Annotated in this window: 86 protein-coding genes, 4 tRNA genes and 1 riboswitch (2 of these 91 cut by a window edge); of the genes, 51 read left to right on the plus strand and 39 right to left on the minus strand. The window is 62.1% G+C overall.

The genetic code is table 11. The features are described 5' to 3' along the window. The 7 genes from ELEN_RS00235 to ELEN_RS00265 form a co-directional block, all read left to right on the plus strand. Positions 1-751: the 3' portion of a type IV pilus twitching motility protein PilT gene (locus tag ELEN_RS00235; protein WP_015759782.1), read on the plus strand. It extends 305 nt beyond the left edge of the window; the window shows 751 of its 1056 coding nt (coding positions 306-1056); the start codon falls outside the window, past its left edge; it ends in the stop codon at positions 749-751. Then, positions 751-1959 carry a type II secretion system F family protein gene (locus tag ELEN_RS00240; RefSeq protein ID WP_009608958.1) on the plus strand — a complete coding sequence of 403 codons (1209 nt, stop codon included), beginning with the start codon at positions 751-753 and terminating at the stop codon, positions 1957-1959. The genes ELEN_RS00235 and ELEN_RS00240 overlap by 1 nt, the downstream gene beginning before the upstream one ends. 103 nt (positions 1960-2062) lie before the next feature. Continuing rightward, positions 2063-2455 carry a prepilin-type N-terminal cleavage/methylation domain-containing protein gene (locus ELEN_RS00245; protein WP_009608922.1) on the plus strand — a complete coding sequence of 131 codons (393 nt, stop codon included), beginning with the start codon at positions 2063-2065 and terminating at the stop codon, positions 2453-2455. Between the two features lie 3 nt (positions 2456-2458). Continuing rightward, the gene (locus ELEN_RS00250; protein ID WP_009608952.1) at positions 2459-3352 is read left to right on the plus strand and encodes a prepilin peptidase; all 894 of its coding nucleotides are present in this window, start codon (positions 2459-2461) and stop codon (positions 3350-3352) included. Between the two features lie 36 nt (positions 3353-3388). Then, positions 3389-4384, plus strand: a complete 996-nt coding sequence (pilM, locus tag ELEN_RS00255; RefSeq protein WP_015759783.1) for a pilus assembly protein PilM — start codon at positions 3389-3391, stop codon at positions 4382-4384. Between the two features lie 2 nt (positions 4385-4386). Further along, positions 4387-5031: a hypothetical protein gene (locus ELEN_RS00260; protein WP_009608959.1), complete on the plus strand. Its 645-nt coding sequence runs from the start codon at positions 4387-4389 to the stop codon at positions 5029-5031. Then, complete coding sequence (locus ELEN_RS00265; RefSeq protein ID WP_009305628.1) at positions 5018-5617, plus strand: hypothetical protein; 600 nt, start codon at positions 5018-5020, stop codon at positions 5615-5617. The genes ELEN_RS00260 and ELEN_RS00265 overlap by 14 nt, the downstream gene beginning before the upstream one ends. Positions 5618-5658: 41 nt before the next feature. On the opposite strand, the gene ELEN_RS00270 is transcribed toward ELEN_RS00265, so the two are convergent. From ELEN_RS00270 to ELEN_RS00285, 4 genes are all read right to left on the minus strand, one after another. Beyond that, positions 5659-8076: a transporter substrate-binding domain-containing diguanylate cyclase gene (locus ELEN_RS00270; RefSeq protein WP_227791239.1), complete on the minus strand. Its 2418-nt coding sequence runs from the start codon at positions 8074-8076 to the stop codon at positions 5659-5661. Positions 8077-8411: 335 nt separating this feature from the next. After that, positions 8412-8487, minus strand: a tRNA-Phe gene (locus ELEN_RS00275). 174 nt (positions 8488-8661) lie between these two features. Further along, positions 8662-9192 (minus strand): HdeD family acid-resistance protein, encoded by a 531-nt coding sequence (locus tag ELEN_RS00280; RefSeq protein ID WP_009305630.1) that lies wholly within the window; start codon positions 9190-9192, stop codon positions 8662-8664. A 220-nt stretch (positions 9193-9412) separates the two neighbouring features. Continuing rightward, complete coding sequence (locus ELEN_RS00285; RefSeq protein ID WP_009305631.1) at positions 9413-9592, minus strand: twin-arginine translocase TatA/TatE family subunit; 180 nt, start codon at positions 9590-9592, stop codon at positions 9413-9415. A 163-nt stretch (positions 9593-9755) separates the two neighbouring features. On the opposite strand from ELEN_RS00285, the gene ELEN_RS00290 reads away from it, so the two are divergent. The 8 genes from ELEN_RS00290 to ELEN_RS00325 all read left to right on the plus strand — a co-directional run bounded on the left by ELEN_RS00290 (position 9756) and on the right by ELEN_RS00325 (position 19768). Then, positions 9756-10394: a TetR/AcrR family transcriptional regulator gene (locus tag ELEN_RS00290; RefSeq protein ID WP_015759785.1), complete on the plus strand. Its 639-nt coding sequence runs from the start codon at positions 9756-9758 to the stop codon at positions 10392-10394. 62 nt (positions 10395-10456) lie between these two features. Continuing rightward, positions 10457-10927, plus strand: coding sequence for a 5-(carboxyamino)imidazole ribonucleotide mutase (purE, locus tag ELEN_RS00295; protein ID WP_009305633.1), 471 nt, complete (start codon positions 10457-10459; stop codon positions 10925-10927). 776 nt (positions 10928-11703) lie between these two features. Beyond that, a complete protein-coding gene (locus tag ELEN_RS00300; RefSeq protein ID WP_015759786.1) occupies positions 11704-12276 on the plus strand; it encodes an RNA polymerase sigma factor in 573 nt (190 codons plus the stop codon). After that, positions 12206-14038, plus strand: coding sequence for a hypothetical protein (locus tag ELEN_RS00305; protein WP_143924726.1), 1833 nt, complete (start codon positions 12206-12208; stop codon positions 14036-14038). The genes ELEN_RS00300 and ELEN_RS00305 overlap by 71 nt, the downstream gene beginning before the upstream one ends. Before the next feature lie 147 nt (positions 14039-14185). Further along, positions 14186-16393, plus strand: coding sequence for a thiamine pyrophosphate-dependent enzyme (locus ELEN_RS00310; RefSeq protein WP_015759788.1), 2208 nt, complete (start codon positions 14186-14188; stop codon positions 16391-16393). Continuing rightward, positions 16386-16982: an indolepyruvate oxidoreductase subunit beta gene (locus ELEN_RS00315; protein WP_009305635.1), complete on the plus strand. Its 597-nt coding sequence runs from the start codon at positions 16386-16388 to the stop codon at positions 16980-16982. Before ELEN_RS00310 ends, ELEN_RS00315 begins: the two co-directional genes overlap by 8 nt. A 213-nt stretch (positions 16983-17195) precedes the next feature. Then, positions 17196-18170: a diguanylate cyclase domain-containing protein gene (locus ELEN_RS00320; protein ID WP_227110588.1), complete on the plus strand. Its 975-nt coding sequence runs from the start codon at positions 17196-17198 to the stop codon at positions 18168-18170. A 356-nt stretch (positions 18171-18526) separates the two neighbouring features. Then, positions 18527-19768, plus strand: coding sequence for a phenylacetate--CoA ligase family protein (locus tag ELEN_RS00325; RefSeq protein WP_009608926.1), 1242 nt, complete (start codon positions 18527-18529; stop codon positions 19766-19768). Between the two features lie 57 nt (positions 19769-19825). Here the strand turns inward: ELEN_RS00325 and ELEN_RS00330 are convergent, their stop codons facing one another. From ELEN_RS00330 to ELEN_RS00360, 7 genes are all read right to left on the minus strand, one after another. Continuing rightward, positions 19826-21229: an ATP-binding protein gene (locus ELEN_RS00330; RefSeq protein WP_015759789.1), complete on the minus strand. Its 1404-nt coding sequence runs from the start codon at positions 21227-21229 to the stop codon at positions 19826-19828. A 35-nt stretch (positions 21230-21264) separates the two neighbouring features. Beyond that, on the minus strand, positions 21265-22530 hold the full coding sequence (locus ELEN_RS00335) for a Wadjet anti-phage system protein JetD domain-containing protein (protein ID WP_306425616.1): 1266 nt from the start codon (positions 22528-22530) through the stop codon (positions 21265-21267). Beyond that, on the minus strand, positions 22496-25906 hold the full coding sequence (locus tag ELEN_RS00340; protein WP_015759791.1) for an ATP-binding protein: 3411 nt from the start codon (positions 25904-25906) through the stop codon (positions 22496-22498). Before ELEN_RS00340 ends, ELEN_RS00335 begins: the two co-directional genes overlap by 35 nt. Next, positions 25890-26573 carry a DUF4194 domain-containing protein gene (locus ELEN_RS00345; protein ID WP_015759792.1) on the minus strand — a complete coding sequence of 228 codons (684 nt, stop codon included), beginning with the start codon at positions 26571-26573 and terminating at the stop codon, positions 25890-25892. The genes ELEN_RS00340 and ELEN_RS00345 overlap by 17 nt, the downstream gene beginning before the upstream one ends. Next, a complete protein-coding gene (locus ELEN_RS00350) occupies positions 26573-28051 on the minus strand; it encodes a DUF3375 domain-containing protein (protein WP_015759793.1) in 1479 nt (492 codons plus the stop codon). The genes ELEN_RS00345 and ELEN_RS00350 overlap by 1 nt, the downstream gene beginning before the upstream one ends. Positions 28052-28209: 158 nt before the next feature. Beyond that, positions 28210-29316: an AcrVA2 family anti-CRISPR protein gene (locus ELEN_RS00355; RefSeq protein ID WP_015759794.1), complete on the minus strand. Its 1107-nt coding sequence runs from the start codon at positions 29314-29316 to the stop codon at positions 28210-28212. After that, on the minus strand, positions 29316-31442 hold the full coding sequence (locus ELEN_RS00360) for a coiled-coil domain-containing protein (protein WP_015759795.1): 2127 nt from the start codon (positions 31440-31442) through the stop codon (positions 29316-29318). Before ELEN_RS00360 ends, ELEN_RS00355 begins: the two co-directional genes overlap by 1 nt. A gap of 863 nt (positions 31443-32305) precedes the next feature. On the opposite strand from ELEN_RS00360, the gene ELEN_RS00365 reads away from it, so the two are divergent. The 4 genes from ELEN_RS00365 to ELEN_RS00380 all read left to right on the plus strand — a co-directional run bounded on the left by ELEN_RS00365 (position 32306) and on the right by ELEN_RS00380 (position 39666). Next, on the plus strand, positions 32306-33844 hold the full coding sequence (locus ELEN_RS00365; RefSeq protein ID WP_015759796.1) for a sodium:solute symporter family protein: 1539 nt from the start codon (positions 32306-32308) through the stop codon (positions 33842-33844). 802 nt (positions 33845-34646) lie between these two features. Beyond that, positions 34647-35648: a YdcF family protein gene (locus ELEN_RS00370; RefSeq protein ID WP_015759797.1), complete on the plus strand. Its 1002-nt coding sequence runs from the start codon at positions 34647-34649 to the stop codon at positions 35646-35648. A gap of 365 nt (positions 35649-36013) precedes the next feature. Next, complete coding sequence (locus ELEN_RS00375) at positions 36014-37672, plus strand: Na+/H+ antiporter NhaC family protein (protein ID WP_009305640.1); 1659 nt, start codon at positions 36014-36016, stop codon at positions 37670-37672. A gap of 455 nt (positions 37673-38127) precedes the next feature. Continuing rightward, entirely contained in the window at positions 38128-39666 is a 1539-nt protein-coding gene (locus ELEN_RS00380) for an FAD-dependent oxidoreductase (RefSeq protein WP_015759798.1), read from the plus strand. A 251-nt stretch (positions 39667-39917) separates the two neighbouring features. Here the strand turns inward: ELEN_RS00380 and ELEN_RS00385 are convergent, their stop codons facing one another. Together ELEN_RS00385 and ELEN_RS00390 are read right to left on the minus strand one after the other, a co-directional pair. Further along, positions 39918-41351: a helix-turn-helix transcriptional regulator gene (locus ELEN_RS00385; protein WP_015759799.1), complete on the minus strand. Its 1434-nt coding sequence runs from the start codon at positions 41349-41351 to the stop codon at positions 39918-39920. A gap of 317 nt (positions 41352-41668) precedes the next feature. Continuing rightward, positions 41669-42502, minus strand: coding sequence for a 5-formyltetrahydrofolate cyclo-ligase (locus ELEN_RS00390; RefSeq protein ID WP_229065564.1), 834 nt, complete (start codon positions 42500-42502; stop codon positions 41669-41671). Between the two features lie 319 nt (positions 42503-42821). Here ELEN_RS00390 and ELEN_RS00395 point away from each other — a divergent pair, with 319 nt between their 5' ends. Further along, positions 42822-43298: an RrF2 family transcriptional regulator gene (locus tag ELEN_RS00395; protein ID WP_009608991.1), complete on the plus strand. Its 477-nt coding sequence runs from the start codon at positions 42822-42824 to the stop codon at positions 43296-43298. Positions 43299-43351: 53 nt separating this feature from the next. Here ELEN_RS00395 and ELEN_RS00400 read toward each other — a convergent pair whose 3' ends face one another. From ELEN_RS00400 to ELEN_RS00410, 3 genes are all read right to left on the minus strand, one after another. Further along, the gene (locus ELEN_RS00400; protein ID WP_015759801.1) at positions 43352-44668 is read right to left on the minus strand and encodes an Nramp family divalent metal transporter; all 1317 of its coding nucleotides are present in this window, start codon (positions 44666-44668) and stop codon (positions 43352-43354) included. 4 nt (positions 44669-44672) lie between these two features. Then, a complete protein-coding gene (locus tag ELEN_RS00405; protein ID WP_015759802.1) occupies positions 44673-46052 on the minus strand; it encodes a magnesium transporter MgtE N-terminal domain-containing protein in 1380 nt (459 codons plus the stop codon). Between the two features lie 235 nt (positions 46053-46287). Beyond that, positions 46288-46364 (minus strand) — tRNA-Arg (locus ELEN_RS00410). Positions 46365-46675: 311 nt separating this feature from the next. Here ELEN_RS00410 and ELEN_RS00415 point away from each other — a divergent pair. Beyond that, positions 46676-47287: a protease inhibitor I42 family protein gene (locus tag ELEN_RS00415; protein WP_015759803.1), complete on the plus strand. Its 612-nt coding sequence runs from the start codon at positions 46676-46678 to the stop codon at positions 47285-47287. A gap of 52 nt (positions 47288-47339) precedes the next feature. Then, positions 47340-47768, plus strand: a complete 429-nt coding sequence (locus ELEN_RS00420; RefSeq protein WP_035584435.1) for a protease inhibitor I42 family protein — start codon at positions 47340-47342, stop codon at positions 47766-47768. Positions 47769-47825: 57 nt separating this feature from the next. On the opposite strand, the gene ELEN_RS00425 is transcribed toward ELEN_RS00420, so the two are convergent. The 4 genes from ELEN_RS00425 to ELEN_RS16080 form a co-directional block, all read right to left on the minus strand. Beyond that, positions 47826-48623, minus strand: coding sequence for an ABC transporter permease subunit (locus tag ELEN_RS00425; protein WP_015759805.1), 798 nt, complete (start codon positions 48621-48623; stop codon positions 47826-47828). Continuing rightward, positions 48616-49533, minus strand: a complete 918-nt coding sequence (locus ELEN_RS00430) for an ABC transporter ATP-binding protein (RefSeq protein ID WP_015759806.1) — start codon at positions 49531-49533, stop codon at positions 48616-48618. The genes ELEN_RS00425 and ELEN_RS00430 overlap by 8 nt, the downstream gene beginning before the upstream one ends. A 42-nt stretch (positions 49534-49575) precedes the next feature. After that, a complete protein-coding gene (locus ELEN_RS00435) occupies positions 49576-50211 on the minus strand; it encodes a TetR/AcrR family transcriptional regulator (protein ID WP_015759807.1) in 636 nt (211 codons plus the stop codon). A gap of 74 nt (positions 50212-50285) precedes the next feature. Further along, positions 50286-50549 carry a hypothetical protein gene (locus ELEN_RS16080; RefSeq protein WP_143924727.1) on the minus strand — a complete coding sequence of 88 codons (264 nt, stop codon included), beginning with the start codon at positions 50547-50549 and terminating at the stop codon, positions 50286-50288. A 136-nt stretch (positions 50550-50685) separates the two neighbouring features. On the opposite strand from ELEN_RS16080, the gene ELEN_RS00440 reads away from it, so the two are divergent. Continuing rightward, positions 50686-51699, plus strand: a complete 1014-nt coding sequence (locus tag ELEN_RS00440; protein ID WP_015759808.1) for a DUF559 domain-containing protein — start codon at positions 50686-50688, stop codon at positions 51697-51699. Positions 51700-52091: 392 nt separating this feature from the next. On the opposite strand, the gene ELEN_RS00445 is transcribed toward ELEN_RS00440, so the two are convergent. Together ELEN_RS00445 and ELEN_RS00450 are read right to left on the minus strand one after the other, a co-directional pair. Beyond that, positions 52092-52859 (minus strand): ATP-binding cassette domain-containing protein, encoded by a 768-nt coding sequence (locus ELEN_RS00445; protein ID WP_015759809.1) that lies wholly within the window; start codon positions 52857-52859, stop codon positions 52092-52094. A 1-nt stretch (position 52860) separates the two neighbouring features. Further along, positions 52861-54447 (minus strand): ABC transporter permease/substrate-binding protein, encoded by a 1587-nt coding sequence (locus ELEN_RS00450; RefSeq protein ID WP_015759810.1) that lies wholly within the window; start codon positions 54445-54447, stop codon positions 52861-52863. A gap of 363 nt (positions 54448-54810) precedes the next feature. Between ELEN_RS00450 and ELEN_RS00455 the strand changes: the two genes are divergently transcribed. After that, positions 54811-56157: a citrate/2-methylcitrate synthase gene (locus ELEN_RS00455; protein ID WP_009305662.1), complete on the plus strand. Its 1347-nt coding sequence runs from the start codon at positions 54811-54813 to the stop codon at positions 56155-56157. Positions 56158-56842: 685 nt separating this feature from the next. Here ELEN_RS00455 and ELEN_RS00460 read toward each other — a convergent pair. After that, positions 56843-56930 (minus strand) — tRNA-Ser (locus ELEN_RS00460). A 139-nt stretch (positions 56931-57069) separates the two neighbouring features. Further along, positions 57070-58575 (minus strand): FAD-dependent oxidoreductase, encoded by a 1506-nt coding sequence (locus tag ELEN_RS00465; RefSeq protein WP_227110570.1) that lies wholly within the window; start codon positions 58573-58575, stop codon positions 57070-57072. Between the two features lie 353 nt (positions 58576-58928). Between ELEN_RS00465 and ELEN_RS00470 the strand changes: the two genes are divergently transcribed. The 6 genes from ELEN_RS00470 to ELEN_RS00495 all read left to right on the plus strand — a co-directional run bounded on the left by ELEN_RS00470 (position 58929) and on the right by ELEN_RS00495 (position 64655). Continuing rightward, positions 58929-59843, plus strand: a complete 915-nt coding sequence (locus ELEN_RS00470) for a LysR family transcriptional regulator (RefSeq protein ID WP_009607744.1) — start codon at positions 58929-58931, stop codon at positions 59841-59843. An 8-nt stretch (positions 59844-59851) separates the two neighbouring features. Continuing rightward, complete coding sequence (locus ELEN_RS00475; protein ID WP_009305665.1) at positions 59852-60355, plus strand: nucleoside deaminase; 504 nt, start codon at positions 59852-59854, stop codon at positions 60353-60355. Beyond that, positions 60352-61353 carry a 4-(cytidine 5'-diphospho)-2-C-methyl-D-erythritol kinase gene (ispE, locus tag ELEN_RS00480; RefSeq protein WP_009305667.1) on the plus strand — a complete coding sequence of 334 codons (1002 nt, stop codon included), beginning with the start codon at positions 60352-60354 and terminating at the stop codon, positions 61351-61353. The genes ELEN_RS00475 and ispE overlap by 4 nt, the downstream gene beginning before the upstream one ends. A gap of 125 nt (positions 61354-61478) precedes the next feature. After that, a complete protein-coding gene (locus ELEN_RS00485) occupies positions 61479-62033 on the plus strand; it encodes a LemA family protein (protein WP_009305668.1) in 555 nt (184 codons plus the stop codon). Between the two features lie 165 nt (positions 62034-62198). After that, positions 62199-64181: a hybrid sensor histidine kinase/response regulator gene (locus ELEN_RS00490; protein ID WP_015759811.1), complete on the plus strand. Its 1983-nt coding sequence runs from the start codon at positions 62199-62201 to the stop codon at positions 64179-64181. Positions 64182-64289: 108 nt separating this feature from the next. After that, entirely contained in the window at positions 64290-64655 is a 366-nt protein-coding gene (locus ELEN_RS00495) for a hypothetical protein (protein ID WP_009305672.1), read from the plus strand. 31 nt (positions 64656-64686) lie between these two features. Here the strand turns inward: ELEN_RS00495 and ELEN_RS00500 are convergent. Then, a tRNA-Ser gene (locus ELEN_RS00500) sits at positions 64687-64777 on the minus strand. A gap of 64 nt (positions 64778-64841) precedes the next feature. Here ELEN_RS00500 and ELEN_RS00505 point away from each other — a divergent pair. The 4 genes from ELEN_RS00505 (at position 64842) to ELEN_RS00520 (ending at position 69951) form a co-directional block, all read left to right on the plus strand. Further along, complete coding sequence (locus ELEN_RS00505) at positions 64842-66845, plus strand: DUF2207 domain-containing protein (RefSeq protein ID WP_009305673.1); 2004 nt, start codon at positions 64842-64844, stop codon at positions 66843-66845. A 503-nt stretch (positions 66846-67348) separates the two neighbouring features. Then, positions 67349-68647, plus strand: coding sequence for an IS256 family transposase (locus tag ELEN_RS00510; RefSeq protein ID WP_227101377.1), 1299 nt, complete (start codon positions 67349-67351; stop codon positions 68645-68647). 290 nt (positions 68648-68937) lie between these two features. Beyond that, on the plus strand, positions 68938-69396 hold the full coding sequence (locus ELEN_RS00515) for a DMT family transporter (protein ID WP_009305675.1): 459 nt from the start codon (positions 68938-68940) through the stop codon (positions 69394-69396). Between the two features lie 39 nt (positions 69397-69435). Further along, on the plus strand, positions 69436-69951 hold the full coding sequence (locus ELEN_RS00520; protein ID WP_009305677.1) for a shikimate kinase: 516 nt from the start codon (positions 69436-69438) through the stop codon (positions 69949-69951). 181 nt (positions 69952-70132) lie between these two features. Here the strand turns inward: ELEN_RS00520 and ELEN_RS00525 are convergent, their stop codons facing one another. Genes ELEN_RS00525 through ELEN_RS00555 form a run of 7 tightly spaced genes read right to left on the minus strand, consistent with a single transcriptional unit; the run spans position 70133 to position 75125 of the window. Next, a complete protein-coding gene (locus tag ELEN_RS00525; RefSeq protein WP_009305678.1) occupies positions 70133-71206 on the minus strand; it encodes a type IV pilus twitching motility protein PilT in 1074 nt (357 codons plus the stop codon). Positions 71207-71216: 10 nt separating this feature from the next. Further along, entirely contained in the window at positions 71217-71681 is a 465-nt protein-coding gene (locus tag ELEN_RS00530) for a hypothetical protein (protein WP_009305679.1), read from the minus strand. Then, positions 71678-72142, minus strand: a complete 465-nt coding sequence (locus ELEN_RS00535) for a hypothetical protein (protein ID WP_009305680.1) — start codon at positions 72140-72142, stop codon at positions 71678-71680. Before ELEN_RS00535 ends, ELEN_RS00530 begins: the two co-directional genes overlap by 4 nt. After that, on the minus strand, positions 72142-72654 hold the full coding sequence (locus tag ELEN_RS00540) for a DUF4860 domain-containing protein (RefSeq protein ID WP_009305681.1): 513 nt from the start codon (positions 72652-72654) through the stop codon (positions 72142-72144). Before ELEN_RS00540 ends, ELEN_RS00535 begins: the two co-directional genes overlap by 1 nt. An 8-nt stretch (positions 72655-72662) precedes the next feature. Continuing rightward, a complete protein-coding gene (locus ELEN_RS00545) occupies positions 72663-72938 on the minus strand; it encodes a hypothetical protein (RefSeq protein ID WP_009607743.1) in 276 nt (91 codons plus the stop codon). A gap of 55 nt (positions 72939-72993) precedes the next feature. Continuing rightward, positions 72994-74046 carry a type II secretion system F family protein gene (locus ELEN_RS00550; RefSeq protein ID WP_009607742.1) on the minus strand — a complete coding sequence of 351 codons (1053 nt, stop codon included), beginning with the start codon at positions 74044-74046 and terminating at the stop codon, positions 72994-72996. 47 nt (positions 74047-74093) lie between these two features. After that, complete coding sequence (locus tag ELEN_RS00555) at positions 74094-75125, minus strand: transglutaminase domain-containing protein (protein ID WP_009607747.1); 1032 nt, start codon at positions 75123-75125, stop codon at positions 74094-74096. A gap of 438 nt (positions 75126-75563) precedes the next feature. Between ELEN_RS00555 and ELEN_RS00560 the strand changes: the two genes are divergently transcribed. Beyond that, positions 75564-81863 (plus strand): MBG domain-containing protein, encoded by a 6300-nt coding sequence (locus ELEN_RS00560; protein WP_015759812.1) that lies wholly within the window; start codon positions 75564-75566, stop codon positions 81861-81863. Positions 81864-81873: 10 nt separating this feature from the next. Then, the gene (locus tag ELEN_RS00565; protein WP_015759813.1) at positions 81874-82449 is read left to right on the plus strand and encodes a hypothetical protein; all 576 of its coding nucleotides are present in this window, start codon (positions 81874-81876) and stop codon (positions 82447-82449) included. A 107-nt stretch (positions 82450-82556) separates the two neighbouring features. Here the strand turns inward: ELEN_RS00565 and ELEN_RS00570 are convergent, their stop codons facing one another. Both ELEN_RS00570 and ELEN_RS00575 read right to left on the minus strand, forming a co-directional pair. Beyond that, entirely contained in the window at positions 82557-83162 is a 606-nt protein-coding gene (locus ELEN_RS00570) for a cytidylate kinase-like family protein (protein ID WP_009305687.1), read from the minus strand. A 141-nt stretch (positions 83163-83303) separates the two neighbouring features. Then, the gene (locus ELEN_RS00575; protein WP_015759814.1) at positions 83304-85121 is read right to left on the minus strand and encodes a flavocytochrome c; all 1818 of its coding nucleotides are present in this window, start codon (positions 85119-85121) and stop codon (positions 83304-83306) included. A gap of 205 nt (positions 85122-85326) precedes the next feature. On the opposite strand from ELEN_RS00575, the gene ELEN_RS00580 reads away from it, so the two are divergent. Next, on the plus strand, positions 85327-86808 hold the full coding sequence (locus ELEN_RS00580; RefSeq protein ID WP_009609025.1) for a helix-turn-helix transcriptional regulator: 1482 nt from the start codon (positions 85327-85329) through the stop codon (positions 86806-86808). 94 nt (positions 86809-86902) lie between these two features. On the opposite strand, the gene ELEN_RS00585 is transcribed toward ELEN_RS00580, so the two are convergent. Further along, positions 86903-88420 (minus strand): alanine/glycine:cation symporter family protein, encoded by a 1518-nt coding sequence (locus ELEN_RS00585; protein WP_015759815.1) that lies wholly within the window; start codon positions 88418-88420, stop codon positions 86903-86905. A gap of 116 nt (positions 88421-88536) precedes the next feature. Next, positions 88537-88648: riboswitch (glycine riboswitch) on the minus strand. A gap of 245 nt (positions 88649-88893) precedes the next feature. Here ELEN_RS00585 and ELEN_RS16645 point away from each other — a divergent pair. Further along, complete coding sequence (locus ELEN_RS16645; protein WP_015759816.1) at positions 88894-92094, plus strand: MSCRAMM family protein; 3201 nt, start codon at positions 88894-88896, stop codon at positions 92092-92094. Here the strand turns inward: ELEN_RS16645 and ELEN_RS00595 are convergent. After that, positions 92091-92534, minus strand: a complete 444-nt coding sequence (locus tag ELEN_RS00595; protein WP_009609027.1) for a MarR family winged helix-turn-helix transcriptional regulator — start codon at positions 92532-92534, stop codon at positions 92091-92093. The two genes, ELEN_RS16645 and ELEN_RS00595, sit on opposite strands and share 4 nt — an antisense overlap. An 879-nt stretch (positions 92535-93413) precedes the next feature. Here ELEN_RS00595 and ELEN_RS00600 point away from each other — a divergent pair. The 7 genes from ELEN_RS00600 (at position 93414) to rlmH (ending at position 101077) form a co-directional block, all read left to right on the plus strand. Continuing rightward, entirely contained in the window at positions 93414-96329 is a 2916-nt protein-coding gene (locus ELEN_RS00600) for a molybdopterin-containing oxidoreductase family protein (protein ID WP_015759817.1), read from the plus strand. A 1-nt stretch (position 96330) separates the two neighbouring features. Continuing rightward, positions 96331-96903 (plus strand): 4Fe-4S dicluster domain-containing protein, encoded by a 573-nt coding sequence (locus ELEN_RS00605; RefSeq protein WP_015759818.1) that lies wholly within the window; start codon positions 96331-96333, stop codon positions 96901-96903. A gap of 2 nt (positions 96904-96905) precedes the next feature. Further along, positions 96906-97784, plus strand: a complete 879-nt coding sequence (locus ELEN_RS00610) for a dimethyl sulfoxide reductase anchor subunit family protein (RefSeq protein WP_015759819.1) — start codon at positions 96906-96908, stop codon at positions 97782-97784. A gap of 144 nt (positions 97785-97928) precedes the next feature. Then, on the plus strand, positions 97929-98606 hold the full coding sequence (locus ELEN_RS00615; protein WP_015759820.1) for a TorD/DmsD family molecular chaperone: 678 nt from the start codon (positions 97929-97931) through the stop codon (positions 98604-98606). Positions 98607-98814: 208 nt separating this feature from the next. After that, the gene (locus tag ELEN_RS00620; protein WP_015759821.1) at positions 98815-99558 is read left to right on the plus strand and encodes a 4Fe-4S dicluster domain-containing protein; all 744 of its coding nucleotides are present in this window, start codon (positions 98815-98817) and stop codon (positions 99556-99558) included. A gap of 1 nt (position 99559) precedes the next feature. Then, on the plus strand, positions 99560-100516 hold the full coding sequence (locus tag ELEN_RS00625; protein WP_015759822.1) for a 4Fe-4S binding protein: 957 nt from the start codon (positions 99560-99562) through the stop codon (positions 100514-100516). A gap of 90 nt (positions 100517-100606) precedes the next feature. Beyond that, positions 100607-101077 carry a 23S rRNA (pseudouridine(1915)-N(3))-methyltransferase RlmH gene (gene rlmH / locus ELEN_RS00630; protein ID WP_021410870.1) on the plus strand — a complete coding sequence of 157 codons (471 nt, stop codon included), beginning with the start codon at positions 100607-100609 and terminating at the stop codon, positions 101075-101077. Positions 101078-101145: 68 nt separating this feature from the next. On the opposite strand, the gene ELEN_RS00635 is transcribed toward rlmH, so the two are convergent. Next, positions 101146-104490, minus strand: coding sequence for a metallopeptidase domain-containing protein (locus tag ELEN_RS00635; RefSeq protein ID WP_015759824.1), 3345 nt, complete (start codon positions 104488-104490; stop codon positions 101146-101148). Between the two features lie 243 nt (positions 104491-104733). Here ELEN_RS00635 and ELEN_RS00640 point away from each other — a divergent pair, with 243 nt between their 5' ends. The 3 genes from ELEN_RS00640 to ELEN_RS00650 all read left to right on the plus strand — a co-directional run bounded on the left by ELEN_RS00640 (position 104734) and on the right by ELEN_RS00650 (position 107062). Continuing rightward, positions 104734-105591 (plus strand): exodeoxyribonuclease III, encoded by an 858-nt coding sequence (locus ELEN_RS00640; protein ID WP_009305703.1) that lies wholly within the window; start codon positions 104734-104736, stop codon positions 105589-105591. 538 nt (positions 105592-106129) lie between these two features. Continuing rightward, positions 106130-106699, plus strand: coding sequence for a GTP cyclohydrolase I FolE (gene folE, locus ELEN_RS00645; RefSeq protein WP_009305704.1), 570 nt, complete (start codon positions 106130-106132; stop codon positions 106697-106699). A 93-nt stretch (positions 106700-106792) separates the two neighbouring features. Then, positions 106793-107062 (plus strand): ACT domain-containing protein, encoded by a 270-nt coding sequence (locus tag ELEN_RS00650; protein ID WP_009305705.1) that lies wholly within the window; start codon positions 106793-106795, stop codon positions 107060-107062. Positions 107063-107296: 234 nt separating this feature from the next. On the opposite strand, the gene ELEN_RS00655 is transcribed toward ELEN_RS00650, so the two are convergent. Beyond that, on the minus strand, positions 107297-108775 hold the full coding sequence (locus ELEN_RS00655; RefSeq protein ID WP_009305706.1) for a helix-turn-helix transcriptional regulator: 1479 nt from the start codon (positions 108773-108775) through the stop codon (positions 107297-107299). A 316-nt stretch (positions 108776-109091) separates the two neighbouring features. Between ELEN_RS00655 and ELEN_RS00660 the strand changes: the two genes are divergently transcribed. Next, positions 109092-110585 (plus strand): FAD-dependent oxidoreductase, encoded by a 1494-nt coding sequence (locus tag ELEN_RS00660; protein WP_009305707.1) that lies wholly within the window; start codon positions 109092-109094, stop codon positions 110583-110585. Positions 110586-110803: 218 nt separating this feature from the next. On the opposite strand, the gene ELEN_RS00665 is transcribed toward ELEN_RS00660, so the two are convergent. Continuing rightward, a complete protein-coding gene (locus ELEN_RS00665) occupies positions 110804-112528 on the minus strand; it encodes an FAD-binding protein (RefSeq protein WP_009305708.1) in 1725 nt (574 codons plus the stop codon). 292 nt (positions 112529-112820) lie between these two features. Between ELEN_RS00665 and ELEN_RS16710 the strand changes: the two genes are divergently transcribed. Both ELEN_RS16710 and ELEN_RS00675 read left to right on the plus strand, forming a co-directional pair. Continuing rightward, positions 112821-114377, plus strand: coding sequence for a LuxR family transcriptional regulator (locus ELEN_RS16710; protein WP_475566288.1), 1557 nt, complete (start codon positions 112821-112823; stop codon positions 114375-114377). A 78-nt stretch (positions 114378-114455) separates the two neighbouring features. After that, positions 114456-115343: the 5' portion of a DNA-binding protein gene (locus ELEN_RS00675; RefSeq protein ID WP_009305710.1), read on the plus strand. 444 nt of this gene lie beyond the right edge of the window; the window shows 888 of its 1332 coding nt (coding positions 1-888); its start codon is at positions 114456-114458; the stop codon falls past the right edge of the window.

Below are 115343 nucleotides of genomic sequence, written 5' to 3' on the forward strand. Positions count from 1 at the left end.
TCGCATCCCCGCGCTGGAGACGTTGGGCTTGCCGTCTGCGGTCATGGACTTCCCGCGCATCCAGCGCGGCATCGTGGTGGTGACGGGCGAAACCGGCAGCGGCAAGTCCACCACGCTGGCGGCGCTCATCGACAGCATCAACCACACGCGCGCCGAGAACATCATCACCATGGAAGACCCAATCGAGTACGTGTACACGCCCGACCAGTCCGTCATCTCGCAGCGCGAGATCGGCCAGGACACCGAAAGCTACAGCAACGCCCTGCGCGCCGTGTTGCGCGAGGACCCCGACATCATCCTCGTCGGCGAGATGCGCGACCTCGACACCATCCAAACGGCGCTGACCGCCGCCGAGACGGGCCACTTCGTGCTGGCCACGCTGCACACGAAAAGCGCTGCCGACTCCATCGACCGCATGGTGGACGTGTTCCCCGAGGGCTTGCAGCGCCAGGTGCGCATGCAGCTGTCCACCACGCTGGTGGCCGTGCTGTCGCAGCAGCTGCTGCCGCGCCGCGACGGCATGGGCCGCGCGCTGGCGTGCGAGCTGATGATGGTGACGCCTGCCATCCGCAACCTCATCCGCGAGGGCAAGACGCCGCAGATAGCCGGCTCGCTGGCCACGTCGGCCTCGGCGGGCAGCGTGACCATGGACAACGCGCTGATCGCCCTGGCCCGCAACCGCGACATCACGTCCCGAACCGCCATCGATGCCGCGCACGACGTCGACTACGTGAGAAAGAGCGTTCGCTGATGCCAACCTTCACTTACACCGGGATAACGGCCGCCGGCCAGCAGATCGACGGCGTGGTCGAGGCGTTCGACGAGATCGAGGCCATGGAACGCGCGCGCGAGCAGTGCCGTGTCGTCCAAAGCGTGGTCCCCGTGCGCGAGGGCAAAAACCTGCTGTCCATGGACATCACGAAGCCGAAGGCCAAGCAGAAGAACCTTGCCGTCATGTGCGCCCAGTTCGCCACCATCCTGAACGCGGGCGTGCCCGCCGCGCGCGCCACGTCGCTGGTGGCCGACCAGGTGACCGACAAGTATCTGAAACGCGTGCTGGCCGACGTGGCCGCCGACGTGGCGTCGGGCCACAGCCTGGCCGAGAGTTTCCAAAGCAAGGGCGAGAACCTGCCGCGCGTGTTCATCGAGACGGTGCGCGCCGGCGAGGAGAGCGGGCATCTGCCCGAGAGCTTCCAACGCCTGCACGGGTACTTCGACAAGCGCGCGAAGGTGTCGGCCAAGGTGCAAAGCGCCGTGACCTACCCCATCTTCGTGGCGGTGATCGCCGTGGTGGTGCTGGCCATCATGATGGTGATGGTGATCCCCTCGATGACGGGCATGATCGCATCGCTGGGGGCGGATACGCCGGCCATGACCCAGTTTTTGATCGACGCTTCGAACTTCGTCACCGACAACTTCCTGCTGATCGCGGTGGTGCTGGCGCTGATCGTCGTGGGCGTGAAGCTGTTCGGCACCACGGAGCGCGGCAAGACGACGTTCGCCGTTTTGAAGCTGCGGCTGCCGGTGCTGGGCGCGGTGGGCGTGTGCTCGGGCGCGGCTCAGTTCGCGAACACGATGGCCATGCTGGTGACGGCCGGCCTTCCTGCCACGCGGGCGGTGGCCATCACGTCGCGCGTGATGAGCAACTATGTGCTGTCGCGCGAGGTGGGGCGCTTGGAGGCCGGTTTGGAGGAAGGGCGCACGCTGGGCGAGGGCCTGGAGGCCAGCACGTACCTGCCGCGCACGCTGGTCGAGATGGTCACCGTGGGTGAGCACACCGGCGAGCTGGAGGAGACGCTGGAAACCATGGGCGCGTTCTACGACGACGAGACGCAGCGCGTGACCAACAAGGCGATTTCCATCATGGAGCCCGCCCTGCTTGTTTTGATGGCGTTGTTCGCGGGTTTCATCGTCATCGCGTTGTATTTGCCGATGTTTTCATTGTATGCTGCAATGTAACCGTTCTGACACCGTTTCGTGTCACAGCCGTTACTTTATGCAGAAAAATGTATGGGGATATTTCCGGTGCCCGAATGGCTCGGATAAGGAGAAAGGAACCGATATGAAAGAGATGATCAAGAAGATGCGCGAAGAGCGCGGCGGCTTCACGCTGGCCGAGCTGCTGGTCGTCGTGGCCATCGTGGCCGTGCTGGTGGCCATCGCCGTGCCGCTGTTCTCCAGCTCGCTCACCAGCGCCGAGGAAGCCGTGAAGAAGGCGAACGAGCGCTCGGTGAAGGCCGAAGTGACGACGGGTTACCTCGCCGACGGCTTTGACAAGACCAAGTATAACAACATGTATTATAGCGCTAACGACAAGGGCGACCTGACCGGTCCGGCAAGCGCAGCTTCTGAAGGCGCCAAGTATGTGTACAAGGTGACGATCGATGATTCCACCGATAAAACTAAGCCGACGATCACGGTCACGGACGTGACTGACGGCGAGCCCACTAACTAACGCATGACCATTCCCCTTGGCATCTTCAATCCGGCGCAGGCGGCGTTCCTTCTGGGGGTCGCCGCCGTGCTGGGTGCTTGCCTGGGGAGTTTCGTGAACTGCCTGGCATGGCGGCTGGCCAACGGCGAGAGCGTGTTGGCCGGCCGCAGCCATTGCACGTCGTGCGGCCACGTACTGGGAGCGTTGGACCTCGTCCCTGTGGCATCGTGGCTCGCGCTTCGCGGCCGCTGCCGCCACTGCGGGCAGCGGGTGAGCCCGCGCTACGTCATCGTGGAAGCGCTCGTGGCCGCGTTGTTCGCTGCCGTCGTCGCGCGCTACGGATTGTCGGTGCAAACGGCCGCCTACCTGGTGCTCGTGTGCATCCTCATGGCTGTGGCGTTGGTGGACCTGGACACGTTCATCATTCCGAACGGGTTTGTGGTGGCGGGCTGCGTGCTGTGGCTGGTGTCCATCTGGTTCATGCCCGCACCGCGCGTGGACGCGTTCTCGGTGGGCAGCCTGTTCTCGGGTTGGGTGCATCCGGGCGGCGCGGTGGCGCTGGACGGCATCGTAGGCGCGGCGGTCGTCGCGGGCGGCGTGCTGGTATTGTCCGTGGCGTTCGACAAGGTGACGAAACGCCGGTCGCTCGGCGGCGGCGACGTCAAACTGCTGTTCATGGTGGGGTTGTTCCTCGGGTTGGCGGGTTCTATGCTGAATCTGCTGATGGCGTGCCTTATGGGGTTGGCGTTCGCGTTTGCTCAGGGGTTTTCCGTACCTTCTTCGCCGGGCGAGGGCGAAGGCGAGGGGGAAAGCGTCCGAACAAGGGCGATTCCGTTCGGGCCGGCCATTGCCGCGGCCACGGCGTTCACGCTGTTGGCGGGGCCGACCATCCTCACGTGGTACGCGGGGTTGTTCTGACAGGATATGCAGCGGGCTGAAAGGAAAACGCGCCGCATGGGCAAAACGTACACGGGTGTCGATATCGGGGACAGCAGCATCAAGCTGGCGGTTTCCGACGGCCAGTCGGTGAGCAAGGTTGCCATCGAGATGCTGCCCGAGGGCCTGGTGGCCGACGGGCGCATCGTCAGCCACGACGCGATGGCCGACTTCATCAAAAGCGTGGTAAGAAGCATCGGCGGCGTTTCGAAGGACGTAGCGTTCGTGGTTCCGAGCTCCGACAGCCTGTTCCGTCGTCTGTCGCTTCCCGCCATGACCGAGAAAGAGCTGCGGCTGAACCTGCCGTACGAGTTCCGCGATTACATATCGCAAGGCAAAGACCGCTACGTGTACGATTATGCGATGTTGGGCATGCGCAACGACGCCGACGGCCAGCCCGAAGGCATGGATCTGCTGGCGGTTGCGGCGCCTAAGCAGGCCATCGCCGACTATACCGAGATGTTCCGTCGCGCAGGCTTGAAGCTGAAGGTGGCGCTGCCCGAACAGGCGGCGTACCAGAACCTCGTGGGAGGCAATCCTCGCGCGCTGGCTAACTGCTGCGTGATAGACTTCTCCCATCATATGACCAAGCTGCATTTCTTCCTCGACGGCGCCTACGACGTGGCCCGCGTCATAGAGATCGGCGGCATCGACATCGATCGCGCCATCGCGAACGAATACGGCGTCGACGAGCACGTTGCCGACCAGTACAAGCGCACCGACTACCAGGGCGCGCAGTGCTCCGAGGCCGCCCGCGCGGTGTACCAGTCCATCGCGATTGAAATCGGGCGCGCGCTGAACTTCTACGGCTTCAACAACCCCGACGCTGTCATCGAGGTGGCGTACTGCTGCGGTGGCGGGCTGCTTCTGGATCCGCTGGTAGAGGCGGTGGCTGCCCATGTCGACTTGCGCGTGTCGTCCATCGTCGACGTGCTGCCGCCGATGAGCGCGCCTTTGGGCGAGGCTCTTCGCTGTCCGGTTGCCATCGGCGCCACCATGAAGGCGGGGCGGTAGCCATGGATTTGAAGCAGGAGGTGTCGCTGAGCGCGCTGAAGCGCGGCAAGGCGCCGGCGTACCCCGTCAAGACGTCCATCAACTTGGTAGACACCCAGCAGCAACGTGGCAATCTGCTGGCGCAGCTGGGTCTGTTCGCCATCGCCCTGGTGCTGATCGGCGTATTCGCGAAGTTCGCCGTGGTGGATCCCTTGGCGGCGAGCGCGGCAAGCAGCAACGAGGTTTCCGCAGCTCAGGCGCGCCTGGACGTGCTGGCGGCCGAGAACGCCGACTACGCAGAGCTGAACGCGCAATACGATCGTTATGTGGTGCCGGGGTTGTCCGAAGAAGAGCAGAACCTGGTCGATCGCGATGTGGTTCTGAACTTGCTGCAGCAGAAGGTGATGGGCGTAGGTCACCTGTCGTCGCTGCGCATGGAGAAGAACACGGCCACGGTTACCTGTTTGGGAGCCGATTTGAACGAGGTGTCCGCCCTGGTGGAAAGTTTGGAAAGCGACCAGCGCGTAGCGCATGTGACGGTATCCACGGCGCAGGGCGAGAACGATAGCTCCACGTCGGCTACGATCCAGATCGTGTTCGCGGGGCCGCTGGACGTCGAAGGCGACGGCGGCTCGAAGGAGAAGGGAGCCGGCGATGGCGCGGCGTAGCGTGTTGAACCGCTCGTTCTCCACCAGCGAGAAGGTGCTCATGCTGGTGCTGGCGGTGCTGCTGGTGGTGGCATGCTACTACTTCCTGGTGGTGAAGAACGTGGCCGACACGATAGCTGCCAATGAAGACCGGCTGGCGGACATCGAGATCAGCATCAACGCGCAGGAGATGCTGGCGGCCGATCGCGCGCGCATGAAGGCCGAGCTGGAGGCGTTGGGCGAAGACGGCACGCTGCCCGTGGTGGCCGTGTACGACAACATCCGCAACGAGTTGAACGAACTGAACGCGCTGATGGGAGGCGCGACCACGTACAACCTCTCGTTCGCGCAGCCCACCGTGGAGGACAAGCTGGTGCGCCGCGAGGTGACCGTGTCGTTCACGGTGCCCGATTACGCGGCTGCGCTGGACGTGGTGCGCAAGCTGGAGAACGGTACGTACCGTTGCGAGATCACCGACTTCTCCGTGATCGGCGACATGTTGGCCGACGGTACCGTGGACAGCGTCGATGCTGTGCTGACTGTCACCTATCTGGAAACCACGAACGGCGCCGCAACCACCGCCGGCCTCGTTGAAAAAGCCAAGTAGAAAAAGCTTAGAGTCGCAGGATCTTCTGTCATCCTGGCGATCTATTCCGCTTGGTAGCTACCGATGACGAAGCGGTTCTTGCCGGCGGCTTTCGCACGGTAGAGAGCTTTGTCGGCTTGGCGATAGGCGCTCTGGTACGAGGCGATTTTACCGTGCAGCTCTACGCCGCCGATGCTGAGCGTCACTTCGTGTTCGGTGCCGTACTGGTCGGTGAACGTCACGCCGCGTTTTACGATGCCGGCGCAAGCGATGGCCAAACGCTCATCGTCGATGCGTCCGTTTACGCAGATGGCGAACTCGTCGCCGCCCAGGCGTCCGATCAGGTCTTGCGGCCTGAACGCGGCCGCCAGCGCCGCGGCCGTCTGTTGCAGCGCTCGATCGCCGGCAAGGTGGCCGTACGTATCGTTCACGCCCTTGAAGTCGTCGGTGTCCACCACCAGCACGGCTCCGGCGTTGCCGTTTGACAGCAGCTCCCCCGCCGTTTCTTGGAACGTCTGCCAGTTCAGCAATCCGGTGAGGCCGTCGTGGTGGGCGCGTTCGGACAAGTCCATCTTCTCGCGCATCTCATCGTCGATGTTAGTGATTTTCCCGATTACCGAGATGGGTTTGCCCGTATCGTCCTCCACGAAATGGGAAGTGATGCGTATCCACTTCCTATCCTTGTCGGGATTCGCTTCCTCGTGGCACAGCACCTCGGTCACGGCGTTCGACGGCGAGGTGAACGCATCCAGCAGCTCGGGGTTCGCACTGTGCTTGATGAGCTGGCGTGCGTTCTCGTACGAGACGTAGGAGGATCCGTCGTCCATGCTCGTGGCATCGTCAACGTAGGAGCTGGAAAGAAGCGATTTCGACTTCGAAATGCGCAGGGTGTCCGATTTTATGGAATACTCGAAGAACTGCTCGTTTGCCAGGCGGTACAGCTCTTGAAAGCGCAAATTCTCTTCGCGTACGGCGCGCGCCGCATGCATGCGGGAGCGCAGGTACAGCGCAAGCAGAACGATGATGAGCACCAGGATGGAAATGCAGACAAGTGCAAACTCGAGTACGTGGTCCCTGATGAACAGGTTGATCTGCTCTTCCTGGGGAATCAATGAGTTGTCGTAGACGATGGAGTCGAGCTCGGTGGGGCTAAGATCGCGCAGCGATTTGTTGATGACGACCAATAACTGCGGATCAACTGGCTGCACCAAGCCGAAGCAGACGTCCAAGGTTTTCGTAGAGGTGGGCAGATACAGCAAGTTGTTTAACTCGTCGATGTTGAGGTAGTACGGAGTAGTGTACGATGTCGCGTACGTGTAGTCGGCCTCGCCCTCGTTCACTGCCTGAAAGCATTCCTCAATGGTGCCGTACACCTGCACCGGCGCGTTGTCCGGAGCGGAGTAGGCTTGATCCCACGGCAGTGCGATGGTTTTGCCTTCTAGCTGGTCGGGGTCGATGAACTTGCTGTATACCAGCAACATCGAGGTGGTCATGTAGGGAGCCGACAGCGCGATGCCGTTGTCGATCGAGGTATGTCCGTCGTCGCTCACGCCCGCGATGATGTCTACGTTAAAATCACTCGCGGTCTGTTGAGAATCGAGTTGATACGGGATCTTCACCACTTCGAACGAGAAGCCCGCATGCTTCGAGAGATACTGCAGGATGTCGTTCGTCACGCCTTTGAACTCGCCTGTTTTGGCGTCGAACGACTGGAGTGGCGCCTTCTCCGACGCCACGCCCACGCGCAGCGTTCGGTAATGGCTGACGTACTGCATTTCCTCGTGGGTTAGTTCGAAGTTATTCTCAGAGGTTAGGAAGTACTTTTTGTAGAGGTTGTTCTGGAGTTGGGGGTTGCCCTCGTTGATATGCTCGATAGTGGCGTCGATCTCGTCGATTATCTCGCGATCGCCTTTAGGGGCGGCGAAGAAGAAGGGACGCTCGGCGAACGACGCGATAATATGGAAGCCGTCTTGCGCGTTGACGTCGATATCGAGAAACGCGTCCGCCTCGCCCGCATTGGTCCTGTCCCGCATCTCTTGTGAGGAGGAGCATTCTACGGTGGTTAGTCGTATGTCGTTCTGATCGCAGTAGTACTCGAGCTCCGCGCGGCGTTTCTTCGCGGTGGCGAGGATGGCCACGCGCAGCTCGCTGCGGGTGAACAGATCGGTTTTCGAGACGGCGGCATGTATGTTCGGGGCGAACAGGGCCGTGTGGGCCGAGCCGTAGCTGTTTTCGGGGTATTCGTAGGTTTCGGCAAGGGCGGCGCTGTACGACATGCTTCCCTCGATGTCCACCTCGCCGTTGTCCAGCATCTCTAAAAGCCGCAAAGCGCGTTCGTTTGCATTGTCGCCCTCGGCTTCCACGAACTCGAACGACCAGCCGGTGAACTGGGCGATGCGCATGAGGTAGTCGTAGGTGTAACCTTCATAGGTGCCGTCATCGTTTTTTGTGAGCAGGCCTTCGCTGTCGGTGTAACCCACCTTGACGATGCGTGGCTGGTCGGAAGCGTGAGCTTCTTCGGCGGTGACCGGTATGAGAAGCGCGCAGGCTAAAACCGCCGAGAGCAGCACTCTCGTGCATAAGCGCAAGGCAGTCGTATGTGATCTCTTCTTCGTCGTGCTTCCTTGTTCCGGGTGGAATATCGGGGTTACAGTATAGCCTCTTTTTGTAAACAATTCGCACGGGGGTTCTGCCTGCGCACGACCATTTGCGTGTTCCGCACGGATGTTTCACGTGAAGCATCCGTGCATGGCCGCTCGACAGCAGCCGGGCGCGCAAAAAAGCGCCCCCGAAAGGGAGCGCTTCTGCATTCGAATGGTGGTCGGAGGGGGACTTGAACCCTCGACACGCGGATTTTCAGTCCGCTGCTCTACCAACTGAGCTACCCGACCACGATCAACCGTCCATGGGGACGTGGGACGATATTCTACCATATCCCATAGCCTCAGCAAGAGGAAATTCCCAAAAATCCCCCTCTGCTTACCGGGCCGCCTGCTTGGAAGCCCGGCGCGCATCCATCGGCCGCCTGTACGCACACCTGTCGGCGTACCTGCCGCGCCGTTCTTCTAGCGATAAACGATCTTGCCAACCGTCACGCCCTCGGCGATCATCGCGACGCCGCGCCACAGCACGAACACGGCTACGAGCAGAGAGAACAAGATCGGCGAGACGAACAGCATGATGGCGCACACGATGTTGACGATGCCCGAGAACAGGCCGATCCCCCATGCGGAGAAGCCGATGCTTTTCGATTTCATCGCCGCGAATATCTCGAACAGGCCGAACACGAGGAAGCACAGAGCCACCAGCCACGAGATGGCCGCGCCGCCCACCAGCGGATGCAGCACGAACATCAGGCCGATCAGCACGTCGAGGATCGCGTAGGCCAATGACCATCCCGACACGCTCATCATAGACCTGAAACGCACGTAGAACACGATGCCCAGCACGCCTGAGAGCAAGAAGCCCACGCCCGCGATCATGGCGATGGTGGCCAGCGTAAGGTTCGGCGCGAAGCAGCAGAGCAGGCCGCATGCGAGCAGCAGGATTCCCGCCAGTATCAGGCTCCAGTCCCATTTCTTCTTCAATGTCGCCATGAGCGCTCCTCCTCGTCTTGCCTTTCGGCATGCGTTTCTCTGACGCATTGTATCACCGGCTTGCGAGCGTTCGAGCGTTTGTGCGCGAAGGGCGGCTTGACGGCGCGAATCGCCGATTCGCCATACAAGAGCCTTCGCCATACGAAAAAGCCCCGGTCTACTCAAGCGGTTTGCGATGAACTGCGTGAGGGGACCGGGGCGAGGCGTGGGCCGAGGGTCGTTATGCGGTTTGTTTTCCCGGAGCAGCGTCGACGTCGTCGTCTTCCACGCGTCCGCGGATCTTCTTGACGCTGCGGCCAAGCATGCCGCCGAGCTTCGGAAGGTTTTTCGGTCCGAAGATGATAAGCACCACCACCAGAATAAGTATGAGCTCAGGCATGCCCATTCCGAATATCTTCATCGTGCGCTCCTCCCGGGCTTCCTCGCGTTCGGTGCCGAGCATTATAGCAACTTTAAATTTGTAGTTACTATAATTTTGTAGTAAAACCGACAATTTCGACGAAAAGCGCGGACGGCTCTTATAATGCAGAGCAAACGGCACGGCGAATCGCGGAGGGCGGACGATGGAACAGCGGCAGGCGGACGGCGGGCAGTCGATGGGATTGCGCGAGCGCAAGCGCCGCGCCACGCGGGACGCCATCGAGCGGGCGGCCATCGCCTTGGTGAGCGAGCGTGGCTACGACAACGTCACCGTGGCGCAAATATGCGAGGCTTCTTCCGTGTCCCAAGGCACGTTCTTCAACTACTTCCGCACGAAAGACGCGGCTATCGTGGGCATCGGCGAGTACGACCTCGATGCCGACTCTGTGCGCGCCGCATTCGATCGCCTCATGCCCTGCTCGATGCTGCACGCCACGCTCACCTTGTTCCTCGAGGTGGCGGGATCGTTCGATTGGGAAAGCGACATCGCGGCGCAGCGGATCGCGCTCGTCAGTGAAACGCCCTCGCTCATGCAGCTGTTCTTGGACAACGCGTTCGGCTTCGTCAGCGATTTTCGCAATATCGTGGAGGCGTATTTTGAAGCGAATCCTTCGCTGCGCACATGCTCCGATGTTCTGAGCTCGGCGGAAGAGTCGTACATCGTCGTGTCCGAGGCGCTTGAAGCCGCGAAGTTCGCGCTGTACCGCGTCGCCGACGATCCGGCGTCCGGCCTGCCCAGTGCAGACGAAGTAGAAGCGGTGATCAGGCGCATCGTGGGATAGCGCCCACGGCGGCGGTTCGCTACACTGAATGCGAACCAGTTACGGCGACAGAAGGAGTGCGAATGTCCTGCGAACAGAACAGCCCGGTAGTCGGCATCATCATGGGATCCGAAAGCGACATGCCCGCAATGGAGCCGTGCATGAAGCAGCTCGACGAGTTCGGTGTGCCCTACGAGGTGAAGGTGGCTAGTGCGCACCGCAAGCCGGCCGAGGTGCACGAGTGGGCAAGTTCGGCGCACGAGCGAGGCATCCGCGTGATCGTGGCGGCGGCGGGCAAGGCGGCCCACCTGGGCGGCGTCGTGGCGGCATACACGCCGAACCCCGTGATCACGGTGCCCATGAAGACCAGCGACCTGGGCGGGTTGGACTCGCTGCTGTCCATGGTGCAGATGCCCTCCGGCGTGCCCGTGGCCTGCGTCGCCATCAACGGCGCGAAGAACGCGGCCATCCTGGCCGTGCAAATCCTCGGCACCGGCTGCGACGCCGACCGTCAGAAGATCATCGACTTCAAGCGAGGCATGGCCGACGCGTAGGCGGCGTCCTGCTCGAGCGGTTGCAGCGTGCGGCCGGATGCGACCTGCATCCGGCCGCGCTGTTTCGTTAGAACGCTTGCGTTGCCACGTAGTCGGTGACGCTTGATTCTCGATAGCGCTTTCTTGGCAACGAGCGTTGCGCCCTTCATGCAAGCCGATAGGGGTAGTCCGCTGTTAAACCAGGATTGGCATAGCCCGGGTAGGCCCGTCCCGCGAAAGCTCGCCGGCGGCTCGGAAGCCCTCCTCGGCCATCGGACAGGCGCTCGTCCCGCCTGATCGCCAGCCGCCCGACAGGGGAAGCGGCGCGCGGCAGTGCATGTCGATCCTGGTTTAGCAGCCGATAAGGCAGCGAATGGCGAAAAGGCATCGAATTCGGAATCGCCCGCGCGGATCGCAAGGGCAAAAGAAAGCCCCTCTGTGCATAACGCCTGTTCGTGAGCGTGCTCTTCCGAGCGGCTTTGCGTCGGACACGGTCAAGGCGCAAGATTTCTTCCGAATTCGATGCCTTTTTGCCATTTAGAGATACTGCGAGTTGCGCGGAAGCGCCACGATGTTTCACGTGAAACATTTGTACGTCTTCGCGCGGATGCAGGAGAAGGGCGCCAGCTGCATCCCGCACCGAATGCGCCCGTGCGGGCCGTGCTTTTCGCGCCTTCGTCCCACGCGCTTCTCATGCCCGTATGCTTCGCTTTCGGAGGCGTACTATATGGTTTCAAGAACTTTGCAACATTTTCCATGGCGTCGGCATGTTTGGGGTAAGGAGGCGATTGGAAACCATGGCTGATTTGCGCTCGGACGAATTCATGAACCATGCCCTGCGCGATTGGGAGGACATGGTGTATCGTCTCGCGCTCAGCCAGACGCGCGAGCCCGCCGACGCAAGCGATGTGTGCCAGGAAACGTTTATCAGCCTGCTGAAGGACGCAACTGTGTTCCAAGACGACGAACACCTCAAGGCATGGCTCATCCGCGTGACCATCAACCGGTGCAACCAGCTTCGCCGTACCGCGTCGCGCCATCGGACCCAACCTCTTCCCGATGATGAAACGCTGCTTCCCAAAACGCCCCCGGCATCGGCCGCGCTGATGGCGAACGAGGTGTGGAGGGTTCTCGACACCCTTCCGCCCAAGTATCGCGCGGTGGTGCATCTGCACTATGTGGAAGGGTATTCGACCGAGGAGATCGCCGAGATCGCGAAGTGTCGGCCCTCGACGGTGCGAAGCCGCTTGCGTCGTGCCCGCGCCCAGCTCAAGACGTTGATAGAACAGGAGGAATCTCATGAAGCCGTCGCCGATGGACGAGTATCGTGCTTTGATGGAGGAAATCGAGAGCCCGAGTACGGTGCATGAGAGCATTCTTTCCGAGATCGAACACACGCGTCGCGAGGAGCGTCGGAAGGGTCGCGCACCGCATGCGCGCCGAGCGGGCGTTCGCGGAGATACGGCAGAGGAAGCGCGCGACGGTGCAACGGCGGCGGTCGTTCGGCGGTGCCGGTGGAGGCCGGTTATTGCGGGGGCGTGCGCGCTTGCAGTCGTGGCGGCGCTCGTGCCGTTCAGCGGCCAGCTTGCCGGGTTGCCGGGCGATATGGGTGGCCATGGCAGCGCCGTTGCGGGTCAGGCGTTCTCCGTGCGGGCGTACGCGTCGGACACGCGCATGCTGGTCCCTCCTACCGATAACGGGATGATCGTGTTCGACCGCTCCGGCAGCCTGACCACGCCAACGAAGGATTGGTACTTGCAATACGGGAAGTACACCGGCTGCATGTTCACCGTGGAGGGCGAGGGCATCGTGCGCATCCAGGCCACCACCTCGGCGGGGATGTTCTACCGCAACAGCTACGAGACCATCAACGGGCGAGACGATCCTGAGCGCGTGGCCGAGGTCACTGCATGGAAACCGGAGAAGGCGGGCTTGGGCGATCATTACGGAAAGTACGAGAGCGTGCAAGTGGTCGACGGATTTGGCCTGCCCGATCCCGATCGTGACATGACGGTGCGCCTCACGAAAATGCTCGGTTCCACTATCGACCTGCCTATCAGCGCGGACGATGACGGCGACGCGAAGAGCTTCGGCCTGTGGACCAACGAGGATTACGGCGACGCGGTCGAAACCGCGGAAGACCCACTTGCGGCGACCGATGCGGTGTTCGACACGTTCGAGGGCCAAACCATAACGGTGACGGCCTACTTCGAGGACGGCAGCTGCGCCACGCAAACCATCGAGCTGCACACGGCAGACTTCAAGGCGACGATGAACGATCCGATGGCGTTCTACGGTTACGGTTCCATCGAGGTGTATCCCGAGATCGTCGACCGCTCGATGCTGCCGAACGTGTTGGGGGACGGGGTGGATGAGGGCGCTCCCTTCTGTCTGCACTCGTTGTACGGCGTCATCGTCGACGAGAACGACGGGCCGCATCCGTACTCGCTCGACAACGCGAACGAGTGGCTCGATGCGGCGGTGCCCTACACGTTCGAGCGGCGCGAGACGTTCACCAGCATGGGAGATGCGGTGTTGGCTGACCAGTCGATAAGCGATCCCGACGGACGGGTGACGGTTTCGGTGCCGGCGGATCCGCTGTCAGAAGAGCGCTACGGCGAGATGTGCGACATCGAGCTGTCGAACCTTCGCATCGAGCGGAGCGACCGGCTGCCGTTCGGGCTGGCGGTCGAAGACACCTCCGACTACGCGGGCTTTCTGGGAGACTTCGCCTATATGAACAAGGTGTCGGACGAGACGCTGGGCTACCAAATCGCAGACGACGGCACGTTGACGCCGGGGTTCTCGTACCGCACGGTCACGTTCGAGGCGACGAACCCGTCCGACGAGGAGGTTCCCGTCGATGCGAGAACATTGGGCACGTTCGCCGTTCGCGACGCCGACGGCCGCTGCTCTGCGTTGGCGACGCGCGCCCTATGGATGACCGGCTTCGAAGCCGGGGTCGATTCGAATTGGGGAGCGGCACTGGCACCTCACGAAACGCGGGATCTTTCGGTTGTGTACGTCGTGCCCGACGAGTTCGACGAACAGGCCGATCCGCTGTTCGTCTTCTCCTCGTATGCGAACGACGATGCCGATAGGGTTGCTTTCCGCATCAAGTCGCTGCTGTAGTAACCGCGCGGTTTGGCGGTGCGTCCTTCGCGCCCCTCGCGGATGCGACCGCGCGAGGGGCGCGCTTGTACGCTATCATGGATGCTCGAGCGAAAAAGCCGGATGTTTCACGTGAAACATTTGTACGTGATGGGGCAGGCGAGGATCATGACGAAGAAACTGCTGATGGGGAACGAGGCGTTCGCGCATGCGGCGTTGGAGGCCGGGGTGCGCGTGGTGGCGGGCTACCCGGGCACGCCGTCGTCCGAGCTGATCGAGACGGTGGCGAAGCTGCATGCCGACGGCGCCGCGCGCGGCATCCACGTGGAGTGGTCGACGAACGAGAAGTCGGCCTTGGAGCTGCTGGCGGGCGCGTCGTACACGGGCGCGCGCTGCCTGTTCACCTGCAAGCAGGTGGGGCTCAACGTTGCCAGCGACGCGCTGATGAGCTTGAACTACGTGGGCGTGAAGGGCGGCATGGTGCTGTTCGTGGCCGACGATCCCGGTCCCATCTCGTCGCAGACCGAGCAGGACACGCGCCGCTTCGCCAGCTTCGCGAAGCTGCCGGTGCTCGATCCCGCCACGCCCGACCAGGGCTTCGACATGATGCAGGCCGCATTCGACCTGTCCGAGCGCTACCATACGCCCGTCATCGTGCGTCCCACCACGCGCATCAACCACGCCTCGACGTTCTTCGACGTCGCGGACGCCACCGACGCGCGCCCGGTGCCCGACGAGGGCTTCGAGCGCAACCCGAAGTGGGTCATCTTCCCGCGCCGCGCCTACCAGGCGCACGGCGAGATCAACGAGCGTTTGGCGGCCATCGCGCACGATTTCGCCGTCGATCCCGCGCTGGCCGCGTTCAACCCGATGGTCGAGGGCGGCGCGCAGTCGACCGAGGATGTACGAACGAATGTTTCACGTGAAACATTCGACGACGGGAGCATGCCGAAGACGGCGACGAGTGCGGGCGCCAAGGCGGTGGGGATCGGCGCGGGCGTGTTGGAGTCCGCATCTGCCGCAGTCGCGCCGCGCCTCGGCATCGTAGCGGGTGGCGTGTCGGCCGCCTATGCGCGCGAGGCGCTGCGCATGGTGGAAGCGCGCGCGGCGGCAGCGGGCGTGGAAATGCCCGCATACCGGTTCTGGCAGGTGGGAACGCCCTACCCGTTCCCGGAGGAGCTGGCCGCGACGTTCGCGGAAGGCCTCGACGAAGTGCTCGTTCTGGAAGAGCTCGACCATGTGCTGGAGGATGCGCTGCTCGTGCACGCGGGTCGCACGCATGCGTCCTACGAAGTGCGCGGCCGCCTGACCGGCGACACGCGCGATCGTGGCGAGAACGACGTGGACGATTGCGCCGCCCGCATCGCGCTCTTCCTCGGTATCCCGCAGGTGCTCGCCCCCGCAGCGGGCGCCCCTGCGTCGCCGACCGCCGCATCGGCCGCTTCCGCGTCCGCGACGTCCTCTATTCCGGTTGCCGAAACTGGAACGAATGTTTCACGTGAAACATTCGCCTACGATGCGCCTGCCGACGCGCCGCTGCCCGTGCGCCCGCCCGTGCTTTGCGCGGGCTGCCCCCATCGCGGCAGCTTCTACGCGGTGAAGCGCGCGCTGGGGAAGACGCCCGCCGTGCTGTGCGGCGACATCGGCTGCTACACGCTGGGCAACGCGATGCCGCTGGACGCCGTGGACACCTGCCTGTGCATGGGCGCGGGCATCACGATGGCGCAGGGCTTCGCCGTGGCCGAGCCGCACAAGAAGACGCTGGCGTTCGTGGGCGACTCCACGTTCTTCGCCAGCGGGCTGCCTGGCCTGGTGAACGCTGTGTACAACGGCCACGACATCACCGTGTGCGTGCTGGACAACGCCACCACGGCCATGACCGGCTCGCAGCCGCATCCCGGCACCGGCGTCACGCTCATGGGGCCGAAGCGCCAACCCATCTCCATCCCGCGCGTGTTGGAGGCCGTCGGCTTCGACTGCATCGTGCATGCGAATCCGCTCGACCTCGATGCTTCGGTGGCGGCCGTGCGCGAGGCGCTCGACCATGAAGGCCCCAGCGCCGTCCTGTTCGAGTCGCCGTGCATCCAGCTGGTGAAGCCGGACGCGCCCGCCGTCGTGGATGCCGAAACGTGCACGGGCTGCAAGAAGTGCATCACCGAGATCGGCTGTCCCGGCATCGGCTTCGACGCCGACGCGCGCGGCCCGCGCAGCAAGCAGCGTGGCCAGGCGTTCGTCGACCCCAGCCTCTGCAACGGTTGCGGCCTATGCGTCCAAGTGTGCCCCTTCGATGCGCTGTCGATGACGGAACCCCAAACAGATGTTTCACGTGAAACATCTTCGGACGCTTCTGGGTCGGAAGGAGGCTGCCATGCGTAACGTGTTGCTTTCGGGCGTAGGCGGACAGGGCACCGTGCTGGCGGCGAAGGTGCTGGCCCAGGCCGCGCAGGACAAGGGTTGGCAAGTGCGCACGGCCGAGACTATCGGCATGGCGCAGCGCGGCGGCAACGTGGTGTCGCACGTGCGCATGGGCGACGCGGGCGAGGAGGTGTTCGCCCCGCTGCTGGCCGAGGGCACGGCCGACCTCGTCATCGCGTTCGAGCCGGCCGAGGCCGCCCGCGTGCTGCCGTTCCTCGCGCCCGACGGGCTGCTGGTCACGGCCACTACAGCCATCCAGCCGGTCACGGCGGCGCTGTCCGACAAGCCCTATCGCGCCGACAACGTGCTGGCGAGCATCGAGCGATCGCTGGCGGGCACCGGCGCGCGCTTCGTCGCGGTGGACGATGTCGCGCTTACCGACGCGGTGGGCAGCCGCAAGGTGTTGAACTCGGTGCTGCTGGCCAGCGCTCTCAAGGAGGGCCGCATCGCGCTCGACCTCGACGACCTGCGACGCGCCCTCGAGGAGTGCGTGAAGCCGCGCTTCGTCGCCCTCAACCTGGCCGCCGTCGACGCGGTGGCTGCGCGATAATCTTCGCGCCCCGCGCCCCGCGCCCCGCGCCCCGCGCCCCGCGCCCCGCGCCCCGCGCCCCGCGCCCCGCGCCCCGCGCGCGGTTAGTTGGGGAAGGCTCCTTGCGCGTTCGGGGTCGCCATCGTCTTTAAGCACCGCCCCCTGATGTATACTGCGGTCATTCAAATTTTGTTTGAATAGTCGGCGGAAGGCGAGGGCGTTATGGGGCGGGCGATGGATCAGGTGTTGCTGCAGGAAGCGGTCGATTTGGCGCGCAAGCTTTGGCACGCGTACATCATCGAGCCTTCGGACGAAAGCGTTCAATTCATCGTGGACACCATGGATCCGCAGAACCTCTCGCTCATCGGCACAGGAAAGCACGAGCTCTATGTCAACCTCGAGGCGTTCTTCGCGGGACTCGAGCGCGATCAGGAAGAAGCTCAGGACATCACCTTCGAGATCCTCGACGAGTACTACGAGCCGCGCGCCATCGGCGAGGACACCTGCATCGTGTTCGGCACGTTGTGGGCGCGTGAGCGACCCGACCGTCCGAAACCGTTGCTCGTGGAAATGGACACGCGTTTCACGCTGGTATTCCGTCGCGAGGGCGACCGGTGGCTGCTGGTGCATCTGCATCATTCCACGCCCAACGTCGATCAACGGCGCGAAGAGTACTATCCGAAAACGGCTACCGAGCAGGCGAACGCCGCTTTGGAGTATTCCAAGGCTATGGAGCGCCGCGCCGAGCTCGATTCTATGACCGAGCTGTTGAACCATGCCGCGTTCGAGAAATATGTGGCAGCGGCGCTTGTCGAAGGCGGCGAGGGCAGCGCTTTCTTCATGATCGACCTCGACAACTTCAAAACGGTGAACGACACGTTGGGCCATCCTGAAGGCGACCGGGTCATCCAAGAGTTCGCCGACGTGCTGTTGCGCGTCTTCCCGCGCGATGCGCTGGTCGGGCGCATGGGAGGCGACGAGTTCGCCGTGTTCTCTACCTGCCCGCTTTCGGTAGAGGAAGCCCAATGCAAAGCGTGCGAGCTTATCGAGGCATGGGGATCGCATTCTGCTTCGCGTGCCGTAGAGCTGGGATGTTCGGTGGGCATCGTGCGCGTTGTGCGAGGCGAGACGTTCTTCGACCTCTACCGCGCCGCCGATTGCGCTCTGTACGCCAGCAAGGACAACGGAAAAGGCTGCTACAGCTGGTGATCGCCGTCGGCGCTGTGTCGCATGATAGCCGGTGCCGAACTGCCCTGCGCGCTGGTTCGTCTTGTTGTTCTGGCCAGAAATCGTAAGGCCGATATCGGAGCATCATCGCCCCAAAAACACGCTTCACGCGTTGAGGCGTGTTTTTGGGGCGATGATGCTTCCCGGGGAACTTGCGGGTTTGCAATCGCACGCCCTTCGCCTAGAATAGACGCATGGAATTCGCGAACGACAACGACATCCTCTTCTTCCCAGCCGTGGTTTCGGCGGGTCGATGGCTTTAGCTTCAAGACTCGCGCCCGCGGGCTTGAAGCATCCTCATATCCGGTAGAAGACCATCGTCCCAGAAGGGGATCATCATGCAGCTTACCAACGACCAGTTCGCCCTCATCAAGCAGCAGTTCGCCACGCTGAAGGAGCGCTCGGCGTTTTACGCCGCCAAGTTCGACGGCATCGATTTGACCGATGTGCAAACCCAGGAGGACTTCGAGAAGCTTCCGTTCTCCGAGAAGGACGATCTGCGCAACGCCTACCCGCTGGGCCTGCAAGCCGTGCCCGACGAGGAGATCGTGCGCATCCACAGCTCCAGCGGCACCACGGGCACGCCGGTCATCATCCCCTACACGCAGCAGGACGTCACCGACTGGGCCGTCCAGTTCGCGCGCTGCTACGAGACGGCGGGCATCACGAACCGCGACCGCATCCACATCACCCCCGGCTACGGCCTGTGGACGGCTGGCATCGGCTTCCAGCTGGGCGCTGAGCGCCTGGGCGCCATGACCATCCCCATGGGGCCGGGCAACACCGAGAAGCAGCTGCGCATGATGCAGGATCTCAAGTCCACCGTGCTGTGCGCCACCAGCTCCTACGCGCTGCTGCTGGCCGAAGAGATCGCCGAGCGCGGCATCCGCGACCGCATCTGCCTGCGCAAGGGCGTCATCGGCAGCGAGCGGTGGGGCGACAAGATGCGCCAGCGCATCGCCGGCGAGCTGGGCGTGGAGATCTACGACATCTACGGCCTCACCGAGGTGTACGGCCCCGGCATCGGCATCTCGTGCGACGAGCATCACGGCATGCACATCTGGGACGATTACGTGTACGTGGAAGTGATCGATCCCGACACCGGTGCGCCCGTGCCCGACGGCGAGGTGGGCGAGCTCGTGCTGACCACGCTGCGCAAGCAGGGCGCCCCGCTCATCCGCTACCGCACGCACGACCTCACGCGCATCATTCCGGGCGACTGCACGTGCGGCTTCGGCCATCGCCACCCGCGCATCGACACGCTGACCGGCCGCACCGACGACATGTTCAAGGTGAAGGGCTGCAACATCTTCCCCGCCCAGGTGGAGGAAGTCATCGCCGCCACCGACGGCACGTCCAGCGAGTACCAGGTGATGATCGAGAACATCAGCGGCAAGGATGTGCTCACCGTGCTGTTCGAAACCCCGCTGCAAGACGAGGCGAAGGCGCGCGCCGAGGAGGAGCTGGCCCTCATCTTCAAGGCGAAGTGCGGCTGCACCCCCGATGCCAAGGGCGTCCCCATGGGCGAGCTGCCCCGCAGCGAGAAGAAAACGAAGCGCATCTTCGACAGCCGGTACTAAGAAAAAGCGCTCAGCCAATGCGATTGACGTTGGCTGAGCGCGTTCAGCGTGGGCGCTCTACTTTACCGCCCTATATCGCTGGTTTCTGCTCGTAGGTTTGCCGGGTATGGTCATTTCGATCAAGCCGGAATCTAACGAGGGCTTCAAGTAGAGATCTCGAAAGTTCTTGCGGTCGGCCAAGCCTATCTTGCCCATGAGCTCAACAAGGCTCATCTCGCTTTCTCCGAGGGCTTCCAATACGGCCTTAACTTGGGGGGTATCTTGAGGGGTATCTTGAGGGGTATCTTGGGGGGCGTCGAGGTTCATGTTCCAAAGAACCACCTTGAAGAACCTGCCGTCATCGACGAATCTCGGCATGAACCGTTCCTCGTAGTTCGGAGCGAGTGCGGTGCGCTCCCGTATGAGCTTGAGGCCGCTCCCTTTGCGCTCCATGAAGCGCATCCTTTGGAACAGGTCGGCTATCACGGGGTTTCTTCGAACGCTCTCGATGGCTCCAAGGTCGGCATCTTCGTGTAGCATTCCGTCTACTTTGCCGCCGGGCGACGTGATTTCCAGACGATCGTCGAAAACGTATACCGTGACTTCAGCGCCTCCTATTTCGTACCGTCGGTGGATCAATGCATTGACGAGCGCCTCTTCGACTGCGCGCATGACGTAGCTCGGCGTCTCGATGCGGTCGTCGTCGGTTTTTGTCCATGCAACGCGGTTGTGCCGATCAACGAAGTCCATAGCCTCGCGCAGCAGCTTTACGAGACAGCCGGAATACTCGTGATCGTCGAGAACCTCGCCGTCGACCTTTGCCTTGTCGAGCCCATTCCAGCGTGTGCAGAATACGCGGTTCTGGCGCAGTATGGGCTGGTCGGCGAGGAGAACTCCTGCATTGGTAAGGAGGCCGTCGGACTTGGCGAGGCCGAATGAAACGAAGTCGGTGTCGGCCAAGCGATCCCCCGTACGTTCGAAGTACGAAGCCCTCAAAGTCTCGAAACTGTAATCGTCTTTGCGAAATGCGGTTTCGATCTCGTCGAAATGGGTATGTGATCCCCGCATGGACAAGCTCCTGAGCTGGACGGAGGAGGCGGGCAGCGATTGGTTTCCGGATCGTACGTATACGATTTGGGAACCGTCGCCCACATAGACGTAGGGGCAGTCGTCGCCTGGCCCTACGCGCAAGAGCACGATACGACAGTCATCCTCCTCCACGGCTTCCAGGCGAAATGGTGGGGTAGGATCGATCCTAGCGTTAATCAGTTCGCTCGCTTTCTCGGCAACATGCTGGGGGTCGTCGAGTCCCACAAGATGGCCTTTGTCGTCTATTCCAAAAGCGAGCATACCGCCGGTTCCATTGGCGAATGCGCAAACTGACTTGAGCCAGCTTTTCGGCTTCGTCTCTTCGAGAGTGACCTTGTAATCGATACTGGTCGTTTCTGCTATGAATTTGCCAAAGATGCCGTCCTTCTGCAATGCTCCTCGCCCTCCTTTTCGAGATGCCGGTACGATTATCGCTGGACGGTATCGAGTGGCAATAAATGTTTTTGCAGTTGGTTGCAAGCCCAAGGCCATTCGATCCGCTCCTGTTCGAGGCGGATGGCGCCGAAGCCTTGATTTGCATCGCCGGCCAGCAGCCTGGCAAGCGCGGCTTGTTCGCTTTCTTTCAGATAGCTAAGCGTTCCCGTGTTTGGTTTTGGCTCCTCTACGCACAGATCGTAGTGCCGATCCAGCGTCGCCTCATCCATCATAACCGAGTTGACATGGTCAAAATAACAACGGAACTGGTTGAGGATGGCGAACCCATTGCTGTCCAGGTCGCCCCAATAGAGAATCGGGGTGGATGCAAACCACGACACTTCTCGGAAATCCTTTACCGCATAACCGCTTCCATGAATGGCGAAAGCTCCTTCTATCGAAGGCATGGCCAGCACGTTTACCAGATTCTCGCATACGATAACGACATCTGGCCGATGCGTGCAACGATCTAACTGCGCAGCCGATACGGAAACTTCCGTCAAACCGCCCAATGCCAGTCGAACGTCGAGCGCGCGCATCCGGAACTGGGTAGATTGCTTGCAAAAACATGGATTGCGTCCGATCATGGCTCGATGAAGCGGATCGACAACAGCGCGGTGGCGCTCCATCCATTTCGTGTCAATGCCCCGGATCGGCAGTTGGCGAATGTAGGGGGTTGCATCGGGGTGTCCGACGAGCCAGTCGAGAACGCCCAGAACTATGGACCAATCGCGCTCCTCAAGCTCGCAACACTTCCCAACGCTCGATTGAACCGCAGCAACCAGCACATCGGCCTGCGCATCCGGGCACATCTCGGACCATCGATTCGACCATCGATCGGCCAACTGCTTCGAGCGTAGGACAAGCGTGTTCCATTGCTCGGAACGGTTCGCGCAACGCGCTATTGCGTCGGGGTCTTCCAAAACGAGCCGAACGGGAACCGTCTGCGGTCCTGCGCTTCCCCACTCGCGTTTTTCCCAAAGAATCGCGTCAGTCCAGGGACACGCACGCCACGACTGCGCCCATGCTCGAGCGGCACCGGGATTGTTCAAGACGCGACGCTCAGTAGGAGGGTGCAAAGAGATGGAGCAGCGCACCGGCTCGCCATCTGCGCACTGTCCGATCTCCTGTCGAAACAGGAGGGCCGCCCAAGAGCGGGAGTCCCTATCGAAGCGCCTCGCTGCCTTTTGACTGGCTTCGGGCACTGATACCATGCAGGGAGGGCTATCGGCCATCGACGACCTCCATCCACCTGTCATCAGCTTCGAATACGACGGAAGACAACCGCGAATGCCTATCGTCGGAGCATGTGACCATAACCATGGCTCCGATATGATCTTCCGCCGTCTGCAGGAGCTTGCCCGGCGTTGCCAGAACCATATGGAAGCCGAATGCCTCGAATATCCCCAAGGCTTCCTCTGCGAAATGCCGATCGGATTTGTCGAAAGCCTCATCGAGGATGATCGTGCCGTACGACGGCACGGGCTGGTCTTCGTCGGAAAGCTGATAGCGCAATGCTGCCGCAAGGCAGAAAAAGACGAGCTTCTGCTTTTGACCGCCCGAAAGGCCTCCGTCGTTGCTGTGGACGTTCACCACGGCACCGTCGCCCGCAACCTCCTTGGCGATGAACTTCATATGGTCGGGCGTATTCAAACACGCCATGCGCCATGTTTGGTCGGATCGGTCGTTCGATCCCAGCCTTTTCATGATGGCTGCCGTCCGCGCGTAACGACGCTCGGCCGCCTCGAGGTCGTCTTCCTCCCATGATCCCCGGGTGATCTCTTTCAGGTCTGCAAGGAATTCGTTCACGCGGAGACTCCGATGCTCCTTCACTTCGATCTGCAAATGGATGCCGGAACTAAATTCTGACAGGAGTAGCGATCGGTTGACCGGCACGAGACGGTCGCGCACCTCGCGAAACGCGTTGCGGATTTCCGACGAGATTGCGGTTATCTGATCTTGGCTGAAGCTGTTCAGCACATCGAGGAATTTGCGCTCGTATTGGGGCAGCCCGCTTGCTCTTATCTGGCGGTAACGGCCGATGTAGGCGTCTCTGTCCTCGAAACTCGCGCTCAAGTCGGCAGCTAGGAGTTTCCAGGTCGACTTGTATTGTTGCAGTACCAACTCGGTTCGCCTTCGCGCATCTTGTTGGGCTCGCGCTGCTTTAGCCACGCGAGCATCCAATATCCTTTGGACATCGTTCGACGTTTGGTATACGAGGGACGTGTCCGAATCGAATCGGTCGTTCGCCGACGAAAACAAATCGATGAACTGGGCCCTCGTTTCGTCGTCCATCGCGATGCCAGAAGGGTTTCGCTTGTTTATGCGTCTCTCGACCTCGGCGATGTCCGAACGCGTGTCCTGTATTCGCTCCTCGTTTGTCTGCTGGTTGACGAGCGCCTTTTGAACGGCCTTGTTCGCCTCGTCAAGACGCCCCTGCGCAGTTGCGCGCCTGGATTCGGCCTCTCTGAACGCATCGCTTTGAGCGAGTTCGTCGTAGAATGCTTGCGCGCGTTCGAGATCGAAAGCTGCCTGCGCGTTGTCGTAATCTTCCCAATGCTTGTCTCGCAGGCTTCTCTCGGTGCGGCATAGGGCTTGGCATTCCTGCTCTTTGGCGGTGATCTCGGCCGTCGCATTGGTTGCGACGGCGAGGCTTTCGGAGCACAGGCGCAATTCCTGTTCCAAGCGCTCGATTTTCCGGTCGTTCGTGCTGCCGAGGACCCAGCGGCTTCGATCGGTTATCTTGCGTCGGTCGTCCTTGACATGGTGTTCCCCGGCTTTCGTTTGGCCTCCCCGCGTGAGTGCGCGATCATGACGCTCCATATCTGCAGGGGAATCGACGCACACGTAGTCGAAGCGATCGCGCAGGAGCTTGTTCGCCCATCGAGAGAGAGACTCGTGGCTCGGCACCTGCACGACGGTAACTTTTCTCACAAGCGACTGCGGGTGGAGCGGCCGGTCTGGGACGGATACGTCGTCGGGCACCGCGTCGTACTCGAATCGTTCTCCGAGGTGAATGCTCTCGAGATACTCGTTGATCGACGCTGCGTGACGCTTTTCCACAAGCATCGTGCGCGCTCGACCGCCCAGGACTCGCTCGATGGCGGGCTGCCACGAGTCCTCTTCAGGCTTCACATCGATAAGTTCCCCCATAAAGGGCAGATCCTCCGTCGAAACTCCCAGGTGCCGGGCAATGCTCAGCCTGATATCGTGCAACCGGGAGGAGATGTTGCTCCTTTGGCCCCTGAGAAAACGGAGCTCCCCGGCGATCTCGGCATGCCGCTTCTTCTGCTCGCTTACTTCTCCGAAACGCGCTATCTTTTCATCTTCGTGGCCGTCCAGCCATGCGCGCGCAGTGTCCGCGCATGCTGCGAGCGTTCGCTTCAAAGCCTCGAATTCCTCTCGCGTGGAGGGCAAGGGGGATTCGATGGCCATCTCGAGATCCTTCTCGAGCGAATCGCGGTTGCCTTCGATATGGAGCAGCTGGCGCTCTCGGTCGGAAACCTGCATGAGAGCGGCTTCGAGCGCTATGCCGCCCTGCTCGTTTAGCACGGCCTCGGCTGCTTCGAGCTTCTGCTTTGCGAAAGCTTGCTCGCTCTCGGCTTCTTTGACCGCTGTGGTCAGTGCGTCGGCATCGTGCAGCTGCCTTTCGAGGCGCCGTTTGAGCAGCGTAATCGAGGTATCGTCGGCAAACGACGCGAGTTTGTCGAGAAGTTGCCGGTTCTGGTCTTCTGTTATCTTCGCCTCAACGTATGCCTCTTCGTGACGCAGGAGCGGTTCCAGGCATTCCGTCTGCCGACGTTGGTCGACCACGCCGTCGTGGGCTTCTTCCAGCTCCTTGAATTGGGCGACCGCCGCAGTGGCCAAGGCGTGCGTACGCGGCGTGTCCAGCATGTACTTGCGGAACAGATCATCGAGCGATCCGATGTTTTTGGCGGCTTGCGTCTTGTGCAGGAGGGTGAGTGTTTTCGGGCTGCTGATGTGCAAAATATTGCATAGGTATCCTTCGAACGCCGCATGGTCTCTCCATGCCCGTCCCGTCTCTTTGTGATCCTTGTTGAATTGAGCCATGTCCGCTTCGTTCAAGCCGTAAGGCTCGAATTCGCTGAGCGCATGGTCTCCGCGGACGACTGCGAAGAATTTCTTCAGTCCTTCGGGGTTGACCGTGTTGGCCTTTTGGAAGAAGATGCCCAGCACGTTGATCGCCTCGTGACGACGCGCTTCCGAAGGGGAGCACTGCTCGATGTCGAAACCGTCCTCGTATCGAAGCATGACGCCGCTCCATACCGCGGCTTTCGGACGAAGATAGGTGTGCACGACCTCGCCCTCTTCGTCGGCGCTGTGCCCGCACGCGCCGCGCACGTAGTTGGAAATCGAACGGCCCTTATCTCGCTGGCCGCCGTTGCTGGCCGCTGCATTTAGGCTCAACTGGGTCGGGGGCGTCAGTACTGCCGCCACAGCATCGAGGACGGTCGACTTGCCAGAACCCGAAGGGCCGGTGATAAGCAGTCCGCGCCTGTCGACGGGAAGGCTCTGAAAACCGTTGAACGTCCCCCAATTCGCCATGTCCACCCGAGCAAGACGCCATTGTCCTGGGTACGGCACGCTTCCAGCGGTGTTAACGGTCGTCGTCATGGGGCTCTCCTTGGTTCGGAACGGCTTGCTGCGCTCGTTTGAGCATGAGCTCGAATTCCTCGCTGACTGCCGCCGCTTCTTCGGTTCCGAATATCAACTTGAGGACCGGAGATATTTCGAAACGGTCTTCGATGTCGCTCTTCAACAGTATGCGAGCTTCCACGAGCCTGTTCCACGATGCTTTCAGCTTGCTTTGGTAGCTCGACTGATCTTGACTTTCCAAGCGTCGATACTGAGCCAATTGCTCGAAAAGCTCGCTTTGCCCGATGAATACTCGGTTGGTGCCGCCCATCTGCAGCTCTTTGCGCAACGTGAGCACCATGATGGTGTCGAGCAGAGTCATCACGTTGCTTCGCGTTGCCTTCAGCACCGTTCTCTCGCCTGTCGAGGCGTTACGCGCGAAAGCGATTCCGGTCTCTGCGTCCACGTAGAGTTCAAGAAGCATGTCGGCAAGGTGCGAGGACAGATCCTGCTGGTTGTTCAAGACGGCCGACCATAGCGGGTCGCTTTCGTCGATGTGCGGTCCCTTGATCAGCTGCAGCAACGCGCATCGCGCATCATAGGGAAGCTTTCCCGTGTCCTGTGGCCACAAGTGCCTCTCGTCAAGAGGCCGATCCTCGTCGCACCTCTCCACGGTGTCAGGCGAAGGATTCCAGAAGTCGTCCATCAGCGCACCTCTTTCACGAACAGGAATGTGTCGACGCGGGCTTGAAGGTGTCTCCCGCTTTTCGACTGCCAGCGAATGATTTCCGATTCATTGGTCCTGATGCCCTGATCGGAGGCGAGCACCATGAGCCCTGCGATGCTTGCGATACCTTGAGTCGCGGGATACTTATCCAGGATCTCGCCGATCGAGGGATGCTTTGAATTGGAGGCGTCGCGCTCCGCGAAGAACGCATTCACGTTGCCGACCAGCTCGTCGTAATCGATTTCAACCTCGCGTACCTGCTCGTACAGCTCGGCCAACGTGAGCCTGCCGTTCTCTTCGAACGCGCTCGCGGGAATGGGCTGTGCGCTTGCGTCGGCAGGGTTGTACAGCTCCAATCGGGAGATGGGCGCGATCATGGTTTTGGTGAGCTCGAGCTCGATCGGAAGAGCGAAGGTGCAGCTATACGATTCCGTGAGCACGCTTGCCATGCCGAGGGTCTGGTCGAGAAATCTTCGCAGCACGCGGTCTTGCTGAAAACTCTGGCTCTGCACAAGCTTCCTCAAACCGCGCGACAACCCTGTTTTGGTCTCGTTCACGTCGCGCGCTTGATCGAGCAGTGTTTGCACGAATCTTCTGAGGAATCGGCGCTCTTCCGCTTCGAGCATGCACGCGAAATCGGTGTCGAGGATGGAGTCGATGTCGTCTTGAAGTTTCTCGAGCGCCTCTGAGTCGCGCAAAAGCGCATAGAAGCCCCCGAACGACTGGCCAGGAGGAGACTGCGTGATATGGTCGATGCCGGCGAACACGCCTTCGAGCGTGTCTTGATAGCCTTCTTCATAGCCGATAAGTTTGATGTACAGGTTTTTCGCGATCTCCTCGAACTCGGCGCTGACGCTGACGAAGTCGCGCGGTATCTCCTGAGCGAGATTGAGGATGTCGCGCGCTTGCTCCAATGCCTGATCGGGATCCATCGTGTCCAAGGTGCCTTGATCGAGTTCCGCAAGCTGGTCTTCTATACGCTGCTTCTCGGCCAGGAGGACTTTGCGGCGCCGGTCGATGTCGCAGTCGGTTGCGAGCGACGATTCCGCTATCTGGTCGAGGATCATGTTCAGCCTCGATTTCGTCGCTGCCCTATGGGGCTTCGCCAACCCTTTGGCGAAGCTGATGGCTGCCAAAGCGCCTGCGGAAAGCTCGTAGGTCTCCTGGCGCGAATCCGCGAGCGGCTTGCGCACAAGGTATCCGTCGCGTCTCCACTGCTCGCAATAGTCCCGCGCCGAGCGCTTTGGCCCTATCTCGGGAACCCGCTCGCGTAGCACTTCGAGATCCGCATCGACAAGGCTGACTAGATCGGCAACGGTTCTTTTGCCGGTCTCTTTCCCCAAATTCTCGTCGAGTATGGAGAGGATGATAGGCGCGTTTTGTGCATGAAGAAGCTTCCAGGCAACGTTGTCCTGCTGTAGAGATATGAAAGCAAGCGTGCTGGATACGACTGCCATGCAACCTGCCTAACGTCGATGCCGGTTTTGAAATGCTCGTAAATGCGATCTTTCGACGCATACTCAGTATATGGCAAATAAAAATCCGAGTTGGGGCCTTTCTGGGACAGGGAAAAAATAGTAGTGTGATATAGAGGGCGTTATTATGAAACCAACTATTATTCGACTTTTCTCACCATGACAGTCGAAGCATCGCCTTCCTTTTCCATGTTCACTGATGTCTGTGCGACCCATTTCAGAATTCTCTTTTGAGTTCTGTCTTTTCGTGAACCCGTGAGATACGTGTGAAAATGGGCTCGGCGAATATGAGGAGTTATCGCACGGCCGCTGCCTGCGTTTTTGTTCGCGTGTCGATGCGCCTCGATAGAGGGCCCGATTTTTCCCCCAACGAGAAACGTTCGCGGCTCGTCCAGTGGCTCTTGATCGTTGTTGAAAGTGGAACTGCGATCAAGATCGTTCGTGTCCTTTCTCCGTGCGATTTCCTTCTCTACTATATCCGGCTCTTTTGAAGCGATATAGAGAAGCAGGCTAAGAATCGTATGAAGATCCTCGTCGACGAACACTTTGATCATCTTGCTCTTGCCGCCATTCGCTTGCAGATATGTTTCAACTACATATGCGGATAAATCTTTTATCGTCGAAAATCTTAAGGGGATAACGACGGGGATCGTGTAGCCGTTGCTTCCGATTATCGTAATTATGAAATGTTTTTCTACTCGGTGAGGTTGGTCTGATCGAGGCATCCACGCGTAATCCAGGAAAAACCCAACCGCATGTTTGAGCTTGCCGTCTGCATTCGAGAGCCGGAAGCCAAGATGTTCGGCAGATATAAAGAAGCAGGAGAACGGGAGGTGTTCAAGATGCTCCGAAAGATCAACGTCTGGATCGATGTCGGAACGCTGAAGTTCTTCAACGAGTGAAGAGTTGAACTCGAGTACCACGGGGGATCTCTTCCAATCGCAGCAAAGATTTGCTAAATCTATTGGAGGTATGCAGTCCCATGCTCCTCCTGGGCGTTGCAGGGTTTTGCTCGAAAGCAAAATGCGCTGGATCGCGCGTTCTTGTATTGCCAGGAACTGGACCTTGTTGATATCGTCGATATCCTGGTCGCATATCGCGAACATGTCGTTCTTGCCCATGCGCCATAAAGGCTTGGATAGCGTGGTGGCTATCTCGTCAAAAAACCCCGGCCATTTTTTACTAATATATGATTCGATATTTGAAACGGATGCGCGTGCCGTTTCAACAGAATTTCGGATGGTCATTAGAAACCCTTTCGTTTCGTTCCCGCGGTGTCAAGGTGCGCACCGCAGTGCCCGATCACAATTCGTTCGGTTTTCTCGTCTATTGCAAAGTGGACGCGCAGGGTCTCTCCTCTTTTCCCGCTCCTTCCTTTTACGTGCGGGGTGATGTCGATAATGCGTCCTTCGTATGTCCGTCGGCGGGCGCGTACATAGGCAGGGACGTCGTTGGTCGCTTTAGACTCTCTTAGCGAAAGGTCGTACCCCGTCATTCTCTTGTATGTGTCGGTGATCGACCCATCTTTTTCAGGATTATCCGAAAAGCAGAGGGGGTGTAGAACTGTTGCAAGGCCCAATAGGATCTGCCAGGTTTCATTTGCGCTTCCCGAAGCATGTGCCTGGGCGGATCGCACAGCTTCCGGAAGAGCGATGATTTTTTTCGGGAAGGCTTCGGTGGCAAGTTGAAGTGCATCTGCAACAGAAGAAGGAAGGCTCACCATTTTTTCCAAGGGATATGCATCGTTTGAGGTGGGTTCCTTCCGTTGGAGCTGCTCTGTCAAAGATTTCACGCGCCACTGCAATTGCTCGCTTTCATGAGCGATATCCCAAACACTATCAAGCTCTTGTTTAAGGGACGCAATTTTCTTCTCTTTGGAATCAATGTCTTTTTCTAGCAACGACGTGTATTCGCTCATATCGTCGATTTCTTGGTCCTTTTGCTCGATCGTCACCATAGACTCATCGAGGAGTTGGCTCATCTGAGCGATTTCTTCGATGCTCGCATTCTTCTCGCGTTGAGTGCGGGCAAGTTCATCTAATGCCTTGCTGTATTGAGCTTGCAGCTTGATTCGCTCGGCGTTTCGCTCTTCTTTCCCTTGCCCTTCCCTGTATCTGCTTGCGAGCTCGTCACGCCTTGCTTTGTCGATTGCGTTCTGAATATCTTGACAGCACGCGACGACTTTGTCTGACTGGGAAAATGCGCGAACGGAACCAGCGATGACATCGCTGGCGACACTCTCGCATATAGATCCCGAAAACCGAGAGATCCATTCGGATGAAAAGCGATAATGCCGCTTTGCATCACGAGGGTCGTCCATATTGAGACCTGGGAAATATACCTGAATGGAATGACGAAGCGGTCGGTAGGCGTAATTCCGTGAACCGCGGTCGAAAAAGGTTCCTTCAAGAACCTTGTCTAGTTCTTTGTTGCTCTTGTCCAAAGCGACTACGAAGGCGATGCCCGTCAGTTTTCTGGCAAGTTCATCAGGATTGACGGGGTACGCGCCGTCGTCGTCTGATGTGACGGCCACAAGCGGCACGTTTCTGATTGGCTTTGTGAGATCGTTGTAAAACTGATTGAAAGTATAAGGTTGTCCGTAAAAGCACTTGTCAATGAAGAGGGCGTTTCCGTCAAGGGGATCCTCGCCCGATATGCACGCTATCCCCTCGGTGTCGAGCAGTTTTCTGATGCAAATAGGAACATTGCGCGGAGGGGTTTTAACATCGGATCGCATATAGGTTGGATCGATGCTGTAAGACACCTGCACGGTTACGCTGTATACGCCTACGCTCGATTCTGTTATCCCGACGCAGGTGTGCCAGGTGCGCCACCAGCTTTCCGAGTCTTGCTCGCTGTAGTCCATAGCCCAGTGCTTTGGTATGCGATCCCCTTCCATGATTCTTGTTGTCAACGAGGAAGAAGGAGCGTCGATATCCATCGTCCCCTGTGCGAAGCTTTTCGAGAGGCGGACGGATCTTAGCGGCATGAAATCGTCGGAAGGATTTGAGACCCACGGCTCTAATGACTTCTGTATTTCTCCAAGAATGACACTGCTCGATATTTTTGTTGATGTTGTGCCTTTGCGGGATCCCCATGTTTCGAGCGAGCTAGCCATTGCACCACGAAGTGTCAATGCTGAATAGGCGCTCAATCTCATACCCTGATTCCACTTCAAAGCGGTGGAGATATCGAAGTCTATCTGTCTGGCTGGAGACGGTGTACGGTTGCCTCTCTGCCGTCGTTCTTTCTCGACTATCCAGTTTTGAAAGACATCTACGATGACGGGCCAAATTTCAAATTTGGCGTTGTCCGGATAGGCTTCAAATGTTGTCGCGTAGAACAAGGTTGTGTTATTGCGTCGCGTTATCATAAGGGAGCCTTCCGATCTGCCTGAGGCCTATCTTGAGCGATGTATCGTAGAACTGTTAATCGCGTTTTAATAAGAATATTACGCTATAAATCATATTTGAACCATAACATCGCATGCTCGCTTTCTTTGCTTTGCGTGGCGGTGGGTATGGTCCGGAGAAGCGTAAAAACAAAGCAATCCCTTGTGAATTAGAGTCCATGTGGTTCGTATTGCGATGGGTCTCGCGCGAACGCGAGGCGCGAGGACGAACCTCCCACCTCGACGCTTCCTACGCCCGGTCTTCTTTTCCGTCACATCCCATGCTCCACTATGGTAGAGTATGCGCATGCATTCCGCGAAGGGACATACCGCCGTCGAACAGCGCTGGCAGCTTCAGCTCGCCGTCGCGGCTGTGTGCCGCTCCCTCGCTCCGCGTCCCGCGGACTCGCTTGCAACGGTATTCGCTGTGCAGCCGGCTTCGCCCCACGCGTCCGATGTCGCCGCGACGACCAGCGCAATCGACGAGGTCGGTGCTGTCGCCCATCGTGCGGCCGACGCCTCTGACGCGCCCCTGGCCGGTCGAACCGCCTACCGTGCCGTTTCCTATTATTCCTATCGATATCTCTAGCACATGGGTTTGCCCGTGGTGCTTCGTCGGCGTCGTGCCGACGGGTGTTGCGTTCCGGCAAAGTCATGTGCGCCACCGCGCGGGCCCTTCCCGACGCGATGTTCCACGTGAAACAATTCATCGCATTGCAGTGCGACAAAGGAACAAATGTTTCACGTGAAACATCCGGTCGCGGAACACGAAGCAAAACGGGGCTCGCTTTCTTGGGGAAGAGCGCCCGCCGACGGGCGGCGCGCATGAATCGATAGGAAGACTCATGATCGAAAAGATATGCATGGCGCTTATTTTCGTCGGCGTGGCGGTGGGCGTCGGCATCTACTGCCGACGACACACCGGAAGCGTCGACGGGTTCATCCTGGGCGGCCGCAACGTGGGGCCGTGGTTGAGCGCGTTCGCGTTCGGCACCAGCTACTTCTCCGCCGTCATCTTCGTGGGCTACGCCGGCCAGTTCGGCTGGAAGTACGGCGTGGCCGCCACGTGGATCGGCATCGGCAACGCCATCCTGGGAAGCTTGCTGGCCTGGTGGGTGCTGGGCCCGCGCACGCGCGAGATGACGCACCGCCTGGGCGCGTCCACGATGCCCGAGTTCTTCGGCGCGCGGTTCCAGTCGAAGGGTTTGCGCATCGCGGCCGCGGCCATCATCTTCGTGTTCCTCATCCCGTACACGGCCAGCGTGTACAACGGCTTGTCGCGCCTGTTCGGCATGGCGTTCGGCCTGCCCTACGAGGTGTGCGTCATCGGTATGGCGGTTATCACCTGCGTGTACGTGGTGCTGGGCGGCTACATGGCCACGGTGATGAACGACTTCATCCAGGGCATCGTCATGCTGCTGGGCATCGTTGCCGTCATCGTGGCGGTGCTGGTGAACAACGGGGGCTTCACCGAGGCCCTCACCACGCTGTCGCTCATTCCCGCCGAGGGCAGCGAGATGGCCGGGCCGTTCGTCAGCTTCTTCGGGCCGAACCTGCCCGATCTCATCGGGGTCATCGTGCTGACCAGCTTGGGCACGTGGGGTCTGCCGCAGATGGTGCAGAAGTTCTACGCCATCAAAAGCGGTCCAGCCATCAAGCAGGGCGCCATCATCTCCACCGTGTTCGCCATGGTGGTGGCCGGCGGCAGCTACTTCCTGGGAGGGTTCGGCCGCCTGTACGGCGATCAGGTGGAGATGACCGCCGCAGGCACGCCGGTGTACGACTCTATCATGCCCACCATGCTGTCCACGCTGCCCGACCTGCTCATCGGCATCGTGATCGTGCTGGTGCTGAGCGCGTCCATGTCCACACTGTCATCGCTGGTGCTGACGTCGTCGTCCACGCTGACGCTCGATCTGCTGAAAGACAACGTGGTGAAGAACATGAGCGAGAAGAAGCAGTTGGGCTACATGCGCGTGCTGATCGTGGTGTTCATCGTGATCTCGGCGGTGATCGCGCTGGTGCAGTACAACTCGTCCATCACGTTCATCGCACAGCTGATGAGCATCTCGTGGGGCGCGCTGGCCGGTTCGTTCTTGGGGCCCTTCTTCTGGGGGCTCTACTCGCGTCGCGTGTCGCGTCCGGCTGTGTGGGCCAGCTTCATCGTGGGCGTGGGTCTGACCACGGGCAACATGGTCGCCGGGTTCGTGGGCGCGGCGTTCATCGCGTCGCCCATCAACTGCGGCGCCATCGCGATGGTGCTGTCGCTGATCATCGTGCCGGTGGTCAGCTTGTTCACGAAGCGCGTTGAGTTCGAGGTCGACCCGCCGCACGTCGAGGGAGCCATCGACCGCGAATACGAGCAGGAGCTGGAAGCGGAGTAGTTCTGAGCCGAAGCTTCGAAACCTCTGTCGTCTCAAAGTCTGCGGGACGGCAGAGGGTGCTTCGCTCCAAGAACACGCTTCAGCGAACGAGGCGTGTTCTTGGAGCGAAGCTTGCATCTCGGAAGCCGTTTGCCGCCTATGTCTCGCATGAAGCACCGGCTTGCTACGCGAGCGTATCGCGCGAAGCGCTGGTCGCGACCGCCTGTTTGGCGCATTGCGCTCGAAGAGGCTCCTTGTCAAGGGTCGCGCTGTTCCGTCTGACGGTCTTCCGTGCAGCCCGTCGCGTCCCGGATGGCGAAAACCCATCGAATTCGGAAGCTATCGCGCGCGTCGCGCTTGTTCGGCGCGAGGTTCCGCGTAAGGTATCCTCTGCCACCAGGCATTATGCGGGAGGGGTTTCCTCAGCGCGGCTACGCCGCGGACGAAATTTCCGAATTCGATGGGTTTTCGCCATCCGGGGGAGCCTTCGACTGCGCGGATAACTCGGTGCGCAACGCTGCCGAGGGCGATGCGTCGAACCGGCCGGTTAGCCCGGGTGTTTCACGTGAAACACCCGTTCGTCTTGGGTGGTGGCACCGCGCGCCGTCTACGGCTCGCATCAGCGCGCCGCGCGATGGCTTGTGTGCTGTTGGGGGGGGTTAGGGAGGATTCTCGTTCGACTCGCGACTCGGAACTTCCAGCCCCTGAGTACTCTGCGCTCGTTCCGTCCCTGCGTTCTCGCGCCCCGCGGGAGCGAAGGGGGCGGCGGCTCGCGTTCCGCGGTATACTGTCAGCCAGTATCGGCTCTCGTGAAAGCGCGCGCATGATCTTCCAGCTTGTTCTCATATACTTTCCCGCGCTGGTGTTCGGGTTTCTGTTCGCCAAGAACTACCGCAAGGAACCGCGGCAGTTCCGCAACGCGCTGTACTTCCTGCTGCTGTGCCTGTTCGCGCTGTACGGGTTGTCCATCCAGTTCGATCTGCCGTGGCTGGTGCTCATCGGCTTGGCGGCCATCCCGTTCGGCACGGTGGCGCTGGTGGTGTTCCTGCTGGCGAACACGTTCGTGGTGGTGAAGCGCGAAGGCCTGTCGCTGTCGCATCTGCTGCCGGGCCTGCTGGCGCTTTGCATCGTCATGGCGTGCGTGGGAGGTCCGGTGCTGCTGTTCGTCCAGGCGCCGCCCATCGTGCTGGCGTTGGCGCTGCTGGTGTTGATGGAGGGCTCGTACGTGGCGTTCACGTTCGCGGCCCTGCTGCTGTATTCGTGGTTGTACCGCCGTCTGCCCAAGCGCCGCGATTACGATTACATCGTCGTGCACGGCGCCGGCCTGTCGGGCACGAAGCCCACGCCCCTGCTGGCCGCGCGCCTGGACAAGGCCGTCGAGCTATGGGAGGCCGACCACCGCCGCGCCGTCATCATCGCGTCGGGCGGCCAGGGCGCCGACGAGGAGGTGTCGGAAGCCGAGGCCATGCGCACGTACCTCGTCGAGGAGCGCGGCGTGCCCGCCGATGCCGTCATCGAGGAGAACCGATCCACCACCACGATGGAGAACCTGCGCAACTCCAAAGCCATCATGGACGCGCGGTCGGGCGCGGGCGCGTACCGCGCCGCAGTGGTGACCAGCGATTACCACGTGTTCCGCACGGCCGAGTACGCGCACAAGATCGGGCTGGCCGCCGACGGGGTGGGCAGCAGGACCGCGCGCTACTTCTGGCCCACCGCGTTCATCCGCGAATACGTGGCCGTCAGCAACGCCCACCGCTGGCCGTTCGTGGTTATCTTCGTGTTCTGGCTCCCTTTCGCCGCCATCGCGCTGTTCCAGCTGTAGAACGCTTTGCGCCCGCGCCCGACGTCGCACGGCCTAACGCGTCGCGCTCGCACTTGCGTCCGACGTCGCGCGGCTCGCGTTCGCGCTTGCGCCCGCGTCCGACACGCGTGGCTCCTCGCGTTCGCGCTTGCTCCCGCGCCCGGCGTCGCACGGCCCCTCGCGTTCGTGCTCGCGTGCTTCGTCGATCGAAAACATCGGCGTTTTCGCCCCCTCGGGCGCGCTTGTCCTTGTATACTTAGGAAACTGGTGCCGAGCGGCGGCGATTCGGCCTGCGTCCTCAAGCATCGCGTCGGGAGAAGCGCGGCGAGGGTGAAGGCGGAACCACGTGCATGCCGTTCGGCGAATAGCACGACGAAGGGGATCATATGGAAGGATTCGACCTCATCAGCACGGGGGTATGGTCAATCATACCGCCGATTCTTGCGCTGGGTTTGGCGCTGATCACGAAGGAGGTGTATTCCTCGCTGGCCATCGGCGTGTTCGTGGGCATGGTGATCTACCAGTTCTCGCTCAACGGCGTGGGCGTCGAGCCGCTGGTGGACTCGTTCACCATGGTGCCGCAGATGATGGCCGAGCAGATAGCCGGCAACGGGGCGCTGCTGCTGTTCCTTGCGTTATTGGGCGCGCTCGTGGTGGTCATCGCGGCCGCCGGCGGATCGCGCGCGTACGCCGAGTGGGTGTCTACGCACATCAAGAACGCGAAGATGGCGCAGATTCTCACTGCGGTGCTGGGCATCATCATCTTCGTGGACGACTACTTCAACTGCCTCACGGTGGGCGCGGTCATGCGCCCCGTCACCGATCGATTTAACATCAGCCACGAGAAGCTGGCATGGATCATCGACTCCACCGCGGCGCCTATCTGCATCATCGCGCCGGTGTCTTCGTGGGCCGTGGCCGTAGGCGGCTACCTGGGCGAAGGCGGTTTCACCACGTTCGTCCAGTCCATCCCGTACAACTTCTATGCGCTGCTCACCATCGTGTTCGTCTTCTTCATGTGCGCTACCAAGAAGGACTTCGGCCCCATGCGCGTTGCCGAGGCCGAGGTGCAGAAGCCGGCCGACCAGCAGCATCGCATTCCGTCGAAGGACAGCGCTCTCGAGTCGATGTCGACGGTGGGCATTTCCGATCCGAACGCGGCCGACGCGCTGCCGGCGAAGCTGGATACCATTGTAGCCGAGGAGGACGAGCTGGACGAGGCTGCGAAGGTGGCCGTCGAAGAGTTCAAGGGCATGGCCATCTCTGACAAGGGACGCGTGTTCGACCTGATCATTCCCATCATCGTGCTCATCATCTTCTCGATTCTGGGCATGCTGTACGCGGGCGGCTTCTTCCAGGGCGTCGACTTCGCCACGGCTGTGGGCGAGAACCCGGTGTTCGGCCTGTGCATCGGCGTGTGCGTGGCGCTGGTGGTGACGGCGGCCATGTTCCTGCCGCGCAAGCTGATGACGCTGTCGGGGTACATGGACGGCGTGGCCGAGGGCGTGCGCTCCATGGTGGGCGCCATCATGATCCTCGTGCTGGCATGGAGCCTAGGCGGCACGTGCCGCTACCTGCTGGGTACGGGCGAGTTCGTCAGCGGCTTCCTGAACAGCATCGGCGTGGGGCTGGCTCTGCTGCCGGTGGTCATCTTCGTGGTGGCGGCGTTCATCGGCTTCGCCATGGGCACGTCGTGGGGAACCATCGCGCTGATCCTGCCCATCGTGATCGGCGTGTTCCCGGCGCAAGATCCGCTGTTCCTCGTGGCCATCGGCGCCACGCTGGGCGGTGCGGTGTACGGCGACCATGTGTCGCCTATTTCGGATACCACCATTCTGTCGTCGGCGGGCGCGCAGTGCAACCACCTGCGCCATGTGGCTACGCAGCTGCCGTACGCTTCGGTGGTGGCGGCCGTGTGTCTGGTGGGCTACATCATCGCCGGCTTCACGGGCAACCCGTGGATCGCGCTCGTCGTGGGCGCCGTGCTGATGATCGCGGCTGTGCTGGTGCTGAACCGCTCGAAGTACGGGGCGGTGAAGGCGTAAGCGCGAACGCGGGCAAGCGAGCAAGCGAAGCGCAGCGAGCGCCCGGGACGGCCACTCCGCCCCGGGCGCTTTTTTGCGCCCGAAGCCGCCCTGTGTCGCCCGGCGTCGCTTGCGCCCAGCGTCGCTCCCCGCCCGCCGCGCCCGCTTCGCCTCGCGCGCGACGGCGAGCGCCCCGCGTTGCCGCGCTCCGCATCTTCCCCGCCCGCCGCGCCCGTGTCGCCCCGCGCGCAATGGCTAACGCCCCGCGTCGCCCCGCCCGCCGTGCCCGCCAGATGTACGGATGTTTCACGTGAAACATCCGTACCGTTCAACGCATATTCCCAGTTCAAACGCCCATAGCTCGTTTCGTGCGATTGGAAGTTACATCCTTTCGTGCGATGGTGCGCTCCTTCCTCCGTCGTATAGTGCGCAGCGTTCGAGGCGGCTCGGCCGCCTGTCTACGAGAGGAGAGAGCAATGGGGAGCACGTTCACCAGAAGGCAGTTCGTCATGGGGGCTATGGTGCTGGGCGGGTCGCTCGCGCTGACCGGATGCAGCCCGAAGCCCGAGTCCAAGAAACAGGACGGCGCGTCGGGCGCAACCGAGCCCGTGCAAGCCGACATCATCGTCATCGGTTCGGGTCTGGCCGGCTCGGCCTGTTCGATCTCCGCGGCGCAGAACGGCGCGAGCGTGCTGCTGGTCGACAAGGCGCCGTTTCTCACGTCCACCTTCCTCACCTCGAAGGGCAACGTGTCCATTGCCCAGGTTCCAGAGAATAAGGACGAGTGGCGCTTCGAATCCGAGACGCCCGACACCATGGACCAGTTCGTCAGCCGCTACCGCAACCTCACCGAGATCGGCAAGGTGGACGCGCCGTACCCCGACTATAGCCGCATGCAGCGCATGATGGAGGAAAGCTGCGCCACCATCGCGTGGGTAGAGCAGCTGGGCATCACGTTCGAGAAGTCGTTTACCAAGGAGATGGTGGGCACCGACACGGTAAAGCCCGACGTCAGCGCCGACCCTGCGACGGAAGCGGGCGTCCAGGTGGCGAACGCGTTCGCGGCCGAATTCGAGCGCTTGGGCGTGCGGACGATGCTGTCCGCCGAGGCGAAAGAGCTGATCATGGACGGTGACGCCGTGGTGGGCGTGAAGGTCGAGGGGCCTGACGGCGTCCAAGAGCTGCGTGCGAAGGCCGTGGTGCTGGCCACCGGCGGTTTCGGCGGCAGCGCGGAGTACTGCGACCAGCTGGTGCCCGCCATCAACGAGATGGGCTTCCAGTACCTGGGCAACGCTATGAACACGGGCGACGGCATGACCATGGCCTCCGCCATTGGCGCCGCGCTGTACGAGGATCCGTGGGTCATCCCGAACGTCATCATGCCCACGCGCACGCTGACGAAGGCCGACGCGGGCTTCAAGAAGCTGTGCGACACCGGCATGGAAGGTGCTGCCACGTCGTCGAAGATGCTGGTGGACTCCACGGGCGCGCGCTTCGTGAACGAGGCGGCTCCGGTGACGGCGCTGGCCACGTCCATGACCGACAACCAGGCGGGGCCGTACTACGTGCTGTTCGACAGCTCGAACGCCGAGGTGGTCGCAGTCATCGAGAAGGGCCTGTCCACGGGCGACGTGCTGAAGGGCGTTTCGATCGAGGAGCTGGCCGACGCGGCCGGCGCGCCCCAGCTTGCGGCGACGTTCGAGGCGTACCAGCAGGCGGCAGCTGCGGGTGCGGACGAGGCGTTCGGCAAGAAGGCCGACATGCTGGCGGCGTACGGCGACGGCCCGTTCTACCTGGTGAAGTTCGTGCCGTCCTATGTGGCCACGATGGGCGGCGTGAAAACCGACGCATCGTGCCAAGCGCTCGGCGAAAACGGCAGCGTCATCCCCGGCCTGTTCGCGGTTGGCGAGGCCACGCACCGCTTCATGTACAACCGCAGCTTTGTGCGCCACTGCTCCAACTCCAGCGCCCTCACCATGGGTCGTCTGACGGGAGCGGCGCTGGCCACGGCGTAACGACCCGATCTTCCCTCGCGCGCAGGCCGGACCCCCTCCCCGGCCTGCGCTTGCGTTTGCCCGCCGTCAAGCATGCGTCGAAAATCCCCGCTCTATCGTCCCATAGGACGATAGAGATCCGCACGCGCTTGTCGCGGCACCGAGCGCGACGAATGTTTCACGTGAAACATTCGTTCGATTACGGATTCGTTGCGGGCTTTGCCCTCGCGACGGCGTCACCCCCTCCCCGATGGGGTTGCCAACGAAAAGGGCTAACTCTTCTTGGCGGCGCTCGTCTCCTCTATGAGGTCGAGCAATTCCTGGCGCGAGTGCACGTCCATCTTCGCGTAAGCGTGGCGCAGGTGGGTTTTCACCGTGTGCTCCGACAGCGTGAAACGCTCGGCGATGGCCCGGGCGCTGCGTCCCGCCGCAAACTCCTCGATCACTTCGAACTCGCGGTTCGTCAGCTCGTAGGTGCCCTTCATCTGCACGAGCGCATCGCCTGCCGACAGGTGCGCCAGCGGGACGGCCGCCGCTTCCTCGGGGGCGCTCGCATCGCCGACCGCATCCCGCTTCGACGCATAGCGAAGGTAGCTGCAGAACATGAGCGCCAGCGTGGCCACCAGCAGCCACACCGAGCCGACGAGCGCGAGCTGCGGATCGACGCCGGTTTGCTCCAACAGCGTCTGCGCCGCGAAGCGCCCCAGCGCCACCGACAGCCTCGCGACGCCCAAGGCCAAGCCCAGCAGGAAGAACGCCGGCAGCTTCCGCTCGTTCGCCTCGCTGATGAACATGAGCCACAGCAGCACGTAGAACGAGATGAGGAACGCGGTCATCAGCGATCCGGCCACGTGCCCGTCGGCGACGTTGAGGCTGCGGTACAGCAAGATGGTGACCAGGCACAACGCGGTGATGGGCGTGATGTAGTCGATGTTCGCCTTGCGCGGCTTCGCCACCAGCAGCACGGCCAGCATGGCCACGGCCGCGATGATCCCGAACAGGCCGGTGAGGTCGGTCTGCGCGTACTGCAGGTTGTTGTGGATGTCGAGCTCTATCACGAACCCGCAGATCAGCGAGAACGCGAACGTCCCTGCGACCGCGCGCTTCGTGCGCGAAAGCGCCTCGGCCATGGAGGTTGCGGGTGCGACGGATTCCTTCATCTGCTGGGCGACGAACGCGTTGTTGCGCAGGCACCACAGCAGCGCGGCGGTGGACAGGACGAACGACGCCAGCAGCATGATGCTGCGCCCGCCTGGGAACAGCGAACTGGTCAGCGGCGGAAGCAGCGTATCAATGAGGTACGCGACGGCGATCAGGGGAAGCGAGAGCCGCGGCCGGTAGCTGGTGAACACTTCCATCCAGCAGAGGATGGACAGCGACCAGCCCATGCCCGCCGTCACCTGCATGGCGATAAGCGCGATATCGTTTGTGTTGCCCGACGCAACGAGCACGGCGTAGATCGAGCTGACGACGACGGCCGCGACGAACAGCGGCTTCGCCCGGTCGATGCGCCCGAGGTAGGAGAGGACGGCGACGACGAGGAACGTGAGCCCGTCGGCCGCGAGGCCTACCAGGGCGTAGGGGCTGGGGCTGTAGGGCCCCGTGTTGAGGTCGAGCAGCCGCGCGCCCTGCAGCAGGCCGAACCCGAGCGTGGCCACCGCCGCGAGGGCGAGGATTCGCGTTTTGTCAGATGCGTGCGCGTTCATCGTTTCCCCTTTGCTTGCGAAACAGTCGCGCCCCACTATAACGCACCCGCGCCCGCCGCGCTCTGCGAAGCCGAGCAGAACCGCACAGATGTTTCACGTGAAACACTCGCTGCTCGCACCGCCGCGATCATGCGACCCTGTCGGACATTGAAGCGAACGAATGTTTCACGTGAAACATTCGGGCTGCGGAAGAAGCGCGCCAGGCGTTTTCGTGCCCACTGCAAATTGCGCTTCCTTGATCGAGCGCTTCCGCGTCGATCTGCGCGCTGCGGCGCCTGCGCCCAGTTTCGCCGTGCGAGGTTAGGGCGATGGGCGCGCTACCCGCTCACTACGCGGGGCAGGGCGATGTCGTGGGGCTCGCAGGGGACGGTTTTCACGCGCTGCTCGTCGAAGGCGATGCCGACCACGGCGGCATCGGCGCGCAAGCGGGGGAGCAGCTGGTCGTAGTTGCCGCCGCCGTAGCCCAGGCGCCGTCCGGCATCGTCGAAGGCGACCAGCGGCACCACCACGGCGTCGAGCTCCTCGGGATCGACGGCCTGGAACCCGTCACGCTCCAGCGCTTCGCAGGCAAGGCAGCGCAGGGGCGCGCCAAGGAACCCCGCTGCGGCCGCGTCCAGCTGCTCGCGCGCCACGCGGTAGAATCGCATCAGAGGCGACCCGCTCGTGTCGCCCGTTTCGCCCGCTGCCCGCCGTTCGCTCGCCTCGCCCGCTGCCCGCGATCCGCTCGGCATTCGCGGCGCGTCTCCCGCCCGCGGCTCGCTCGGCACCGGCGACCCGCCTGCTTCGTCCGCGCCCGCGCGACCCGCCGCCCGCGACCCGCCCGCCGCAGGCTCCTCGCGCACCATGCAGGGGAAGCACACGTCCCAGCCGCGCGCGTACGCCGCCTCGACGAACGGCCGCGTGTCCACCTCGCTGCGCATCGACGCGAACACGGCCACAGTGGGAACCGCGCTCCCGCCCGTCGCATCCGCGCGCGACGTCCCCTCGGCCGAAACCTGCGCCGTCCCCGCACCTTCCGCGCCCGCCAGCGCTTCCGCCAGCACCTGCTCCAACCGCGCGCATATCGCCGCGCTCTTGCGCGCACGCACCTCTTCCGGAAGCGCATCGCGACGAGCCAGCACGCGCGAGCGCAGTTGTTTTTTCGTCTCCATAGGCCGCAGTATAGCATCGACGTAACGGCGCCGTTGCACGATAATGGCGGAGGTGTGGGGAGTTAGCGCAAACGTAACCGTTTCCATTCGATTTGACCTGCAAACCCATCATTGACCTTGCTATAATCGTTTTGCATTGGGTACACTCGGACCACCTTAGATAGCTCTCCCTCGCAGTCGCAAGGGGTGCACCACCTCAAACGACGCTGCGTATGCGTCGTTTGTTGTTTTCTAAGGAGAAATTGACTACCAAGCATATATAAGTAGGTCGCTCACCAGGCATCATGCATGCCGGGCGACATAGAGTAAGGAGACAGCAGTGCAACTCAAGGCATCCACCGATTACGGTATGCGCGCCATCTTGTACTTGGCTGCGCAAGGTACCACCTGCTCCTCGAAAGATATCGCGGAGGACATGTCCATTCCGCGCGACTACCTCATCCAGCTGGCGCAGCTGTTGCGCAACGCAGGCATCATCGAGGCCCGTCCGGGCAAGCACGGCGGCTATCGCCTGGCGAAGGATCCGGCCGACACGAACGTGCTGGAGATCATGGAAGCGCTCGACGACGATGCGAAGCAGTCCACGCGCGCGAAGCGCGATGCGCGCAAGGGCGGCGCGATGGTGCAGGAGATCAAGCAGGTCTACGATCTCATCGAAGAGAGCATGGACGCCTATCTGTCCAGCTTGACGGTGCAGATGCTGCTCGACTGCGCCCGCAACGGCGACAACAGCCGCACGTTTTTGGCCGAACGACTGCAGGAAGAAAGCCGCCGCCTGCTCGACGCCGTCAAGTAGCGTCGACGCAGCCCGGCGGCTGCGCTCTTTTCGCCGCGCCGCCGCCGAGGCGTCTAGATGCCCAGCACCTGCATCACCAGCAGCACGGCGGTGAGCACGGTAACGATGCCCACGGTGACCCAGATCAGCACGCGCGACACGATGCGCGAACGGTACGCGCCCATAACCCGCTTGTCCGCGGCGATGATGGCCATGAACACCAGCAGCACCGGCAGCACCAGGCCGTTCACGAACTGGGCGGTCAGCATCACGCCCATGAGGTCGATGTTCGGCACCAGCACCACCACGGCAGAGAACGCGATCACGAACGTGAAGATGCTCTTGAACAGCGGCGCCTCTTTCCACTTGAACGAAACGCCCGCCTCCCAGCCGAAGGCCTCGCAGATAACGAACGCCGTGGTCAACGGCAGCACGCAGGCCGCCAAGAACGACGCGGCGATCAGCCCGATGGCGAACAGCGCTTCGGCGTAGTGCCCGGCGAACGGCGCCAGCGCGCGCGCCGCGTCGGCGGCCGACTCGATCTCGATTCCCTGCGGGAACAGCACCGATCCCGTGGTCACGATGATGAACCAGGCCACGAGGCACGCGGCGATGGTGCCCGCGATCACGTCGACCTTCTGCGAGAACAGGTCCTTCACCGACACGCCCTTTTCCACGACGTTGCTCTGGTTGAAGAACATCATCCACGGCGCGATGGTGGTGCCGATCATCGCGATGACCAGCGACACGAAGCTCTGGTCGTTCACGATGCGCGGCACGACGGTGCTGGTCAGCGCCTCTTCCCAGTTCGGCTCGGCCATGAACGCCGCCACGATGTAGGTGACGAACACCAGCGACAGGATGAGAAACACCTTCTCCACGCGCTTGTAGCTGCCGCCCACCACCAGAAGCCACACGGCCACGGCGGCCACGGGCACGGCCAGGTACTTCGACACACCGAACATCTCCATGCCGCTGGCGATGCCGGCGAACTCGGAGAACGTGGTGGCCACGTTGCCGATGAGCAGCGCCAGCATGGCCAGCGCGGTCAGGCGGATGCCGAAGCGCTCGCGGATGAGCGCGGCGAAGCCCTTGCCGGTGACGGCGCCCATGCGCGCGGCCGTCATCTCCACCACGATCAGCAGCACGCACATGATGGGGATGACCCACAGCGTGGCGAAGCCGAACTTCGCGCCCACGGTGGAATAGGTGGAGATGCCGCCCGCGTCGTTGCCGGCCATGGCCGTGACGATGCCGGGGCCCAGCGCTGCCAGCAGCAGCCAGATCTTCTTGGGCTGCTTCTTCTCGGGAACCTCGACGAGCTCGGTCGACTCGGCCGCGTCGACGGCGACGTCGCGCAGCTCGAGCTTCTCGTTCTTCTTCATCATCATGGCGCTACCTCCCGGCGTAGCCGATGATCTGCAGCAGCACCAGCGTGTACAGCGCTAGGAACAGGATGGACGCCACGAGGCCGCCCAGCACCTTGAGCAGGGTGGCCTTCGTCTTGTCGCCGCTCACGTCCTCTTCGATGGCGTCCCACGCGTCGTCGACCGTGACGATGCCCAGCAGCACGCCGTGCTCGTCCACCACGGGCATGGCGGGCAGCTCGTACTTGAAGATGTCGGCCGCCACGTCCTCCTCGGTCTCGTCCGGCGTCGCGGAGATCACGTCGTCGAACATCACGTCGCGCACGGGCCGCGCGTCGTCGGTGAGCACGAGGGTGCGCAAGCTCAGCACGCCCACGAACTCGTCGTAGTCGTTCAGCACGTACACGTAATGCACGGTGGGGTGGTCGTCGTCCAGCTCGCGCAGCACCTCGATGGTCTCGCCCACGGTGTTGTCGGCCTTCACGGCCACGAACTGCGTGGTCATCATGCCGCCGGCCGTGCCGTCCTTGTAGCCCAGCAGGCGGCGGATCTCGGTGGCGTCCTCCACGCCCATGAGGCGCAGCAGCGTCTCGGCTTTCTCGTACGACAGGTCGCGCACGATGTCGGCCGCGTCGTCCGGGTCCATGTCGCCCAAGAGGCCGGCGGCGCGGGCGTCGTCGAGGTCTTCGATGAAGTCGGCCTGGTACTCGTCGTCCATCTCGGAGATGGCCTCGGTGGCCTGCGCGTCGTCCAGGTGCTGGAACACGTTGGCGCGCTGCTGGGGGTCCAGCTGCTCCAGGATGTCGGCCACGTCGGCGGGGTGCAGCTCGTCCAGGCGCTTGTGCGTGACGGACAGCTGCACTTCGGACAGGTCGCGATCGAGCAGGTCCATGTAGTTCCAGGCGATGATCTGCTCGTCGATCTTCTTGCCGAACACCTTCGCCACGGCCACCACGGCGCGCTCCAGCCAGGAGGCCAGTCCGCGCAGGATGCCGCGCACGCCCACTTCGGCGCCCAGCAGGCGCAGCTGCGAGCCCGAAACGGACAGCTTGAGGTCGTTGACGCGCACCACTTTCAGGCCTTGCGTATCCACGATCTGACGGTTCAGCAGGTCGCGCGCCAGCAGAACTTCGTCAGGTTGCAGATAGCTGAAGCGGATGTCGTGCGCCTCGGCGTTGAGGGTGATCCCGTCCTCGTCGAACGTGTCGACGTACTTGCGCCACGAGATCATGAACGGAACCTTGCCGGGCCCCTGGAAGGCCAGGCTGGTGATGCGCGGGAACACTTCGCCGGTGGAGATGGCGAGGTCGGAGATGGTGCCGATCTTCTCGCCCTGGATGTCCACGACGGGTTTCCCCATCATTTGAGAGAGGTAGAGCATGGTGGTATCCCTTACTGTCATGCCCATGGCCGTACACCTCATGATACCGTGTGCAAAGACGCGCGCGTCGCGCGCAATGCAAAATGTGTGTCAAGCCATGAGCCGCCGCAGTCGTTCCTTCGACTGCCGACGTAAGGGAAGACGAAGGAAGAACTACTTACTGTGAGGCTTCGATTTTCGAACCTTCAAGTACGTTCCTTTCCCTGACCAATAAAAAATCCGCACGTGCTGCTGCCAGTCGTTGCGGAATTAGAAGCTGAAATGGTGCGCCGTGAGGGATTCGAACCCCCGACGTACTGATTCGTAGTCAGTCCCTCTATCCAGCTGAGGTAACGGCGCACGTCGAAACAGCAAAAGTTATTATGCCGGTATTGCCCCATGCTGTCAACGACTTTTTCAGACTTTTTGGGAATAGTGCGCGAAATAGGTGTTTGAACTGGCGAAACGAGAAAAAAGTCGGACGAAGGCCGCCTGTTCGTCATGCACTGCGCCGAGTACGGGGCGCTTCCGGTGCGCGTCGATGTTTCACGTGAAACATTCGCCCGCATTGCGGGGCGATTACAAGCGGGCATGCCCGGCCTCTTCGTGCGTGCGCGTGGCTAGGATGAGGCGGAACGCGTCTTGAATCCAACGAAGAAAGCGAGGCTGTTATGACGAAGACTGCGAAATGGTCGATGATCGGCGTGCTTGCCGCTCTGGTGCTGGCGCTGTTCGCCGTTGCCGGCTGCTCAAGCGACAACGCGGGCAACAACGACAACGGAGGCGACAACGCCAACCCTGCCACCGAGAACAACGACAATGGCGGCGGGAACAACGGCGACAACGCCGACAACAACGGCAACGACAACAACAATAACAACAACGGCAACCAGATGGGCGACGGCAGCAGCATCGGCGAAGGCACCGTCCTCAAGGTTCCGAACGGCTGGGTTGCCTATTCCCAGAGCGACATGCTCGTGCTGCTGGACTCGAATGCCGACGTCCAGTACCAGTGGACGGCCGAGGTTAACGGCAACACCGTGCTGAAGGACACCGACGCCGACCTGCCGTCCTCCGGCTTCAACGATCAGAACTCCCAGGACGTCGTGGGCGCGGCCGGCATGCACGCGTTCGGGTTCCTGGCCGACGACCAGAACAACGGCGAGTCCACCATCACGATGAAACTGGCGAACACGTCGAATGCCAACGATGTGAAGACCACCATCGTAGTGAAGGCCACGGTGCAGAACGGCACGTTCACGGACGTGAGCGTGCAGGAGTAGCGCGCCTCCCGCTATACTGCGGGAAAGCGAAACCGCTCGGAAGGAGTGCGCGATGAAAGCTCGTCTGAAACTCGCGATAGCAGGAGCATGCATGGCGGCTTTCGTCGCGTTCGCCGTCGGATGCTCCGCTGCGCCGGGATCCGAGGTCCAGATCGCCGAAGGGTCGGCGGAGTTCAGCCAGAGCAACCTTGTGGTCAAGCTGGACGCGAACCCCACGACGGGGTACGAGTGGACCTTCCAGATCGACGGCTCGGCCGTGCAGCCCGACGGCGACGAGTTCGTCCCCGCGAGCGACGGCGCCCAGCCCAAGACGGGCGAAGGCGGCGTGCACACGTTCAACTTCAAAGCCGACGGCTCGGGCGAGGCTACGCTTACGTTCACGTATGCGCGGTCGTGGGAGGCGTCGGACAGCGACAAGAGCGTCGTGCTGCATGCGACGGTTGAAAACGGCGCGTTCACGCAGGTTGAAGAGCAGGCGTAAACATCAAAGGGCGGGGACGGCCGAGCGCCGTTCCCGCCCTTTCTCGTGCGGACTGCTCTAAATGCTGAGGTCGCGCCGATCGAAGGCCGCAACCGCCACGGCGAACAGCGCCACCGCGCCAACGGCCAGCGCGATCGCGCCGCCGACGGCTGACGCGTCGCCCGCGGCCAGGCCGTAGTAGTCGAACAGCGTCAGCGGGTTGACGTTCTTCAGGAACTCGAACTTGTCGCCCACCTGCGATATCATCTGCATGAGGAAGAACAGGATGTTCAGACCGCCTCCCACCCACAGGGCTGCCGTCGCGTTCGAAAACAGACATGCGGACAGGAAGCACAACCCGGCCATCGCCAGCCACAGGGCCAGCAATCCCGCATTCACCTGCATCAGCGCCTGCATATCCAGCTCGCCCGGGAACAGCGCCTCGGCGAAACCCACTTCGAGCGCCGTGACCACCGCCATGAGCGCCACCAGAATGGTCACCATCACGCCCACCATGGTTAGCGCGATGCGCGTGCGGCTGTTCGGCGTAGCCAGCAGATACGCCATGGCGCTGCGATCGAGGTAGCGCACCATCAGCTTGTTCGCCACGATCAGGATGAGCACGAGGATGAAGATGGTCAGCAAGAACCCGTACAGGTAGTTCAGCATGAAGTCGATGAGGGTGGTGGCCTGTACCGACATGCCGAACGCCGCAAACATCTCGGGCATGCTCTGCATCATGGCATCCAGGCTTTCTCCCAGCTCCGGATCGTACATGCTGACGATCACGCCGATGTACATGGCCAGCACCGCCGCGATGATGAGGCTGACGAACAGGTTCGCGCGCAGCTCTTTGGCGAACAAGGCTCTATTCATGAGAGCCTCCTTTCTCCACCTGGTTCGTCGTGCCGTACAGGTGCATGAACAGCTCTTCCAGCGTTTGCTCGCGCGCGGCGAGATCGACGATGTCGTAGGCGGCCAAGTCCTTTACGAACGCGTCGGGGTTGCCGGCCACAGCTGCCTCCACGCTGGCCGCGCCCTGTTTCCGCGCGTCGGGATGCGCCTGCGCGAAGCGGTCGCGCGCGGCCTCGTCGGCGAACGTCACCGCGAACACGCGCTTGCGGCTCTTCCGCACGTCGTCCATGCGCTCGACGGCGGCCATCCTGCCCGCGCGGATGAATGCGACGCGGTCGCACGTGCGCTCCACTTCGTCGAACAGGTGCGACGAAAGCAGGATGGTGGCGCCGCGGCGCTTCTCCTCAAGCACGAGGTCGATGAAGCGGCTTTGCATGAGGGGGTCGAGGCCGCTGGTGGGTTCGTCCAGCAGGACGATGTCGGGCGAGGTCATGAATGCGCACACCAGGCCCACCTTCTGCTTCGTGCCCTTCGACATCTTGCGGATGCGCCGTGCGGGGTCCAGCTCGAAGTACTCGACCAGCTGGTTCATGCGCGTGCGGTCGCGCAGCTTCTTCATGCGCGCCATGAATTCCAGGAAGGCCGCGCCAGTCATCTCGTCCATGCAGGCGATCTCGCCCGGCAGGTAGCCCAGGCGCTCCTGGATGCGGCTGCGCTGGCTGAAGCAGTTCAGGCCGTCGATGCTCACGGTGCCCTCATCAGGCCGAATGAAGCCCATGAGGTTGCGCATGGTCACGGTTTTCCCGGCGCCGTTCGGCCCCAGGAAGCCGAACACCTCGCCGCGTTCCACGGAGAACGACACGTCGAACACGCCGCGGCCGTTGCCGTAGTCTTTCTTGAGCCCCTTGAGTTCGATCACGGGGTCGCTCATCGGTATTCCTCCTTAATGAGACAAAGGGACGGGGTTGCTATCTCATCGTCCCCGGTACTCTTCTTTGTACGAATAGGCTTTCAGCATGTCGCACCAGCGGTACATCTCGTCCATCATGGCGTCCAAATCGATGCGTTGATGCAGCGCTTGCTGTTGGTGCAGATAGCCGTCGGCCAGCCAAATCAGCATGTTGAGCACGTACTTCGGATCGATGTCGTCGCGGAACCGGTCAAACCGCACGTTCTTGAAGTACGTCGTGAACATAAAGTCGAGTTGTCGCTGCGTCCAGCTGTCCATCGTATCCTTTATGTCCTTGTGCTCCGGGTAGAAGGCCCGGATGGAGAACTCCAGCAGGTAGGGAAACTTGCTCAGCACCTTGGACTTGGTTTCCGCCGCGTAGACGAGCAGTTCGAAGAAGTCGTCGATCTCCCAATACCCCTCGTCCAGCACCAGGTTGGACACCTTTTCCATCAGATGCTCCATGAGGTACAGGTACAGCTCCTTCTTGTTCTTGAAGTAGAAGAACAGAAGGCCCTTCGAGATGCCTGCCCTGCGCGCGATCGTCTCGGTCGAGGCGTTCTTGTAATCGTTCTTGCCGAACGTTTCCACGGCGGCGCTGACGATGGCCTCGCGCCGCTCTTCGGGAAGGCTCTCGAATTTCGCATGTCGGTCGTCCATTGCCGCCTCCTTTCCTGCCGCCGTTGACCGGCCGGTCAACGGATCGAAGACCATGCTACCCCGTTGACTATTTTTTAGAAGGGGACGCGAGGAAGATTTTTTGCCAGGTCGACCCCCCCCCTTTTTTTTTTCTGTCCTTGCAAGTCGGAATTGTCTTTTGGCAAATAGTGTGCGAATTCGGAAGCCTGCACGTTCGCGATCGCCCCTGCGCTTTCGGCAAGCGCCCAAGGCGCAGCAAAAACCCCAGCTCGCGAAAACTGCCGGCTCTTTCCCGGTTTTTTCTTTTTCCGAATTCGACCAACTATTGCCACTGCTGCTGCCATGAACTGCCCGATCATGATAGAATCAGCCTCACTACAGAGCCAGTGCAGGCGCTCTCCATCGTTCGAGTAGCCCATTGCTGGAAGCGATGCCCTCGTCTTCCCCTACCACGTCTGCAAGATCCTCTCCGCCCAGGGCAAATAAGGGGGTCTTGTGCAGAAGATCGCACGTGCCTCGCAATCACGTATCGTTTTCGGATACATCACGGCCTTGCAGATGCTGCGCATGGCCCAACCCTGCGAGCTAGCTTCGGTGAGGAGCGGAAAACCAAGCATCCCCGAGCGCGCCCCGCGCACCAAAGAGCTCAGCTCGGCGCTTGAGCGCATAGAAGGGGATCATCTGGGTCTGAGGTTCGAAAGGCCTAGTCACGTGCTGGCGAGCACGCCGAACGGTCGGGCGGGGGAGCTTTGCGTTCCTCATGTGTGCACGAGGGGCTTCTCGCGTTCCTCGTTCTTTCGATTGGGCGATGACGTGTTCTTCAGCAAGCCTGAGCTTGCATTCATTCAAATGGCAACGCGGATCCGCAACGAGGTTTCGCTGCTTGAGTTGGGGTGGGAGTTGTGCGGGTCGTATCAGACGAGGCGTACTGGCGTTTCGGTTGGATACGATGTCGAGCCGCTGACAAGCGTTCGGGCTTTGCGCGACTACGTAGCGTGCAACAGCTCGCTCGGCGGTGCGCAGAAGGTCGCGCGTATTCTTCCGTTTCTCGTGGACGGGTCCGCATCGTCGCGCGAGACGAAATTCGCGCTTGTCCTGGGATTCAGTCCTTTCCGCGGAGGTTACGGCATGGGCTTTCCCCGCATGAACTACGAGGTGATCGCAAGTCCGGCGGCGCGCGCGATTTCCGGGAAGAAAAGCTTTCGCTGCGATCTCTGCTGGCCAGAAGCGAGGCTCGACGTGGAGTATCAAAGCAGGGAGAATCACGAAGGCGAACTCAGCCGCATCCGGGATTCGAGAAGGGCTAACGCGTTGGCGGCCATGGGCTGGACAGTGCTCGGCGTCACCAATGACGAGCTGAACAGCCTTGCGGCTACCGATGCGGTGGCTGAAGCGATTCGTCGTCACCTCGGCAAGCGCCTGCGAACGAACGTCTCCGACTGGCATGCCCGCAAGCTGCGCCTGAGAAGGCGGCTCGGGCTGCCCGTGGGATACGAGGAGGCGATCTGATCGGGTGGCGAATTGCGATGCCGGCGGTGCGCTTCTGGTCGGGTGCGGCTGTGCAGCGAGCCACCTTGAGCTGAGTGCGGGGGTACGGCGGTGCAGCGAACCCCGGTGCTTTTGGCGAAAAGTGGCCGAATTCGGAAACCACAAAACGGATTGATCGAAGGCTACGAAGCGCGGCGTTTTCAGTACCTTGTTGACCAGGCGTTTTACGACACGGTCGTCCCTGTCTTTCAAGACGGTTGCCTTCGCCTCCCTTGAGACTTCCGAATTCGATGGTATTTTGCCATCGAGGGCCCTTCCGGCGTGCAAGGACCGGCTCGGGATAGTGGTGGGAGGGGCGGCTCCCTCGACTCGGGACGGCTTTCTCGCTGAGGGCGGCTATCTGGGGCGGCGCGCTACCGTGCGTACACGGTGCGCTTGCGCGTAACCAGGCGGTCGACGAACTCGGTGGCGGGGTTGCGCAGGATGTCGCACGGCTCGGCGAACTGCACGGCGCGGCCGGCCTCCATCACCAGCACCTTGTCGCCCAGGTCGAGTGCCTCGTCGATGTCGTGCGTCACGAACAGCACGGTGATGCCCGTCTGCCGATGGATGCGCTTGACCTCGTCCTGCAGGCTGGCGCGGGTGATGGCGTCCACGGCGCTGAACGGCTCGTCGGCCAGCAGGATGTCGGGGCTGGCCGCCAACGCGCGGGCGATGCCGACGCGCTGCGCCTGTCCGCCCGACAGCTCGGCGGGATAGCGATCCATGATGTCGTGCGGCAACCCGATGATGTCCATCCATTTCGCGACGGCCTCTTCGGTGCGACCCTCGTCGCCGCTGTTCAGCAGCGAGGGCACGTACGCGATGTTCTGCTCCACGGTGAGGTGGGGAAACAGCACGCTGCCTTGGATGGCGTAGCCGATGTTTCGGCGCAGCTCGATGGGGTTGACGCCGCTCGTGTCCTTCCCGTGCACCAGCACGCGTCCATCGTCGGGCATCGCCAGCGCGTTCACCATTTTCAACAGCGTGGTCTTGCCGCAGCCCGAGCTGCCGATGATGGTGACGAACGCGCCTTCGTCGATGTCGAGGTTCGCGTCGTCCACGGCGACGGCATCGCCGAATCGCTTGCTGACGTGCTCGAACGCAACGGCGGGCGTGCCGGTCTGCTGCATGCCGTCCATGCTACATCAGCCCCTTCTCGGCCAGGAACGCGTCGGCCACTGCTTTCGGCTCCTGCCCTTGCGTCTCCACTTCGTTGTTCATGCGCGCCATATCGGCATCGGTGATGGCCCCTTGCAGCTTCAGCAGCTCGCCGCGCAGCTCGGGGTGCTTTTCCAGCGCGTCCTGTCGCACGACGTTGCCGCAAAGATACGACGGATAGAAGTGCCGGTCGTCCTCCAGCACCACGAGGCGCTCGTCGGCCACCTGCCCGTCGGTGGTGGACACGACGATGGCATCCACCTGGCCCTCGAACAGCGCCTGGTACTTCAAGCTGATGTCCATGTCTCTCGTGGTGCCGAAGTTCATGCCGTAGGCTTGCTGCAATCCGGGGTAGCCGTCCTGCCGGTCGAAGAAGTCGGGCTCGGCGCCCAGCGTCAGGCCGCCCGCTGCGCCCGCCAGGTCAGAATACGTGCGCAGGTTGTAGCGCTCGGCCGCGTCGCGGCTCACAGCGAGGCCGTACGTGTTGTTGAACCCGTACATGCCCACCCAGGTGAGGCCTAGCTGCGATTCGTATTCCTGCTGCATCGTGTCGAACATCGACTCGTCGTAGGTGTCGTCGTGCTTGAGGACGGCGTTCCATCCCGTTCCCGTGTACTCGGGGTAGAGGTCGAAGTCGCCCTTCTCCATGCCGGGCTCGATGTTCGACGTGCCGCCGCCCACGCCCTGCGTGAGCTCCACCTTGAGGTCGGTATCGTGCTCGATCAGCGTGTTCAGCATCTCGCCGAGGATGTACTGCTCGGTCATGGGCTTCGTGGCGATGTTCACCACGTTCTCTCCGCCGCCGCGGTTCGCGAACGCGAAGGCCCCGCCCGCTATCAGCACCACGGCCGCGCCCGCCGCGACGGCCGGGGCCAGCTTGCGACGCGAAACCCGTCGCGCGCCGGAACGCTTCCGTCGCCGGGCGTTCGAAGGCTCCAGGTGGCGTCGTGTGGACTTCTCGGCTAAGCCCAGCAGCAGGTCCACCACGATGGCCAGCAGCGCGATCAGCACGCTGCCCGCCAGGGTCATGGCCAGGTTGTACGTCGTGATGCCGCGGAAGATGGCCACGCCCAAGCCGCCTGCGCCGATGAACGTGGCGATGCCGGCCAGCGCGATGGTCATGGTGGCCATGTTGCGGATGCCGCTCATGATGACGGGCGCGGCCAGCGGCAGTTCGATACGGTACAGCAGCTGGCGGTCGGTGGAGCCCATGCCGCGCGCCGCCTCGATGATGGCAGGGTCGATGGTGGTGAGGCCGGTGTAGGTGTTGCGCACCATCGGCAGCAGCGCGTACACGGTGAGCGCCACGATGGCGGTAGGGTCGCCGATGCCCGTGATGGGGATGAGGAAGCCGAACAGCGCAATGGATGGGATGGTGTACACGAAATTGACCAGCGCAAGCACGGGCTTCGCCCCTCGCCTCCATGTGGCGATGGCGATTCCCAGCGACAGTCCGATGAGCGCCGCCAGTGCAATGGATATGAGCGAGATGCCGATATGCTGCAGAAGGAGCTCGAAAAACCAATCGCGTTTTTCAACGAGCAAGGCCAGGGTTTCGGTCAGAATCAAGAGGAATCCTCGCTTTCGCACGTGGTGACGGACGCTACGTCGAGGGTTGAGATGCGGACTGCATGGTTAAATCCTACAGACTTCGTCAACATTGTAATCAAGTGTCGGTGCTTGGGCGCGGCAAGGCGGTCGTGTTACCTAATCGCCACGAGACGGTGGATTCCCGGGTACTGCCTGTGGTTTTCGCCGGGTGACTGGCATGCATTGATTGCGCAGCGGGTCGCTGCGCTTTATCATAATAAAGAGAGACGTATTTTCCCATTCGCCATATCCACCAGAGACCGCGTGTTTCAAGGGCGGTCATCGCGTGCAGCATGGTATTTCGGAAGAGGGGCCGCGCTCGCGCGGCAGGAAGGATGCGCCATGGCAACTGAAAGCCAGATCGCTCTGTACGAGAACTTCAAGGCGATCAACACCATCGAAACCGCGAGCTACGACCAGTTCGACGTGAAGCGCGGCCTGCGCAACGCCGACGGCACGGGCGTCATCGCAGGTCTTACGAACATCGCCAACGTTCACGGCTACGTGGTCTCAGACGGCGAGAAGGTAGCCGACGAGGGTATGCTGCGCTATCGCGGCTACGACGTGTACGACCTGCTGGACACCAGCGTGGCCGATCGCCGCTTCAACTTCGAGGAGGTGGCGTACCTGCTGCTCATGGGCGAGCTGCCCACACAGGAGCAGCTCGACCGCTTCATCGCCGCGCTCGATGCCGAACGCGAACTGCCCGACGGCTTCACTGCCTCCATGATCATGCGCGACACCCCGCCCGACATCATGAACATGCTGCAGCGCACCATCCTGCTGCTGTACGCCTACGACGCGGACGCCGAGGATCGTTCGGCTCATCACGAGATCCACACCGCCATCTCGCTGATCTCGCGTCTGCCGCGCATCATGGTGCTGACCTACTACGCGAAGCAGGCTCGCTACAACAACGGCTCCATGATCATGCATCGCTTCATTCCCGGTCAGTCCACGGCCGAGACCATCCTGTCCATGCTGCGTCCCGATCGCCAGTTCACGGCTGAGGAAGCGCGCATGCTGGACATCATGCTGTGCCTGCATGCCGAGCATGGCGGCGGCAACAACTCCACGTTTGCCACGCGCGTGCTGACCTCGTCCGACACCGATCCGTACTCCACGTACGCCGGCGCTATCGGTTCGCTCAAGGGGTCGAAGCATGGTGGCGCGAACCATCAGGTGCTAGCTATGCAGCAGGAGATCAAGCAGAACGTAGCCGACTGGTCCGACGAGGGCCAGGTGGCCGATTACCTGGCGAAGATTGTCAACAAGGAGGCTTTCGACAAGACGGGTCTCGTGTACGGCATGGGGCATGCGGTGTACACGAAGTCCGACCCGCGCGCCATCATCTGCAAGCAGTTCGCCGAGAAGCTGGCCGTGGGCACGGAGTTCGAGGCCGAGTATCGTCTGCTGGAAAGCATCGAGCGCCTGGCGCCCGAGGTGATTCTGCGTGAAAAGGGCACCAGCAAGGACATGTGTGCGAACATCGACATGTATTCGGGCTTCGTGTACTCGATGATGGGCATTCCCGAGGATCTGTTCACGCCGCTGTTCGCGTGCGCGCGCATGTCCGGCTGGGCTGCGCACCGCTTCGAGGAGATCGTCTCCGGCAAGCGCATCATCCGTCCTGCGTACAAGTCCATTCGCAGCGGCAAGCGCGATTACGTTCCCATGAGCGAACGCTAGGGGCGGGGCGGCCGTCGGCTCGGGTCGCCTGTTCGCGCGGCGCCTGTGCGGCCGGGTGTCGGATCGTTCGACATTGCGCCGCGAACGAATGTTTCACGTGAAACATTCACGACCGAACGCACTCTAATGAACAACGTGCTCCTTTCCCTAGCGGGTGGGGAGCGCGTTTCTTTTTGCGAAAGATTCGCCCGCCTCGCTGCAGTGCCCGAGTTCTTCGCTGTCTCCTGAGATCGCTCCGCCACGAAGGCGCCCAAGCCCCTCGCTGCGTTTCGTCCGCTCCGCCACGAAAGGGCCTGGTCCCTTACCGTGCTCCGTCCGGTTCGCCGGCGCTCGCGGCTCATGGACGTTTTTTGCGCAGCCTTCTGCAGCAAAATCGAGTTTTTGGCAGTCTTTTCCTGGTTTCAGCGCAGTTTGAGGACGCTCGGCGCCGTGCCTGCCGGTAAAACGCCAGGTCGCGTGTTTCCCTTTATGGACGGAGAAGGGCTCAGTCTGCCAAACCGGCGATTTTGCTGCGCATGAGCTGCCCGATCATGCACGGCCGAAGCCGGCTCCATGCGCGCGAAGCGGCCGCCTCCCGAATGTTTCACGTGAAACATTCGCTCGTGAGCAGGGAGTTCAAGCCGGAAGGCAGGACCGAACAAAGAAAAGCGCCCGGAACCAGCTGGTTCCGGGCGCGCTGCGTTTCTGGCGGAGGCGGTAGGATTTGAACCCACGAAGCCTTGCGGCTTAACAGTTTTCAAGACTGCCGCCTTCAACCACTCGGCCACGCCTCCGCATGGGGTTTGCGCGTGTGCGCAACGTTTAGGATATCATGCAGTCAATCGCAATGCGACAAGAAATTGACCGCGCATCGCACGAAGCCGCATCGCTCGTCCGTGTCGGCTGCTCGTAAGCGTCCTTTGCGCTTTCGGCTCATTCCACGATGGTTGCGCTCTCGGGGCTTTCAGTTGCGGCGGCGGCTCCGGCTATCTTGCCGAAGACGAGTGCCTGAATGAGGCCGTTGCCGCTCATGTAGGCTGCACCTCCGCGTGAGGAGAATCCTTCGGTGCAGCCGCCAGCTGCATATAATCCCTTGATCAGGCTCTTGTCTGCGCGCAGCACGTGACCTGCTAGATCGGTTGCCATGCCGCCCTGCGTATGGCGAATCTCGCCTGTAACCTTCACTGCGTAATACGGGCCATCGAAGCTTTCCGGCAGATGGGATCGGTTGAATTTATCCTCGCCCTTTTCGATGGCGGCCTGATACTCTGTGATCGTCTTTTCCAGCGTCGCGGCGTCCGTCCCGATGGCGGCGGCCAGCTCGGCACTGGATGCACCTTTCATTACGATGCCCTCCGCTTCCCACTCAGCGTATTTCGCGCTCTTCGCTACCTGCGCGTCGGTGAAGCATAGGTAGGCGATGTTGTCGGATTGCGCTATGACATGAGGGGACAGTTCGGAATAGCCGGTGTATTCGTTGGCGAAGCGGTTGCCTTCTTGGTTCACCATGATGCCGCCGTTGTTCGCAATGCCTTGTTCAAGCGTTTTGCCGTTGTCTACTCCGTGAAACGCATGGCCTTGGTAAGCGCCCATGTTCTGGAGGTTCGCGCCCAGCTCTTGCGCCCAGAGGATGCCTTCGCCGGTAGCTCCTGGCGCCACCATTTTGAAAGCATCAACGGCCTCGGGGCAGTATTGCGCCAGCATGTCGGGGTTGTTGGCGAACCCGCTCGATGCAAGGACGGTGTTCTTTGCCAGGATGGCCAGCTCGTCCTTGCCCATTTTGCCGTAAGCGCCTACGACGTCGTCGCTATCGTCCGCGAGCACCAGTCCCTGCATTTCGCATGACAGCATCTGCGTGATTGCGTCGTTGGCGCTCATGCTTGCGACGAGCGCATCGGTCAGTCCCTTGCCGGCATCGGCGGTGGTATGCATGCGGTGCGCAGTCTGACCGTAATACAGCGCTTGGTCGATGGTCCACACCGCGCCGTGCTTCTCGGTCCACTCGACGATGTCTTTTGATTGTTCGGTCACGGTGCGCACTAGGTCGGGTCGAACGCTGTAGTTGTTCGGACGCATGATGTCCATAACGCATGCGTCCACGCTGTCGTTTTCGCCCATGTCCATTTGCTGCTGAGTGCCTACGGCGGGAATCTTGCCGCTTGAAAGCATGGTGGCTCCGCCCAGAACGCTTGTCTTCTCGCACAATGTCACTTGCGCGCCTTGCTCGGCAGCGCTGAGCGCGGCGCACAGGCCCGCTCCGCCTCCGCCGATGACCAGCACGTCGGTTTCGGTTTGCGTCATGCCGGCGATGTCGCTCTTGCGCTTAGCGAATTGATAGCTGCTACCTTGCGACGAGGTTTTTGCTGCGCCCCCGGTCTCGTTCTCGTTGGGCGAGCAAGCGGCGAGCGCGCCTCCCGAGGCAAGCACGACCGATCCCAACCCCAAGCCCTTCAAAAGGTCCCTGCGTGTCAGATTTCCCATGACAATCCCCTTCCTGTAACGGTGCGGGCATCCCGGCCCGCTCTTGGAGCACTATACGTTTGACCGTGCGGGTGCGAAAAGAAACTCTTATATGCCATGAAGCGTCAACTAGAAGTCGACGTATATCGGTAATACCAGGTCAAAAGGGTGTACGTCATGCGCATCGACTTATCTTGCGATGAGGAGCGCAACTTTGTAGGCTTCAAGCGCAGTCGTTTTGTCTATACTGAGAAAAGGGGGATCCGACCGCGTCGTCACTTGTCGGGAGCGGTCGAGGGGACGCGCGAAGGCCATAGGCGAGGGGAACAACCATGGCAAAGTTTCGTATGGATGTCGATCAGAAAAGGTATTTTTGCACGCTGTGCTCGGAGGGCAGCATCACTCGAGCCGCGCAGTCGCTTTACCTTTCGCGGCAAGGTTTGTCGAAGAGCATGAAGAGCCTCGAAAGCCAACTAGGCGCGCAGCTTTTCGTCCGTGGCAAGAAGGGCGTCGAGCTGACGGCGGCGGGCAGGATCCTTCTCCGTTATCTGCACGAAGAGGGTCGGCTGTGGGATGCGTGCGTTGCCGATATCCGTTCGGTTAGCCAAACGGATTCCGAGCTGGTGCGCGTGGGTTTGCTCAGCATGTACGTGGGGTACAGCCAGAAGCGAGGGTTGCTGGCGAGCTTCCAAGATGATCCGCGCGTAAAGATCGAAGTGGTCGACGGCGACCATGATGCATTCTGGAAAGCTATAGCGGAAGGGGAGCTGGAGCTTGCGTTTTCCATAAAGCCTCCTGATGATTTGGGATTGCCCTCAATAAAGCTATGCGACGACGGTTTGTCGGTCTTGCTGTCGGCCAGCGACCCGTTGTCGCGCAAGAGGTTCATCGACTTCGAGACTGATTTGAGGGGGAAGACGGTCATCCAGACGAGCCCTTGCAAAGGCAGGCTGTACGAGGCGACGTTTCGAAAATACGGCATCAACATGACGTTGCTTATGCATGACAAGAACCTTATGTTGGCTCAGGTTTCAATCAGCAAAGGCTGCTTTATTATTCAAACCGAGTACGCAAAAATGCTGGTCACCGATCAGGTTTGCATGAGACCGCTGATCAATGCGCCCATCGAGATGGACTCTATGCTGGTGTTCGCCCCTGCGCTACGCCCTATGGCGCGTGCGGTGGCGCGTCATCTGCTAGCGCCGTACGGCAAGGAAAGCGAACTCGATGCGTATTTTGGCATATAATAAGCGACATGACCGATGAAGACTACATGCGCATGGCAATCGAGGAAGCGCGCCGCGCCGAAGAACTGGACGAAGTCCCCATCGGGGCCGTTGTCGTATACGAGCCCATCGATCCTGGAACGCGCCGCCCCTTGGCCGAGCCGCAGGTGATCGCGCGCGCGTGCAACCTGCGCGAGACTACGCAGGATCCGGCGGGGCATGCCGAGTTCATCGCGCTCAAGCAGGCGGCCGAGCGTTTGGGCGTGTGGCGGTTAACCGGCTGCACGGTGTACGTGACGCTGGAGCCGTGTGTGATGTGCGCGGGCCTTATGCATCAAGCGCGCGTCGACCGCTGCGTGTACGGCGCGGCCGACCCGAAGGCGGGCGCTCTCGGCACGCTGTACGCGGTCAACGCAGACGAGCGCCTCAACCACACCTTCGAAGCTGTCTCTGGCGTTCTGGGCGATGAATGCGCCGAGCTGCTGCGCAGCTTCTTCGCGCGCAAGCGCAAGAAACGAATGGAATCGAAATGACGCAACCGAGCAAGAACGGCGAAAACGCCGTAGACATGCTGGCCGTGGCTCGCATCGCGCAGGGCGTGGACATCGCGGGCTTCGCCGGCCCCGATGCCGTCAAGCTGGTGGCACCGGCGAAAGTGAATCTGTTCCTCGACATCGGCGCGAAGCGCGCGGACGGCTATCACGAGGCCGTCAGCATCATGCATGCGCTCATGCTGCACGACGTTTTACGCATGAAGCTGGCGCCGGGACGCGGAGAAGGTCTATCCGTCGATCTCTCGTGCGTTGCGCGCGAAGGGCTCGCGATGCTCGATGTGCCCGTGGAGAGCAACATCGTGGCGAAGGCCGTGCGCTTGCTGGCTGAAAAATTGGGACGCACGGCTGACGAGACGGTGGTCGCCTGCCTCGAGAAGCACATCCCCGCCGAGGCCGGTTTGGGCGGCGGCTCCTCCGACGCCGCCGCGGCGCTGCTGGGCGCTGCGCACTTGTGGGGCGTGCCTGCCGACGATCCGCGTATCGAGGAAGCAGCACGAAGCCTGGGTGCCGACGTGGCGTTCTTCCTGCATGGCGGCTGCGCTTGCTTCACGGGCGTGGGCGATGCGTTCGACCATGCCCTTGCGCCCATGAACGGCAACGTCGTGCTCGTGAAGCCCGAGGGCGGCGTGTCCACGGCTGCCGCGTACCGCGCGTTCGACGAGCATCCCACGGCCATTTCCGAGGCCGATCGCGAAGCAGCCCTCGAAGCCCAGCGCGCCGCCGACGTGCCGCTGCGCAACAACCTCGTGCCCGTTTCCGAGCACCTGCTTCCGGCGCTCGTGGACATCCGCTTGTGGGCTAGCGAGCGCGCCGACGTGCAGCGCGTGCTCATGTCGGGCAGCGGGTCGGCCGTGTTCATGCAGTGCGCCACGTTCGCCGATGCAGGTCGCGTGGCCGCCGAGGCGCGCATGCGCGGCTGGTGGGCGCGTGCTACCATGTTTGGCTCGGCGCGTGCGGCCGTGGTGCCGAACCGCTGAAATTTCGGCAGCCCGATGCATTCGCGAAATCTAAGTGTTACGATTCGGTTTACCAATCGGTAGCGGATTTCCTGAATGGCATGCACGATGGTAGAATGCTAGCCACGTAACAGCAAAGGAGAGCTATGAGCATCCCATTGATCATCATCCTCGTCATCGTCGTCGTGCTGGTTGTGGCCGTGATCGGGCTATACAACAACCTCGTCAAGCTCCGCAACATGGTGGATAACGCCTGGGCGCAGATCGACGTGCAGTTGCAGCGCCGTCTCGACCTCATCCCGAACCTCGTCGAGACCGTCAAAGGCTATGCTGCCCACGAAAGCGGCACTCTCGAGGAGGTTACCAAGGCTCGCACCGCCGTCATGAACGCGCCTACGCCCGAAGGCAAGATGCAGGCCGACGGCTTCCTCACCGGTGCGCTGAAGAACCTGTTTGCCGTCGCGGAGGCCTACCCCGACCTCAAGGCGAACACGAACTTCCAGCAGCTTCAAGCAGAGCTGTCCAACACTGAAGACAAGATCAGCTACATGCGCCAAAGCTTCAACGACACCGTCATGAAGTACAACACTGCGATCCAGACGTTCCCTGCAGTGCTCATCGCGGGCATGATGGGCTTCAAGCAGCGCGATAGCTTCGACGCGACGGCGGGCGCGGAAGTCGCTCCCAAGGTGCAGTTCTAGCCAAGTTCAACGAGCGTCGCGTCTCTGCGCGGCGCTCGTCGAAAACTATTTTGCGTAGGGTTCGCTGCGCTATCTTGGCGCCTCGTGCTGGCGGCCGTGCGCGCTAGCTTCGCTGAGAGGCGTCTTGCCGCCGTGGATCCTGCGCCCGTCTATCGGAGCGGCTTCATGAAGAAGGTTTCATCGCGGAAGCACGATCGATTCGGTCGCGTGCTCGATTCCGACCCGGTCTATCTTATCGCGGCGCTTGCGCTCATGGCGCTGCTCGTGTCGTTCTACGCGGTTCTGTTGGTGAATATGAACGCCATCGATACGAAAACCGAGGATCTCAAGGAACATCCCTACGCGGTCACCGTTGCGGCAGGTCGAGCCGAAACGCTGCTCATGCAAGTGCGAACGCTGGACAACCGCTTAGCGTTCGCGCGCACGCCGGAGACCGTCGCAAGCGTTAAAACGGAGTTCGCCTCCATCGACGAAAACCTGCGCACAGCGTTCAGGGTGGTTGAACAGCGCCATCACGGCAATCCCGAGAAAGTAAAGGACCTGGTAAGCAACTACGAGGAGTTCAGCGAGTTGCAGGATCGGCTTATCGCCCTCAGCTTGAGCGACGCAGACGACGAGGCGGTTGCCGCTTTTCTGGCGAGTGAAATCGACCCGCGCATCGATCGGATGCTGGAAGACAACCAGGCCATCATATCCGCCGCCGCCCGTTCTTTCGACCAGTTGTACAAGGCGGTCGGCAAAACCCGCCAGGATACCATGTTCACGGCGTCGGTGCTTATGACGGCCGTGATGGTGGCGCTGGTGCTGTTCCTCGCGGTGATCAAGCGCAAGAACCGGCAAGAGCGCGAGCTGCAGGAAAGCCTGCGGTGCGCGATGGAGAAGGCGCAGGATGCCAGCGAAGCGAAGTCGCGCTTCCTGTCGAACGTGTCGCACGACATCCGGACGCCTCTCACGGCCATCATGGGACTCGTCGATATAGCCGTCGAGCATATCGACGAGCGCGATCGCGTGAAGGAATGCTTCGACAAAGTGCAGCTGTCGTCGCATCACCTGCTCAATCTCGTGAACGACGTGCTGGATATGAGCAAAATCGAAAGCGGTCAAATCAACCTGTGCTGCAAGCCGTTCGACCTGCATGTCGTCGTGGAAACGCTCGGGTCCATCGTGCGTCCGCAAGCCGATTCGAAGCATCTGACGTTCTCGGTGTTGCGCGTCGACGTCGAAGAGGGGCTTGTGCTGGGTGACGAGATGCACGTGAACCAGGTGCTCATCAACCTGCTTGGCAACGCCGTCAAGTACACCGAGCCGAGCGGGACGGTAAGCCTTGCCGTCGAGGAGCTGAGGGGCGACGAGCGCGTGGAATATGCCGCCCAGCACGGTCTTTCGCTTGAGCCGACCAGCCATGACGGCTTCGATATGTGTATTCGCCTGATCCGCTTCATCGTGGAAGATGACGGCATAGGCATGTCGAAAGAGTTCATGTCGCGTTTGTTCGACCCGTTCGAGCGCGAGGAGGTGCCTACGCGCTTATCGGTGGAGGGGACTGGTCTGGGCTTGTCCATCGTTAAGAACCTCGCCGACCTCATGGGCGGTACCGTACAGGTGCAAAGCGAGCGAGGGCGCGGATCGCGTTTCACGTTGGTGCTGCCGTTCGAAGCTTGCGAAGGGGATGCGTGCAAACTGCAGTTGGAGGAGTCCATCGAGGCCGAGCGCTCGGATGCTGCGGTTTCGGCGGTGTCATGCTCCTGGCAGCATGTGCACGTGCTGCTTGCGGAAGACAACGAGATCATCGGCGAGATAGCGGAGGAGATCATCGCTTCGACGGGCGCCACGGTCGAGCGCGCCTGGAACGGCCTGGATGTGCTCGATCTGCTTGAAGGCGCGCCCGAAGGGCGCTTCGACCTCGTGTTCATGGATATCCAGATGCCCGGCATGGACGGCCTCGAGGCGGCGCGACTCGTTGTCGAACGCTACCGGGAAGCAGGTCGCGCACGGCCGCCTATCATCGCCACCACGGCGAACGCCTACGAGGAGGATCGCCGCCGCGCGCTCGACGCCGGGATGGACGGATTCGCCGTGAAGCCCATCGGGAAAAGCGAGGTGTGCCACCTGTTTGCGACGTTCGTCGACGCTAAGATCGACGAATAGATGGCTCTTCTCGATGATATGAGAGCAACGCGCGCCGGTCTGGTATGATGCGGACAACGCAAGCTGCCGGATGCCCGTGCATCCCGACCTGGGAAAGGAGCACTTTCCGTGTTCGCTCGACTGTTGCGCATCGTCCCGATGCTTATCGTGTTGGCCGTGGTGGCGGCAATCGTATACATCGTGGCCGCATGGCGCTATTCCCCGAACCGAGCGAAAGAGCTGCTCATCAGGATATTCACGGCTATCACGGGCGCCGTTTCGGCGTTCTTCCTGCTGGTGTGCGCCTACGCGTGGCTCGAGCGCAACGGAGCCGTGTTCGATCTGTCGTTCAGCTTTTTGTTGACGGCTCTTATCGGGCTTGCGGCGACGCGGATATGCCGCGCGGTGTTTTTGCGCCACAACCCCGCGTACCGCATCAAGGCCGCGAAGACGACGACTCCGGGTTCCCGTGTCAGGCGTTGGCGGAAGAAATAGGAAAACCCTCTTACGAGGGTTTGAAATGCGGTGGCGGAGAGCTGGGGATTCGAACCCCAGACACCCTTTTGGGGTGTACTCGCTTAGCAGGCGAGCACCTTCGGCCTCTCGGTCAGCTCTCCGCGGTATAATAGGTGCGGTTTGCTATGATACCGTGACCACCTCCAAGTTGCAAGGAGCATGATCATGCAAAACATGAGCGGTTCGCAACTCCGCGAATCCTTCGCTTTTTCCCGACGAAACGCCGTGCTGTTTTGCGCGGCGCTCCTGGCGCTCGCATGCGCGCTTGTGGCGCTGGCTCCCGGGCAGGCTCACGCGAAATCGTACACCATGCCGAAGGTGGATATCCAGGCCCAGGTGGAAACCGACGGCGCGTTGCAAGTGACCGAGCAGCGCACGTTCGATTTCGACGGCGATTTCTCCGCGGTGTGGTGGGCCTTCGACGGGCTTCCGCAGAACGCTTCCCTCAAGATCAACGGCGTGCGTATGGCGAACGTCGATGCCGATGGCACGGTGGTGGGCGATTGGACGACGTTGCCGAGCGAGGCGTTCGTGCTCGGCTGGCGCGAATCGGGCGGGCCTGGGAAAGATTCCTACTCGTTCGACGCGCCGAAGAACAGCGTGTACGTGTTCTTCAACGCCTCCGACGACCGTCGCATCATCGAGCTCGATTATACGGTGGTCAACGGGGCGCAGGCGTATTCCGACATAGGCGAGGTGTATTGGAAATACGTGGGCTCCCAATGGAAAGAGGCTTCCGACAACGTCACCATGACGTTGGCGCTGCCCGTACCGCAGGGTACCGAGGTCGTGCCGGGAGAGAACGTGCGCGCATGGGGTCATGGACCGCTCGACGGCAAGGTGACCGTGAACGCCGACGGAACCGTGACGTATGCCGTGCCGCATGTTGCGGCAGGTCAATTCGCCGAAGCGCGCGTGGCGTTTCCGGTGAAGTGGTTAACGAACCTGTCGCCCGAAAGCGCGGCGCTGCATCAAGGGGAAAACCGTTTGGACACGGTGCTGAAAGAAGAAAAGGACTGGAGCGACCAGGCGAACCGCACTCGCGTTCTTTCGTTGGCGTTCGTCATCGGCTGCGGTGTTGTCTGCGTGCTGCTGCTCGCCTGGGCGCTGCGCGCCTACTTCAAGTACGGACGCGAATACCAGCCCCGGTTTACCGACGAGTATTGGCGCGACGTGCCTGACCCCTCCATCCATCCGGCGGCTATCGGACGCCTGTGGCGCTGGGATCGCGAGAGCCAAGACGATTTCACGGCTACGCTCATGCATCTTGCGCACGTCGGCGCCATCCGCATCGACGCGGGCAGTTACGAGGAACCCGGCGCGTTCGGGCGCATGAAGACCGTGGACGACTATTACATCACAAGGTTGCCTGCTGCCGACAACGTGACCGATCCCATCGATCGTCAGGCGTTGGATTTGCTGTTCGGCACGTTGGCCGGGGGAGCCGACTCGCTGTGGTTCGGCACTATCAAGAAGTACGGCGAAGATCATCCGCAGGAGTTTGTCGACGCGATGCAGGGCTGGCAGGGCGCGCTTTCGGCGGCGACGAACCGCGAGGATTTCTTCGAGGCGAAAGGCAAGCGATACCAGGGCTACCTCATCGCGCTTGCCGTGGTGGTCGCTTTGTCCGGTGTCGCCATTTGGATACTCATGTCGAACTTCATCCCTCTGATATTCATGATTCCCACCGCCATCGCGTTGGGCGTGATCGGGAACTACATGCCGCGTCGCAGTGTGAAGGGCAACGAGCTGACGGCCAAGAGCAAGGCGCTGCGCAACTGGCTGACCGACTTCTCGTCTCTTGACGAGCGTCCGCCCACCGACGTGAAGGTATGGGGCGAGTTCATGGTGTACGCCTACCTGTTCGGCGTGGCCGACCAGGCCATCAAGCAGCTGCAAACCACCATGCCGCAGCTGTTCGAGTACGACGGATCTATGGGCATGACGTACATGCCTTGGTGGTTCTGGTACACGGGAGGCCATACGGCTGCCGGCTCAGCGATGCCTTCGGTTAGCGACATGCTGCAAACGTCGATGACGAACACGATGTCAACGGCTCAGGCGGCGCTTTCGGGCGCTAGCGGGAACTTCTCCAGCGGCGGTGGATTCGGCGGCGGCTTCTCAGGCGGCGGCGGAGGCGGCTTCGGCGGCGGAGGCGGCGCCCGGTAAACCAGGCAGGAACGAACGCGGCCCCGGCAAGGGGTCGCGTTTTTTGTGCGCGTATCCGCGAACGAGGTTCCACGTTGCCATCCGATGGGCGAGCGGAGCGCACCTGGCGTCCGGAGCGAAGGCGCGAAGCGCCGGAGCATGAACAAGCACGGGCTGGCCGTGTGCGCCACCGCTGTCATCCTTCGACTCCGGCCCGCGGCCTCCGCTCAGGATGACAGGGCCTGCTAGTCAGAATGAACATGACTTAAAACATCATGGACAAAAGCATGACTTTTCGGTAGTTTTCCAAGGGAAAACCAGCAGAGTGGAAAAGGAGCCTGGAAGAAACCCCAGGTAAACGGAACGCCTCTTGTCGCGCGCCAAAGCAAAACTAGGTAGCGTCCCGAAAGTTGGTGTATCAATCCGTTTCTGGAGGGCGGGCGAAGCCTGCCCGAGAAAAACGGACATCGTCTAGAATCGTCAATCACCACAAAAGACAGATTCGAAGGAAGGCGATGCCCGCTATGGACACTCTACTATTCAACGACCCCGAAGTGAAGGGGCTCGCGTTCGCGATCCTCGAGGAATGCACCGACCTGCAGGCCTTCGGGCGCAGGATGCTCGAGCTCCTGGCGAACGCCGCGATGTCGGCGAAGGCCGACGAGGCGTGCAACGCCCCCTACGGGGAGCGCGACGAGGGGCGCGTCAACTCGCGCAACGGCTACCGGGAGCGGGGGCTCTCGACCGCCGCGGGCGACGTCACCCTCAAGATTCCGAAGCTGCGCCGAGGCTCGTTCTTCCCCGAGGACCTGATCGAGCGCTACTGCAGGGTGGACCGGGCGCTCGTCGCGGCGGTGGCCGAGATGTACGTCATGGGGATATCGACGCGCAAGGTGGAGGCCGTCGCGGGCGAGCTCGGCGTGAGGTCGATGTCGAAGTCGCAGGTGTCGCGCCTGTGCGAGTGCCTGGACGCCGAGGTGGACGCGTTCAGGAGGCAGCGCTTCGACGGGGTGCGCTTCGCCTACCTGTGGCTCGACGCCACCTACGTGAAGTGCCGCGTGGAGGGGCGCTCGGCGTCCCAGGCCGTCGTGACCGCGATCGGGCTCGACGACACGGGCCACAAGCGCTTCGTCGGCGTGGACTGCGTGGACACGGAGAGCCACGCCGGGTGGAAGGCGTTCCTCTCCGGCCTGAGGGCGCGCGGCGTCGACGGCGTGCGCCTCGTCGTCTCGGACGCCCACGAAGGGCTCGCGAAGGCGATAGCCGAGACGTTCCAAGGAGCGGCCTGGCAGCGCTGCGTCACGCACCTCATGCGCAACGTGGCGGGCCGCATCCACAGGAAGGACGACCAGAGAAAGGCGCGCGAGGCCATGAAGGCCGTCTTCGCGCAGAAGAGCCCCGTCCTCGTGCGGGCGTGCTACCAAGAGGCGACCGAGGAGGTGCTGAAGATCTCGAGGGCGGCCGGAAACGTGCTCTTGGAGGCCGAGGAGGCGGCGCTCGCCTACCTGGCGTTCCCGGCCACGCACCGCACCAAGATCCGCACCAACAACGTCCAGGAGAGGGCCAACCGCGAGATCAAGCGCAGGACGCGCGTCGTGCAGGGGTTCCCCTCGCGCGAGTCGCTCATCCGCCTGGTGGGAGCGGCGCTCATCGAGGCCGACGAGGAGTGGTCGGCGCGCTGCGTCATCTCCAGGCCCTCGCTCGCGCACGCCTGGAAGGCCCAGGAGCGCGAGGCCCCCGGCGAGGCCGAGGTGCTCGCCGCCCGCGAGGCGGCGCGCAAGATCATAGGGAGCGCCATTGACCCGAAGGAGGACGAAGGCTAAGATTCACCTCGCAAGGGTGCCGGCGATTCTCCGGCGATGGCCCTGATACACCACGATTCGGGACGCGGCCCAAAACTACGGAAAAGTGCCTGTTTTTGTCCATGACTCTTTAAGTAATATATAGAAGCGCACGAAACCAGGGCGTACGGAAGAGAAACTCGGCCGGCTTTTCGGACGCAGGAAGCATCGGCTTTTGAGCGCCCTTCGCCGCGGCGTTCCTGCGAAACATCCCGGCTTTCGAGCTTCTTCCTGCCGGAATACTCTCCGATTGACGATACGCCAAGCCGCTGGTGTCGGCGCTGCTGTTCGCGGTGCACATCGTGTACGTGTCGAAGTTCTCGGGGACGAACGACGTGCTGGTGCTCACGGTGATGCAGTTCTTCATCGGCGGCGCGTGCGGCGTGGCGTGCGGCGCCTGCTTCGAGACGCTCTCTCCCGCGTGGGCCCTCACGCCCGAGTTCTTCTGGAACATGGCCTACCTGGTCATCTTCGCGTCGTGCGTGGCGCTGGTCATCCAGAACGTGGCGCTGGCGCATGTGCCGCCCGCGCAGGCGTCGCTGTTCCTCCGTCTGGAATCGGTGTTCGGCGTGCTGTTCAGCGTGCTTCTGTACGGTGAGCAGGTGGGGCTCAAGCTGATCGTGGGATTCGTGCTGATCTTCGGCGCCATCCTGGTCAGCGAGATGTTCCCCCTGAAACGCAAGGACGTTGCAACCAATCAACTGGAAGCGGTGCCGGTCGAGCTGCCATGATACAATTGCTCCCAATGTGTGCAGTAAGGGAGGAACCTCATGGCAGAAAAAGACAACATCGTGCTCATCGGCATGCCCGGCGCCGGCAAATCTACCCTCGGCATCGTGCTGGCGAAGATCTTGAACTACGACTTCATCGACGCCGACCTCGTCATCCAGAACAGCTGCGACAAGACGCTGCAGAAGCTCATCGACGCGTGCGGTCCCGAGGGCTTCATCCAGGTGGAGAACGAGATTCTGCGCGAGCTGAACGCGTCGAAGTCCATCATCGCCACGGGCGGCTCGGCCGTGTACTCCGACGAGGCCATGAAGCATCTCGCCGAGATCGGGACCATCGTGTATCTGAAGATCACGTACGACCAGCTGGTCAGCCGTCTGAGCGACCTGCAGGAGCGCGGCGTGGTGCTGAAGGGAGGCATCGGCATGAGCCTGCGCGAGCTGTACGACGAGCGTCTGCCGCTGTACGAGCAGTACGCCGAAGTCACCGTCGACGTGAACGACCTGTCCATCACCGCCGCCGCCCGCAAAGTGGCCGACGCCCTGAAGCAAGCGTAATCGAAAATGAGACAAAGGGAATGAGACAAAGGAACGGAGATGCCGTCTCGTGTCGATCTCGTGTGAGACACCAACCCCGTCCCTAGTGTCTCACCCGGCGTCTCGTCCAAGCAAGAAAACGCCCCGCAGCTCGTTACAAGCTGCGGGGCGTTGTCGTTGCTGGTCGAAGCGCGATGCGGCTCTACAGGCCTTCTGTTTCGAAGCGCTTCTCAAGCGCCTCTTGATGGATGCTGTACTGCAGCGCCATCTCTTTTGCTACGCGTCCGCTCTTCACGAGATCGAACAAGCTCTGATCCATCGTGCGCATGCCCTCGGCACCGCCCGAGGCGATGGCGCTGTCCAGCTGATGCGTCTTCTCCTCGCGAATAAGGTTGCGGATTGCTGTGTTCGTGATCATGATCTCGAAGGCCGGCGCCGTGCCGCCGTCGACGGTGGGCACAAGCTGCTGCGACACGATTGCCTGCAGCACCATGGACAGCTGAATGCGGATTTGGCGCTGCTGCGAAGCGGGGAAGGCGTCGATGATGCGATCCACCGTGCCCGCGGCGCCCGTAGTGTGCAGCGTAGAGAACAGCAGCTGCGCCATCTCGGCCGCAGTCACCGCAGTGCCGATGGTGTCCTGGTCGCGCATCTCGCCCAGCAGGATGACGTCAGGGCTCTCGCGCATGGCCGAGCGCAGGGCCTCGCTGTACGTTGCCACGTCGGTGGGCACTTCGCGCTGCGTGACGATGCAGGTGCCGTGCTTGTGCACGTACTCGATGGGGTCTTCCATCGTGATGATGTGGCCGGAACGTTCATGGTTCAAGCGGTCGATGATGCATGCCAGCGTCGTGGACTTGCCGGCGCCCGCCGGGCCGGTGACCAGCACGAGCCCCTTCTGGAACTTGGCCAGGCGCAGCACCTCGTCGGGGATGTGGAATTCCGCCGGATCGGGCAGGCCGAAGGGGATGACGCGGATGACCGCTCCGTACGAACCGCGCTGACGGAAGACGTTCGCGCGGAAGCGCCCGATGCCGGGCAGGGCGAACGAGAAGTCGTCGTCGTGATTGCCGTTCTGCATGAAGGTGTCCATGTTGCGGCCAGATGCCTCGTAGATGGCTCCGACGAAGGCCTCGGTGTCGGCCGGCTTGAACGGTGCCGAATCCAGTCGAACCTGGCGGCCGCTCACGCTGTACGCCAAAGGAAGTCCTGCGATAATGAAGACGTCGGATGCCTTCGCGTCCACCATCTCTTGCAAGAGCTGCTCCAGTTTCATCGTGCTTCTCCTATCGTGTTTGCGCGGCGCCCGACCAGAGCGTGGCACCCGGGCCGTCGTTCGTCCACTGCGTTGTCGCTTTCCATTGGCTGATCTCGTATGTTGCGTTCGCGGTGATGGTTAATTCCACGTCAAGCGTGCGCCCGCTGGAGGAGGCGAACGTCATGAGCACTCTCGACCCGTCGCGCTGCGCGTCGGCCGGCAGCGCCTCGTCCACGGCGGCAAGCGCTTCGTCCAGACCGCCTCCGGAGGCTCGCACGTCTTCCAGAGCCGCGTCGATGACGGCCACCGCGCTTTGAGCGGCTTGCTCGTTCTGGTAAGTATCGTTGGTGAACAGGGCCTGTTTCTCGGCGGCGGAATACGTCGCTTGCGCGGTGGTAGCCGAAAGCACGGCCATCACGGCCAGGCACAAGATGATGACCAACGTGAACAGGCTGATGGGGCCGATACGAACGCTGCCGTTGGTGCTGTTCATCGCTGCACCCCCTCGTTCGACACGTAGCGAGCCGTGTCTATCTGGTAGGTTGCTTCTCCGCCGCAAGATACGTAGATGTGGGCGGTGTAAAGCGTGCCACCCGGTTGGCTCTGGGCTTCCACGATGCGCGTCAAGTCGTACACGCTCTTGTCGAGGACGTCGATCGGCCCCTCGGGTTGTACCAGCTGGCCGTCGACGAGGACGTACTCTCCTCCCGTGTTGCCGCTGGTCGGATCGGCCGCGAACGCTTCGGCGTCGTTCGATGCGAGGATGATGGCGTTCGACAGGCGGTCGGCTTCGATGCTTCGTTCGTGCGCTCCGGCGATCACCTGCATGATCACGGCAAGCGACGCAATGAGAAACACCAGGAGCACAAGCGCCTCCACGATGAAAGCCGCGCCGTGCCAGGGTCGACGGTCGTGATCGTTGCCGCGGCGCAGGCGGGAAAGGTCGATGCCCATCAGGCACCTCCTCTTACGCTGCGCAGGGCAACCGAGGTGGAGCCTTGGTCGGTGTGCACGGTCAGCAGGCCGTCGGTGTAGGTGAAGTCGAAGGTGGAAGACCTCACGATCTCCCGAGCCTTCTCGGGCGTGAACGCCGTTCCGGCGCGCGTGTACTCTTCCACGATTGCCCCCTGGTAGGCGTACAAACGCGTCTCGTAGTCGCCGTTGCCCAGGTGTTCGGTCAGCACGAGCGCCAGCCCTTCGGGACCGTCGGCCACGCCTACGGCGTCGGTCCCGTCGGTGGCTCGGATGGAGTTCGCGATCAACGACAGCCCCAGTCGGGTATTGTCAGAGGAAGAGCGCACATCGTTCGCTGCGCGGTAGGCGCTCGTGCCCACCAGAAGCGCCAGCAGCAGGAACAGCGCGATGACGGCGAACAGCAGCGTGATGAACGCCCGTCCGCGCGCCTTTCCATCGCGGGCTTCGGAGCTGCGGTTGGACCCTGTCGCCTGGATCAGCGTTTGCACCATATCGCCCCTCATTTCGCCAACACCACGACGTTCGGCATGACGTTGTCGGCGAACACCTCGTACGTGATCGCGTAGTCGGAGCGATTCACGACCAACCCGTAGTTCTCCTCGAGATAGGCGAGCGACGAGGGGTATGCGCCCTCGATGGCGCAGCACTGCTTCGCGCTGTTCAAGATGGCGTTGCGCACCGACAGCTCGCCTTGCTCGCGCAGCGATGCTCCGATGGCGTTCGAGGAAAGCCAGACGAGCATGACGACCAGCACGATGGCGAGCAATCCGGCCATGCGCTTACGGGTGCGCCTCCTGATTTCCTGTTTGGTCAGCTCGTGGTACATGGGACTAGCCGATCGATCCCATGATGCCGATGAGCGGGAGCATGACCGCGATGAGCGTAGCCCCCACGCCCACGGTGAGGAACGCGGCCAGCGTGGGCTCGACGCTGTCGATAAGACCGTCGAGGCGCACGATAGAGTCGTCGAAGAACGTGTCAGACAGGCTTGCCAGCACGGTTTCCAAGCTGCCAGAGCGCGTGCCCACGACCAGCATGCGGGCGTAGATGGGCTCGAAGACGTTGTTGTCGAAGATGGCTTGCGCGAGGCTCTTGGCCTGGGCGGGATCCGTCATCTGCATCCGCACCGCTTCCAGCTGGGATTTCAAGTTCCCATGGTCCACCATGGCCACGGCCTTCTCCATAGCGGTATCGGTGTCCACGCCGGCAGCTACGAACGTGGCGAGCGCCGCGGTGAACCGACTAACGGCCATCTGGCGCATAGGTCCGCGCGTGAGGGGCGCCTTTTCGAACAGGCGCAGCAAGCGCTGGCGCCCTGCCGCCGAGCGGCCGGCCAGCACGCCCAGCACTACGAGCACGGTGCACAGCAGCGTAACGCCCAGAGCGATCCAGCCTATGATGATGGAAGCGTTCACGTATCCGAAGGAGCCGGCCGTCAAGTTGCCGGTGAGGCCATGGTACACATCCACGAACACGGGTAGAATCACGATGACGGTGAACAGCAGGATTGCCGACATGACGCACAGCAGCGCAGCCGGGTAGGCGATCGCGTTCTTTATCTTGGCGTACAGGCGATCTTCCTCGTCGTAGTATCTCGCCAAGCTCCACAGCACGTTCTCTAAGCGGCCCGCGTGCTCGCCTGCGCCCACCATGTCGACGACGTGGGAGGGGAAACATCCTGAATCGTCCATTGCGAGCGCCAGGGGCTTGCCGACGATGAGTTCTTTGTATACGTCGTCGCACGCGCGTTTGAACGCGGCGTCTTCCATGTTCTCGCCCAGCAGAAAGACGGCTTCGTCCATCTGGATGCCGGCGGAGTGCATGACGGCGACGCTTTCGCAGAAGGCGGAAACAGCGCTGCTCTCAAGCATCTTCGTGGCCATGTCCTACGCGCTCCTTTTGTCTCGTGCTGCTACGTGTATCGTCATAATCAGTACGTGTAGAGGTCGGTGTACGCGATTCCGTCTCCCACGTAGCTCGACCCGCTTCCGGCCGCGAACGTCGTATCGATACGCGTCCACGTGTTCTGCTTGATATCGATATGGGCATCGACCCATGTGCCGTCAATATACACCATGTTCCAAGCGTGGTATATATTATCGGGCGATACGTACCCGGTGATTATCTTGCAGGGGATCCCTTGGCTGCGCAGCATGGCGGCCGCCAACGATGCGTAGTCGAAGCAGATGCCCGCGCCGTCGGCGATGCACGAATCGGGGTTGGGAAGGTAGCCCGTCGCATCGGCAAGCCGAGCGGCTTTGTCCTCGTCGTATGCGATATTTTCAACGATCCAGTCGTAGATCCCGCGCACCACGTCGCCCTCGTTCTGGGCGTCGGCGGACAGGTCGTTCGCCAGCTGCGTGCTTTTGCTGGATGCGTCGTAGTCGCAGTAGACGCTCGGTCGGATGAACGGTTGGAATTCGTCAGCCAGCGTCACAGGCTGGTCGGCGAGCGAGTACAGCTCCGAATACCGTTGTCCGGTAGTGTTTTCCCAGACGGTGAACGTGTACGCGCCGCTGCCTTGAACGAGAGGGCACGAGATGGGCGTGCCGTCGCTGGGCAGATCGAAATAATACTGCGTTTCCGAACCCTCAAACGAAACTTGGAGCTTCAAGCGGGTTGATGCAGTTGCCGAGACGGCCACGTAGCCTTTCGCCAGGTTTGAAGCGTCGATGCTCACGCCGTTTTCGCCGCCGGCCGCCGCTTGGTCGAACGGGGAGAGCGCAAGCTCCGGCCGCTCGTAGGCCGGGCCGCTCGTCTGGCTCTGGCCGCCTGAGGGGTTCGAGGTTTTGCCGACCGCGTCGTTTTCGCTACATCCTCCCAGCGCGACGAGCGTCGTCGCCAGAACCGCCGCGCACGCGCTGCGGACGATCGCACGCAGCGTGCGGGCGCGCCGATGTTGCGGCGTGCAAGCTCCGTCGCGTCGTTTCCGTCCAGCGGCTGTGATGCCGAGCAGGTGCATGCGCCCTCTCTACGATTCATTGTCTCGGAGGGCATTATACCCCTCCTTGCGCACATACCGGATACTGTTGATTTTGGCACGAAAAAGCGATTCCCGCTACGTTAGATGCAGATGCTCGTTTCTTAAACGGCCAGATAAAATGCGGATTTGGTTAACGCGTTGTCCAATTGGTGTTTTAATGAGGCCACTACTAGAGCATTTGGGGTCGCAACGTGATAGAATATAAATTGGGTTATAGACTATGCCCTTGTTCTGTATTGCAGAACGTGGTATGTCAGGTCTGTCACCTACCATAAGATAGACGAGTTTTCAGCATATTCGACAACGTATGAGCTCATCGACAAGCGCAGTGCGTCTACGTGCTTGGATCGGAACTGCGAAGCGGTTCGCGACGAACAGCCGATCCTTCCGTAGCTGGCGAAAGTCTGGGTGATAGGTATGTTGGAGAAAATGCTAGATCTTAAAAACACGTTCGAAGGCAAGTTCCTTGCCGTCCTCATGTCTGTGGTGTTGGTCATGTCGATGACGAACATCCTGGCGTTCGCAGGCAACGAAGGTCAGAAGGACGGTTCGAAAACCGAGTCCGCTCCCACCGATCAGGTGGTCGGCGAGTCCGACAAGGAAGCGGTCGACGAGGCCGTGCAGCATGGCGAGAGCGCTGCGGCCAAGGATGCCGATGCGTCCAAGACGACGCCTTCCCAGCCTCTTGTTTCGACGACGGTCGACGAAGCCGTGGTAACGTTCGAAACTCAGAACGCGTTCGTGTCCGTGAAGGATCAGCTGCTCTCCGGCACGATGCTGACCACCGAACTGCACAAAGAGCTGAGGTTTACAGCAAGCGCCGACACCGGCTTCGAGCTGGGAGCCATCACCGCGAAGAACGCCGCGAACGCCGACGTGCCCGTCACCACCCAGGACGGCGTGTCTAGCATCGCGGCCGAGTATGTCGACAGCACCTTGGTCGTGTCCGTTGTCGCCGCTGCGGTTGTCTCCGATGAGCCCGAAGTTGAAACCACGCCTATCACCAGCGATACCAAGATCGAGCCGGGCGAGGCGGACGAAAAGGGCGAACCCGAAGAGCCGAAATCGGAAGAGCCCGAGACCGATGAGCCTGAAGCCCCCGTTGCCGACGAAGACGTCGTCGAGGTCGAAGCCGACGTGAGCAACCCGGCGTTCGAGGGCTATGCCCAAGCCGGCAACGTGCTGGTGAAGGTAACCGCCGCCGAAGGCGTGCTGCCCGAAGGTGCGACCGTGCAGGCGACGCGGATCGAGCGTCAGGACGTTGTGGACGCCGTGGCCGAGAGAGTGGAGAGCCAGGGCAAGGTGCTCGAGGATGCGATCGCCATTGATGTGACGCTGCTCGACAAAGACGGCAACGAGATCCAGCCCAATGGCGCTCTGAACGTCTGCTTCTTCGACGCGAACGTCGAGGGCGAAGAGGTGGGCGTGTACCGCGTGTCCGACGATGCGTCTCAAGTCGAGACCATCGGCGCCCGCCAAGCCGACCCCGCCGTCCAAAGCTTCGACGTGGATCACTTTACTATTTATGTGGCCACGGGAAGCAATTATGCCAGTACAGGCATCAAGTTGGATTCTTCTTCAATAGAGGTAGGGGAAACGATTAAGGCTCTTGGAGAGCGGAAGTGGAACTCGAAAGGATACTCTTGGACTAGCTCTGACGCATCGGTGGCGAAAGTCGCTTTCTCAAAGGAGAATCGCGCAGACATCGTCGGTGTGAGTCCGGGTGTTGCCACGATTACCTATAGCTACAAGGTGGGCAATCGAACGTATACCGACACCGCCAAAGTGCACGTCGTTCCGTCGGTCGTCAAGCACACGGTATCGTGGTACGTCAATGGCGATGTTTCCAAAAGCACGAAGGTGCGAGACGGGGAGGTGCCCAGCTATGGAGGGACTCCTAATCGTGCAGGCGATTGGCAGTACAAGCAGTTTGTTGGTTGGGCCACAGCTCCCAACTCGAAAAATTATTTGACTGAGGGCGAGCTGCCTGCCGTAACCGAAGATGTGTCGTACTACGCTGTATTCACTTCTCAAGCCTATTTCTATTTCGTTCTTGAGGGGCGTTCGAACACCAGCACGGTTGCCAAGGACTATATGTATGCCGGTGAAGGAACCATGATCGTTCCCGATGGGTTTAATAGTGGCGACCGCTGGTATGACGGGTCAAATTTCAGCATTGCTGATTATATCGTCTCCACTCCTTCCGACGAGGCCATCCGAAATGGTATCAGGGCAGCTTACGCAGATTACTCTCCTGATTGGACGTATACCATAGACTGGACTACGCTGAGCGTTGCGGGTTCGTCGGTCGATTACCGGTATAACACCTTTGATTATGGCAAGTCGATGCATACCGACGGTGCGTTGAGCATCAATAAGGATACGACCATCGGCGTGACATACCTCACGCAAAAACCTGATGGAAGTGTGGTCACCAACTCCACCTCTCATGACAAAAATGTTGCGTTCGGGCTCAATAGCACAGTTAATACGGATGCCCCCTCTTTTGAGACCGATGGGTATACGTACAATTCTCGTGTCAACCATAATGGAGCCAGCTATGTCTTCGACGGCTGGTATCTCGATCAAAGCTATACCACTAAAGCTCCTGACAGCGTTTCCCCGTCATCGTCAGCCTCGTTCTATGCGCGTTATATCGCCAACACGAAGACATTGACGTACCAAGCCAACGGTGGCGCTTTTTCGGATGGTACTATCCAGGACAAAACGGCCGTTCAGCAAGTAGGCGCCCGTGTCTCCTTCATTTCGAATCCCTCGCGAGATGGGTATGTCTTTACGGGATGGAAAGATAAAGATACAGGAGACGTTTATTCTGCTGGTGTTTCCGGCATGATTATGCCGGATCGCGACGTTACGCTTGTCGCGCAATGGCAGGGCGTCATCCCCATCAAGCTTCTCGGCGATGAAACGAAGAAAACCTACAGTGGAACGAAACAGAGCTATACTGGGTTTACTGTTTCCGGACTTGACATGGGTAGCTATACGGTTTCTGGCGTACAAGCGCTTGCACAGGGCACCGACGTGGGGACGTATAAGGGCACCATAGACTATTCTGGGATGCGCATTTTTGAGAAATCGTCTGGCTCCGACGTTACAAATCAATTCGAAGTGGTTGAAGCTAGCGAGCCTACTTTGATTGTAGAAAAAGCCCCGATTTCGATTGTTACGCCCGATGATTCTAAGCTCTACGATGGCGCTCCGCTGATTGCTACAAAAGGCGCTGAGCTTTCGGGCTTGGTCAATGATGAGACCGCCACCCTTATTGTTATCGGAAGTCGTACCGATGTCGGAACTTCCGATAATGCATATCAAATCGATTGGAGTGGCTCGGCTAAAGAGTCGAATTACTTCATTGATGAGGAGACTATCGGCACGCTCGAGATCGCCAAGCGCCCCGTCACCGTGACCGCCAAGGGCGGCGAGAAGCAGTACGACGGCAAGCCGCTGACCGCCGCCGACACCGGCTACGACATCGGCGGCGAGGGCCTGGTCGAGGGCCACGAGGCCGACGTGGCGCTCTCCGGCAGCCAGACCGCCCCGGGCGCCTCGCCCGCCACGGTCGAGTCCGTGGCCGTCAAGGACGGCGACGTCGACGTGGCCAACAACTACGACGTCGCCACCGCCGACGGCAGCCTCAAGGTGACCAACCGCGACGCCAAGTACGAGGTGACCCTCAAGGCCAACTCCTCGACCGGCAACGTCTACGACGGCACCGAGAAGTCCGCCAAGGGCGTCGTGACCGACCGCTTCGTCATCGACGACGTCGAGTACGCGGTCTCCGGCTACGAGACCCAGGACCCGGCCGAGGTCGCCGCGGGCGTCTACACCAACAACGTCTCCGGCGACTTCAAGGTCAAAGACCCCGCCGGCAACGACGTGACCAGCGAGTTCGCGGTCCACACCGAGGACGGCGAGCTCGAGATCGCCAAGCGCCCCGTCACCGTGACCGCCAAGGGCGGCGAGAAGCAGTACGACGGCAAGCCGCTGACCGCCGCCGACACCGGCTACGACATCGGCGGCGAGGGCCTGGTCGAGGGCCACGAGGCCGACGTGGCGCTCTCCGGCAGCCAGACCGCCCCGGGCGCCTCGCCCGCCACGGTCGAGTCCGTGGCCGTCAAGGACGGCGACGTCGACGTGGCCAACAACTACGACGTCGCCACCGCCGACGGCAGCCTCAAGGTGACCAACCGCGACGCCAAGTACGAGGTGACCCTCAAGGCCAACTCCTCGACCGGCAACGTCTACGACGGCACCGAGAAGTCCGCCAAGGGCGTCGTGACCGACCGCTTCGTCATCGACGACGTCGAGTACGCGGTCTCCGGCTACGAGACCCAGGACCCGGCCGAGGTCGCCGCGGGCGTCTACACCAACAACGTCTCCGGCGACTTCAAGGTCAAAGACCCCGCCGGCAACGACGTGACCAGCGAGTTCGCGGTCCACACCGAGGACGGCGAGCTCGAGATCGCCAAGCGCCCCGTCACCGTGACCGCCAAGGGCGGCGAGAAGCAGTACGACGGCAAGCCGCTGACCGCCGCCGACACCGGCTACGACATCGGCGGCGAGGGCCTGGTCGAGGGCCACGAGGCCGACGTGGCGCTCTCCGGCAGCCAGACCGCCCCGGGCGCCTCGCCCGCCACGGTCGAGTCCGTGGCCGTCAAGGACGGCGACGTCGACGTGGCCAACAACTACGACGTCGCCACCGCCGACGGCAGCCTCAAGGTGACCAACCGCGACGCCAAGTACGAGGTGACCCTCAAGGCCAACTCCTCGACCGGCAACGTCTACGACGGCACCGAGAAGTCCGCCAAGGGCGTCGTGACCGACCGCTTCGTCATCGACGACGTCGAGTACGCGGTCTCCGGCTACGAGACCCAGGACCCGGCCGAGGTCGCCGCGGGCGTCTACACCAACAACGTCTCCGGCGACTTCAAGGTCAAAGACCCCGCCGGCAACGACGTGACCAGCGAGTTCGCGGTCCACACCGAGGACGGCGAGCTCGAGATCCTGCCGCGCGAAGTTACGCTCGCGTCTGGAAGCGCCACCAAGATTTACGACGGAACGGCACTGGAACTTCCCGATGTGACAGTGGGCGGAGACGGTTTCGTCGGTACTGAGGCGAGCGTTCGGGCAACAGGTTCTATCACCGATATCGGTGGTCCGATCGATAACACCATTGTTGTCGAACCTGGCGAAGGGTTTATTGCCGCTAACTACAACGTTGTCTATACGGTTGGCAAGCTGACCGTTACTTCCGCCTCCATCGATCCGGATGATCCGAGCTATACGGGCATCCAGATCAACAATCCGTACGACGTGCAGTACAACGGACAAGAACAGAGGTGGATCCCTTCGGTGTTCGATAGGAACAACCATAAGCTTGTTACGGGTACCGATTACACGGTTTCCTACAGCCAGGACGTCAGGAACGTTGGCGTTGTGACCGTTACCATCACGGGCATCGGCAACTACATGGGTACGGTGGAGCGTGCGTATAACATCACCCCTGCACCTGCCGTTATCAGGGTGAACGATTCTTCGAAGGCTTACGGCGAGGCCGATCCGGGCTTTACGGGAGCGGTCGAGGGCCTGTTTGGCGATGATTTGCTGGGCGACATAGCTTACAGTCGTACGAACATCGATGAAGAGGTTGGCAATTACAGCGATGTGCTGACTGCGACGGTCGGCAACCTGAACGGCAACTACACCTACACCGTCGAGCCGGGCAACTTCTCTATCGTGCCTGCCGGTGGAAACGTCGTTACCATTGACGCGACAGGTTTGACCAAGACCTACGACGGGCAGCCTGTCTCGGTTGTCGCCGAGGCCAGCGTCGACGGCTCCGCGTTGCTATACTCTGTCGACGGTTCCACGTGGTCGGATGCCAATCCCGAGTTCACAAATGCCGGTACATATACGGTGTATGTAAAGGCGACGCATGATGGTTATGAGGAAAGCGCGCCCGTAAGTGCCACTGTTGTCATCAACCCTGCTCCCGTGACCATCGCTGTTGCCGATGCTTCCAAGGTTGCCGGCGCTGACGATCCTGCCTTCAGCGGCACGGTCGAAGGCCTTGTGGCCGAGGGGGATCTGGGCGATATCAACTACGTGCGTCCTGGTGGCGAGGAAGCCGCAGGCGTGTATGTTGGCGCCCTGACGGCGCTCTACACGCAGAACGGGAACTACAGGGTCGCCGTGCTCAACGGCACCTTCACCATCACAGCTGCTCCCGTGACGCCGCCGACCCCGCCGACACCTCCGACCTCGCCGACTCCGACGCCGCTGCCCACGCCGGGCACCGTTCCGCCGGACAGCCCGATAGCGCCCGTCGTCACGCCGATCGTCGATGCGCTGCAGGGTGCGGCCGAGGCGGTCATCGGCGACAACGAGACGCCGCTGGCTGAGCCTCGCGAAACCGAGATCGGCGACAACGATACGCCGCTTGCGAGCCATGACCATGCGTCCTGCTGGGTGCATTGGTACATCATCCTCGGCATCATCGTGACGGCCTTGTACGGAGCTTGCGTGGCGCTGCGTCGCGGGTTGTTCTCGCGCAAGCTGAAGAAGTACGAAGACGGATTGACCGGGGGCGGCGACCCCGCTCCCGGCGCTCCCTCGATCGGCGACGACGCTTCGGCGCCGATAGCGCCGAAGGGCGCTCCTGCGGGTGCGACGTTGGCTGCCGGATTGGGCGAATAGGGGTTTCATCATGAAGAAAAGCAACGTGATAGTATTCGTCCTGCTGGCCTTGGCCTCGGCGTTCTTCCTGTGGCTCTGGTACTTCCTGGGGCTCAACCGGGTGGACGAGCCGCTCGATCTGGTTTTGTCCATCGTGTGGTGGCTGGTCATCGTGGTGGCCATCGCCGTCATCGTGAAGATGGAGCGCACGCGTCGTCAGCGGGTTCGCACCGTGTACGTGGGCGACTGTGCCACGTTCAACAGCGAGCAGGGCTTGGCGACTATCGAAGGCTCTCAGCCGGTGTTCGAGGTGATCGCGGGAATCCTGCAGAGCTTGAAGTACGATTTCTCGCGTGCGGATTTTCCCGATAAGGATCGCTTCGTCGTGAAGTATTTCGTACGCACGAAGCAGTTCGAGGCCGAGGAGAAGCAGGGTTCCGATACGGTCGTAGACTCTGAGCAGGCGTCTGCCGGAGCGGCGAAGCCGCAGATCCAGCAGAAAACGTGGACGGGAGAGGTGTTCATCGTGGAGACGAAGGAAGAGCGTCCCTTCGGCTCGCCCGAAGAATTGGCCCGCATCCTGGCCTCGCTCGAGCAAGCAGCGTAAAGAAGCGGCCCCGGTGACGGGGTCGCTTTCGTCGTTGCAGCTTGTGCTCCACGCCGCTTCTGCGCTGTGCTCTGCGGATGCAGCGATTCGGGACGCGCTCTGGTGCGCTAGCTCTGCCGCGCTTCCACGAACGTTTTGATCACAGAGACCGCTCCCAGCGCGTCCAAGTTGCCGGAGTTGATGCACAAGTCGTAGTTTCGCGCCTGCCCCCAGTTCTCGTCGGTGAAGTAGCGATAGTAGCTGGCGCGGTTCTTGTCCACGCGTGCGATGCGGCTGCGTGCGTCGCTCTCGGACAGGTTGTTGCGCCGCATGACGCGCGCGACGCGCGCTTCCATGGGCGCGCTGACGAACAGGCTGACCAGACCTGGGTGGCCTTCCAATACGTAGTCGGCGCAGCGCCCGACGATGACGCACGGCCCCTCGTTGGCGATGGACCTGAGGATGTCCACCTCGGTTTTGTATATACGCGAGGCCACCGGGTGCTCGATGTCGGTGCCGCAGAAGAAGCTGTTGGGGTTCAGCAGCAGCGGCCGCATGGGCTTTTCGTCGAAGTCTTCCACCACGTCGCCGCTGAGGCCGCTCTCCTCCGCGATGCGCTTGAGCAGGAGCTTATCGTAGTACGCGATGCCCAGCTCGCTGGCAAGGCGCTCGCCGATCTCGCGGCCGCCGCTTCCATACTCCCTGCTGATGGCGAAAACGAGATGCTGGTCCATGCTGGCCCCTTCCGTGTTCCTGCGAACTCGACGCGATTTCGTTGAGGATATTGTACCTGAAAAAGGCCGCGCCCGGAGAGAGGGCGCGGCCAGGGAGGGAAGGACCCGAGCGCGATGCGCAAGGTCGCAGGGGTTGGTACGCTATGCCGAGAACGCTGCGGCGTTCTTACCGGCGATTCGTCCGAACGTGTAGATGTCGGACATCGAGCAGGAGCCCAGGCGGTTCGTGCCCATCTTGTGGCCGGCCACCTCGCCGGCGGCGTACAGGCCGGGAATGGGGGCGTCGGCGTCGTCGAGGACCTGCGCGTCGGTGTTGATATGCAGACCGCCCATGGTGTAGTGCACGGCCGGCTTGTAGGCCATCAGGTAGTAGGGGCCGTCTTCGATGGCGTTGAAGTCGCCGCGGAAGTTGAAGTCGGGGTCGTTGCCGTCTTTGCAGTACTGGTTCCACTTCTCCACGGTCTTCGCCAGTTCGGCGGCGTCCACGCCGAAGGGCTCGCACACGGCTTCAAGCGTGTCGCCCTTTACGATGACCTTGCGCGCCTCAAGGTTCTCGTACTCGTCCTCGTGCGTGACCAGCAAACCGGTCTCGTCGGCGTTCGCCTGGTTGAACAGCATGTACGCCTTGCCGTCGGTCTGCTCGACGATGGCGTTGGACAGCACGTCGCGACGGTCCAGCTCCTCGACGAAGCGGTCGCCTTCCTTGTTCACCATGATGGCACGGCTTTCGAGGCGCACGTCTCCCACGTACAAGAGCGAACCGGTTTCGGGGTCGCACACGGGGTACGTCTGGATGTACTGCATGTCGATGAGGTTCGCGCCCGCAGCCTCGCCCATGGTGATGCCGTCGCCCGTGGCTCCCACCGAGTCGGTGGACAGGATGGAGTCGTCCATGGCCGGGTTGTACTTCACGCGCATGTCGATGTTCGAGCCGAAGCCGCCGCTTGCCAGCACTACGGCCTTGCACGCGATGGTGGACTCCTTGCCGGTCACCGTGTTCTTCACCTTCACGCCGGTGATGGCGTCGCCGCTTTTCACCAATTCGACGGCGGGGGAGTTCTTTGCCAGCGTCAACGTGTCGATCTCTCCGGCGCGCTTCGTCAGCTTCGTGGTCATCTCGCTGCCGCTGTGCGTGATGGGGATGATGGAGCGCTTCGTGTTGTGGCCGCCGAACTGCATGAGGTCGTGCTTCCACGAGATGCCGCCTTCGAAGGTGAGCCACTGCGAGCTGTCCAGCGCGCCTTCGGCGATGATCTGCACGAGGGCAGGATCGCCTGCGTTGTCGCCGCCTTCCAGCATGTCCTTCGCCAGCGCGTCGGGGCTGTCGGCGATGCCTTCCTGCACCTGGATCCAGTTGCCCGGCGCGGCCATCTCGCCGCCTGACAGCGCGGTGTCGCCGCCGAACACGCCCATCTTCTCCAGCAGCACGACGCTCTTGCCTGCGTTCGCCGCCGTGATGGCCGCCGCGAAGCCGGCACCGCCGCCGCCCACCACTACGACATCGGCCGATGCGGGAAGCTCGGTCTGCGCGGGCGTGACCTTGTCGCGCTTCCTCCAATCGCTCGACTTCTGGCCGGCCTGGTCGAGCGCGTCGCTTACGGCGCCGATGAATGCCATGCTGGAAAGCGTGGCTCCCGACACGGTGTCCACGTTCAGCGTCTGGTTGTCCACGATGAGCTGCGTCAGCTCCTCCATGGCCACGTCGCCCATGCCCGGCGTCTCGCGCGAGTTGAGGACGGTGATGCGATCCAAGTTGCCGTCGGTGACCATGACCTCCACGTCGAACTGCCCGTGCTTGCCCATGCCCGATCCGATGCCGGCGGAGCTGCCCGATCCTGCGCCGTTCGAGCCTTTTGCATTCGACGAGCCGCTGGGCGCGCATCCCGCCAATGCGAGCGTGCCGCCCAAAGCGGCCACGGCGCCGCCGGTGATGAACTGCCTACGAGAAAAACGTTCCATGATGCTTCCTCCCTTACGTTGCCGACGTCGCGCACCGGCGTCGGGTATCCCAGGCGCTTACTCCCTGATCAAGCGCTGTTCCCAGACTATCGTTCTGCGGTCGAGCGACAATTGTCCGTCGGGGTTAAATGCATAACCCGCGGTATAACCCTCTTGCAAGCTGGACTTTCTTGGGTATTATGGGAGGGCGATTGAGGGGAGAAGCGTGACCGAGAAGGCGCAACAAGGGTTCGTCGATCGATGGAAAGCCGTGCTGCTTCGGGTGGCGGCTATTCCCTTCGTGTTTTTCGGCGTGGGGTTCTACCGCGCTTGGCTTGCAACGTTCTTTCGCTACGATGCGTTTCCAACCATATCGGTGTTCGATTACTTTTTGTTCGAAGGGGCGATCGGTATCGTCTCCTTGGCGTTGGCCTTCGCGGCGCGCCGTGTGACGCCGCTATGGGCGAACCGCAAAGCGGTGCTGGCCACGGGCGCGTGCATGGTGGGCGGATCGGCCCTCATCGTGTTGGCATGCTTCGCGGTGCCGTCCCCGGCGTTGAAGGTTGCGGGGCTGCTTGCGGCGGGCGGTGGCCTGGGGTCGCTCATCCTCATGTGGGCCGAGTTCTATGGCTCGCTCAACCCCATGCGGGTGGCGCTGTACCACGCCATGGCCATCTTCGTGGGCGAAGTGGTGAAGTGGCTGTTCATGGGCATGTCGGTGCCGTATCTCGCGTTCTTCTCCATCGTGTTGCCCATCGTGTGCCTGGCGTGCGTGCGTTCGAGCATGACGCGTCTGCCGGAGCGTGATCTGCCTCCTGCCATGAAAGAAGGCGACCCGAAGACCATCCCGTGGAAGCCTATCCTGCTGATGGCGGTATGCACGTTCGCGGGCGGCTTCGGGGCCCTGCCGACGCAGCTGCTGGTGCCGGGCAACGTGCTGGGCGCGATGTTCGTCACGGCGCTCGTGTTCTTCGGCGTGCTGTCTGCATCGCGCTGGTTCAACTTCGACACCATCTACCAGCTGGCTTTTCCGCTGTTCATCGTCGGATTCCTGTTCGTTATGCCCACCTTCGGGTCGAACGCGCAAATCATGGCGCTGTGCTACGATGCGGGCTACACCATGCTGTCCATGTACATCATGATCGTCATGAGCAACATCACGTACCGGTTCGGCGTGAACGCGGTGTGGATCAACGGCATCGAGCGCGGCATCCGCTACGTGGTCGAGCTGGTAGGGTGGCTCGCGTTCGCCGGTGCGTCGGCGCATTTGGGAGAAGAAGCCACGTCTATCCTGTACGGCGGCGTGGCGGTTGCCGTGGTGCTGACGTTCGTCGTGATCTTCTTCACCGAGCGCGGGCTGTCGGCGAAATGGGGCGTGGTGCTGAAGGACGACCCGATGGGCAGCGCATCGGCTGAGGGGCGGATGGCCATTCGCGTGTCCGACCTTTCGCGCGCGTACAATCTCAGCCCGCGGGAGGAAGAGGTGCTGCAGCTTATCGCCCAGGGTGACACGGTGGCCGAGATCGAAGAGGTTCTGTACGTGTCGCAGGGCACGGTGAAGGCGCACATCAACCATATTTACCGCAAGTTCAACATCCACAGCAAAAGCGAGCTGTTCGAACTGCTCAACGATGTGGAGAAGCCTGTGCGCAAGGGTCGCCGGTCTTCTTCGTCCGCTTGGGAGGACGAAGAACGGCAAGCAGGATAGGGGCGGAACCGGTTGCGCATGCAAGAACGGCTCCTCGGCGAGGGTTTGCCGAGGAGCCGTTCTCTGCTGTTGCGCGCTTGACGCGCGGAGTAGGTTAGTTGGCCGCGCCCAGGCGGTCGTCCAGCGGGTCGATGGGCGGGATGTCCCAGTTGTCGCCGGGCAGGTGCGGCGCCATCTCGTCTTCGTTGCCGGCAGCGGCCAGGCGGGCGAAGTAGTCCTTCGTCTCCTTCACCACCACGCCGGACAGCGCGATGAGGGCGATCATGTTCGGCAGCGCCATCAGGCCGTTGAAGATGTCGGCGATGGTCCACACGGCGGCCACGGTCATGTAGGGGCCGATGAACACGGCGGCGATGTACAGCCAGCGGTACGTCTTCACGGCTTTCATCGAGCCGTTGCTGAAGTACTCAAGGCAGCGCTCGCCGTAGTAGTCCCAGCCCAGGATAGTGGTGAAGCCGAACAGCACCAGACATGCCATCAGCACGAATGATACCACTTCGCCGGGGATGAAGGGTAGTCCTGCCTGGAACGCGGCGGTGGTGACGGCCGCGCCTTCGAGTCCGGGGATCTGGTACGCGCCCGTCATGACCAGCGCCAGGCCGGTCATCGAGCACACCACGATGGTGTCAAGGAACGTGCCGGTCATGGACACGAGACCCTGGCGCACCGGCTCCTTCGTCTGAGCGGCGGCAGCGGCGATGGGCGCGGAGCCCAGGCCGGCCTCGTTCGAGAAGATGCCGCGCGCGATGCCCTTCTGCATGGCGATGATGATGGCGCCCAGCATGCCGCCCGCAGCCGCCTGCAGGCCGAACGCGCTTTCGAAGATGGTGACGAACGCGCCGGGGATCTTGTCGAGGTTCGTGACGATGAGCAGCACCGAGAGACCCACGTACAGAACCACCATCGCGGGGATCACGCGCTCGGACACCTTCGCGATGCGCTTCAAGCCGCCGATGACCACAAGGCCCACCAGCACGGCCAGCACGATGGAGCCGATGACGGTGAAGATGGAGTAGTCCATGCCAAGGATGCTCACCGTGGCGTTCTTCTCGGGGTCGAAGAACCCGGTGATGGCGCTGGAGATAGAGTTGACCTGCGTGAACGTTCCGATGCCGAACAGGCCCACGCACATGCCGAAGAACGCGAACAGCTTCGCCAGCCAGCGCCACTTCATGCCCATGCCGCGCTCGATGTAGTAGAACGGGCCGCCCAGCACGTGGCCGGTCTTCTTGTCGACGCTGCGGTACTTCACGGCAAGCAGGCCTTCGGAGAATTTCGTCGCCATGCCGAACAGCGCTGCCAGCCACATCCAGAACATCGCGCCGGGGCCGCCGGCGACGATGGCCGTGGCCACGCCGACGATGTTGCCGGTGCCGATGGTGGCTGACAGGGCCGTGCACAGCGCGCCGAAGCTGGTGACTTCGCCTTCGCCGCCGGTTTCGTTCTTGATCATATAGCGCAGCGCGCGCGGCAGCTGCCGGAACTGCACGCCCCGCAGGCGCACGGTGAGCAAAATGCCGCCGAACAAGATCAGCACCATAAGCGGCACGCCCCAGATGAAGTCGTCTATAGCGACGAGCCCATCGTTGATCATACTAAAAAAGCCTTCCACCACGATCCTCCTTCAACCAACTTCGTTCGGGCAACTTCTGCGAAACCCGTGTACGACGTGGCTGTTCTGGAGGATGCGAAGGAAAGCATAGGATCATGCTCGCGCGACAAGCTAGGTAGCTTTGCTCTGTCCTTTTGCCTGAGAGTTTCAGCGGCATCGCGCTTGCGGCGATGCGCCTTGCCCCTTCGGCACCCGATCCGACGATCGGGATTCTCCAGAGGCCCCTTCCGCGCCCTGTCTCGCAAGATCCAGGACGTATCAACGGGGTGACGCTATGAAATTGTGCAGCTGATTGTAACAAGGAATGCATCCGTTGGTAACCCGTTATTTGACTTTTTCGTGCTAAAGGGATTGTTGCGGGACGGTGTCGATGCCGCTACGAGCGGAACACCGTTCGCATGCCTCAGCTGCGGACGGCGACGGTCTCCTTACTGTTGCTGCTATTGCAACATTTTCACACGAGGAGGTCTTCTATGGCTCCCCAGCCAACTGTTCCTACCTGTCCGGTTTCGCGCGCGGGTCGCTTGCGCGCGTTCTTCGTTCTGATAGGGCTGGTCGCCCTCTGTCTTCTGGCGTTCCGCTCGCCGGCGTTCGCCGAGGAAGCCCAGCCCGATCCGTCCGACGACGCGCCTACGCCGCGCGCGGCGATGGACGTGACCGACAAGGTGTCCGTCGACGGCGTCAAGCTGCAGAAGAAATCGGGCGACAGCTGGTTGGACATTCCCGCCGGCACCACGCTGACCAGCGGCGCGTACGTGCGCATCTATATCGACTGGAGCATTCCCGATATGACGGACGTGCATGCGGGCGACACGTTCACGTTCACCGTCAACGGGGATGATCACTTCCTGGCCAGCGATTTCGGCCCGGTGAACCTCGTCGATCCCACGACCCAGAAGGTGATCGGCTCGTACGTGGTCAACGGCAACCGCGATGCGAACGGCAGCATGATCCCCGGTCAGGACATCACTATCGTGACCACGCTTTCCGACGATGGGGCGCAGTTCCCCTCGCTGCACAATGGCTTCTTCTCGCTTGAGGGCTACGTGACGGGCCAAGGCAACGATATCGTGTTCACGGTTAACGGCCAAGCGCTTCCGTCTATCGGCGTCGAACCGCCTACGACGGGCCCGCTGCCCGATACGCCGCTGATGAAGTACGGCTCGCAGGTAGCCGGCCAGAACCAGATCGTGTGGAGCATCGGCGTGAACCTGGACAACATCGTGGACGCGTACGCGAACTATGCCGTGGGCGGTTCCGACCCGTCGCCGCAGCAGCGCAACCTGTTGCTGACCGACGACTTGCAGGGCGGGCAGGCCATCACGTCGGGCGGCGTGACGGTGTACATGCCCGTGGTGGCCACCACCGACGCGGGCGAGGCGCAGACCGAGCAGTACGCGGCCTATCCCATCACCGACCTGTTCGCGCTGACCGACAAGTCGGCGGCCGACGGCATGACGCAGGACGAGTTCGCGAGCAGCGTGCGCATGGCAGCCGTGCCCACCATCGGCGTGTGGGAGAACCGCGTGGTGTACATCGGGTTCGGCAACGTGCCCACGGGCAATGGGTCGAGCCCGCTCAATATCGGAAACATCCTGGACGGCCAGGGCGAGGCGGGACTTTCCTGGCTGCTGGAAGAAAAAGGCGCCACGCCTGCTCAGAAAGCCATCATCATGAAGTACTTCAGCGCCTCGGGGCCGAACAAGGGCGACTTCACGTCGTTCATCGTAGAGCTGCGCAGCGACGCGTCCGAAACCGGGCAGTACGAGAACAACGCCACGCTCACCTATGGCGACAGCGGGTCGGAAGCGGCGCCCGGAAGCGCGCATTTCACCGTGATCTCGGGCGGCGTGGAGGTGAAGGACGGCAAGGCCGTTCTGAAGAAGGTGGACGCGGGCAATCCGGACGCCACGCTGCCGGGCGCCGTGTTCAGGTTGGAGAAGATGCAGCCTGACAACACCTGGGCGACGGTTGCGGGTTCCGAGCAGCTGACTACGGATGGAAGCGGGCTGATCACGGTGACGGGGTTGCTGTTGGGCCAGTACCGTTTCGTGGAGATGGTGCCGCCCGTCGGGTATGAGATGACGAGCGAGTCGGTGGAATTCGCCATCACGTCGACCACGCTGAACCATACCGCGAACGTTACGGCCGAGAACAGAAGGGCCCCCGTGCTGGGCAAGGTCGTGCTGACGAAGGTGGACGCGGACGACGAATCTGTGAAGCTCCCGGGCGCCGTGTTCAAGCTGGAAGAGCAGGCGGCGGACGGGTCGTGGGTCGAAGTGCCGGGATACGAGTCGCTTGTCACCGATGGCAGCGGCTTGATCGAGGTGGAACGTCTCGCGATGGGGGCGTACCGCTTCGTGGAGGTTTCGGCTCCCGAGGGCTACGAGTTGGAGACGGCGCCGGTGGAGTTCACGCTGGCCAAGGACGCGCCCGGGTTGGAGGTGGCCGTGACGGCTACGAATACCAAGAGCCCGGTGTTCGGGAAGGCGGTGCTGAAGAAGGTTGACGCCGAGGCTCCCGATGCCGTGCTGCCGGGCGCGACGTTCAAGCTGGAGCAGCGCCTCGCCGACGATTCCTGGGAGATCGTGCCGGGCCACGATGCGCTTGTCACCGACGCCGGCGGCCTGATCGAGGTGGCCGACTTGGCGGTGGGCAGCTACCGCTTCGTGGAAACCGCGGCTCCCGAAGGCTACGTGCTGGACGACACGCCCCGCGAGTTCGCCATCGACGCCGCCGCGCCGGCGCCCATCGTCGTGAATCTCACGGCTGCGAACGCCAAGGAACCGCCCGCGCCGCTGGGCAAGGTCGTGCTGACGAAGGTGGACGCGGATTCCCCGACGACGGTGCTCCCGGGCGCCGTGTTCAAGCTGGAGGCGCAGACGGCCGACGGAAGCTGGGAGCCCGTGCCGGGTTCCCAGCGCCTGACCACGGACGCCGACGGTCTGATCGAGGTAACCGATCTGCCGATGGGCGCGTACCGCTTCGTGGAGCTTTCGGCTCCCGAGGGTTACGAGCTGGAGACGGTGCCGGTGGAGTTCACGCTGGCCGAGGACGCGCCCGGCCTTGCGGTGGCCGTGACGGCTACGAACGTGAAGACCCCTGTGCTGGGCGGCGCGCTGCTCACGAAGGTGGATGCCGACGATGCGACGACGGTGCTTGCCGGAGCGGTGTTCAAGTTGGAGCAGCGTCTGTCCGACGGGACGTGGGCCGTGGTCGACGGCTTCGACGCGCTCGCCACGAACGATGAGGGAATCATCGAGGTGCATGGTTTGCCGGTGGGAAGCTACCGCTTCGTAGAGACGGCCGCCCCCGAGGGCTACGTGTTGGATGAGACGCCGGTTGAGTTCGGAGTGGAAGTGGGCCAGCCCGAGCAGGTCGAACTCACTGTGGAGAACGCTCCGGTGCCGCCCGACCCGGTTGACCCGGTGGATCCCAACGATCCCACCGACCCGACCGACCCGGCGAAACCCGTCGACCCTGCCGCGCCGGGCACCCCATCGACCTCGCAACCGTCGACTCCGAATGCCCCGGGCAAGACGTCCTCTGCATCGTCGATCGCCCGCACCGGCGACGCTGTTCCGCTCGCCGTTCTGGGCGCGCTGGGCGCAGTCGCGATAGGCGCGCTCGCCACGGCGCTTTTGGTGGCGCGGCGGCGTGCGGGTCGTCGCTAGCCGTTGTTGGAGTAGTTGTCGGCGTTCTCTTTGAGCTTCGCCAGCACCGCGACGAACGTGTCGAGATCCGCCTGGTCGATACCCTCGATCAGGCGGTCCGCCGCGTCGACGGTAACCGGCTGCGCGGCCATGACCAGCTCGTGCGCCTTGTCCGTCACCGAGATAGCGTGCGCGCGGCGGTCGGACTTGTGCTGGTTGCGCACCACGAGACCCTTGCGCTCGAGCGTGTCGAGGTAGCGGGTGATGGTGGCCTGCTCCTTGCGCGTGCGTTCCGCCAGTTGCTTCTGCGAGAGTTCGCCCGCGCTGTCCAGCTGGTTGATGAGGTTCCATTGGCCCGGCGTGATCTCGTAGGGCTTGAGCGCGGTTTCCAGCGACTTGGCGATGGCGCGCTGCGCGTCGTACACGAGGAATCCGATGAGGCTGTTATGCTGGTTGATCATGCTTGACCTGCTTCTGGCATGCCGCGCGAAGGTGGGGAGGGGCGTGCGGGCGGTCCGCACGCTGCGCTGGCCACGCTGAACGGCGATAGGGACTATAAAGTACCTGCTCAATTAATCACAATTGACCGGAACCCGTCAACTTCTTTGCGTCTCGCGCGTCCAAAAACCACGCCGCCGGTATCTAAGACCGCACTCGCGCTGCCTCTGCTGATGCTGCTCGCGTCTGCATGTCGTTGAAGCCGTCATTAACGTCTGTGATCGACGGCGATGGTTGCGCGCAAGCAATCTCGCACGCCGCAGGGCCGTTTCTGCACAAAAAGACGCGACGTGCGACACCTTGTCGGTTGCCGCATTTCGCGCAGTTTTGGTTGCTTTGGAAAACGCCTGATCGATATTGTAGCGATCGGAGGAGTATGGAAGGCTTCGTCGACAGGACGGTTGGAAAGCTCTTTTCGAGGCTTCCAGGCGTCGCACGTCGCGTCTTTTTGTGCAGAAACGGCCCTGCGGCGTGCATCGGCGTCGTCCCGTGCAGCGCCCCCGGTCCCGGTTCGGTGCGCATAGGGTTCTTGGCAGGTGCAGCAGGTAGAAAACGGCGTACGTCTTTCTTTCCTGTCGCCTCTCGCAGCATGTTTCACGTGAAACATGCGTACGTTTTTACCTGTTCGCCACGTATAACTCTCGTGGTCGCGACTATTCTTTATAAAGATAGCTTAAAGTCGTTGCACTAATAATATCAGGTAATATAATTAGCACTGCAAGTAAAAGGGGAACGAGAACGGGGAACTTGCAGTCCGGGGCGCTTTGAAGGGGGATTCTTCGACGCGCGCACCCCTCCGCATCTCCGACCCCTCCATGCAGAGTGAGGCAAAAGGAGGAGAGATGTCACTAAAGATGAGCCGCCGAGGCTTCGTGAAGGCTTCGGCCGTCGCGACCGCTTCGACGCTGCTGCTCGGCGCGTCGGCGACCACCGCCGCGGCCGACGAGGCAGCGGCCACCAGCACCTCGTCCGATGACGTGAAGATCATCCCCAGCGCGTGCCGCCAGTGCTACGGCCGCTGCGCGTTGTTCGGGCACGTCAAGGACGGGCGCCTCGTGAAGATCGAGGGCAACCCCGACCTGTTCAGCGAGGGCACGCTGTGCGGGCGCTGCTTCGCCATCCCGCAGGAGCTGTACAACCCGCTGCGCGTGCGCTACCCGCAGAAGCGCGTGGGCGAGAAGGGCTCCGGCCAGTGGAAGCGCATCACGTGGGAAGAGGCCTACGAGGAAGCGCGCGACCGCTTCACCAAGATCGGCGAGGAGCACGGTTGGCACACCATCGCGCACCAGTACGGCACGGGCCGCGACATGCTGCAGTTCCAGGCCATCAACAAGCTGTGGCTTGAGCTGGGCTCTACGGCCACGTTCGGCGTGGGCAACCTGTGCTGGGTGGGCTCGTACTTCTCCAGCCAGCGTTTGTACGGCGACGAGACGCAGTACACCGGCTGGGACGGCAACAACACCGACTGCATCCTCATCTGGTGCCGCCAGGAGCGCAGCCGCGGCTACTACGACTGGCTCACCGTCAAGCGCGCGCAGGAGCGCGGCGCGAAGGTCATCTGCGTCGACCCCCGCTTCACCTGCACGGCTTCCAAGGCAGACATCTGGCTGCCCATTCGCCCCGGCTCCGACATGGCGCTGGTGCTGGCTTTCATCAACGAGATCGTCCACTCTGACAAGTGCGCAACCGAATTCGCGCGCATGTACACGAACGCCCCGTTCTTCATCGACGAGAAGGACGCCGACGGCAACGGCACGGGCTACCAGCTGCGCGAGTCGTACCTCAAGGAGGACGGCAACGAGGAGCTGTACGCCGCGTGGGACGAGAACAGCGACCAGCTGATCTTCTGGTCCGGCGACTGGCAGAACACGAAGGGCGTGGGCGGCCCGAAGGCCTTCCAGTGGCTCGACGCCGAGGGCAACATCGTGGCCGACGCGAAGCCCGCGCTGTCCGGCAGCCATGAGATCAACGGCAAGACCTACCGCACCAGCTGGGACATCCTGGTGGAGCACGTCACCCCGTGGACCATCCAGCGCGCCGCCGAGTTCTGCGAGCTTCCCGAGGACAAGATCAAGGAAGCCATCGACGCCTACATCGACGCCAGCCCGCACGCGTGCTTCACGCGCGGCCAGAAGGTGGAGTTCTCCATCAACACGTCCGGCATCTCGCAGGCGTTCACCATCATGATGGCGCTGGCCGGCAACTTCGACTCGAAGGGCGGCCAGAACATCGGCCGCGAGCCCGCCACCGGCTACGACTCCTTCATGTTCGACGTCGTGCCGAACCAGAAGGGCCGCATGGGGCAGCGCCGCAAGGAAACGGCCATGAACATCAAGAAGCTGTCCGTGTGCCAGAACACCGGCTACCAGGACATCCTCGTGGCCGACGACGCCACCGGCGAGCTGAAGACCACGAAGCAGAACTCCGGCGGCCAGGTCATCTACGGCCAGCAGGGCGGCTTCGGCGCGGCCACGACGAAGGCCATGGCGAAGGGCGATCCGTTCCAGATCTACGGGTACTGGCAGCAGACGTCCGAGCCCATCCTCTCCATCGAGGGCGGCCACGAGATCGTCGAAGGCTTCAAGAACCTGGACTTCTTCGTGAACGTGGACCTGTACATGACGCCGTCGGGCGAGCTGGCCGACATCATCCTGCCGGCCGCGCATCCCAACGAAGTGGACCGCGTCGAGTGGGCGCACTCCGGCCACGGCTATCCGACCAGCCACACCTACCTCATCCGCCAGCCGTTCCACGAGCCGCTGGGCGAGTGCCGCGACGACATGGACATCTGCTTCGAGTTCGCGAAGTACATGGATGTGGATATGTACTGGAAGGACAAGTACGAGTTCTTCGACTACATGGTGAAGGGCCCCGAGACGCTTCCGCCCGATCTGAGCTGCGCGAGCTTCGAGGAGTTCCGCGAGCGCATCAGCGTGACCGGTGTGGAGATGGCCACCGTGAAGAACGCGCCGAAGTACGAGACGGGCTTCATGCGCAAGACGAGCGACTTCCGCCCCGGCTTCAACACCATGTACCGCGGCAACAAGATGGGCTCGGTCTACCGCTTCCCCGGCGCGCAAACGCCGGACGGCAAGGTGATCCCGCCGCATCCGCAGTCCGACAACGGCAAGATGGAGCTGTGGAGCGAAGACCTGCTGCTGTACGGAAACGGCGCTCTGCCCATGTACATCGAGCCGCCCATCACGAAGATCTCGCGCCCCGATCTGCTGGACGAGTACCCGTACACGCTGATCACGGGCGGCCGCAGCCACGCGTTCTTCCACACCGAGTACCGCAACAGTCCGTGGATGCGCGAGGTGCACATGTTCCCGACGATGGACATCAACCCCGCCGCCGCCGCCGAGCACGGCATCGAGCAGGACGACTGGGTGTACATCGAGACGTACGTCGACCGCATCAAGCAGCGCGCGAACCTCACCGAGGCCATCAAGCCGGGCATGATCCACGTCGAGCACGACTGGTGGTTCCCCGAGCGCGAGGCCACCGACGACCTGCACGGCGCGTTCGACAGCAACTGCAACGTGCTGTTCGAGAACAACGGCCCGTACGATCCCGCGGTGGGCACCGACAACTACGGCGGCCTGTGCAAGGTGTACAAGGCCGACGACGGCGCGCCGAAGAACATCTGCATGAACTCGGAAGACCTCAAGATATTCCTGCCGCTGACCGCCGACCAGCTGGCCGCCGACGACCAGCAGAACGGCGTCACGCAGGTGACGAAGGGGGGTGCGAAGTAACATGACCCGCAACATTATCGACATCGACCTGGACAGCTGCATCGGCTGCCACTCCTGCGCCGTCGTGTGCAAGCAGGAGAACAACGTGGGGCTGGGCACGTTCTACAACAAGGTGCTGACGGTGGGCTCTTCGGGAACCTATCCCGACCTGGAGATGTACTACCTGCCCGTGTCGTGCCAGCATTGCGACAACCCGGAATGCGTCAGCGTGTGCCCCACCGGTGCCAGCTACAAGCGCGACGACGGCGTGGTGCTGGTGGATCACAGCAAGTGCATCGGCTGCCAGTACTGCGTCATGGCCTGCCCCTACGGCGTGCGCGCGTACGACACCGGCAAGGACAAGGGCGTTATCGAAAAGTGCACGATGTGCGCGCACCTCATCGACAAGGGCGAGAAGCCGGCGTGCGTGAAGCACTGCCCGGGCCAGGCCCGCAAGTTCGGCGACCTGGACGACCCCCAGTCCGATGTGTCGAAGCTGCGCGCCGCAAAGAAGACGTACAAGCTGAAGGACGTGGGGAACCATCCGGGCGTGGACTACGCCATGGACAAGTGCGCCTGGAAGGGAGATGAGTAACCATGGAAATCCAGTGGCCACTTCTGATTTTCAGCGTGCTGTTGGGTGTCACCTCGGGCTCGTTCGTGTTCCTGGCCGTGGGCGAGCTGCGCGGCAAGTTCCGCGAAGTGCGGTTCTCGGGCGCGCTGATCGCGCTCATCTGCCTGGCCGTGGGCGGCTGCGTGTCGGTGCTGCACATGGGGCACCCGGAGCGCGCGACGCATTTGCTGGGCAACCTGGGATCCGGGCTGTCGAAGGAGCTGTTCGTCGTCGCCATCATGGGCATCATCGCGTTGGTGTACCTGGTGCTGGCGAAGAAGGACTACCCTGGCGTGTCGAAGGTGTTCGGCGTGCTGGGAGGCATCGTGGGCCTGGTGCTGCCGTTCGTGGCAGGGTCGTCGTACCTGATCGCGGCCCGTCCTGCGTGGGATAGCATCGCGCTTCCCCTGATGTTCTTGGGCGCCGGCCTGGCTTTGGGCATGACGCTGATGGCCGGCCTCGTGCTGCTGCGCGGCAAGGCCGCCGAAGAGGGCGGCTTCGCGCTGAAGCTGGCGCTGGCGGGCGTCGTCATCATGGCGGTGACCACGGTGGCGTACGTGGTGTGGATCGCCATCGCTCCGTACCAGGCGCCGACGCGTTCCATCGATCGTCTGATCTCGGGCGATTTGGCCGTGATGTTCTGGGCGGGCGTCGTGGTGATCGGCATCGTGGTCCCGGTTGCGCTGACCGTGCTGGCCTGCGTGCAGGCGACGAAGGGAGCGGGCGACACCGGTTCGGTCGCGCCGAAGCAGCTGGCCATGTACCTGCTCGGAGCGTGCGCCTGCACCGCCATCGGCGCCGTGGTGATCCGCATCATCATGTACGCCGTGGGCACCAGCGTGGAGCAGTTCATCTACCACTGATACGGTTGGGGGCGCGCGGCCTGGTGCGGCGCGTCCCCCTCATCCGCCTTCCCCCGTGCCTGAACGCTGCAACCCCCCCCCCGCAGCGTTCAGGTGCGAAGGACGGCCGACGAGATCAGACATCAAAACCCAAGGAGGGTAATCATGATCGAAACCATGCCTGCTGAGCTCGCTGAGAACCTTATCGACTTCTGCGAGAACCGCGACCGCGTGTACGCGCTGCTGTCGCGCTGCTACGAGACCGAGATCGACGCCGCGTTCGCCGAGGCGCTGGCGGGGGAGGCCGCGCTGGCCTCCGACGACGCCGGCCTGGCCGCTGGGTTCGCCGCGCTCCAGGCCGACCTCGCCGACTGCGACGAGGATGCGCTCGAGCAGCTGGCGGTCGTCTTCGACCGCGCGTTCTTCGGCATGGGCCCGCGCACCGCTCAGAAGGCCTTCCCGTACGAGTCGGTGTATACGAGCGAGGGCGGCCTCATGATGCAGGAGGCCTACGCGGAGGTGCTGCACGTGTACCGCGGCGCGGGCTTCGCGAAGAACCCCGGCTTCAAGGAGCCGGAGGACCACCTGGCCGTGGAGCTGGCCTTCATGGCGCTTCTGTGCGGGCGCGCCGTGGAGGCGCTGCGCGCGGGAGACGAGGCGGGGGCCGAGCGCCAGCTGCGCGCCCAGAGGGAGTTCCTGAGCGACCACCTGCTGAACTGGATCGACCGCTTCACGGCCGACGTGCGCAAGGCTGCCGAAGACGGCTTCTATTTCGACTTGGCGACGTTCACCGAAGACTTCCTGACCGCCGACGCGGCCGAGCTCGCCGAAGTGCTGGGGTAGCAGCATGCGATCGTGGCACAAATTTTCGGTTTGGGCATGGTGGAAGGCGGGCGGGAAACAGCGAACAGGCATTACGTAAATGCATGGTTTGCTATTCGCCAAAAAGTAGAAGGAATTTGCGCCCAAACCGTGTATTTGTGCCAGATTCGGCCGACCTGACCGACGGCCGAAGCGTTTCACGTGAAACATCGAGTTTGTTGTTGAGGGGATGATAAGTGTGGAGACGATTTCCCGACGCGGGTTCCTCGCCGCGGGGGCCGTGGGCGCGGCGATGGTGGGCGTCGGCGGGTTCGGCGCGGTGTCGCGCCAGGCCGACGCCGCGTTCGTGCGCCCGCCGGGCGCGGAGTCGAACGCGCAGCTGGTGGCGGCGTGCGACCGCTGCGGGCGCTGCCTGCAGGCGTGTCCCTACGGCATCGTGACGCCGGTTCCGCTGGCCGAGAACCTGGTGGCCTACGGCACGCCGACGCTCGCCTTCGATCACGGGTGCTGCGACTTCTGCATGCAGTGCGTTGACGCGTGCCCCACCGGCGCGCTCGCCTACGGCGGCCCGCGCGAGCGCGACCTGGGCGTTGCCGTGGTGGTGAAGGACGCGTGCGTGGCCTGGGACTGGGCCGGCTGCACCGTGTGTAAGGACGAGTGCCCGGTGGAGGGCGCCATCACGCTGGACGACCACGACCGGCCGGTCGTGCATCCCGAGTACTGCGACGGCTGCGGCAAGTGCGAGCAGGTGTGCCCCTCGGCCTCGCTGCGCGCCTACGATGCGAGCGTCGAGGACAAGGGCATCGTGGTGGTGTCGCGCTCGAGCGAGGCGGCGCAGGCGACGGGCGCCGTGTCCAGCGAGGAGCTGGCGTCCAAGCGCACGGTGGCCGTGGCGCAGGCGAACGCGGCGAGCCCCCACACCAAGGGCGTCCACCCCGACGGCCCCGACGCGACGCGAGAGGCGGGAGCCTGACATGAAGACGCGCATCAAAACCATCCGCATCCTCGTGGCGACCGCCGTGCTGGCGCTGGCCGTCGTCGCGGCGCATCTCGGCGGCAATGCCGCCATCGGCACCCTGTGCGCGCTGTGCCCCGTGGGCTTCGCGCAGATCGCCGTCGCCTCGGGCAGCGTGCCGTGGGGCCTCATGCCCGGCGTGCTGGCCGTGCTGGTCATCGTGTTCTTGCTGGGTCGGGCGTTCTGCTCGTGGCTCTGCCCTTCGCAGCTTCTGAAGAACGTGTTCGGCGGCCACACCCCGCGCGGCATTCTCGGCCGCAGCGGCGAGGCGGTACCCGTCTTCCGCGGCGGTTCGGCGGCGAGCGATCCGTCCGAGCCTCCTGCATCGGTTGGAAAATCCTCCGGCTCCGGCTGCTCCACCTGCTCGTCCTGTGGGACCTCCAGTCTCAAAACCCAGGGCCTCGTCCTGGTCGTGCTGCTGGTTGTGTCTTTCGCTGTGGGGTTCCCGGTGTTCTGCCTGCTGTGCCCCATCGGTCTCGTGTTCGGCACGCTGTGGGCCCTCAACCGCGTGTTCGTTCTGCTGCAGCCGGGCTGGGAGCTGATCGTCTTCCCGCTCATGCTGCTGGCGGAGCTGTTCCTGTTCAAGCGTTGGTGCTCGTCCATCTGCCCGCTCGGCTTCTTCTTCGGGCTCATGGGCAAGCTGCGCGCGAAGCTCGGCTTCGGCGCCCGCCCTCAGGCCGACTGCGCCACCTGCATCTCGAAGGAGGGCTGCCGAACCTGTTCCACCGTGTGCCCCGAGGGCATCGACGTGGCGGATCCCGGCAAGGCGACGCTGGAGGCCTGCACCTTCTGCCTCGACTGCGTGGAGAACTGCCCCACGAAGTCCATCAAGGTCAAGGCGGGGGCCGGGAAGCCGATACCCGGCTCTTTCGACGAGCTTTCCGACGTTGAGGAGGTCGAACCGTCCGTCAGATAGCGCACGAGTCCGATCTCGTTTCCGTCTTGGCAAGTCGGGCTTCCGCTATCATGAGTGCGAGCCATGATAGCGGTGTCGAAGGGACGGCGTATGAAGTTCACCATAGTGGCGGTGGGAAAGCTGAAGGAAAAGTTCTGGACGGCTGCGTGCGCCGAGTACCTGAAGCGCATGCAGCCGTACGGTAAGACCGAGGTGCGCGAGATCGCCGACGTCGATCCTGCGCGCGCGGGCGGCGTGGATGCAGCGCGCGACCGCGAGGGCGCCGCCATCTTGGCCGCGCTCGGGCCCTCGGCGCATGTGGTGCTGCTGGCCATCGACGGCAAGCAGCGTTCGAGCGAGAGCTTCTCGCAGCGCATCGACGCGCTCAAGCTGAACGGCGCGAGCGATATCGCGTTCGTCATCGGCGGCTCCGACGGCGTGAGCGCCGCGGTGCGTCAGCGTGCCGACGAGACGCTGTCGTTCGGCCCTATCACGCTGCCGCACAACCTGGCTCGTGTGGTGCTGCTGGAACAGCTCTACCGCGCCCAGAAAATTTCACGCGGCGAGCCATACCATAAATGAGACAAAGGGACGGGTTAATGTCTCGTCGTCGCGAGAGCGCCCGTCCCCTTTGTCCCCCGAATGAGACATCAACCCCATTCCTTTGCCTCATTTTGCCTCATGAGTGCGAAGAGCGCGGTGGCCAGCGCTGCCGTTGCCAGGGCGGCAAGCTCGAGCGCATTCGCGTGGTCGCCGGTAGGCGCGAGCTTGCTTGGGCTGTCGGGCTGGTCGTCGGCTGGTTGCGGGAGCGGTTGCGGTTGAATGCCGGGATCGGCGGGGTCATCGCCTGGGTTTGCAGGAGTTTTGTCAAGTTGCGTCGTTACCACGTATCGGGCGCGCTTGGATTCGTCGACCTCGCCGCCTTCGGTTGCGCCGCCGTATTCCGTTGCGACGGGCGACCCCTTCGGCCCGTTTGCCGCCGCAACGCTCATTCCCACGTCGAGCCAGCGTCCGTCGTCGAGCCATGCGCCCAAGCCGGTGGATGCTGTAGTAAGCACGGAGAGCGGTTGCAGGTTCGCATCGCAGAACAGAACGTCGCTGCGGGAGATGGGCGGTTTCGTCATGTCGATGCGCCGCGACAGCGCCACGGTGCCGTGGCGAGCGACCCGAAGTTGCATGTATACGTCGGATCCGTCCACCTCGATAGGAGATCGTGCCCGTTCCGCTCCCGTGCTGTCGAACTCGATCAGCAGGTTCGTCAGCTTCGCGGGATCCAAGTAGTCCGAAGAAAGCAGCGCGTAGAAGCCGTCCTTCGCGCGCTCGACGGCCAGCAGCATGCGGCTGGCGCGCAGAGGCAGCGTGGCCGCGGCGCGCTCGGGCGTGCACAGCTCGCCATTGTCGGAGGCATGCTCGAGAAGGGTTGCGCCATCGCGCAGCGCCGCGACGATGGCGTCGGCGGGCAGGATGCGCGCTTCCTCCGTCAAAGCGCCTGCGTCATCCATGAACCCGAAGGCGAACGCGTCGGCGTCGACGGGAACCACGGTTTCGGCCTGGGTCCATCCGTAGCGCGCTTCCACGGTTCCGTCTTCAAGCGGGGTGAGCGCGGCGATCGTTCGGCCGCCGCCTGGATAGAAAGACGCCGCTAATACGGTGGACCCGCTGCCTGCAAGCGAGAGGGAAGCGGCTTGGTCGAAGGGATAGGACGCGATAACGGTTCCGCGCTGGAGATCGATCCAGTATCCCGCGCTTTCGCCTCCCGCTGCAGGCATGAGCACGAACGCGGTCTCGTTCGATAGCGGCACGACGCGAAGCGAAGGACGGTAGTCCAAGACGGCGGGAACGGGAACGCCCTCGACCGTGCGCGAGGATACGCGTGCGACATCGGCGGGGTCGATGGCGTGCAGCTTGAGCTGGCCGTCGGCTATCTGGAAGAACCGTTTGCTTCCGTCGGGGCAGGCGAACACGTTGCTGAGCACCGTGGAATCTTCGGTGTACTCGGTGCCCAGGTAGCCGCCCGCGCAGTCGACGGGGGTGAGCAGCGGGCTTGCTTTCAGCTCGAGGCGCACTTCGGGAGAATATGCAGTCGTGCCGCCTGTTTGAGCCAAGACGAACATGCCGGCAGGGAACACGATCTCGCACGTTGACGAAGGCCCGATATCGCCGGCATCGAGAAAGTACGGAAGGCTGACCGTGGTGCCGTCCGTCTCGATGTTCAGCAGGGCGTGGGGCTGGCCGTCCACGATGAGCTGCGTTGCCGCGGGCAGCGGCGTGGCGAGGGCAGGCTTCGTGGACGCTTCGAACGACAGCGTCCCCGTGTTCGAGACGCTGTCGAACAGGGGCGTAAGCGTGAAATCGTCGGGCGGTTCCGGCTTGCCGGCGTTCGAGTACGAGATGTTCAGCGTGCCGCCATCCGCACGGCTTTCGGTGACGGCGATGGTCAGGCCGGTGAATCCGACGTTGGCGTTTTCGAAAAAGTTGGTTGAAGGGTAACCTCGGGGAGACACCTCGTCGCCTGCGTACAGCATGCAGCCGTATTCTCTCGAGCCGATTGCGGCTGGGACGAGGTCGGTGCTTTCCGCGTGCGGCTCGTTCATATCAGGGTCGACCAGCTCGATCAGCTGGTTGTGCACGGTTCCGTACGTGTTCGAATGAACGAAATACGGTCCGCCCGATCCTAGGTCGGCCTGAACTCTGAAGAGGCGAAATCCCGACGGAAGCTCGGCGGGTTGGCCATCTTGCTCGTAGCGAACGCTTTGGTTGCCGGCGAAGCGGTCGTACTGCAGCAGGTAGTAGGACGAGAACATGCTTGCGTCTTGGTTCGCCACCACGACGATACCGCCGGTTTCATCGATGTCGTTCGAAGCGAACGCTTCTAAAGCCGCTTCTACGGACGAGCTGCCGTCGGCGGTTGCGTCCACGTGTTGCACCACCTTGCCGTCGCGTTTGACGTCGATGCCCGTCTCGTTCGCGAAGATGCGGGTGATCTTGCTGTCGGGCAGCCAGCCCAGCATCCATTTCGAGAATCCATTGTGATCGCCCTGGTTCTGCATCATGATGTCGAAGGTGAGGATTCCCGTGCGGTCGGCGGAGCCTCCTTGCTGGCTGGCGTACTGGTAGTAGTCGGGCAGGCCCAGCACGTGACCCGTTTCGTGGATGATGGTCTGCGCGGCCCACGGTTGGTCGCACGGATTCGACAGCGCCACGGCGTTCCATAGGCGCACTGTGCCGTCAGCGTACACGGCGTCGGGGACGTCGAGCACCTGCTCGTTGCTCCACCAGACGCTGCCCCAGCCGGTGTCGCCGCCGGCGAAGTGCAGGTAGACGGCATCGATGCGCCCGTCGCCGTTCGCGTCGAATCGCGCGAGATCGATGCCGGATGCCTCGAGGTGGTCGAGCGCCTCCTTGTACAGTTGCCCGATGTTCGCCGTGTAGAAATCGCGCTCGTGCTGGGCCGCGTAGTCGAACGCTTCGCCGGTGACGGTAAGCGCGCCGTACGACGCGCGGAGGTAGTAGTCGTGCAGGTTCTCGTAGGGAAAGCCGCCGGCGCTCGGCAGCGCGGCCTCGCCGACGGCGCGCGGGCCTATGAGCGCCTGAAGCGCTTCCAGCGTATCTCCTTCCGCGAAGGGGCGGTCGGGGAACGACACGCGCAGCGCCACCACGTGTGCGTTGCCGATAGCGGCCATGCCGCCGTCGTCGCCGGGAACCGCGTTCGGGGCGATGCCGTTTTGCGCCTGCTCGCGCGCGAGAGCCTGTTGGACGAGGCCGGGGGAGGGCTCGTCGTTGCCGAGGCTTTCCTGGAAGGCTTCTCGTTCGTCCAGCGTGCCGTCTGCGGCATAGGCGGCGCGTTGCTCGACGGTGGCGATGCAGGGCGAGTGCGCCGCGTCCTGCGCATGGGCCGACGCGGGCGCGAGCGCACCTGCGAAGGCTGCTGCCAGAAGCGCGGTCAGCCAAAACGCGGCCCAACGCGCGGCCTTTGAGCGAGCGAAGCGTTGCATGCGGTTCCCTTCGTCTTCCGGTGTGATGGAACCATACTACCCGCTGCCGCCCCGCTCGACACGTGCTTTTTGAGAATGAGGCAAAGGGGAGGGGTTAACGTCTCGTTTGGGGATATGGGGGACGGGCGCTCTCGCGACGACGAGACGTCAACCCCTCCCCTTTGCCTCATTCCGCCCGTCATCCGTGTTGGTGATCTGCGCGGTATAATGACCGAGTCGTTGGCGAATCGGGAAAGGAACTATATGCGCTTCGTCTCGTGGAACGTGAACGGCTTGCGCGCCGTGCTGAAAAAAGGCTTCGAAGACATCGTGTGCGAGCTGGACGCCGACATCGTTGCCTTGCAGGAAACGAAGCTGCAAGAGGGCCAGGCCACGCTCGACCTGCCGCAGTACCGCGAGTACTGGAGCTATGCCGAGAAGAAGGGTTACTCCGGCACGGCTATATTCTGCAAAGAGCAGCCGCTGCAGGCGCTGCACGGCCTGGGCTTCCCGCACCTGGATACCGAGGGGCGCATCGTGGCGCTGGAGTTCCCGAAATTCTGGTTCGTGGACGTGTACACGCCGAACGCGCAGAACGAGCTGGCGCGCATCGACCATCGCATGGAGTGGGACGACGCGTTCCGCGACTTCTGCAAGGGACTCGAAGAAGGCGTGCTGCCCGCCGGCGTGCCGGTGGAGCGGCCGGCGTTGGGCGAGGGGCACGTGGCCATTTCCGAGCTCCCGCTGACGCAGCCGGGCGAGACGGCCGACCCGAAGCCCGTCGTCATGTGCGGCGACTTCAACGTGGCTCACCAGGAGATCGATCTCAAAAACCCGGGCCCGAACCGCGGCAAGGCCGGTTTCTCGGACGAGGAGCGCGGCAAGTTCACCGACTTGCTGGAGGTCGGGTTCGTCGACTCGTTCCGCCACCTGCATCCTGACGTGACGGGCGCGTACTCGTGGTGGAGCTACCGCTTCAAAGCGCGCCAGACGAACGCGGGGTGGCGCATCGACTACTTCCTGGTCAGCGACGAGTTGGCTCCGAAGATCCAAAGCGCCTGCATCTACGACGAAGTCTACGGCAGCGACCACTGCCCCGTGGGGATAGAGCTGGAGCTGTAGGATCGCTTGCAGCTCGAATGCTCCGTCTGGGGCGTTCGAGCTGCGGCCGGTGACGCCGAAAATGCTTCCGTATGGTAAAAGCGGGGGAGTTTGGTAATCCTATGAAAACCGTGGGATATCTCTCGGCTCTTCTTCACCTGGGGATATGCAGGATGCTGCGTTCGGTCCTTGGAAATTCGGGTCGGAAGGCAGGCGGGAGATTACCAAACCGCCCCGTTTCTGCCGCCGAGCTTCGATTTCTCCGTCATCCTCCGCCCCGCCCCCGCTCCCCCCCCCGTCCCCCCGCCCCGCCCCGCCCCCTCTTCCCCCGCTTCCCGTTCTCCGTTTTCCAAGAAGCTGACTGTCCGAAGGATCCTTGTCTCTCGAGGCGGCGGGGAGCTTGCCGATCTTGACGTCGCGAATGACGGGGCGCGCGGCAAGCGGTTCTGCAACGGCGTTCGCAGACGCCGCGTCATCTAGAGTCCCTGTGGCGTGTGCCGCAGCGGAAAGAGCGCTCATGGTATGATGCTTCTCGTTGTATGACGGCAGAAAGACGGTTATGGATAGAGCGAAAATCGAAGAGGGCGTGCGGCTGATCCTCGAAGGCGTGGGCGAGGATCCCGGCCGCGAGGGCCTGGTCAAAACTCCCGAGCGCGTGGCGAAGATGTACGAGGAGGTGTTCGCGGGCCTCACCGAGGATCCGGCGCAGCATTTCGAAACCACGTTCGACGAGCACCACGAGGAAATGGTTCTCGTGCGCGACATCCCCTTCTATTCCATGTGCGAGCATCATCTCGCGCCGTTTTTCGGCGTGGCGCATGTGGCGTACATTCCGGCATCCGATGGACGCATCTGCGGATTGTCGAAGCTCGCGCGCCTGGTGGATGCTTTCGCGAAACGACCGCAAGTGCAGGAACGTCTGACCTCGCAAATCGCCGACACGCTGATCGAACAGCTGCACCCGCAGGGCGTGATCGTGGTTTTGGAGGCCGAGCACATGTGCATGAGCATGCGCGGTGTGAAGAAGCCCGGCACGACCACCACCACCAGCGCCGTGCGCGGCGCCTTCGAGAAAAGCCAGGCGACGCGCGCCGAGGCACTGTCGCTCATCTTCGCGCGACGGAACTAGGGCGCCCCCCCCCGAAAGGGCCATCGCGAATGTTTCACGTGAAACATTCGTTCGCAATCAGGTAGCGCAGCAGGCAAGGAAAGGAACCAGCCAATGAAGTGTGTAGTCTCCGTTCTGGGCAAGGACCGCAGCGGCATCGTCGCGGAGGTTGCCACCGCGCTTGCCGAGTGCGGCGCGAACATCGACGACATCAGCCAGACCATCCTGGACGACATCTTCTCGATGACCATGCTGACCACGCTCAATCCCGAGGTGGCCGACTTCAACACGGTGCAGGAGAAGCTGGAAGCTGTGGGCGAATCCCTGGGTGTCCAAATCATCGTCCAGCGCGAAGACGTCTTCCAGATGATGTACAAGATCTAACGTCCTAAAAGGGGCAATTCCCATCTGGGGCGTTTTCGTGGGCATCGGCTAGGGCTCTATAGCGAAAGGCGGCCTTTGGATGTTAGGGATGGAGCGAGGCGGGCGGTTCTACCGGCTGTTCGACGCGCTTTTTGGTGCACGCGAACGCGATGTTCAACTTGACGGTCGAAGATGCTTCGACGCTACGGATGTCCTAAAAGGGAACAGATTCCTTTTAGGACATTTTCGTGAAGGTCAAGCGGTGAACAGATCGATTATCTCCTGCTTGGAGTGTACGCCCAGCTTCGCGTAGATGTTCTTGATATGTCCTCGCACGGTGTTGGGAGACAGGTACAGAGCCTCGCCGATATAGGTGGAGCTCCTGCCGCGAGCCAGCAGCAGGAGGATTTCCGATTCGCGGTCCGTCAGGCCATGCCGAACCGTCACTTCGGTGCCTTTGGCGTCGAATGCGTCTTCGCCTCGGACGGGCTCGCCGGACGCGGCCGGCCGTTGCTCGCGTTCCGAGCGCTTCCTGATGCGCAGCATGAATAGCAGGACGATGGAAAGCAGGTACAACGCGATGCAGAACACCAGCATCGTCTTGAACGACGGGTTGAGATCGAGCCCCGCGATAACCGTGCCGCCTACGATCCCCGACACCGATGCAAGCCTGATCAGCAGCACCGACGCACCCATGAACGCATACGGGTTCAAATCGCTTTCGTGCGCTTCGCGAATGATGAGGTACATCACGCTGGTGGAGATCAGGCTGTGGCCGGCGACGAACGCCGCGCCCACGAAGTAGCTGTACTGGAAGTTCGCGAACGGCCAAATGATCAGCACGCCGGTGAGCAGGGGGAAGAGCGCGCGATAGGCGCGGGAGGCGCTGAACGTCTTCGGAAAGCCGTACGCCATGACGAAGAACGCCATCGAGGCTGCGGCGATGCCCATCGCCGATGCCAAAGACGAGCCGTCGAAGTCGTAGTGCTGCACCACCATGAATCCGTTGATGATGCCCACGACGCATCCGAGCACCAGCAGCGACAGCAGGCCTTCCCCGATGGACACGAATCCCCGAAGGTACGGTCGCAGGGAGGTTCGATCCCTCTTCTGCTCCGCACCCGCCGCCGCCTCGTCGCCTCCCATCGTCTTGCCGCTGGCAAGCGCGTTGCCCGCTATGCCTTTCGCGCGTCGATAGAGCAGTGCGCTCGCCACTAGCGTCGCAACGACGCAGGGAAGCATGACCAGCGAAGGGCTGTTCTGCAAGGCCAAAGTGACCGCGGCGGCCAGCAGCATCGACGAGGCCAGCGTCTTCATGCTGATGGTGGGCTCCATTTCCGTCATGATTTCTACCCAAGCCAACGTGAGCATGACCGTGGCGGTTCCCTGCGCGAAAGCAAGCGCCATCAGCGAGACTACTGGATCGACGGACGAGAGAGCGCCGCTGTACGACAACACCGCGGTGGCCGCCAGCACCAACGAGGGCGCGATCACTGGCATGGATAGCCTGGGCAGCCGACCAAGCAGGGCCAGCGCGACGATGACCGCTTCCGTGAGGACGACGAAAGCCGCCGACGCGATGCTGAAGTCCAATCCCGCTATGAGGACGGTGGTCGTTTCCGACGTCAGCATGGCCGTGGAGTATAGGGACGACTGGGCGACTTTGAACGAGGCGAATCCAAGCGCGCAGCACGCGACGAACAGACGGCGCTTGTCGAAGCGCGAAACATCCATCGGCCGACCCCTCCCCTCGATACGTCGCCGAATCTGCGCTCATTGTCCGATAGTATCGTCTCTCTGCCAACCCCTGTTCGTGCAAAAAAGCCCTGTTGGAGGCAATTCAACCCAAAATGAGGGAGGGGTCGAGTCGCCGATTCGACCCAGAATGGGAGATGCGTCGCGCCTGTTCTCCGGCCTATGCTGAGCGGGTCGTCAAGTAGGGCGGGAAGAGCTCCGACGACAAGGATAGCAATCGAAACTGAACGGTCGCCAGGGGAGGGCATTGTGCCCGCAGGAGCGGCGGTTCGGCCCGAGCAACAGGAGGGATGTCATGAACGAAGGAATTTCACGGCGCAACTTCATCGGCGGTGCGGCGCTGGGCGGCGCAGCGCTCGCATTGGGCGCGCTTGCGGGCTGCGCTCCGCAAGGCGACAAGCCCACGGGTTCCGAGGGCACCTGGGATGCCGAGGTCGACCTGCTGGTGTGCGGCTGCGGCGGCGCCGGCATGGCGTGCGCGGTCGAAGCCAAGGACAATGGCGTGGAGAACGTGCTGATCATCGAAAAGGGTGACCAGATCGGCGGCACTACGGCCATGTCCCAGGGCATGATCGCCGGTTGGGATACCCAGCTGCAGAAGTCGCAGGGCGTCGAGCTCACCTACGACGCGATGTATGCGAACCTGATGAACAACGCGTCGTATCATCTTGACCCGGCGCTCACTAAGATCACGGTGGAGAACAGCGGCAAGACCATCGACTGGCTGATCGACCGCGTGGGCGTCAAGTTCACGGATCAGATCGACATCTACTACGGCCCCCTGCAAATGATGCATAACGTCGACGGCGCGGGCGGCGGTTTCGTCGCGGCTTTCACCGCCTGCCTGGACCAGCTGGGCGTGGAGATCCAGAAGGGCACGAAGCTGGTGGAGGTTCTGCTGGACGCCGAGGGCAAGACGGAAGGCGCGGTGGTCGAGGCGAAGGGAAAGACGCAGCGTATCAAGGCGCGCGCTATCATGATCGCCACCGGCGGCTACGCCTACAACGCCGAGCTGGCGGCGCGCTTCGATCCCGAGAAGGCGGGTACGTTCGGCATCGGGCACCCGAATTGCGAGGGCGAGGGCCTGGTGGCCGCTTCGAACGCAGGCGCGCTCCTGTCGCACACCAACGACATGATGTGCGTGGTGAAGGACTACACCATCATGAGCGAGCACAACGGCACCTCGGCCAGCGCTAACCTCAACGGTTTCACGAACCTTCCCAACATGATCTTGGTGGGCGCCGACGGCAAGCGCTTCGTCGACGAGGGCAAAAAAGGCTTCATGAGCCAGAACCTGAACGGCCCCATTTTCGACAAGATCCATCGCGACGGCATGGGCTACGTATGGGAGATCTCCGACGAGGCCACGGTGGCAGCAGCCGGCGGCAAAGTGAAGCGCGGCGAAGGACTCGAATACATCAAGGGTGCCGATGCGACTGAGCTCGCGGCCAACATGGGCGTGGATGCCGCAGCGCTTGCCGAGACCATCGAGGCCTACAACGCTGCGGTGGACTCGGGCGTGGACCGCGAGATCGGCGGCTTCCCCACGGCCAAGCTGGAGGCTCCTTTCCTGGCCGTGCCCGTCGTGCCGTGCGAGATCATCACGTACGGCGGCGTGGCTCGCACCGAGCAGGGCGAGGTCATCCGTGCTGATGGCGAAGTGATGCCGGGCCTGTTCGTGGGCGGCGAGGCTAGCTGCAACTCCGCCTACATGGGATTCACGCTTTCCAACTGCTTCACGTGGGGTCGCATCGGCGCCCAGAGCGCGGCGGCGTACCTGAAAGCCTAGACCCTTTCCTCCTTCATCCCCTCCCTGATGCGGGTGCGGCGCAAGCGCGTTGCACCCGCATTTTTTTCGCGTGCGCAGCGTTGCCTCGCTTTCGGCCGAAACCTGCCAGAAACGGCAAGCCTTTTCGCACGGGCGCCGTCGAACGCACGCAGCAAAGCGCGTCGACCCGATCCAGCGGGACCCGGTCGACGCGCTTCGGGAGGAGGGGTGCGTACGGGTTAGTTGAGCTTGCCAGAACCTAGATCCTTGCCCAAAACGTAGGGCAGCGTAATGCAGGTGGCTCCGTAGTTCATGCCTTCCATCGCGAACGTGTAGGTGCCGGAGTAGAAGTTGCCGATCATGCATCCGGCGTTGAACAGGCCTTCGATCGGCTGGTCGTTCTCGTCGAGCACCCGAAGATCGCTGTCGGTGCGCAGGCCGCCCAGAGAAGTCAGGAAGCCGGGAGAGAAGGATGCGCCGTAGAAGGGACCGTCGTCTGCCCCAATGGAGATGAGCTTGTCGGCGGTCTTGTAGAAATCAGTGTCCACGCCTGCTTCGCACATCTTGTTGTAGCGCTCGACGGTGTCGATAGTCGCCGCCGGCAAGCCGAGCTTCGAGATGACCTCTTCGCGCGTGTCTGCCTTGACGATGCCGAAGCCGTCGGCATCCGTATCCCAGCGTTCGATAACCTCTTCCGTCGTGAAGTATTCGCCGTGAGGGTAGTTGATGGCGCCCCAGGGCCCACCTGCTTCGGCGCGATTAGCGCCCCAGATGCAATAGGCGGTCTTCTCGGACAAATGCATGATGGTCGCGCAGGCGAGGCCTCCCAACGCGTCCTCGTTCATGAAGCGCTGTCCCATGTTGTCCACCATGAGGCCGGTGTGGCTCGTGTAAGGTTGGTCGCCGGGAAGGTTGGGGCGGCCGAGCATGATGTTGTTGGGCTCCTTTTGCCAGGCGCCGCCCACCCAAAGCTCCATTTTGTGGCCGTCTCCGGGCATGAGCCCGCCCATCCAAATGCCCTGATCGTAGTTGATGTCGGTTGTGAAATCGCACAGCTCGACGGCCTGGGGGCAATAGCGCTCCATCATATCCTTGTCATGGGAGAAGTCGCCGGTTGCCATGATGACGGCTTTGGTGCCGACGTATTTGGTGTAGGCGCCGTCGGCATCGGACGCGATGATCGCGTCCACGCGACCTTCCTTGCCGTTGGCAACGCCGCCGCGAACCAGCTGCTCGCCTTTGACGTTCCAGCGCACGTCTACTCCCAGGTCTTTGGTCACGTACCTCCCCATCTCCGCAGCGATATGCCCTTCGCCGTTTCCGATGGAGCCTTTCAGCTCGCTGTCGTCAACGTAGAACGCGTGAGCTGCGGGCGGGGTGAACATCGGGTCGCCTTCTTTGTATTCCGGACCCGACTCGATGGTGGTCTTGATGCCGGCCTTGGCCGCGATGTCGATGATCCAGTTGATGGCCTCCTCGGAGTTGTTGTAGAACTTGTACCACAGAGCCGGTTTGAAGTTGCCGCCGTTGGCGAGGTACTCCTTGCGGTAGAACCACGTGGGATCCATGCGGGGGATGCCCATCTCTTCCATGACCTTCGAATACACGCCGTTGTTGGATCCGCCGCGGCTCACAGGAGCCTTCGACGCGCTGATGAGCGTCACCTTCAATCCGTTTTCAGCGCATGATGCAGCTGCGACCAGACCGCTCATGCCGCCTCCCACCACCACGACATCGGTTTCAACCGTTTCGGTGACGAGGTCGTCGCCGATAGGATCGGGCGCGATCTCGAAGCTCCACCGCTGTTCGGCGTTGTTCGCGCCCGTCGTTTGGGCGGAGTCGGACTTGCTTTCGGATGTTCCTGCTGCGGGCGAGCATGCGGCCAGCGCGCCTCCCGCAATGAGGCCTGCAGCGCTCAATGCCGCCCCTTTGACGAAGCTGCGACGGTTCAGATTTCCCTCCATGATGAACTCCCTTTCCTAGCTTATCTCACCAAGGCGCTGCTTGCCTTGCGGGCGCTGTTTGCGCCTTGGACTGATCGCAGCCTAATCGATCAGGGAAAACAAGGCCTCACCCAGCCTAGGTGGTTTTTCGTCCAGAAGGTCGGACGTCGCGAGCGTCCGCTAAGGAGGTCGAGGGGTGCGGTACAATGGGCGCGCGGACAGCTGGCGCGGAAGTTCGAGCGCATGCTGTTCGCGCGCGGAGGGGAGGTGCGGATCCATGAGATTCATTCTGAAAAACATGAAGCGAGAGCAGGTGCTGGCCGCGCTCGCCTACGGGTTCTTCCTGGCGTGCACCTCGGTGACGCTGTGGGGAGGGTATGTGCGGTTTCTGACCGGGCAGGTGGATCCGGGCTCTTTCATGCTCGAGTATTTCGTGCGAAGCGCGACCCTGCCTCTCTCGCTTGCGGTTTCCGGCTTGGCCGCCTTCTATTGGCCGAAGGCTCGGCTGTGGCGTTCTCCGATACTGGCGCTGGGGTTTTTTCTTGCGGGTTCGCTGCTGGTTGCCTTGCAGCATGGCGGCGTGGTTTCGTCCGAGTGGTCGCTTGTCGTGGTGGGCGCGTGCTTCGGATGGGGAAGCGGGATCATGTTCGGCGCCTTGCAGGAAATCGTGGCTGCGCAAAAGGTGTTCACGGCCGGTATCGTCGTGTTTGCCGCCGCTGGGATTTCGGCGTTGCTGTTTTTCGCTGTTGAGGTTTTGCCCGCCGATGCAGTACCGTGGATGTCGCTGTTCGTGTTCGTCGGCGCGGCGGTGGCGCTAACCTGTGCTGCATGGAAATGCGCTCCGAAGGTGCATCCCATGTTCGACACGGTTCCCGATCAGCGGCGCGATCGGTGCCGCGAAGCGGTTTCCGAGTTGTGGCGCCCTTTGCTCTGCGTCGCTTTCTCCGCGTTCATTGTGGGTATCGTGCGCGTCGGTTCGGCCTCGGGTGGCGGGTCGATAGGGCAAACGAATGAAAGCAACATGATCGGGCTGCTTGCCGCTTCGGTCGCGCTGCTGGCAACTTGGAGGTTCTTGTACGAGCGCGTTACGCTCATGCGTTTGTATCAGATTCTGTTTCCGCTTACGGCGACGGCGTTTCTGCTGTTGCCGCTTCTTGAGGGAACGTTTCGCCAGGTGGTGTACTCCCTCGTGTTCCTGGTGTTTTCGGTCACGTCTTCGCTCATGGTAGTGTCGTGCGCTCGGACGGCGCGCAACCAATCGCTCACTCCCGTGCTCGTGTACGGCACCTTCGCCAGCATCGTGTATGCAAGCTCGCTGGCGGGTTCCGTCGTGGGCTTGTTCGTGGGCGCGGGTCGAGGCGTTGGGCTGGCGGAGCTGTCCGTGGTGGCATTGGTGGCGGTGTACGCGCTGTCGGTAGCGATGGTGGCGCCGCATGGGAGGAAGGCGGGTAGCGTGAAAGCCGCTTCGGGAGAGAAGCTGGCTCCTGTAGTCGGAGCTGTAGGCGATTCCGTGACTGCAGGCTGCGCGGTTGCTGTCGAGCGTTACGGTCTGTCGCGTCGCGAGGCCGAGTCTCGACCTCCTTGCCCGTGGCCGCGATGTGCCGTATGTGGCCGAAGAGCTGGTCATATCGAAGAACACCGTGCGGACCCACACGAAGAGCATTTTCGCAAAAACAGGGGTTCATTCGCGCCAGGAGCTTATCGACTTGGTGGAGTCCATCGAAGCGTGAGCACGTTCCTGCCGAACGCGAACTTTGCATCGCGAAAGGTCCTGCGCGCCCCATTAGCCATATGTCCCGCAGCGCAGAGGAATGCTTCACGTGAAACATTCTTGCATTGGATTTCCCCTGTCGAAAATACTAGTTTTTAATATAGTATTTTATGCAAATTGCAAATCGTATAAAATACTATACAAGAATATAGTATTAACGATAGCACGGAGGCGACGATGTTCAACTTGACGGTCGAAGATGCTTCCAAGCGCCTTGGCGTGGGGCGCGCACGCGTCAACCAGCTCATCCGCAGCGGCATGCTGGCTGCCGAGAAAGTGGGCGGGATATGGCTCATCGACGAGCAGAGCGTGGAAGCGCGTCGCAACGCCGCTCCGAAGGCGGGGCGTCCTCCTGCAAGTTCCAGCAAAGGGGATGTGGGGCGCTACGTGCTGATGAATCGCACGCACGAGGTGCTTTCGTTTCGCTACGATGAGGCGGCCGGTGCGTTCGTCGACGCAGGGGACATCGTCGATCCTGCGCGAGCCCCGCTGGGCATGATCTCCCCCCGAGGTCGAAAAGTCTCGAAAGACGCGCTGTCGTTCTGGTGGAAGCATCGCTGCATCCCCGGAACTAGAGAAGGCATCGACGCGAAGCTGGCCGAGCTGGGCGTCGATTCACCTGCGAGGATTCCCTTCAAGAGCCTTGGGCTGTCTTTGTCGGATCAGTATTGGATTCGTCCCGAAAACTGTGAAATCGCCTGGGAGGACGTGAACTATTTCGACAACGATTTCTGCGAGATGCGAAGCGGCAGAGGCTGGCTCGACGGGGTGGGGCTCGACTCCCCGGACAACACCTCGGAAGGCGAACTCCCGAAAAAATGGGTATGCGACGGTGCGAAGCGCTTGCTGGTGAAGGGCGGATCGGTTCTCAACCAGGAGCCGTTCAACGAGGCGGCAGCGAGCGCTCTATACTCACGGCTGCTTGCCCCGGACGAGTATGTGAAATATCGCTTGGAGAGCCGGGCGGGCGGTGCCGTCTGCATCTGCGAAAATTTCGTCGGCTCCACCGAAGAGTACATCCCGTCCTACTATGTTCGCCAGACTATGCGTCAGCCGAACCATCGC

Origin of the sequence: Eggerthella lenta DSM 2243 (assembly GCF_000024265.1) — a bacterium.
In the GTDB taxonomy this organism is placed as follows: Bacteria; Actinomycetota; Coriobacteriia; order Coriobacteriales; family Eggerthellaceae; genus Eggerthella; species Eggerthella lenta.

Coding starts and splice junctions, on each gene's coding strand:
- ELEN_RS00510 (WP_227101377.1), top strand. CDS start 67,349: ATGGACACTCTACTATTCAACGACCCCGAAGTGAAGGGGCTCGCGTTC.
- ELEN_RS00660 (WP_009305707.1), top strand. CDS start 109,092: ATGAACGAAGGAATTTCACGGCGCAACTTCATCGGCGGTGCGGCGCTG.
- ELEN_RS00525 (WP_009305678.1), bottom strand. CDS start 71,206: ATGAAACTGGAGCAGCTCTTGCAAGAGATGGTGGACGCGAAGGCATCC.
- ELEN_RS00595 (WP_009609027.1), bottom strand. CDS start 92,534: ATGATCAACCAGCATAACAGCCTCATCGGATTCCTCGTGTACGACGCG.
- ELEN_RS16080 (WP_143924727.1), bottom strand. CDS start 50,549: ATGATCGGGCAGTTCATGGCAGCAGCAGTGGCAATAGTTGGTCGAATT.
- purE (WP_009305633.1), top strand. CDS start 10,457: ATGTCCTGCGAACAGAACAGCCCGGTAGTCGGCATCATCATGGGATCC.
- ELEN_RS00665 (WP_009305708.1), bottom strand. CDS start 112,528: ATGGAGGGAAATCTGAACCGTCGCAGCTTCGTCAAAGGGGCGGCATTG.
- pilM (WP_015759783.1), top strand. CDS start 3,389: ATGGGCAAAACGTACACGGGTGTCGATATCGGGGACAGCAGCATCAAG.
- ELEN_RS00240 (WP_009608958.1), top strand. CDS start 751: ATGCCAACCTTCACTTACACCGGGATAACGGCCGCCGGCCAGCAGATC.
- ELEN_RS00540 (WP_009305681.1), bottom strand. CDS start 72,654: ATGGTGCAAACGCTGATCCAGGCGACAGGGTCCAACCGCAGCTCCGAA.
- ELEN_RS00600 (WP_015759817.1), top strand. CDS start 93,414: ATGTCACTAAAGATGAGCCGCCGAGGCTTCGTGAAGGCTTCGGCCGTC.
- ELEN_RS00625 (WP_015759822.1), top strand. CDS start 99,560: ATGAAGACGCGCATCAAAACCATCCGCATCCTCGTGGCGACCGCCGTG.
- ELEN_RS00375 (WP_009305640.1), top strand. CDS start 36,014: ATGGAAGGATTCGACCTCATCAGCACGGGGGTATGGTCAATCATACCG.
- ELEN_RS00290 (WP_015759785.1), top strand. CDS start 9,756: ATGGAACAGCGGCAGGCGGACGGCGGGCAGTCGATGGGATTGCGCGAG.
- ELEN_RS00650 (WP_009305705.1), top strand. CDS start 106,793: ATGAAGTGTGTAGTCTCCGTTCTGGGCAAGGACCGCAGCGGCATCGTC.
- ELEN_RS00475 (WP_009305665.1), top strand. CDS start 59,852: ATGACCGATGAAGACTACATGCGCATGGCAATCGAGGAAGCGCGCCGC.
- ELEN_RS00420 (WP_035584435.1), top strand. CDS start 47,340: ATGAAAGCTCGTCTGAAACTCGCGATAGCAGGAGCATGCATGGCGGCT.
- ELEN_RS00610 (WP_015759819.1), top strand. CDS start 96,906: ATGGAAATCCAGTGGCCACTTCTGATTTTCAGCGTGCTGTTGGGTGTC.
- ELEN_RS00265 (WP_009305628.1), top strand. CDS start 5,018: ATGGCGCGGCGTAGCGTGTTGAACCGCTCGTTCTCCACCAGCGAGAAG.
- ELEN_RS00520 (WP_009305677.1), top strand. CDS start 69,436: ATGGCAGAAAAAGACAACATCGTGCTCATCGGCATGCCCGGCGCCGGC.
- ELEN_RS00635 (WP_015759824.1), bottom strand. CDS start 104,490: ATGCAACGCTTCGCTCGCTCAAAGGCCGCGCGTTGGGCCGCGTTTTGG.
- ELEN_RS00400 (WP_015759801.1), bottom strand. CDS start 44,668: ATGATGATGAAGAAGAACGAGAAGCTCGAGCTGCGCGACGTCGCCGTC.
- ELEN_RS00620 (WP_015759821.1), top strand. CDS start 98,815: ATGATAAGTGTGGAGACGATTTCCCGACGCGGGTTCCTCGCCGCGGGG.
- ELEN_RS00530 (WP_009305679.1), bottom strand. CDS start 71,681: ATGAACAGCACCAACGGCAGCGTTCGTATCGGCCCCATCAGCCTGTTC.
- ELEN_RS00300 (WP_015759786.1), top strand. CDS start 11,704: ATGGCTGATTTGCGCTCGGACGAATTCATGAACCATGCCCTGCGCGAT.
- ELEN_RS00360 (WP_015759795.1), bottom strand. CDS start 31,442: ATGATAACGCGACGCAATAACACAACCTTGTTCTACGCGACAACATTT.
- ELEN_RS00485 (WP_009305668.1), top strand. CDS start 61,479: ATGAGCATCCCATTGATCATCATCCTCGTCATCGTCGTCGTGCTGGTT.
- ELEN_RS00430 (WP_015759806.1), bottom strand. CDS start 49,533: ATGAGCGACCCCGTGATCGAACTCAAGGGGCTCAAGAAAGACTACGGC.
- ELEN_RS00550 (WP_009607742.1), bottom strand. CDS start 74,046: ATGGCCACGAAGATGCTTGAGAGCAGCGCTGTTTCCGCCTTCTGCGAA.
- ELEN_RS00310 (WP_015759788.1), top strand. CDS start 14,186: ATGACGAAGAAACTGCTGATGGGGAACGAGGCGTTCGCGCATGCGGCG.
- ELEN_RS00350 (WP_015759793.1), bottom strand. CDS start 28,051: ATGGCAGTCGTATCCAGCACGCTTGCTTTCATATCTCTACAGCAGGAC.
- ELEN_RS00355 (WP_015759794.1), bottom strand. CDS start 29,316: ATGACCATCCGAAATTCTGTTGAAACGGCACGCGCATCCGTTTCAAAT.
- ELEN_RS00655 (WP_009305706.1), bottom strand. CDS start 108,775: ATGGATGTTTCGCGCTTCGACAAGCGCCGTCTGTTCGTCGCGTGCTGC.
- ELEN_RS00365 (WP_015759796.1), top strand. CDS start 32,306: ATGATCGAAAAGATATGCATGGCGCTTATTTTCGTCGGCGTGGCGGTG.
- ELEN_RS00250 (WP_009608952.1), top strand. CDS start 2,459: ATGACCATTCCCCTTGGCATCTTCAATCCGGCGCAGGCGGCGTTCCTT.
- ELEN_RS00305 (WP_143924726.1), top strand. CDS start 12,206: ATGAAGCCGTCGCCGATGGACGAGTATCGTGCTTTGATGGAGGAAATC.
- ELEN_RS16645 (WP_015759816.1), top strand. CDS start 88,894: ATGGCTCCCCAGCCAACTGTTCCTACCTGTCCGGTTTCGCGCGCGGGT.
- ELEN_RS00445 (WP_015759809.1), bottom strand. CDS start 52,859: ATGGACGGCATGCAGCAGACCGGCACGCCCGCCGTTGCGTTCGAGCAC.
- ELEN_RS00245 (WP_009608922.1), top strand. CDS start 2,063: ATGAAAGAGATGATCAAGAAGATGCGCGAAGAGCGCGGCGGCTTCACG.
- ELEN_RS00490 (WP_015759811.1), top strand. CDS start 62,199: ATGAAGAAGGTTTCATCGCGGAAGCACGATCGATTCGGTCGCGTGCTC.
- ELEN_RS00285 (WP_009305631.1), bottom strand. CDS start 9,592: ATGAAGATATTCGGAATGGGCATGCCTGAGCTCATACTTATTCTGGTG.
- ELEN_RS00340 (WP_015759791.1), bottom strand. CDS start 25,906: ATGACGACGACCGTTAACACCGCTGGAAGCGTGCCGTACCCAGGACAA.
- ELEN_RS00605 (WP_015759818.1), top strand. CDS start 96,331: ATGACCCGCAACATTATCGACATCGACCTGGACAGCTGCATCGGCTGC.
- ELEN_RS00640 (WP_009305703.1), top strand. CDS start 104,734: ATGCGCTTCGTCTCGTGGAACGTGAACGGCTTGCGCGCCGTGCTGAAA.
- ELEN_RS00260 (WP_009608959.1), top strand. CDS start 4,387: ATGGATTTGAAGCAGGAGGTGTCGCTGAGCGCGCTGAAGCGCGGCAAG.
- rlmH (WP_021410870.1), top strand. CDS start 100,607: ATGAAGTTCACCATAGTGGCGGTGGGAAAGCTGAAGGAAAAGTTCTGG.
- ELEN_RS00370 (WP_015759797.1), top strand. CDS start 34,647: ATGATCTTCCAGCTTGTTCTCATATACTTTCCCGCGCTGGTGTTCGGG.
- ELEN_RS00575 (WP_015759814.1), bottom strand. CDS start 85,121: ATGGAACGTTTTTCTCGTAGGCAGTTCATCACCGGCGGCGCCGTGGCC.
- ELEN_RS00335 (WP_306425616.1), bottom strand. CDS start 22,530: ATGACAGGTGGATGGAGGTCGTCGATGGCCGATAGCCCTCCCTGCATG.
- ELEN_RS00505 (WP_009305673.1), top strand. CDS start 64,842: ATGCAAAACATGAGCGGTTCGCAACTCCGCGAATCCTTCGCTTTTTCC.
- ELEN_RS00455 (WP_009305662.1), top strand. CDS start 54,811: ATGGCAACTGAAAGCCAGATCGCTCTGTACGAGAACTTCAAGGCGATC.
- ELEN_RS00535 (WP_009305680.1), bottom strand. CDS start 72,142: ATGGGCATCGACCTTTCCCGCCTGCGCCGCGGCAACGATCACGACCGT.
- ELEN_RS00280 (WP_009305630.1), bottom strand. CDS start 9,192: ATGGCGACATTGAAGAAGAAATGGGACTGGAGCCTGATACTGGCGGGA.
- ELEN_RS00435 (WP_015759807.1), bottom strand. CDS start 50,211: ATGGACGACCGACATGCGAAATTCGAGAGCCTTCCCGAAGAGCGGCGC.
- ELEN_RS00560 (WP_015759812.1), top strand. CDS start 75,564: ATGTTGGAGAAAATGCTAGATCTTAAAAACACGTTCGAAGGCAAGTTC.
- ELEN_RS00380 (WP_015759798.1), top strand. CDS start 38,128: ATGGGGAGCACGTTCACCAGAAGGCAGTTCGTCATGGGGGCTATGGTG.
- ELEN_RS00315 (WP_009305635.1), top strand. CDS start 16,386: ATGCGTAACGTGTTGCTTTCGGGCGTAGGCGGACAGGGCACCGTGCTG.
- ELEN_RS00470 (WP_009607744.1), top strand. CDS start 58,929: ATGGCAAAGTTTCGTATGGATGTCGATCAGAAAAGGTATTTTTGCACG.
- ELEN_RS00345 (WP_015759792.1), bottom strand. CDS start 26,573: ATGGACGACTTCTGGAATCCTTCGCCTGACACCGTGGAGAGGTGCGAC.
- ELEN_RS00325 (WP_009608926.1), top strand. CDS start 18,527: ATGCAGCTTACCAACGACCAGTTCGCCCTCATCAAGCAGCAGTTCGCC.
- ELEN_RS00415 (WP_015759803.1), top strand. CDS start 46,676: ATGACGAAGACTGCGAAATGGTCGATGATCGGCGTGCTTGCCGCTCTG.
- ELEN_RS00555 (WP_009607747.1), bottom strand. CDS start 75,125: ATGCACCTGCTCGGCATCACAGCCGCTGGACGGAAACGACGCGACGGA.
- ELEN_RS00390 (WP_229065564.1), bottom strand. CDS start 42,502: ATGGAGACGAAAAAACAACTGCGCTCGCGCGTGCTGGCTCGTCGCGAT.
- ELEN_RS00320 (WP_227110588.1), top strand. CDS start 17,196: ATGGATCAGGTGTTGCTGCAGGAAGCGGTCGATTTGGCGCGCAAGCTT.
- ELEN_RS00570 (WP_009305687.1), bottom strand. CDS start 83,162: ATGGACCAGCATCTCGTTTTCGCCATCAGCAGGGAGTATGGAAGCGGC.
- ELEN_RS00385 (WP_015759799.1), bottom strand. CDS start 41,351: ATGAACGCGCACGCATCTGACAAAACGCGAATCCTCGCCCTCGCGGCG.
- ELEN_RS00545 (WP_009607743.1), bottom strand. CDS start 72,938: ATGGCCGGATTGCTCGCCATCGTGCTGGTCGTCATGCTCGTCTGGCTT.
- ispE (WP_009305667.1), top strand. CDS start 60,352: ATGACGCAACCGAGCAAGAACGGCGAAAACGCCGTAGACATGCTGGCC.
- folE (WP_009305704.1), top strand. CDS start 106,130: ATGGATAGAGCGAAAATCGAAGAGGGCGTGCGGCTGATCCTCGAAGGC.
- ELEN_RS00405 (WP_015759802.1), bottom strand. CDS start 46,052: ATGGGCATGACAGTAAGGGATACCACCATGCTCTACCTCTCTCAAATG.
- ELEN_RS00425 (WP_015759805.1), bottom strand. CDS start 48,623: ATGAATAGAGCCTTGTTCGCCAAAGAGCTGCGCGCGAACCTGTTCGTC.
- ELEN_RS00615 (WP_015759820.1), top strand. CDS start 97,929: ATGATCGAAACCATGCCTGCTGAGCTCGCTGAGAACCTTATCGACTTC.
- ELEN_RS00565 (WP_015759813.1), top strand. CDS start 81,874: ATGAAGAAAAGCAACGTGATAGTATTCGTCCTGCTGGCCTTGGCCTCG.